Annotated in this window: 99 protein-coding genes, 1 tRNA gene and 1 riboswitch (2 of these 101 running past the window's edge); of the genes, 54 read left to right on the top strand and 46 right to left on the bottom strand. The window is 63.6% G+C overall.

Annotated elements, in window-relative coordinates; genetic code table 11:
• The 5 genes from mrdA to QD356_RS01250 form a co-directional block, all read right to left on the bottom strand.
• On the bottom strand, nt 1-343 hold the 5' portion of the coding sequence (gene mrdA, locus QD356_RS01270) for a penicillin-binding protein 2 (RefSeq protein WP_192838404.1). 1,604 nt of this gene lie to the left of the window's left edge; the window shows 343 of its 1,947 coding nt (coding positions 1-343); the start codon lies at nt 341-343; its stop codon lies off the left edge, out of view.
• Nucleotides 344-385: 42 nt separating this feature from the next.
• A complete protein-coding gene (gene rlmH, locus QD356_RS01265) occupies nt 386-853 on the bottom strand; it encodes a 23S rRNA (pseudouridine(1915)-N(3))-methyltransferase RlmH (RefSeq protein WP_043331959.1) in 468 nt (155 codons plus the stop codon).
• A gap of 145 nt (nt 854-998) precedes the next feature.
• Entirely contained in the window at nt 999-1,358 is a 360-nt protein-coding gene (gene rsfS / locus QD356_RS01260) for a ribosome silencing factor (protein ID WP_043331961.1), read from the bottom strand.
• Between the two features lie 230 nt (nt 1,359-1,588).
• Nucleotides 1,589-2,224, bottom strand: coding sequence for a nicotinate-nucleotide adenylyltransferase (gene nadD, locus QD356_RS01255; RefSeq protein WP_107336631.1), 636 nt, complete (start codon nt 2,222-2,224; stop codon nt 1,589-1,591).
• 275 nt (nt 2,225-2,499) lie between these two features.
• Nucleotides 2,500-3,783: a glutamate-5-semialdehyde dehydrogenase gene (locus QD356_RS01250; RefSeq protein WP_192838403.1), complete on the bottom strand. Its 1,284-nt coding sequence runs from the start codon at nt 3,781-3,783 to the stop codon at nt 2,500-2,502.
• Between the two features lie 348 nt (nt 3,784-4,131).
• On the opposite strand from QD356_RS01250, the gene QD356_RS01245 reads away from it, so the two are divergent.
• From QD356_RS01245 to QD356_RS01230, 4 genes are all read left to right on the top strand, one after another.
• A complete protein-coding gene (locus QD356_RS01245; protein ID WP_192838402.1) occupies nt 4,132-5,193 on the top strand; it encodes a hypothetical protein in 1,062 nt (353 codons plus the stop codon).
• Nucleotides 5,193-6,152, top strand: a complete 960-nt coding sequence (locus QD356_RS01240; RefSeq protein ID WP_052384343.1) for a diguanylate cyclase — start codon at nt 5,193-5,195, stop codon at nt 6,150-6,152. The genes QD356_RS01245 and QD356_RS01240 overlap by 1 nt, the downstream gene beginning before the upstream one ends.
• Nucleotides 6,149-7,621: a bifunctional DedA family/phosphatase PAP2 family protein gene (locus QD356_RS01235; protein ID WP_225996468.1), complete on the top strand. Its 1,473-nt coding sequence runs from the start codon at nt 6,149-6,151 to the stop codon at nt 7,619-7,621. Before QD356_RS01240 ends, QD356_RS01235 begins: the two co-directional genes overlap by 4 nt.
• A 122-nt stretch (nt 7,622-7,743) precedes the next feature.
• Nucleotides 7,744-8,622, top strand: a complete 879-nt coding sequence (locus QD356_RS01230; protein ID WP_054555037.1) for a DMT family transporter — start codon at nt 7,744-7,746, stop codon at nt 8,620-8,622.
• Between the two features lie 109 nt (nt 8,623-8,731).
• Here the strand turns inward: QD356_RS01230 and QD356_RS01225 are convergent, their stop codons facing one another.
• The 3 genes from QD356_RS01225 to mpl all read right to left on the bottom strand — a co-directional run bounded on the left by QD356_RS01225 (nt 8,732) and on the right by mpl (nt 11,539).
• Entirely contained in the window at nt 8,732-9,361 is a 630-nt protein-coding gene (locus QD356_RS01225; RefSeq protein ID WP_192838401.1) for a LysE family translocator, read from the bottom strand.
• 85 nt (nt 9,362-9,446) lie between these two features.
• Nucleotides 9,447-10,100, bottom strand: coding sequence for a flavin prenyltransferase UbiX (locus QD356_RS01220; protein WP_192838400.1), 654 nt, complete (start codon nt 10,098-10,100; stop codon nt 9,447-9,449).
• Nucleotides 10,097-11,539, bottom strand: coding sequence for a UDP-N-acetylmuramate:L-alanyl-gamma-D-glutamyl-meso-diaminopimelate ligase (gene mpl, locus QD356_RS01215; protein WP_192838399.1), 1,443 nt, complete (start codon nt 11,537-11,539; stop codon nt 10,097-10,099). Before mpl ends, QD356_RS01220 begins: the two co-directional genes overlap by 4 nt.
• Nucleotides 11,540-11,733: 194 nt before the next feature.
• Between mpl and QD356_RS01210 the strand changes: the two genes are divergently transcribed.
• Nucleotides 11,734-12,996 (top strand): 6-phosphofructokinase, encoded by a 1,263-nt coding sequence (locus tag QD356_RS01210; protein ID WP_043331973.1) that lies wholly within the window; start codon nt 11,734-11,736, stop codon nt 12,994-12,996.
• Between the two features lie 153 nt (nt 12,997-13,149).
• Here QD356_RS01210 and QD356_RS01205 read toward each other — a convergent pair whose 3' ends face one another.
• Together QD356_RS01205 and QD356_RS01200 are read right to left on the bottom strand one after the other, a co-directional pair.
• On the bottom strand, nt 13,150-13,800 hold the full coding sequence (locus QD356_RS01205) for an NAD(P)H-binding protein (protein ID WP_192838398.1): 651 nt from the start codon (nt 13,798-13,800) through the stop codon (nt 13,150-13,152).
• 47 nt (nt 13,801-13,847) lie between these two features.
• Nucleotides 13,848-15,575, bottom strand: a complete 1,728-nt coding sequence (locus QD356_RS01200; RefSeq protein WP_043331977.1) for a bifunctional protein-serine/threonine kinase/phosphatase — start codon at nt 15,573-15,575, stop codon at nt 13,848-13,850.
• A 266-nt stretch (nt 15,576-15,841) separates the two neighbouring features.
• Here QD356_RS01200 and ppa point away from each other — a divergent pair, with 266 nt between their 5' ends.
• Nucleotides 15,842-16,372 (top strand): inorganic diphosphatase, encoded by a 531-nt coding sequence (gene ppa / locus QD356_RS01195; protein WP_043331979.1) that lies wholly within the window; start codon nt 15,842-15,844, stop codon nt 16,370-16,372.
• Between the two features lie 134 nt (nt 16,373-16,506).
• On the opposite strand, the gene QD356_RS01190 is transcribed toward ppa, so the two are convergent.
• A complete protein-coding gene (locus QD356_RS01190; RefSeq protein WP_192838397.1) occupies nt 16,507-17,610 on the bottom strand; it encodes a DUF2333 family protein in 1,104 nt (367 codons plus the stop codon).
• Nucleotides 17,611-18,163: 553 nt separating this feature from the next.
• Between QD356_RS01190 and dsbD the strand changes: the two genes are divergently transcribed.
• The 8 genes from dsbD (at nt 18,164) to purH (ending at nt 27,065) form a co-directional block, all read left to right on the top strand.
• Nucleotides 18,164-20,197 (top strand): protein-disulfide reductase DsbD, encoded by a 2,034-nt coding sequence (dsbD, locus tag QD356_RS01185; RefSeq protein ID WP_225996490.1) that lies wholly within the window; start codon nt 18,164-18,166, stop codon nt 20,195-20,197.
• 256 nt (nt 20,198-20,453) lie between these two features.
• Nucleotides 20,454-20,894: a type II 3-dehydroquinate dehydratase gene (gene aroQ, locus QD356_RS01180; RefSeq protein WP_192838396.1), complete on the top strand. Its 441-nt coding sequence runs from the start codon at nt 20,454-20,456 to the stop codon at nt 20,892-20,894.
• Nucleotides 20,895-21,067: 173 nt separating this feature from the next.
• On the top strand, nt 21,068-21,532 hold the full coding sequence (gene accB, locus QD356_RS01175) for an acetyl-CoA carboxylase biotin carboxyl carrier protein (RefSeq protein ID WP_192838395.1): 465 nt from the start codon (nt 21,068-21,070) through the stop codon (nt 21,530-21,532).
• Between the two features lie 19 nt (nt 21,533-21,551).
• Nucleotides 21,552-22,892 (top strand): acetyl-CoA carboxylase biotin carboxylase subunit, encoded by a 1,341-nt coding sequence (accC, locus tag QD356_RS01170; RefSeq protein WP_043331987.1) that lies wholly within the window; start codon nt 21,552-21,554, stop codon nt 22,890-22,892.
• A gap of 124 nt (nt 22,893-23,016) precedes the next feature.
• The gene (prmA, locus tag QD356_RS01165) at nt 23,017-23,931 is read left to right on the top strand and encodes a 50S ribosomal protein L11 methyltransferase (protein ID WP_043331989.1); all 915 of its coding nucleotides are present in this window, start codon (nt 23,017-23,019) and stop codon (nt 23,929-23,931) included.
• 166 nt (nt 23,932-24,097) lie between these two features.
• A complete protein-coding gene (gene dusB, locus QD356_RS01160; protein WP_192838394.1) occupies nt 24,098-25,132 on the top strand; it encodes a tRNA dihydrouridine synthase DusB in 1,035 nt (344 codons plus the stop codon).
• A 47-nt stretch (nt 25,133-25,179) separates the two neighbouring features.
• Nucleotides 25,180-25,425: a DNA-binding transcriptional regulator Fis gene (fis, locus tag QD356_RS01155; RefSeq protein ID WP_225348107.1), complete on the top strand. Its 246-nt coding sequence runs from the start codon at nt 25,180-25,182 to the stop codon at nt 25,423-25,425.
• A 62-nt stretch (nt 25,426-25,487) separates the two neighbouring features.
• The gene (gene purH, locus QD356_RS01150; RefSeq protein ID WP_192838393.1) at nt 25,488-27,065 is read left to right on the top strand and encodes a bifunctional phosphoribosylaminoimidazolecarboxamide formyltransferase/IMP cyclohydrolase; all 1,578 of its coding nucleotides are present in this window, start codon (nt 25,488-25,490) and stop codon (nt 27,063-27,065) included.
• A gap of 118 nt (nt 27,066-27,183) precedes the next feature.
• On the opposite strand, the gene QD356_RS01145 is transcribed toward purH, so the two are convergent.
• Both QD356_RS01145 and QD356_RS01140 read right to left on the bottom strand, forming a co-directional pair.
• Complete coding sequence (locus QD356_RS01145) at nt 27,184-28,311, bottom strand: amidohydrolase family protein (protein ID WP_192838392.1); 1,128 nt, start codon at nt 28,309-28,311, stop codon at nt 27,184-27,186.
• A 61-nt stretch (nt 28,312-28,372) separates the two neighbouring features.
• Nucleotides 28,373-28,612, bottom strand: a complete 240-nt coding sequence (locus QD356_RS01140; protein ID WP_192838391.1) for a DUF2061 domain-containing protein — start codon at nt 28,610-28,612, stop codon at nt 28,373-28,375.
• Nucleotides 28,613-28,961: 349 nt separating this feature from the next.
• On the opposite strand from QD356_RS01140, the gene glsB reads away from it, so the two are divergent.
• Nucleotides 28,962-29,903, top strand: a complete 942-nt coding sequence (glsB, locus tag QD356_RS01135; RefSeq protein ID WP_054555045.1) for a glutaminase B — start codon at nt 28,962-28,964, stop codon at nt 29,901-29,903.
• Nucleotides 29,904-30,576: 673 nt separating this feature from the next.
• On the opposite strand, the gene QD356_RS01130 is transcribed toward glsB, so the two are convergent.
• From QD356_RS01130 to QD356_RS01105, 6 genes are all read right to left on the bottom strand, one after another.
• Entirely contained in the window at nt 30,577-32,034 is a 1,458-nt protein-coding gene (locus tag QD356_RS01130) for an NAD-dependent succinate-semialdehyde dehydrogenase (RefSeq protein WP_192838390.1), read from the bottom strand.
• Nucleotides 32,035-32,132: 98 nt separating this feature from the next.
• Entirely contained in the window at nt 32,133-32,477 is a 345-nt protein-coding gene (locus QD356_RS01125) for a hypothetical protein (RefSeq protein WP_192838389.1), read from the bottom strand.
• Nucleotides 32,478-32,586: 109 nt separating this feature from the next.
• Nucleotides 32,587-32,991, bottom strand: a complete 405-nt coding sequence (folX, locus tag QD356_RS01120) for a dihydroneopterin triphosphate 2'-epimerase (protein ID WP_043332416.1) — start codon at nt 32,989-32,991, stop codon at nt 32,587-32,589.
• Between the two features lie 86 nt (nt 32,992-33,077).
• Nucleotides 33,078-33,629, bottom strand: coding sequence for a GTP cyclohydrolase I FolE (folE, locus tag QD356_RS01115; protein WP_043332418.1), 552 nt, complete (start codon nt 33,627-33,629; stop codon nt 33,078-33,080).
• A gap of 334 nt (nt 33,630-33,963) precedes the next feature.
• Nucleotides 33,964-35,061 carry a serine/threonine protein kinase gene (locus QD356_RS01110; protein ID WP_192838388.1) on the bottom strand — a complete coding sequence of 366 codons (1,098 nt, stop codon included), beginning with the start codon at nt 35,059-35,061 and terminating at the stop codon, nt 33,964-33,966.
• A gap of 182 nt (nt 35,062-35,243) precedes the next feature.
• Nucleotides 35,244-36,113 (bottom strand): ComF family protein, encoded by an 870-nt coding sequence (locus QD356_RS01105; RefSeq protein WP_192838387.1) that lies wholly within the window; start codon nt 36,111-36,113, stop codon nt 35,244-35,246.
• Between the two features lie 162 nt (nt 36,114-36,275).
• Between QD356_RS01105 and bioB the strand changes: the two genes are divergently transcribed.
• From bioB to QD356_RS01075, 6 genes are all read left to right on the top strand, one after another.
• Nucleotides 36,276-37,454 (top strand): biotin synthase BioB, encoded by a 1,179-nt coding sequence (gene bioB, locus QD356_RS01100; protein ID WP_192838386.1) that lies wholly within the window; start codon nt 36,276-36,278, stop codon nt 37,452-37,454.
• A gap of 6 nt (nt 37,455-37,460) precedes the next feature.
• Nucleotides 37,461-38,822 (top strand): 8-amino-7-oxononanoate synthase, encoded by a 1,362-nt coding sequence (locus tag QD356_RS01095; RefSeq protein WP_279876574.1) that lies wholly within the window; start codon nt 37,461-37,463, stop codon nt 38,820-38,822.
• Complete coding sequence (locus QD356_RS01090; protein WP_192838385.1) at nt 38,819-39,649, top strand: hypothetical protein; 831 nt, start codon at nt 38,819-38,821, stop codon at nt 39,647-39,649. The genes QD356_RS01095 and QD356_RS01090 overlap by 4 nt, the downstream gene beginning before the upstream one ends.
• 1 nt (nt 39,650) lies before the next feature.
• Nucleotides 39,651-40,505 (top strand): methyltransferase domain-containing protein, encoded by an 855-nt coding sequence (locus QD356_RS01085; RefSeq protein WP_192838384.1) that lies wholly within the window; start codon nt 39,651-39,653, stop codon nt 40,503-40,505.
• Between the two features lie 58 nt (nt 40,506-40,563).
• Nucleotides 40,564-41,352 (top strand): dethiobiotin synthase, encoded by a 789-nt coding sequence (gene bioD / locus QD356_RS01080; RefSeq protein ID WP_192838383.1) that lies wholly within the window; start codon nt 40,564-40,566, stop codon nt 41,350-41,352.
• A gap of 99 nt (nt 41,353-41,451) precedes the next feature.
• Nucleotides 41,452-41,536: transfer RNA gene (locus QD356_RS01075), tRNA-Leu, on the top strand.
• Nucleotides 41,537-41,835: 299 nt separating this feature from the next.
• Here QD356_RS01075 and QD356_RS01070 read toward each other — a convergent pair.
• On the bottom strand, nt 41,836-42,207 hold the full coding sequence (locus QD356_RS01070) for a hypothetical protein (RefSeq protein WP_043332422.1): 372 nt from the start codon (nt 42,205-42,207) through the stop codon (nt 41,836-41,838).
• 134 nt (nt 42,208-42,341) lie between these two features.
• The gene (locus tag QD356_RS01065) at nt 42,342-42,728 is read right to left on the bottom strand and encodes a YnfA family protein (protein WP_318527676.1); all 387 of its coding nucleotides are present in this window, start codon (nt 42,726-42,728) and stop codon (nt 42,342-42,344) included.
• 171 nt (nt 42,729-42,899) lie between these two features.
• Here QD356_RS01065 and QD356_RS01060 point away from each other — a divergent pair, with 171 nt between their 5' ends.
• Nucleotides 42,900-43,352, top strand: coding sequence for a nucleoside diphosphate kinase regulator (locus QD356_RS01060; protein ID WP_153635215.1), 453 nt, complete (start codon nt 42,900-42,902; stop codon nt 43,350-43,352).
• A 221-nt stretch (nt 43,353-43,573) separates the two neighbouring features.
• Nucleotides 43,574-44,119 carry an Mpo1-like protein gene (locus QD356_RS01055; protein WP_192838382.1) on the top strand — a complete coding sequence of 182 codons (546 nt, stop codon included), beginning with the start codon at nt 43,574-43,576 and terminating at the stop codon, nt 44,117-44,119.
• A gap of 153 nt (nt 44,120-44,272) precedes the next feature.
• Here QD356_RS01055 and QD356_RS01050 read toward each other — a convergent pair whose 3' ends face one another.
• From QD356_RS01050 to QD356_RS01030, 5 genes are all read right to left on the bottom strand, one after another.
• Nucleotides 44,273-46,102 carry an acyl-CoA dehydrogenase C-terminal domain-containing protein gene (locus QD356_RS01050; protein WP_192838381.1) on the bottom strand — a complete coding sequence of 610 codons (1,830 nt, stop codon included), beginning with the start codon at nt 46,100-46,102 and terminating at the stop codon, nt 44,273-44,275.
• 319 nt (nt 46,103-46,421) lie between these two features.
• Nucleotides 46,422-47,627, bottom strand: coding sequence for a uroporphyrinogen-III C-methyltransferase (cobA, locus tag QD356_RS01045; protein WP_318833285.1), 1,206 nt, complete (start codon nt 47,625-47,627; stop codon nt 46,422-46,424).
• 248 nt (nt 47,628-47,875) lie between these two features.
• A complete protein-coding gene (serS, locus tag QD356_RS01040) occupies nt 47,876-49,153 on the bottom strand; it encodes a serine--tRNA ligase (protein ID WP_043332430.1) in 1,278 nt (425 codons plus the stop codon).
• Nucleotides 49,154-49,284: 131 nt separating this feature from the next.
• Nucleotides 49,285-49,650 carry a fluoride efflux transporter CrcB gene (gene crcB / locus QD356_RS01035; protein ID WP_197738705.1) on the bottom strand — a complete coding sequence of 122 codons (366 nt, stop codon included), beginning with the start codon at nt 49,648-49,650 and terminating at the stop codon, nt 49,285-49,287.
• 266 nt (nt 49,651-49,916) lie between these two features.
• Entirely contained in the window at nt 49,917-50,801 is an 885-nt protein-coding gene (locus QD356_RS01030) for a hypothetical protein (RefSeq protein ID WP_192838379.1), read from the bottom strand.
• Between the two features lie 358 nt (nt 50,802-51,159).
• Here QD356_RS01030 and QD356_RS01025 point away from each other — a divergent pair, with 358 nt between their 5' ends.
• The 5 genes from QD356_RS01025 (at nt 51,160) to cobO (ending at nt 61,396) form a co-directional block, all read left to right on the top strand.
• Entirely contained in the window at nt 51,160-54,405 is a 3,246-nt protein-coding gene (locus QD356_RS01025; protein ID WP_192838378.1) for an FAD-binding and (Fe-S)-binding domain-containing protein, read from the top strand.
• 281 nt (nt 54,406-54,686) lie between these two features.
• Nucleotides 54,687-56,624, top strand: coding sequence for a sodium:proton antiporter (locus QD356_RS01020; RefSeq protein ID WP_192838377.1), 1,938 nt, complete (start codon nt 54,687-54,689; stop codon nt 56,622-56,624).
• 263 nt (nt 56,625-56,887) lie between these two features.
• A complete protein-coding gene (locus tag QD356_RS01015; RefSeq protein WP_043332439.1) occupies nt 56,888-58,129 on the top strand; it encodes a NupC/NupG family nucleoside CNT transporter in 1,242 nt (413 codons plus the stop codon).
• Between the two features lie 257 nt (nt 58,130-58,386).
• A riboswitch (cobalamin riboswitch) is annotated at nt 58,387-58,658 on the top strand.
• A 131-nt stretch (nt 58,659-58,789) separates the two neighbouring features.
• Nucleotides 58,790-60,673: a TonB-dependent receptor gene (locus QD356_RS01010; protein WP_192838376.1), complete on the top strand. Its 1,884-nt coding sequence runs from the start codon at nt 58,790-58,792 to the stop codon at nt 60,671-60,673.
• 123 nt (nt 60,674-60,796) lie between these two features.
• Complete coding sequence (cobO, locus tag QD356_RS01005) at nt 60,797-61,396, top strand: cob(I)yrinic acid a,c-diamide adenosyltransferase (protein ID WP_192838375.1); 600 nt, start codon at nt 60,797-60,799, stop codon at nt 61,394-61,396.
• Between the two features lie 35 nt (nt 61,397-61,431).
• Here cobO and QD356_RS01000 read toward each other — a convergent pair whose 3' ends face one another.
• A complete protein-coding gene (locus QD356_RS01000) occupies nt 61,432-62,268 on the bottom strand; it encodes a helical backbone metal receptor (RefSeq protein WP_192838374.1) in 837 nt (278 codons plus the stop codon).
• Nucleotides 62,269-62,446: 178 nt separating this feature from the next.
• Here QD356_RS01000 and QD356_RS00995 point away from each other — a divergent pair, with 178 nt between their 5' ends.
• The gene (locus tag QD356_RS00995; RefSeq protein ID WP_192838373.1) at nt 62,447-63,271 is read left to right on the top strand and encodes an SIMPL domain-containing protein; all 825 of its coding nucleotides are present in this window, start codon (nt 62,447-62,449) and stop codon (nt 63,269-63,271) included.
• A gap of 122 nt (nt 63,272-63,393) precedes the next feature.
• On the opposite strand, the gene pyrF is transcribed toward QD356_RS00995, so the two are convergent.
• Nucleotides 63,394-64,095, bottom strand: a complete 702-nt coding sequence (gene pyrF, locus QD356_RS00990; RefSeq protein ID WP_192838372.1) for an orotidine-5'-phosphate decarboxylase — start codon at nt 64,093-64,095, stop codon at nt 63,394-63,396.
• A gap of 294 nt (nt 64,096-64,389) precedes the next feature.
• Here pyrF and QD356_RS00985 point away from each other — a divergent pair, with 294 nt between their 5' ends.
• Nucleotides 64,390-64,827, top strand: coding sequence for a helix-hairpin-helix domain-containing protein (locus QD356_RS00985; protein WP_192838371.1), 438 nt, complete (start codon nt 64,390-64,392; stop codon nt 64,825-64,827).
• A gap of 635 nt (nt 64,828-65,462) precedes the next feature.
• On the opposite strand, the gene QD356_RS00980 is transcribed toward QD356_RS00985, so the two are convergent.
• Together QD356_RS00980 and rfaH are read right to left on the bottom strand one after the other, a co-directional pair.
• A complete protein-coding gene (locus tag QD356_RS00980) occupies nt 65,463-65,969 on the bottom strand; it encodes a peptidylprolyl isomerase (protein WP_192838370.1) in 507 nt (168 codons plus the stop codon).
• A gap of 68 nt (nt 65,970-66,037) precedes the next feature.
• Nucleotides 66,038-66,565 (bottom strand): transcription/translation regulatory transformer protein RfaH, encoded by a 528-nt coding sequence (rfaH, locus tag QD356_RS00975; RefSeq protein WP_176676340.1) that lies wholly within the window; start codon nt 66,563-66,565, stop codon nt 66,038-66,040.
• Between the two features lie 253 nt (nt 66,566-66,818).
• Here rfaH and QD356_RS00970 point away from each other — a divergent pair, with 253 nt between their 5' ends.
• From QD356_RS00970 to QD356_RS00930, 9 genes are all read left to right on the top strand, one after another.
• Nucleotides 66,819-68,024: an AmpG family muropeptide MFS transporter gene (locus QD356_RS00970; protein WP_082388128.1), complete on the top strand. Its 1,206-nt coding sequence runs from the start codon at nt 66,819-66,821 to the stop codon at nt 68,022-68,024.
• Between the two features lie 225 nt (nt 68,025-68,249).
• Nucleotides 68,250-68,609 (top strand): STAS domain-containing protein, encoded by a 360-nt coding sequence (locus QD356_RS00965; RefSeq protein ID WP_043332452.1) that lies wholly within the window; start codon nt 68,250-68,252, stop codon nt 68,607-68,609.
• A complete protein-coding gene (locus QD356_RS00960) occupies nt 68,609-69,781 on the top strand; it encodes a polysaccharide biosynthesis/export family protein (protein ID WP_192838369.1) in 1,173 nt (390 codons plus the stop codon). Before QD356_RS00965 ends, QD356_RS00960 begins: the two co-directional genes overlap by 1 nt.
• Before the next feature lie 58 nt (nt 69,782-69,839).
• Nucleotides 69,840-71,294, top strand: coding sequence for a hypothetical protein (locus QD356_RS00955; protein WP_192838368.1), 1,455 nt, complete (start codon nt 69,840-69,842; stop codon nt 71,292-71,294).
• 7 nt (nt 71,295-71,301) lie between these two features.
• Nucleotides 71,302-72,675, top strand: a complete 1,374-nt coding sequence (locus tag QD356_RS00950; RefSeq protein WP_225996467.1) for an O-antigen ligase family protein — start codon at nt 71,302-71,304, stop codon at nt 72,673-72,675.
• A 146-nt stretch (nt 72,676-72,821) separates the two neighbouring features.
• Nucleotides 72,822-74,243: an oligosaccharide flippase family protein gene (locus tag QD356_RS00945; RefSeq protein WP_192838367.1), complete on the top strand. Its 1,422-nt coding sequence runs from the start codon at nt 72,822-72,824 to the stop codon at nt 74,241-74,243.
• Complete coding sequence (locus QD356_RS00940) at nt 74,240-75,322, top strand: glycosyltransferase family 2 protein (protein WP_192838366.1); 1,083 nt, start codon at nt 74,240-74,242, stop codon at nt 75,320-75,322. The genes QD356_RS00945 and QD356_RS00940 overlap by 4 nt, the downstream gene beginning before the upstream one ends.
• Nucleotides 75,322-76,776, top strand: coding sequence for a WecB/TagA/CpsF family glycosyltransferase (locus QD356_RS00935; RefSeq protein ID WP_192838365.1), 1,455 nt, complete (start codon nt 75,322-75,324; stop codon nt 76,774-76,776). Before QD356_RS00940 ends, QD356_RS00935 begins: the two co-directional genes overlap by 1 nt.
• A 70-nt stretch (nt 76,777-76,846) precedes the next feature.
• Nucleotides 76,847-78,091 (top strand): hypothetical protein, encoded by a 1,245-nt coding sequence (locus tag QD356_RS00930; protein ID WP_192838364.1) that lies wholly within the window; start codon nt 76,847-76,849, stop codon nt 78,089-78,091.
• A gap of 161 nt (nt 78,092-78,252) precedes the next feature.
• Here QD356_RS00930 and QD356_RS00925 read toward each other — a convergent pair whose 3' ends face one another.
• The gene (locus QD356_RS00925) at nt 78,253-80,079 is read right to left on the bottom strand and encodes an SEC-C domain-containing protein (RefSeq protein ID WP_054555069.1); all 1,827 of its coding nucleotides are present in this window, start codon (nt 80,077-80,079) and stop codon (nt 78,253-78,255) included.
• Nucleotides 80,080-80,234: 155 nt separating this feature from the next.
• A complete protein-coding gene (locus QD356_RS00920; protein WP_225347630.1) occupies nt 80,235-81,173 on the bottom strand; it encodes a homocysteine S-methyltransferase family protein in 939 nt (312 codons plus the stop codon).
• Nucleotides 81,174-81,440: 267 nt separating this feature from the next.
• Between QD356_RS00920 and QD356_RS00915 the strand changes: the two genes are divergently transcribed.
• From QD356_RS00915 to QD356_RS00905, 3 genes are all read left to right on the top strand, one after another.
• On the top strand, nt 81,441-83,348 hold the full coding sequence (locus tag QD356_RS00915) for a hypothetical protein (RefSeq protein ID WP_043332458.1): 1,908 nt from the start codon (nt 81,441-81,443) through the stop codon (nt 83,346-83,348).
• Between the two features lie 69 nt (nt 83,349-83,417).
• Nucleotides 83,418-85,592 (top strand): DNA topoisomerase III, encoded by a 2,175-nt coding sequence (locus QD356_RS00910; protein WP_192838363.1) that lies wholly within the window; start codon nt 83,418-83,420, stop codon nt 85,590-85,592.
• A gap of 77 nt (nt 85,593-85,669) precedes the next feature.
• Nucleotides 85,670-86,716 (top strand): 2-dehydropantoate 2-reductase, encoded by a 1,047-nt coding sequence (locus QD356_RS00905; RefSeq protein WP_225996466.1) that lies wholly within the window; start codon nt 85,670-85,672, stop codon nt 86,714-86,716.
• 231 nt (nt 86,717-86,947) lie between these two features.
• On the opposite strand, the gene QD356_RS00900 is transcribed toward QD356_RS00905, so the two are convergent.
• Genes QD356_RS00900 through zwf form a run of 3 tightly spaced genes read right to left on the bottom strand, consistent with a single transcriptional unit; the run spans nt 86,948 to nt 89,851 of the window.
• Nucleotides 86,948-87,610: a bifunctional 4-hydroxy-2-oxoglutarate aldolase/2-dehydro-3-deoxy-phosphogluconate aldolase gene (locus tag QD356_RS00900; RefSeq protein WP_043332465.1), complete on the bottom strand. Its 663-nt coding sequence runs from the start codon at nt 87,608-87,610 to the stop codon at nt 86,948-86,950.
• Nucleotides 87,611-87,666: 56 nt separating this feature from the next.
• The gene (gene pgl / locus QD356_RS00895) at nt 87,667-88,359 is read right to left on the bottom strand and encodes a 6-phosphogluconolactonase (protein WP_054555072.1); all 693 of its coding nucleotides are present in this window, start codon (nt 88,357-88,359) and stop codon (nt 87,667-87,669) included.
• 1 nt (nt 88,360) lies between these two features.
• Entirely contained in the window at nt 88,361-89,851 is a 1,491-nt protein-coding gene (gene zwf / locus QD356_RS00890; protein ID WP_043332469.1) for a glucose-6-phosphate dehydrogenase, read from the bottom strand.
• Between the two features lie 390 nt (nt 89,852-90,241).
• On the opposite strand from zwf, the gene QD356_RS00885 reads away from it, so the two are divergent.
• The 6 genes from QD356_RS00885 (at nt 90,242) to QD356_RS00860 (ending at nt 96,308) form a co-directional block, all read left to right on the top strand.
• Nucleotides 90,242-91,099, top strand: a complete 858-nt coding sequence (locus tag QD356_RS00885) for a MurR/RpiR family transcriptional regulator (RefSeq protein ID WP_043332471.1) — start codon at nt 90,242-90,244, stop codon at nt 91,097-91,099.
• Between the two features lie 220 nt (nt 91,100-91,319).
• Nucleotides 91,320-92,201, top strand: a complete 882-nt coding sequence (locus QD356_RS00880; RefSeq protein WP_192838362.1) for a putative selenate ABC transporter substrate-binding protein — start codon at nt 91,320-91,322, stop codon at nt 92,199-92,201.
• Nucleotides 92,202-92,205: 4 nt separating this feature from the next.
• On the top strand, nt 92,206-92,934 hold the full coding sequence (locus tag QD356_RS00875; protein ID WP_192838361.1) for an ATP-binding cassette domain-containing protein: 729 nt from the start codon (nt 92,206-92,208) through the stop codon (nt 92,932-92,934).
• Nucleotides 92,924-94,483 (top strand): ABC transporter permease, encoded by a 1,560-nt coding sequence (locus tag QD356_RS00870; RefSeq protein ID WP_225996465.1) that lies wholly within the window; start codon nt 92,924-92,926, stop codon nt 94,481-94,483. Before QD356_RS00875 ends, QD356_RS00870 begins: the two co-directional genes overlap by 11 nt.
• A 72-nt stretch (nt 94,484-94,555) precedes the next feature.
• Nucleotides 94,556-95,833, top strand: coding sequence for a cation diffusion facilitator family transporter (locus QD356_RS00865; protein WP_192838360.1), 1,278 nt, complete (start codon nt 94,556-94,558; stop codon nt 95,831-95,833).
• Between the two features lie 172 nt (nt 95,834-96,005).
• Nucleotides 96,006-96,308, top strand: coding sequence for a hypothetical protein (locus QD356_RS00860; protein ID WP_043332474.1), 303 nt, complete (start codon nt 96,006-96,008; stop codon nt 96,306-96,308).
• 54 nt (nt 96,309-96,362) lie between these two features.
• On the opposite strand, the gene QD356_RS00855 is transcribed toward QD356_RS00860, so the two are convergent.
• Entirely contained in the window at nt 96,363-96,845 is a 483-nt protein-coding gene (locus QD356_RS00855; RefSeq protein WP_192838359.1) for a pilin, read from the bottom strand.
• Nucleotides 96,846-97,416: 571 nt separating this feature from the next.
• On the opposite strand from QD356_RS00855, the gene pilB reads away from it, so the two are divergent.
• The 5 genes from pilB to yacG all read left to right on the top strand — a co-directional run bounded on the left by pilB (nt 97,417) and on the right by yacG (nt 102,397).
• Complete coding sequence (pilB, locus tag QD356_RS00850) at nt 97,417-99,153, top strand: type IV-A pilus assembly ATPase PilB (protein ID WP_192838358.1); 1,737 nt, start codon at nt 97,417-97,419, stop codon at nt 99,151-99,153.
• 177 nt (nt 99,154-99,330) lie between these two features.
• Nucleotides 99,331-100,569 (top strand): type II secretion system F family protein, encoded by a 1,239-nt coding sequence (locus QD356_RS00845; protein ID WP_192838357.1) that lies wholly within the window; start codon nt 99,331-99,333, stop codon nt 100,567-100,569.
• An 82-nt stretch (nt 100,570-100,651) separates the two neighbouring features.
• A complete protein-coding gene (locus QD356_RS00840) occupies nt 100,652-101,512 on the top strand; it encodes an A24 family peptidase (protein WP_279876558.1) in 861 nt (286 codons plus the stop codon).
• Entirely contained in the window at nt 101,509-102,159 is a 651-nt protein-coding gene (gene coaE / locus QD356_RS00835; RefSeq protein ID WP_192838356.1) for a dephospho-CoA kinase, read from the top strand. Before QD356_RS00840 ends, coaE begins: the two co-directional genes overlap by 4 nt.
• Nucleotides 102,152-102,397, top strand: a complete 246-nt coding sequence (gene yacG, locus QD356_RS00830) for a DNA gyrase inhibitor YacG (RefSeq protein ID WP_043332481.1) — start codon at nt 102,152-102,154, stop codon at nt 102,395-102,397. The genes coaE and yacG overlap by 8 nt, the downstream gene beginning before the upstream one ends.
• Nucleotides 102,398-102,527: 130 nt before the next feature.
• Here yacG and QD356_RS00825 read toward each other — a convergent pair whose 3' ends face one another.
• From QD356_RS00825 to QD356_RS00810, 4 genes are all read right to left on the bottom strand, one after another.
• Nucleotides 102,528-103,481, bottom strand: a complete 954-nt coding sequence (locus QD356_RS00825; RefSeq protein ID WP_192838355.1) for a Nudix family hydrolase — start codon at nt 103,479-103,481, stop codon at nt 102,528-102,530.
• 107 nt (nt 103,482-103,588) lie between these two features.
• Nucleotides 103,589-104,812, bottom strand: a complete 1,224-nt coding sequence (argJ, locus tag QD356_RS00820) for a bifunctional glutamate N-acetyltransferase/amino-acid acetyltransferase ArgJ (protein WP_192838354.1) — start codon at nt 104,810-104,812, stop codon at nt 103,589-103,591.
• Nucleotides 104,813-104,901: 89 nt separating this feature from the next.
• Nucleotides 104,902-107,664, bottom strand: coding sequence for a preprotein translocase subunit SecA (secA, locus tag QD356_RS00815; protein WP_192838353.1), 2,763 nt, complete (start codon nt 107,662-107,664; stop codon nt 104,902-104,904).
• A gap of 175 nt (nt 107,665-107,839) precedes the next feature.
• Nucleotides 107,840-108,220: a hypothetical protein gene (locus QD356_RS00810; protein ID WP_043332488.1), complete on the bottom strand. Its 381-nt coding sequence runs from the start codon at nt 108,218-108,220 to the stop codon at nt 107,840-107,842.
• Between the two features lie 62 nt (nt 108,221-108,282).
• Here QD356_RS00810 and QD356_RS00805 point away from each other — a divergent pair, with 62 nt between their 5' ends.
• The gene (locus QD356_RS00805) at nt 108,283-108,762 is read left to right on the top strand and encodes a DciA family protein (protein WP_054555084.1); all 480 of its coding nucleotides are present in this window, start codon (nt 108,283-108,285) and stop codon (nt 108,760-108,762) included.
• 214 nt (nt 108,763-108,976) lie between these two features.
• On the opposite strand, the gene lpxC is transcribed toward QD356_RS00805, so the two are convergent.
• The 6 genes from lpxC to murC form a co-directional block, all read right to left on the bottom strand.
• On the bottom strand, nt 108,977-109,888 hold the full coding sequence (gene lpxC, locus QD356_RS00800; protein ID WP_054555085.1) for a UDP-3-O-acyl-N-acetylglucosamine deacetylase: 912 nt from the start codon (nt 109,886-109,888) through the stop codon (nt 108,977-108,979).
• A gap of 451 nt (nt 109,889-110,339) precedes the next feature.
• Nucleotides 110,340-111,506, bottom strand: a complete 1,167-nt coding sequence (gene ftsZ / locus QD356_RS00795; protein ID WP_043332494.1) for a cell division protein FtsZ — start codon at nt 111,504-111,506, stop codon at nt 110,340-110,342.
• 40 nt (nt 111,507-111,546) lie between these two features.
• Nucleotides 111,547-112,827 (bottom strand): cell division protein FtsA, encoded by a 1,281-nt coding sequence (gene ftsA, locus QD356_RS00790; protein ID WP_043332496.1) that lies wholly within the window; start codon nt 112,825-112,827, stop codon nt 111,547-111,549.
• 289 nt (nt 112,828-113,116) lie between these two features.
• A complete protein-coding gene (locus QD356_RS00785; protein WP_043332498.1) occupies nt 113,117-113,845 on the bottom strand; it encodes a cell division protein FtsQ/DivIB in 729 nt (242 codons plus the stop codon).
• Between the two features lie 3 nt (nt 113,846-113,848).
• A complete protein-coding gene (locus QD356_RS00780) occupies nt 113,849-114,850 on the bottom strand; it encodes a D-alanine--D-alanine ligase (protein ID WP_192838352.1) in 1,002 nt (333 codons plus the stop codon).
• Nucleotides 114,847-115,343, bottom strand: partial view of a UDP-N-acetylmuramate--L-alanine ligase gene (murC, locus tag QD356_RS00775; RefSeq protein WP_054555190.1) — the final stretch only. It continues 916 nt past the right edge of the window; the window shows 497 of its 1,413 coding nt (coding positions 917-1,413); the start codon falls outside the window, past its right edge; its stop codon occupies nt 114,847-114,849. Before murC ends, QD356_RS00780 begins: the two co-directional genes overlap by 4 nt.

The raw sequence follows: 115,343 nt of genomic DNA, 5'->3' as shown, positions 1-115,343 counted from the left end.
CGGGCGGCAGATCGAGAATCTCGACCAGGCGCTCAAGCGTCGTCTCGAGATCACCGGCGCGTTCGCGCACGATGGTGAGATTGTAGTTGGGACGGTTTTCGGCGAGCAGCTGACCATTGCGGTCATAGATCAAGCCGCGCGTAGGCGGCAAGGGCTCGACACGCACACGGTTCTTGTCCGAGCGCGTCGTATAGATGTCGTGTTCCACGACCTGCAGGAAGAGCAGCCGCGCCAGCAGACATCCGGCCAGCACCAGCACAAGGCCGGCAGCCACGATGCTGCGAAGGCGAAAGATCCGCACTTCCTGTTGAGGATTCTTTATCGTCGCCCGGCGTTGGCGCATGGCGGGTCTCGCAACCAGTGTCGTGTCGCAAGCGGCAGGCGCTTACCGGTGATAGGGGTGCCCGACCAGCAATGTCCAGGCGCGGTAAAGCTGTTCCGCCAGCACGATGCGCACCAGGGGGTGCGGCAGCGTCAGTGCCGAGAGCGACCAGCGCTGATCGGCACGTGCCAGCAGGCGTGGGTCGAGTCCATCCGGACCACCGATGAGGATGGCCACGTCTCGCCCTCCCAGCCGCCAATCATCGGCATGCTGGGCAAGCTGCTCGGTACTCCAGGCCTTACCTAGGACATCAAGGGCGACAACATGTTCATTTCCCTTGAGTTTTTCAAGCATCCGGTCGCCTTCACTGGCCATGGCACGGGCGATGTCCGCATTCTTGCCGCGATTGCCGGGCGCCAGCTCGATGAACTCAAGCGAAAAATCCCGCGGCATGCGCTTGAGATATTCCCGGCTACCCTTCTCCACCCAGTCCGGCATCTTCTGCCCGACCGCCAAAACTCGGATCTTCATGTCCTGTCCCGTGCTGTGTCAGAACGACGGGCGAGCCCGCAGTCCTTCCATCGGATACTTCCTGCCCGCGACATCGCGACCGGCAAGGACGTAACGCGCGGTTGGCATGCCCCGACGAGCAACCCGTCGGGTCAGGCTGGCAGGATCAGTGGCTCTGCTCGTACTCTTCACGCGTTTCGCGGGGCAGATCGCTCCACAGGCGCTCGAGGTCGTACAGGGCACGGGTTTCGGCCAGCATGACGTGGACGACGACATCGCCCAGATCCAGCAGCACCCAGTCGGAGCCGTTGTCGCCTTCACAGCCCAGCGGCTTGACGCCGGCTTCTTTCACGGTGACCTGCACGTTGTTGGCCAGCGCGGAGATATGGCGGCTGGACGTACCGGTCGCGATCACCATCACATCGGTGACGCTGGTCAGCTTGGAGACATTGATCTCGCTGATTTCCTGGGCCTTGAGTTCTTCAAGGGCGTCGACAACCAGGTTTTTAAGAGCTTCGGTCTGCATGATTCCTCGGGAGTTTGTTCGGCAGGGGGCGCATTCTACCCGTTGGCGATGCGCGCGCCTATGGGCATCGTCATTTACTCGCCAAAGGGGCGCCACGCACGGCGATGCGGATCGCGGCAGCGACGCCCCCTCTCATGATGCCACGCTCGCACGCGACAAGACGTTCAGAGCCACAACGCTCAGCTCGATGATGGGCACAGCTCGATGATGGACTCAGGCTGATGATGGGCTCAGGTCGATGACGGACAATAGAGGCCATGCGCTTCGATATGACGGATCACCGCTTCCGGCAGCAGGTAGCGCACGCTGTCACCCAGCGCGAGGCGCTCGCGCACGAAGGTGGCACTGATGGCCATGCGCGTCGGCAGCGACAGGCGCAACAGGTGGCCACCCGGGCGCGCCATCAAGGCCGCCACCGAGTCGACCTCGCGCCCCTGGATCAACGCTTCGAGCGCCCGGGGCAGCGGTGCATCATGGTCCGGCCGCTCGATCACCACCACATGGGCATCATCGAACAGACGGTCGGCGGCATGCCATTCCCCGAGCTTGAGGAAGGCGTCATGGCCAATGGCCATCACCAGCCGCGCCTGCGGGCCATATTCGGCACGCAGACTGGCCAGGGTGTCGGCACTGTAGGAGGGGCCATCGCGCAGCAGCTCACGCCCATCGGCCTTGAGGCCCGGCTCTGCCTCTATCGCGGCTTCCAGCATCGCCAGCCGCTGGTCACTGCTGACGCCGGGCGCGGCGCGATGCGGCGGCTGATGCGAAGGCACCAGCAGCACATGGTCCAGCCCCAGCGCTTCGCGCAGCTCGATGGCACTGCGCAGATGGCCGTGATGGATGGGATCGAAGGTTCCGCCGAGCATGGCGACACGCGGTACCGGGCCGAGGCAGCCCTCGAAGCCCGGCTCCGCTGCCGTGTCAGTCCTTGAGCGTGAGTCATGTGCCGACTCGGTGCCGTGATGCACGGCCTCACGCTCCTGCGCGAGACCATCGGCATTCAAGGGGCGCTGGGTATCCTCCAGCGCCTCGGGCGACAGGGCCTGCTCGTTCGTCAGGGTCCTCTCGTTCGTCAAAGTCTGCTCGTTCGTCAAGGTCTGCGCGGGCGCGACCTGATCCTCGGCGGGTGAGACCTGGTCCTTCACTGGCGAATCTGCCCATCACCGAACACGATGTACTTGCGGGTCGTCAGGCCCTCAAGCCCGACCGGGCCACGCGCATGCAGCTTGTCGGTGGAGATGCCGATCTCGGCGCCCAGGCCATATTCGAAGCCATCGGCGAAGCGGGTGGAGGCGTTGACCATCACCGAGCTGGAATCGACTTCCGCCATGAAACGGCGCGCCAGCGCATAGTTCTCGGTGATGATGGCCTCGGTGTGCCCGGAGCTGTGACGCTCGATATGCGACATCGCCTCATCGACGCCATCCACGATGCGAATCGCCAGAATCGGCGCCAGGTATTCGGTATCCCAGTCTTCCGCACTGGCGGCCACGGCCTGCGGCAGCACTTCGCAGGTACGCTCGCAACCGCGAATCTCGACTTCATGTGCCGCCAGACGCTCGGCAATACGCGGCAGGACCTCGGCGGCAACCGGCGCATCGACCAGCAGAGTCTCCATGGTGTTGCAGGTGCCGTAGCGGTGGGTCTTGGCGTTCTCGGCGATCCGGACCGCCATCGCCAGGTCAGCCGTGGCATCGATATAGACGTGGCAGATGCCATCGAGGTGCTTGATGACCGGCACGCGCGCATCACGCGAGATACGCGAGATGAGGCTCTTGCCACCGCGCGGAATGATGACGTCGACGAACTCGGGCATCGCGATCAGCTCACCGACCGCGGCGCGGTCCGTGGTGGCGACGACCTGCACTGCAGTGGCCGGCAGCGCGGAGAGCACCAACGCCTCGCTGATGATCTCGCTCAGCGCACGGTTGCTGGACGCGGCCTCGGAGCCACCGCGCAGGATGCAGGCATTGCCGGACTTCAGACACAGGCTGGCCGCCTCGATGGTCACGTTGGGGCGTGACTCGAAGATGATGCCGATCACGCCCAGCGGCACGCGCATGTGGCCGACCTGAATGCCGCTCGGACGCGAGCGCAGCCCATCGACCTCGCCGACCGGGTCCGGCAGCGCCGCGACCTGCTCGAGCCCTTCGATCATGCCGTCGATACGCGCCGGCGTCAGCGCGAGACGATCGACCATCGCCTCCGAGAGCCCATTGGCGCGTGCACGCGTCAGGTCCTCGGCGTTGGCCTCTGCCAGTGTCTCGCGACGCTCATCGATCAGACGCGCCATGGTCTGCAGAGCACGATTCTTGATGCCGCTGTCGACGCGACGCATCACGACGCTTGCCGCGCGCGCTGCGTGCCCCAGACGATTCATGTACGCCACGACGTCCGTGGTGTCGTGCTTGCCCTGCTCACTCATGTGCCTAATCTCGCTGGTTGTCAGTGTCCACGTGCTCATTTCATCATCGGCCGGGCCCCGCGAGGGCATTCCCCAGAGAAGCCTCGACATGAAGCCCTGACGTACAGCCCGACGTGAAGGCCTGATGTGAAGGCCAGACGTGGTGGTCGTATGTGAAAGCCTCAGAGGCGTAGACACTTTTGTCACTCGCCGTTTGGGGTATGCTGCCATTATTGCAGACGACGTTGCATGATCGGAGCACCGTCGCATCTTGCAAACGTGCAGGCAATGCCCTCGTCACAGACCGTTCGGCCAGGGAATTCGGCCGATTTCGCGCCATCCACGGCAAAGGTGCCAATATAAGTCACCATGGAGATCAAGTTCAAAGTCCGTCTCAGTCAGTTCGTCTGTCTGCTCGGCTCTGTATTGCTGCTGCTGGAAGCGGCACGACAGATCAGTATCGGCCTGACGCTCACTGCCCTGTTGCTGGCGGTGGGTGGCACGATGTTGCTGGTGGTCTCTCTCGCCCACGAGCTGTTCACCCTGCGCTGGTTCCGCACGCTGGTGATGCTCAGCGTCGCGCTGATCATGAGTGCGCTGGTACTGCTGGCCCCGCAGCAACACCTGATGTGGCTGTGGGGCTTTGCCGTCCTGCTGCTCTATCCGCGCCCGCGCTGGCTGGCACCAGCCTGCGCACTGATCGGACTGGTCACCACCTGGCTGGCGCTCGCTCAGCTGGGCAGCGACTGGCTGAGCCTGGGCATCGGCATCACCGCGACCCTGATGGCGCTCGGTGCCATCGGTGGACGGCGCCAGCAGCAGGTCTGGATGCAGCTGGAGCGGCGTGGTCGGCGTGATTCCAACCGCGCGATCTGGTCACAATACCAGCTGATGCGCGACCTGCCGCGGGAAATTGCCCGCGCCGATCGCGAGGACATCCATATCGAATTGATCCTGCTCGCTCCGGTCAAGACCGGTCGTCTGGCCAATCGTCGCCTGATGAACACCCTCGACAGTGCCGCGCTGCCGCATGAGACCCGCTACCAGCTCGATGACGGGGCACTGGCCGTCCTGCTGGTCACCCGCGGCGAGCGCATGGCCAGTCTGCGCCGTCGCCAGTTGATCGAGCATCTCGCGATGCCGATCCGCGCCCGCGTGCAGCCTCTCAACGACAGCGACCCCAGCGCGCTGGACCTCAAGCGCCTCAGCGCCCACTTGAGCGATGAACCGCAGCCGATCACCCTGCTGCCGCCACTGCCTCGCAAGCCTGCCGATGCCGATGCCTCGTCAGACGAAACCTCGACAGACGATGCCCCGTCAGACTACGCCCCGACAGACGATGCCCCATCAGACCATGGGCGAGACACCCTCAAACCGGCCAGCGCGGCAGACAAGGTCGCCGTGGCACCGTCGCGGGGGAATGATCACTGATGTCTCCTCTGCACAGCCTGGCCCATCGCGAGCGTCGGGAACTCGCCAATCGCAAGACACTGATCATGCTGCTGGCCGCCGCGGTGATCGCCACCTACGCCCTGTGGCGCTACCTGGTGGGCGATTTCGAGCATATCCTGACGCCGGTGCTGGCCACCTTGCTGATGGCGATTGCCGCCGGCCTCAATCACCTCGATGATGAGCAGCCGCTGCCTTCCTACCTGACGCTGATCGCCAGCTATCTGATGCTGGCACTCGAGGCGCCGGGCACCTACCCGGGCATGTCGCTGTGGCTGGGGCTGCCCAGCGTGCTGACACTGCTGCTGTTGCCCCTGGCACCGGCAATGTTGCTCAATCTGGTGCTGGCACCACTGTGGCTATGGCTATTGGGTCAGCAGGAAGACAACTTCGGCGAGATACTGCGCTACCTGTGTCTGCTGCTGGTAGCCAGCCAGCCGTTCGTCATCAACAGCCTGCAGGCAGGTGTCATGAGCCTGACCGCCAGCGAGGAAACCGAGTGCAATGCCTTCAATGCCCGCACCGGTCAGCAGCGGCTGATCAGTGAGGCAGCACGTGCGCGGGCGCTGGATCAACCGTTCAGCATTCTAGTCGTCTATCTGCCGCAACTGGACATGCTCGGCGAGCAGTTCGGCGAGGACAGGCGCGTCGAATGCCTGGCGATGGCCTGCGACGTGATGCAGGAGGTCTCGCGCCAGGGCGACCTGCTGTGTCGCAGCGACAAGTCGTCCTTCTGGCTGATGCTGCCCAATACCGGCGAGGCGGGAGCGCTGATCATGCGCGAGCGCCTGACCGCGGCGCTGGCAGCGGCCACACAGCCGGAAACCGGCTCCATCATTGCCCGCGCGCGCCTGGTGACGTACAAGGCCGATGACACCACCCAGAAACTCGAGCAACGCCTGCTGGCCAGCCAGCTTGCCCTGATGGATCTCAATGAATGAGCGACACCCTTGCGTCACTGCTGCATTGGCTGAACCCCAGTGTGATGATCGACACCCTGATGACCACGCTGAGCGATCACCCGGCAGCCCTTGTCGCCGTCATCGGCCTGGTCTCACTGCTTGAATCTCTCGCCATCATCGGCCTGCTGGTGCCGGGCGTGGTCATTCTCACCGCCGGCGCCTCCCTGGCCGGCCATCTCGAACTCTCGCTGCCGATACTGCTGGCCGCCGGTGCGCTGGGCGCCATCATCGGCGATGGCGTGAGCTTCTGGCTGGGCATCCGCTATCGCGATCAACTGCCCGGCCGCTGGCCCTTCTCGCGCCATCCCGAGTGGATCGAGCACGGTCAGCAGTTCTTTCATCGCCACGGCAGCTGGTCGATCGCCTTCGGGCGATTCGTCGGCCCGGTGCGCCCGATCATCCCGCTGGTCGCCGGCATGCTCGACATGCCGCCGGCGCGCTTCTTCTTGGTCAATGGCCTCTCGGCGCTGGCCTGGGCACCGGCCTACCTGCTGCCGGGCTATCTGCTGGGCCAGACCTGGCAGTCACTGTTCACCCTGCCGGAAGGGGCCGACGGCCTGCTGGTCGGCCTGGCCAGCGGCCTGATCGCCTGTGCCTTCGCCTTCTCCTTCCTGCGCCGCCAGCTGGGCCGCGAGGGCCGCCTCTATCATTGGCTGGCTCGTCGCATGCGTCGCAGCCCTTCCGGGCGGCGTCTATGGTGGCAACTGCGTCATCCCGACCCCGAGGGCGAGTTTCCGCTCGCCTCGATGGCACTGCTGATCTTCGCGGCGATCAGCGTGCCCGCCATGAGCCTGGCGGTGCTGGCCCATCCCGAGCCGTGGTGGATCGACCGCGTGGCCGCCTCGCTGGCCGCAAGCCTCACCTCACTGATGCCCGAGGACTGGCTGCGCGAGGCAAGCCTCGTGCTGTCTCGCCTCGCCGATGGCACCGGCCTGGCGGCGCTCGTGGCTCCGTGGCTGGTATGGCTGCTGCTCAAGGGTCGCCACGCGGTGTGGTTGCATCTGACGGCCGCCTGGCTGGGCATCGCCAGCGCCAATACCGTGCTCAAGCACCTGATCCAGCGCCCGCGTCCGGATACCCCCGCCTTCCTGGAAGGATCGATGTCGTTTCCCAGCGCCCATGCCGCCGGCAGCGTGGCAGTGTTCGGGCTGGCCGCCGCCTTCGTCGCCGAGCGCCAGCCCTCCTCGCGACGCCGCTGGATCTACTGGGCAGCCATCGCCGCCTGTACGCTCGTCGGACTGTCACGCATCACGCTTGGCGTCCATTACCTCAGCGATGTGCTGGGCGGGGCCTGTCTGGGGCTGTTGGTCTGTGCGCTGGTTCGCATCAGCTATCCCGCCTTCGTGCGCCAGCCCTCGGCCCCCCTGGAATCGCCAGCTCCGCTGCTGTGGTTGAGCATGGCGAGCCTGCTGCTGTTGGCGACACGCTTCGTCTGGCTGCCGCTCTAGTCTGTCGCGATCAGACTGCTGCCGCTCAGGCCGTCGCGATAACGTTGCCGTGATAGCGCTGTAAACCGATGAGCCGCCTGAGATGGCGGCTTTTTCACTACCCCCTGATGACGAGGAACCTCATGCCCGGCCCTGCTGCCCCTCCCGCCAACCAACCCCAGGCACTGATGTCGATTCATCTCGGCATCGCGCTGCTCGGCGGTACGGCGCTGTTCTCGAAAGGCGTGCCCCTCTCGGCGCTCGATATCACCACCTGGCGCAGCCTGCTGGCGGGGCTGTTCCTGCTGTGGCTGGCGCGCCTGAAGTGGCATGTCTCGCTGCGTCTTAGCGGGCGCGACTGGGCCTTGCTGGGCATCGCCGCCGCGCTGATGGCCGCGCACTGGGTGAGCTACTTTCACTCGATGCAGGTGTCTTCCGTGGCCACCGGCATGCTGGCGCTGTTCACCTATCCCATCTTCATCGTGCTGCTGGAGCCCTGGGTGGAAGGCACGCGCCTGAAAGCGAAGGACCTGGCGGCAGCGGGACTGGTCTGCATCGGCGTCTGGCTGCTCGTCCCCGGCGGCGACAGCAGCGCGCAGGGCGACAGCCTGGCGGGAGTGTTATGGGGCGTATTCTCGGGCCTGTTGTTCGCGGCGCGCAATCTGCTGGTGCGCTACCGTCTCAGCCATCTCAATCCGGTACTGTCGATGAGCCTGCAGGCGCTGGGCGTCGTGGTGCTGACACTGCCGTTCGTCTCCGGCGAGATCATGGATGCCAGCCCCTCGACGGGGATCGCCATGCTGGTGCTGGCCATCGTCTTCACGGCAGCGCCGCATGCACTGATGACCTTCGCTCTCGGTGGCCTCAAGGCCAAGACCGTCGGCATGATCGGCTGCCTGCAACCCGTCTACGGCGTGCTGCTGGCGTGGTTGATTCTCGGCGAGGTGCCCACCTGGCTGACGCTGGTCGGCGGCAGCTTCATCGTGGCGGCGGCAGCACTTGAGACCCTGCGCCGCAGCTGAATCAGCGCCGCAGCTAAACCAAAGCCGCGCCCCTGAACACATCAAGGCCCGCCAATGGCGGGCCTTGATGTGTTCACAAGCTGCAATGCCTGGCTCAGTCATGCCGACATCAACCGGTCGCGAGCCAGATTCCCACGCCGATCATCAGCGTACCGGCCACGCGGTTCATCAGGCGCACACGCGAGCCACGCCCCAGCCAGCGCGCCAGGCTGCTGCCACCGCCGGCGTAGAGCAGCAGGCAGGTGAATTCCAGCGTCAGGATGATGCCGACCAGCGCGATCAGCTGCGGCGCCAGCGGCAGGCTGGCATCCAGAAACGGCGGCAACAGCGCAATGAAGAACGCCCAGCCCTTGGGATTGGCGATCGCGGTGACGAAGCCCTGTGCCGCCAGAGCACGGCGTGAGGCGCGCGGTGCCGCCGCATCCTCCCCTGCCACCCCCAGGGCCAGGCGGCCACGTGAACGCCACATCTGGATCCCCAGCCAGGCCAGATAGGCGCCACCCGCCAGCTTGAAGGCCGAGAACACCATCGGATAGCGCAGCATGATGGTCGCGACGCCGATCACCGCCGACACCGCCACCAGCCCGACGCCCAGCAGTTCGCCCACCATCATCCACAGCGTGCGCTTGACGCCCTGGGTCATGCCCAGAGTCATCGCCAGCGTCATGCACATGCCCGGCGTCAGCGAGACCAGAAAGAATGTCGGCACGAACACCGACAACAATGACCAATTCAGCATTCCCTGCTCTCCTTGCACAGTCTGATGCAGTGCCAGAGGGATGCCTCTGACAAGCTCTCACCCGAGCGGATCGACTGACCGCCCCTCAATCGCCACTGACATGCCCCTCGCCCCAGCGCGGCATCAGCGCATGCGAGATTCCCAGCTGGTTGAGAATGCGCGCGACGATGAAATCGATCATGTCATCGAGGGTCTGCGGACGATGATAGAAGCCGGGCGCGGCGGGCAGCATGACGGCACCCATGCGTGTCAGACTCAGCATGTGTTCGAGATGGATGGCCGAGAACGGCGTCTCGCGCGGCACCAGAATCAGGGTGCGGCGCTCCTTGAGTGCCACGTCGGCGGCGCGTTCGATCAGGTTGTTGCTGGCCCCGGTCGCGATCGCGGACAGTGAGCCGGTGGAACACGGGCACACCACCATGGCGCTCGGCGCGCCAGAGCCGGAAGCCACCGGGGCCATCCAGTCCTCGCGCCCGAAGCAGCGAATCTGGCCGGGTCTGGCGGCGTAGCGCTGCGTGAGCACCTCAGTGAGACGCGCCGGGCGCGCCGGCAGCTCCTCGTCGGTCTCGGTGGCGATCACCATGTGCGCCGCCTTGGAGACCATCACCATCACTTCATGACCGGCCGCGACCAGGCACTCGATCAGGCGCAGGCCGTACTGGGCACCGGAAGCCCCGGTCAGCGCGACGGTGACCGCCGACTTGAACTCGCCCTCTGGGGCTGTCGCTTGCGCTTTCATGCTTCACCTTCACGTGCTGCCAGCGCCGCAAGAAGGCGCTCGTGGATACCGCCGAAGCCGCCATTGGACATCACCACCACCCAGTCGCCGGCGCGGGATTGATTGGCGATCTTCGCGATCAGGGCGTCGAGGTCCTGCTCGACCTCAGCCTCCACGCCGAGCGCGCGGCACTCGCTGACCGTCTCCTCCAATGACCAGCCGAGGCTGGGGCCCGCGAACCAGCTGACGCGATCGGCCGCGGTCACTGAAGCCGGCAGGCGCGCCTTCATGGTGCCGAGCTTCATGGTGTTGGAGCGCGGTTCGATCACCGCCCACAGGCGGCCGCCCTGCCCTTCGGCCGCCACGCCCGGCGCCAGGCCCTCAAGCGTGGTGGCGATGGCGGTCGGGTGGTGCGCGAAGTCATCGATGACCTTGACGCCCGCTACCTCACCGCGCAGCTCCTGGCGACGTCTGGGCGGCGCGAAGCGTGCAAGCGCCTCCAGTGCCACTGCAAGACTCACGCCGCATTCGACGGCCGCGGCCACGGCGGCGCAGGCATTGGCCACGTTGTGGCGCCCACGCATCGCCCACTGGCACTCGACGAAGCGGTCCGCCTCGCCTGAATCATCAAGCGGTGCCGCCAGCGCGAAGTGGCTGCCGTCGGCACTGATCAGGCGATAGCGCCAGTCGCCACCGGCATTCTCGATACCGCTCTCATCGCCGAAGCGCGCCACCGGCGTCCAGCGGCCTTGATCCAGCACGCGCTCCAGCGCCTCGGCACCGGCGACGGCGTCCGCCGCGACCACCAGCTTGCCGCCTGCCGGCACGGTACGTACCAGGTGGTGGAACTGACGCTCGATGGCGGCGAGATCCGGGAAGATGTCGGCGTGATCGAATTCGAGATTGTTGAGCACGGCGATGCGCGGCCGGTAATGCACGAACTTGGAGCGCTTGTCGAAGAAGGCCGTGTCGTATTCATCGGCCTCGACCACGAAGGGCGCCCGGGGGTCGCCGATACGCGCGGAATCGCCCAGCTGCGGCGGCACGCCACCGATCAGATAGCCCGGCGCGAGACCCGCGCATTCGAGAATCCAGGCGGTCATGGTCGCGGTGGTGGTCTTGCCATGGGTGCCGGCGATCGCGATCACCGGACGGCCGGTCAGCACCTCGTCACACAGCCATTGCGGGCCGGAGGTATAGGCCAGACCACGCTCGAGCAGCGCCTCGACTTCAGGGTTGCCGCGAGAGACGGCATTGCCGACCACCGTAAGGTCAGGCGCGGGGACGAGATTGTCGGCCGCATAGCCTTCCATCAGGGTGATACCGGCCTCGGCCAGCTGTGTGCTCATGGGCGGATAGACGTTGGCATCGCTCCCCGTGACGCGATGACCGCGTGCGCGCGCCAGCAGCGCCAGAGAGCCCATGAAGGTACCGCAAATACCGATGACGTGAAGGTGCATCTGTTTCTCCAATCCGGAAGCCCGAGCAGCCTAGCATGCCCGCCAGGCGGCGAGTAGCGCGCGGCCTGTCAGGGATGGACGACACCCCCAGTGGCATTCGGGCGTCGTGCAGGGGTCATGTCTTTCGGATATGATGCGGCGGGTAAGCGCCAGCCCGTTCAAGACCATGACAAGGAAGCAGAGACGAGAAGCCCATGCCCCAGCACAATGCCTTCTACGCCCAGTCCGGTGGCGTTACCGCCGTCATCAACGCCAGTGCCTGTGGCGTCATCGAAGCCGCTCGTGAAAACGGCGACCAGATCGGCAAGCTGTATGCCGGTCACAACGGCATCATCGGTGCCCTGACCGAAGACCTGATCGACGTCAGCCAGGAAAGCGACGAGAACATCGCCGCGCTGCGCCACACGCCGGGCGGTGCCTTCGGCTCCTGCCGCTACAAGCTCAAGAGCATCGAGGACCACCGTACCCAGTACGAGCGTCTGATCGAGGTGTTCAAGGCCCACGACATCCGTTACTTCTTCTACAACGGTGGCGGCGACAGCGCCGATACCTGCCTGAAGGTCTCCCAGCTGGCCGAGACCATGGGCTACCCGATCCAGGCCATCCACGTGCCGAAGACCGTGGACAACGACCTGCCGATCACCGACAACTCGCCGGGCTTCGGCAGCGTGGCCAAGTACATCGCCACCTCCACCCGCGAGGCCGGTCTCGACATCGCCTCCATGTGCGCCACCTCCACCAAGGTGTTCATCCTGGAAGTCATGGGTCGTCACGCGGGCTGGATCGCCGCTGCCGGCGCTCTGGCCGGTGAAGATGCCACCCAGCCGCCGCACATCGTCGTCTTCCCGGAAGTCGCCTTCCACCGCAAGGAATTCATGGCGCGCGTCGATGCCTGCGTCAAGGAACACGGCTACTGCGTGGTGGTGGTCTCCGAAGGTGCGCGTTACGAAGATGGCACCTTCCTGGCCGATGCCGGCAACACCGATGCCTTCGGCCACCGGCAGCTGGGCGGCGTCGCGCCGACACTGGCCGGCATGGTCAAGCAGGATCTGGGCTACAAGTACCACTGGGCGGTGGCCGACTACCTGCAGCGCGCAGCGCGTCACATCGCCTCCAGGACCGACGTCGAGCAGGCCTACGCCACTGGCCGTGCCGCCGTCGAGATGGCGCTGGCCGGCAAGAATGCCGTGATGCCGGCGATCCGTCGCCTCGGCGATGGCGCTGACTACGCCTGGGACATCATCGAGGCGCCGCTGGAGCAGATCGCCAACCACGAGAAGTTCATGCCGCTGGAGTTCATCACCGAAGATGGCTTCTACATCACCGACGCCTGCCGCGAATATCTGTCGCCGCTGATCCAGGGCGAGGACTTCCCGCCGTTCGTCAATGGTCTGCCGGCGGTCGCCAGGCTCACGCTGGCCAAGGTCGAGAAGAAGCTGACACCATTCACGATCTGATCGCCTGGCGCTGATGCGCCTGAGCGATCCGTCGCTGACACGGCCAGTTGCTGACAGTACCGGTCGCTGACAGAGCCGGTCGGTGACAGTGAAGCCAGTGTAAAAAAGCCCCGCACAGGCAACTGTGCGGGGCTTTTTGATGGCTGTCAGTTGTCATGCAGGGGGAAACACCTCCTCCAGCCGGTACACCGCATGCGCCTGCTGCTGACGCTGGCTGACCTCGACCATACGTGCCGCCACCTGAGCGCCACGGATCGGTCGATAGCGCTGCAAGCCCGGCAAGCGGGTGAGCAACGGCAACAGATAGCGCGCCAGCGACTCGCCCAGGCGGAACTCGCTGCGCTCCCCCACCAGCAATGACGGCTGGAAGACACTGATACGCGCAAAGGGCAGCGCCTTGATGGCCACTTCCAGCTCGCCCTTCATCCTGAGATAGCCATTGCGGCTCGCGTGATTGGCGCCGCTGGAGGAGACCAGCAGGTAGTGCGTCACCCCCTGGGCGGCCGCCAGCCGGGCGGCACTCAGTTGATGATCGATATCGACACGCCGCTGGGCCTCGAGCGAGCCTGCCTGCTTGAGCGTGGTGCCCAGGCACGAGAACAGCAGGTCCGCCTGGAAACAATCGGCCCAGTCTTCCAGCCGCGCGAAGTCGACCACATGGTTCTCGACCTTACCGGAATCGCCAGGCGCCGGCCGGCGCGTCAGCGTGATGACTCGGGCGATGGCCTCGCAGGCGATGAGTTCAGCCACCACCTCGCGCCCGACCACGCCGGTCGCGCCGATCACGATCGCGGTCTGTCCCATACACCTCTTCCTCCCACCATGGCCTTGAGCGCCATCAGGCTCTGCGCTCACTTGAGCAGCCAGGACAGCACCAGCAGCAACAGCAGGATGCCGGCGACGCCCTGCCAGAAATTGGCCGGTTCACGTATCGCCTCCGAGGGCGTCAGCGCCTTGCCGGGGTCCTGCTGCGGCAGGCGCAGCGCGTAGAGCAGCTCAGACAGGCGGCGATAGCGCAGGGTGCGTTGCGGGTCCAGGGCGCGCCTGAGGGCATCGTCCAGGATCTGTGGCACCTGGGGATTGCGCATGCGGGCTGGCTGATACTCCAGCAGCTCGAGGTCGGTATGGGTGCGCAGCTGCTCCATCGACTGGGCGTAGGGCTGCATGCCGGTCAGCAGCCAGTAGATCACCGAGGCCAGGCCGTATTGATCGCTGCGCCGACTGACATCGGCGCCAAGGGCATATTCCGGTGCGCTGTGCTCGGTGAGGCCGACCTGACGCGCCAGCGGACCGGCGCTCTCATGGCCATCCCCCTCACGCAGATGGCAGGCACCGAAATCGACCAGCACCACCTTGCCATGACGGTCGATCATCACGTTGTCGGGGTGAATCAGCTGGTGCAGTACCTCACGACGATTGAGGGCGTGCACGGCCTTGCCAAGCTGACGCGCGATATCGAGACGCTGCTCGAGATTGGCCTGCGGGTGCATGCGTGCCCATTCGGTCAGTGTCTGCGCCTCCAGATGCTCGAGCAGATAGTAGAGGTGATCACGCGGGCGTGACGGCTCCACCACCTTGACCACGAAGGGCGAGCTGACGCGGTCCACCACCCACTGCTGGAGCAGGAAGTGCTCGAGATAGGCATTCTTGAGCGACAGCTCCGGGCTGGGCGCCTTCATCACCATCACGCGTCGGCTCTTGAGGTCACGCACCTTGTAGACGCGTACCCGCGCACTGCGCGACATGACCTCCATCACTTCCAGGCCATCGATGCGGTCGCCCGGCTCCAGCTCACGCGGTACCGGCAGGTCGCCATAGACGCGCCCCGGCGTATCGTCAGAGGCAGTCGCCAGGCGATCGATGCGCACCAGCTGGAAGCAGAACTGGTCGGCCGTGTAGCCGCGCTCATCGGCGCGGTCCGCCGCGGCATGCGCCAGGCGCTCACTGGCGGCATCGAGATCCGAGACGTCATCGCGAATCAGTGACACGAAATCGGAAGGCAGCAGGGTGCCGCGCACCGCCTGGGTGGTGAACAGGAAGATATCGCCCTGCTTGAGCGGCAGCTCGATGTAGTCGATGTCGAGGCTGACATCCATGCCCAGCGCCCGCGACGGATATCGATAGCCGCCGAGATCGGTGACATGGTCACGCGAGATCTGCTCGAACTCGCCGCCACGCAGCCGGAAGACCACCGTGTCACCGGCATGGAACAGATGCGCCGACTGGCCCCGGAAGACGACGGCGGAAATCGAGGTCACGTAACTGCCGCCCCGCACGAAGCGGCTCTGGCTGTAACACCAGCTGTTCAGCGCCCGCAGCACGCGGGTCGCGGAATACTTGACGCTCCAGTTGTCGGGCGTGGCGAAGTAATCGGCCAGAAAGCCACGCACGGCAAGGTCGCCGGCCTGCTTGGCAATCGCGTTCTTGCTGGTGGTGTCCGCGATCAGCGCACAGCCGCCCTTGGCCGCCAGCGGGCCGCGCTCCAGCGGTATCTCCAGCGACATCGAGCTGCGATGACGCTTGCGGTCGGGAGCCACGAAGGCCTGACCGTAACTGAGTGAAAGCTCTGCATCCGCCAAGGCGGTCTCCTTGCGTCTCGATCCTGCCGTTACGTTTCATGCATGCGGTGGTGACGCAGCGCCAGCCCGACGCTGAAACACGCAATCGCCGCTGCGCCGCGCTGGACGGCCCCAAGTGTTACCCGAGTCAGCCTGCAGTGCCACCACTCGTTGGTGCAACGCAAGGCGATCGAGCGTGGCATAATGGCAAAACGGTCTGCCAGTTCGTATAATTCAGCGGAATTTTGACCCGCAGGCCTTCAACCCGCAAACCCAAGGACTCGACAATGAGTTTCGACAAGATCCCCGCTGGCAAGGAATTGCCGAACGACGTCTACGTAGCGATCGAGATTCCGGCCAATCACGCGCCGATCAAGTACGAGATCGACAAGGACATCGATGCGCTCATGGTGGATCGTTTCATGGCCACCCCGATGTTCTACCCGGCCAACTACGGCTACATCCCGAACACCCTGGCCGACGATGGCGATGCCCTCGACGCGCTGGTCGTGACCCCGTATCCGGTCGCACCGGGCAGCGTCATCCGGGCGCGTCCGGTCGGCGTGCTCAACATGAGCGACGAAGCCGGTGAAGACGCCAAGCTGGTCTGCGTCCCGCACCAGAAGCTGACCTCCCTGTACGACGACGTCCAGGAAGTCACTGATCTGCCGGAACTGCTGCGTCAGCAGATCGCGCACTTCTTCGAGAACTACAAGGATCTCGAGAAAGGCAAGTGGGTCAAGATCGATTCCTGGGACGGTGCTGATGCCGCCCGTGCCGCGATCGAGAAGGCAGCCGCTGCCTACCAGAAGGACTGAGTCCTTCTGAAGTGATGTGCGATTCAGGCATCACGATGCAAAAAAGCCCCCGTCATTGACGGGGGCTTTTTCGTTTCCGGCTCACGCCCGACACCGGTGAGGATAGTCCTCAGGCGGCCTCGGGCGTCACGGGATCAGCCCTTCTCGAGCAGGCTGCGCAGGTCACTGATCGCGGAGTTGGCTCGCGCGACGTAGTTGGCCATCACCAGTGAATGGTTGGCGAAGAAGCCGAAGCCGGAGCCATTGAGGATGATCGGGCTGCCGATATCGGTCTGGGTCGCTTCCAGCTCACGGATGATCTGGTCGATGGAGGTCAGCGCGTTCTTGTCTTCCAGCACGCCCTGGAAGTCATGACGCACTGCCTTGAGCAGATGGATCAGCGCCCAGGAGGTGCCACGCGCCTGGTAGAAGACATCATCGATCTCGAGCCACGGCGTCTTGATCTCCTCTTCCGTCTGGGTGCTCTTGGCCGAGGTGGCGCTCTTGTCGCCGGCCAGGCTCAGGTTGAGCTGCGACTTGCCGACACTGGCCGACAGGCGCTGGGACAGAGAACCGAGACGATTCTCGACATCCGACAGCCAGGCCACCAGGTTGTCGGCACGCGCGTAGAACTGGCCGTTGTTCTGGGTGTCATCGCTCAGACGCTTGAGGTAGCCGCCCAGCTCACGGTTGGCGGCGGCATATTCATGCTCGGCTTCCGGCAGCATCCAGGCATTGGCATCGATGAACAGCAGGGATTCGGCCTTGCCCAGCGCCTTGTCATCACTGGACTGGGACTGCGAGCGGCTGAATTCCTTGCGCAGTTCACGAGTCATGTCACGCACCTGCACCAGCACGCCATATTCCCAGTTGGGCATGTTGTCGAGCATCAGCCCCGGCGGCGCCACATCATTCTTGAGATAGCCGCCCGGCTTGTGCAACAGGGTATCGTTGAGCTTCATCAGGGTGGCGACGGTCGCGGTGCCTGTCGGCAGAGTCTCGAATGCCGGTGCCGGCTCTTCGCCCTCGACCTTGGCCACCGGTGCGGCCAGACCATGCACGCGAGCCAGTTCGGTGCGCGTGGCCTGATCGATGTTGAACTCGTCCGGTTCACTGCTCCAGTAGATACCAAGGCCAACGCAGACCAGCAGGTAAATGACGAACAGCCCGATCAGTGGTTTCCAGATCCAGCCATACTGAGGCGTTTCCAGCACATCGCGATTGGCGCCGCGCTTGCTGCCTTTACCGAATAGGGCCATGCGTTCTTCCTTGTATGAAGCCTTGTAGAAAAAGCCGTGTGAGAGACGAGTCAGACCTGCCTGAACGGATGTGAGCCGCGCCGATGCATCCAGCGCCGGTACTCATGACGTACGTCCTATCCTATCATGCGCCCCTGCACGTGCCAGTCGCACTCGGTGAAGTGCCGGTTCTGTGACAAGGTGCGATGCGCTCCGGATTGCGGGCTGGGTCACGGGCCTGGTCGTGGACCGAACCGCGGACCGAGCCGCGGACCGAGCCGCGGGCTGAGTCGCGGTACGAGCCGAGTGCCAGACTGCCACCCGCGCAGGCGGCTTCACCACTCGAACCCGATACGTCCTCACACGCCCTCACACGAGCGGGATATCTGCTACATGGTGGCACATTCATCCGCGTGCAAGTCGTGCGCGGCGATGATGGGCTGGCTCACGATCCAACGCTCGCCCCCGAGCAGGATGATGGCGGTGCGACACTGCAGTGCCTTGAGGCCTGCAGGATGTTCTTTCGGCACTTTATAAGGATGCTTTCGTGCTTCGTTCGTTCTTGAAAGTCAGCATGGCGCTGCCAACGGGCCGCGCACGCCCCTCCGCGTTCTCACGCCTGCTGGGCCCTGAGTTGCTGGCAACCCTGCTGGCGGTCGCGCTGGTGGTCGCGCAGGCAATGACGGCGCTGCCCGCCAGTGCCGGCCTGTTCAGCTCAGACTCAGGCTCAAGTTCAGGCTCAAGTTCAAACGCCGGCAGCGGCTCCAGCAGGGCGACGTCCAGCCTGTTCGGCGGCGGCAATCAGGGCGATTTCCTGCCGGTCAATGAAGCCTTCAAGCCGCGCAGCTGGCGCGAGGGCGACACCCTGTATGTCGGCTTCACCAGCGCCGAAGGCTATTACCTCTATCGTCACCAATTCAGCTTCGCGACCACCAGCGACCAGGTCGTGCTGGGCGACGCCGACCTGCCGCCGGGAGAATTGAAGAACGACCCCTACATGGGCGAGGTGCATGTCTTCCACGATGCGCTGGTCATTCGCATCCCGCTGACCAGCGCCTCCTCGAGCAAGGCAGTGCATGACGACACACCGGCCAGCGGCCCGGTCCCGCTCTCCATCACCTTCCAGGGCTGCGCCGATGCCGGGCTCTGCTATCCGCCGGAGACCGTCACTCTGCAGGCCGGCGAGCAGAGTGCCCCTGCCCCCTTCGCGCAGCTGATGCCAACCGCCAGCCAGTCAAGCGATACGACGGCGCCAGTGGCCCCCCGCACCACAACAGCCCCGATCAGCGGCACCGATGCCGGCTTCAGCGCACTGTTCGCGGATGCCAGCCTGCTGACGGCTCTGGGGCTGTTCTTCCTCGCCGGTCTCGGGCTGACCTTCACGCCCTGTGTGCTGCCGATGATTCCGATCCTGAGTTCGATCATCGTCGGCCAGCGCCCCAGCCGCCCGCGCGCCTTGCTGCTGTCCACGAGCTACGCCCTGGGCATGGCCCTGACCTATGCCGCGGCCGGCACCTTGATGGGCCTGTTCGGCGCGGGGCTCAACCTGCAGGCACACCTGCAGGCGCCTGCCGTGTTGATTCCCTTCGCTGCCTTGTTCGTGCTGTTCGCGCTGGCCATGTTCGGCGCTTTCAATCTGCGACTGCCAAGCGGCATGCACTCACGGCTCGACACACTGCAAGGGCGCCTGATGAACGCCGGCCCCGGCGGCCTGGCGCTGGCAGGCGCGTTATCGGTACTCGTGGTATCGCCCTGCGTCTCGGCACCTCTGGCCGGTGCACTGGTCTATCTTTCCGCCAGTGGCGATGCCATGACCGGCGGGCTGGCACTCTTCGCGCTGGGGCTGGGCATGGGCGTGCCGTTGATTCTGGTCGGCACCTTCGGCGCCAGCCTGCTGCCCAGGGCCGGCGGCTGGATGGAGGGCATCAAGCAGGCCTTCGGTATCCTGCTGCTGGGGGTGGCGCTGTGGCTGGTGGAGCGCTTGCTGCCGGCCTCGCTGGCAGTGCTGGGCTGGGCCATTCTGGCCATCGGCACCGGCGTGGCGCTGGGGGCGCTCAGCACACAGACCCGAGGCTGGGCGCGTGCCCGTCAGGCACTGGGACTGGTCGCGCTGGGCTGGGGCATGATCAGCCTGCTGGGCGTGGCAGGCGGCGCAAGCGACCCGCTGCGCCCGCTGGCCCCCTTCACTGGCGGCACATCATCCGGGGGGGCTACCGAGACGTCAATGGACTTCACCACCGTCAGCGACATGAACGAGCTCGAGCGAGAACTGGCAGTTGCCGCCAGCCGCGGCCAGCCGGTGTTCGTCGACTACTATGCCGACTGGTGCATCTCCTGCAAGGTGATGGAGCGCGAGGTCTTCCCAAGGGTCGCCAGCCAGTTGCGCCAGTTCCACCTGATTCGCGCCGACGTCACCAGTACCGGGGCCGCCACCCAGGCACTACTCAAGCAATTCGGCCTGTTCGGCCCCCCCAGCCTGCTGTTCTTCGCCGATGAACGCGAGCTCAAGGCGGCGCGCATCCAGGGGGAGGTCAACGCCAGTCAGCTCGGCCAGCACCTGACAGCGGTGCTGGATCAGCTGCGCGGCACCTCGCAGCGCGCGAACTGAGCGGCGTGTCTGCCACAGGCCCGGCGCAGCGCAGCTGCTGCCGAGATGCACGCGAGGACGAAGAATGCGGCAAAATCTTCGGTTCAGTGCCAAACTGGACAGCGTTCGAGAATTTCGGCAGAATCCGCGTCACTACGGCAACAGCCTACGCTCAATAGGTAAACGTCGTGGATAGTGACGGTATCTTTGCATTTTCTTCATGGGTTAACAGCTCAACGAGCCTGGTGCTCGAGCACGGCTGACACAAGGGACTTTCATGGCGCGCATCCTGGTACTCAACGGCCCCAATCTCAATCTGCTGGGGACCCGTGAACCCGAGGTGTATGGCACCACCACGCTGGAGGATATCCACCATCGTCTGGTCCAGCGCGCCAGCGCGGCCGGCCATCAGCTGGACTGGCTGCAGTCCAATGCCGAGCATGTACTGATCGAGCGTATCCACCTTGCCCGTGAAGATGGCACCGCCATCATCCTGATCAATCCGGCGGCCTTTACCCATACCAGCGTTGCGCTGCGCGATGCGCTACTCGGCGTCGCACTCCCGTTCATCGAGCTGCACCTTTCCAACACCCATGCCCGCGAGCCGTTCCGCCACCATTCGTATCTTTCCGATGTGGCACGCGGCGTGATCATGGGCTTTGGCGCTCGAAGCTATGACATGGCGCTTGACGCCGCCCTGGACGATCTCGCGCAGTAAGGGCACGTCCGGAGCGGTGTTCACGCACCGCCATCAGGTCTCATCACTGCCTGATACCAGGATTCACCGGCCATCGCCATGGTCGGGACAGCCGTCGGGGCTGTCGCCCGCAGCCGCCGCTATCACGGCTGCACACCCCCATTTCCAGCCACATTTACATCGGGATTAATTTCATGGATATCCGCAAGGTCAAGAAGCTGATCGAGCTGCTCGAAGAGTCCAACATCAGCGAAATCGAGATCCAGGAAGGCGAAGAGTCCGTTCGCATCAGCCGCCATCCGCAGGGCTTCGCCCAGCAGCCGATGATGCAGGCCCCGATGATGATGCAGCAGCAGCCGATGCAGCAGGCCGCTCCAGCAGTCGCTGAAGCACCGACCGCTCCGGCAGCACCGGCTGCGCCGCAGGGTCACACCATCAATTCCCCGATGGTCGGCTCCTTCTACCGTTCTCCGGCGCCGGGCTCCAAGGCCTTCATCGAAGTCGGCCAGAGCGTCAAGAAAGGTGATACCGTCTGCATCGTCGAAGCCATGAAGATGATGAACCAGATCGAAGCCGACAAGGATGGCGTCGTCGAAGCCATTCTGATCGAAGACGGCGAGCCGGTTGAATTCGACCAGCCCATGATCGTCATTTCCTGATCCCAACGGACACGTCACCATGCTCGACAAGGTACTGATTGCCAACCGCGGCGAGATCGCCCTTCGCATCCTTCGCGCCTGCAAGGAACTGGGCATCAAGACGGTAGCGGTGCACTCCAAGGCCGACCGCGACCTGATGCACGTCCGCCTGGCGGATGAAGCCGTGTGCATCGGCCCGGCCTCCTCTGCCAAATCCTATCTCCACATCCCGGCGCTGATCGCAGCCGCCGAGGTGACGGACGCCGACGCCATCCACCCGGGCTACGGCTTCCTGTCGGAAAATGCCAACTTCGCCGAACAGGTCGAACGTTCCGGCTTCGCCTTCATCGGCCCGCGCGCTGACACCATCCGCATGATGGGTGACAAGGTCGCGGCCATCGAGGCGATGAAGCTGGCCGGCGTTCCGACCGTGCCGGGTTCCGACGGCCCGGTGCCGGAAGACGAAGACGAGATGTACGCCATCGCCGAGCGCATCGGCTATCCGGTGATCATCAAGGCCGCCGCTGGCGGTGGTGGTCGCGGCATGCGCGTGGTGCACTCCAAGGCCAGCCTGCTGTCCTCGGTGAGCATCACCCAGGGTGAAGCGGCCGCGGCCTTCGGCGACGGCACGGTGTACATGGAGAAATTCCTCCAGAACCCGCGTCACGTCGAAGTCCAGGTACTGGCCGATGGCCAGGGCAACGCCATCCATCTGTATGACCGCGACTGCTCCCTGCAGCGTCGTCACCAGAAGGTGCTGGAAGAAGCACCGGCGCCGCAGCTGGACGAAGAAGCGCGTGCCAAGGTACTCAAGTCGTGCACCGATGCCTGCATCGAGATCGGCTACCGTGGCGCCGGCACCTTCGAGTTCCTGTACGAGAACGGCGGCTTCTACTTCATCGAGATGAACACTCGTGTTCAGGTCGAGCACCCGGTGACCGAGATGGTCACTGGCATCGATATCGTCAAGGAACAGCTGCGCATCGCCTCCGGCCTGCCGCTGTCCGTGAAGCAGGAAGATATCGAGCTGCGCGGTCACGCCTTCGAGTGCCGCATCAATGCCGAGGATTCGCGCACCTTCATGCCGTCTCCGGGCAAGGTCGAGCTCTATCACGCGCCGGGCGGTCTGGGCGTGCGCATGGACTCGCACCTGTACTCCGGCTACACCGTTCCGCCGCACTACGACTCCCTGATCGGCAAGCTGATCACCTGGGGCGAGAGCCGCGAGATCGCATTGACGCGCATGCGCAATGCCCTCGACGAGCTGCTGGTGGAAGGTATCAAGACCAACACTGACCTGCAGAAGGATCTGGTGCGTGATGCCGGCTTCCAGGAAGGTGGCGTCAACATCCATTATCTGGAGAAGAAGCTGGGCCTGTAAGGCGCCCCGCTTGAGATCGGTGACGCGTGTTGCCGATAGACGCACGACAGAAGGGTGGCCTCGGCTGCCCTTCTGTCGTCTGTGCCCTCCTCCCCTTTCTTATCGCCCATCGACAGGAGTCACCATGTCCTGGCTGCAACTCAAGGCGCGTATCGCCCCCGACCACGCCGAGATTCTCGAGCATCTGCTGATGGAAGAAGGCGCCTGCGCCATCACGCTGCAGGATGCAGAAGACCAACCGCTGTTCGAACCGGACCTCGGCAGCACGCCGCTGTGGAGCGAGACTGTCCTCACTGGCCTGTGGGATGGCACCGAAGGCATCGAGGCCATGCGCGAGCGGGTCAAGGCCGGCTGGGCGGCACTGATTCCCGATGAGCCCTGCCCGGAGATCGAGGTCGAGATCCTCGAGGACCGTGACTGGGCCCGTGAATGGATGGACGGTTTCGAGCCGCTCAAGATGGGCCAGCGCCTGTGGATCGTGCCCAGCTGGCACGATGCACCGGAGCAGGACGCCGTCAACCTGATGCTCGACCCGGGCCTGGCCTTCGGCACCGGCACCCACCCGACCACCGCCCTGTGCCTGGAATGGCTCGATGGGCTGGCCGTCGATGGCAAGCTCGCCCAGCACAGCGTGCTCGACTTCGGTTGCGGCTCCGGCATTCTCGCCATCGCCGCGCTCAAGCTCGGCGCGGTGGATGCGCTGGGCACCGATATCGACCCGCAGGCGCTGCAGGCCTCGCGTGAGAACGCCCAGCGCAATGACGTCAGCGACCAGCTGACCCTGTGCTACCCGGACCGCCTGCCGGACGCGGGCTATCAGATCGTGGTCGCCAACATCCTGGCCGGCCCGCTGGTCGAACTGGCTCCGCAGATCGCGGGCAGCGTCGCCCCGGGTGGCCTGCTGGCGCTCTCCGGCATTCTCGCGCCCCAGGCGGGAGAGGTGCTCGACGCCTATCGTGAGGCCGGCCTGATCATGGAAGAGCCCACCGAGCGCGATGGCTGGGTACGCCTCAATGGTCAGCGTCCACTGATGGGCTGAGCCACGCCGTGAGCGCCGCAGCCGCGCAGGGAGAACGCATCCGCGATGCATTGTGGATGAAATAGCCCTTCAAACCCTGCGGCGCTCTAGGTATCATGACGCCCCCGCGAATCCCTGACACGACAGCGGCTCGCGCGCCTGACACCACTCGCATGACACGAGACCCATGACCGATACCCCGCTTCCCGCCGACCTGCCCCGCATCGGCGTACATCAGCTTCCCAATCGCGTGATTCTGGCCCCGATGGCCGGTGTCACCGATCGCCCGTTCCGACAGCAATGTCGTGAGCTGGGCGCCGGGCTGGTGGTATCGGAGATGGTGACCAGTGACAAGCGGCTGTGGAATACCGTCAAGTCCCGCACGCGCATGAACCATGCTGGCGAACCCGGCCCGCGTGCCGTGCAGATCGCCGGCGGTGACGCCGCCATGCTGGCCGAGGCCGCGGCGCTCAACGCCGAGATGGGCGCCGAGATCATCGACATCAACATGGGCTGCCCGGCCAAGAAGGTCTGCAACAAGGCCGCTGGTTCTGCCCTGATGCGCGACGAGAAGCTCGTCGGCGAGATTCTCGATGCCGTGGTGCGCGCCGTGGACGTGCCGGTCACGCTCAAGATGCGCACCGGCTGGTGCGAAGAGACGCGCAACGCCATCGCCATCGCGCGCATGGCCGCAAGCGCCGGCATCCAGGCGCTGTCCGTGCATGGTCGTACTCGCCAGCAGAAATATACCGGTGAGGCCGAATACGACACCATCGCCGCCGTGAAGGCCGCGGTGTCGATTCCGGTCTTCGCCAATGGCGATATCGACAGCGGCGAGAAGGCGCGACATGTGCTTGACTATACGGGCGCCGACGCCGTGATGATCGGCCGTGCGGCCCAGGGCAATCCCTGGATCTTCCGCGAGATCAATCACTACCTGGCCACCGGCCAGGTAGCCTGTGGCCCGAGCGATGCGGAGCGCGCCCTCGTGATGCGCACCCACCTCGAGGCCCTGTACGAATTCTACGGTGACTACATGGGAACGCGCATCGCGCGCAAGCATGTGGGCTGGTATCTGGCGACGCGGGAGGATGGCAGTGAGCTCAAGCGCCACTTCAATCCCCTCGAGGAGCCGGAACAACAGCGCCAGTTCCTGACCCGCCTGTTCGGCGAGCCGGAAGGCATCGCCCGCACCGAGACGCAAGGAAGTCACGCAGCATGACCAGCAGGCACCCTCTTTCACCCGACGACGCAAGCCAGGCCACCCTGATGACGCCCGTGCGGCACCATCAGACCCTGCGCGAGGCCGTCGAGCACTCCATGGCGCGCTACTTCGCCCACCTGGATGGCGAGCAGGTCACTGACCTGCATGCCATGGTGATGGCCGAGGTCGAGGCGCCGCTGCTGGAGGCGGTGATGGCCCACGCGCAGGGCAACCAGACCCGCGCCGCCGACATGCTGGGCCTCAACCGAGGCACACTGCGCAAGAAGCTCAAGCAGTTTGATCTGATCTGACCCCGCCGGGGCACCTTGACAGGTGCCCCGGCGTCTTTTTGTTGATCCACGAGTGGAGCATCATGCAAGCCAAGCCCCAAGCCATCCGTCGCGCCCTCCTGAGTGTTTCCGACAAGACCGGAATCGTCGAATTCGCTCGTGCCCTGGACGCCCGCGGCGTCGCCCTGCTGTCCACTGGCGGTACCTTCCGCCTGCTCAAGGACAACGGCCTTGCCGTGACGGAAGTGTCCGAGCACACCGGTTTCCCGGAAATGATGGATGGCCGGGTCAAGACCCTGCACCCGAAGATCCACGGTGGCATTCTCGGCCGTCGCGGCCAGGATGATGCGGTGATGGCCGAGCACGGCATCGAGCCCATCGACATGGTCATCGTCAATCTGTACCCGTTCGCCGCTACCGTGGCCAACCCGGATTGCTCGCTGGAAGACGCCATCGAGAACATCGATATCGGTGGCCCGACCATGGTGCGTTCCTGCGCCAAGAACCACGCCCACACCACCATCGTCGTCAACGCCTCGGATTATGACCGCGTGATCGCCGAGATGGATGCCAACGACAACGCCGTCAGCGATGGCGCGCGCTTCGACTTGGCCGTGGCCGCCTTCGAGCACACCGCCGCCTACGATGGCACCATCGCCAACTGGCTGGGCCAGCGTGTCGAAGGCGGCAGCGAAGGCCTGCCGCGTCAGTACAACGTCAGCCTGAGCAAGAAGCAGGACATGCGTTACGGCGAGAACCCGCACCAGAAGGCGGCCTTCTACGTCGAGGATGGTGCCACCGAGGCCAGCGTCGCCACGGCGGTGCAGGTGCAGGGCAAGGCGTTGTCCTACAACAACGTCGCCGACACCGATGCCGCCTTCGAGTGCGTCAAGGCCTTCGACGAGACCGCCTGTGTCATCGTCAAGCACGCCAACCCGTGTGGCGTCGCCATCGGCGAGTCTGCCCTGGCCGCCTACGAGCGTGCCTTCCAGACCGACCCGACCAGCGCCTTCGGCGGCATCATCGCCTTCAACGTGCCGCTGGACGCCGAGACCGCGCAGGCGATCGTCTCGCGTCAGTTCGTCGAGGTGATCATCGCCCCGGGCATCAGCGAAGAGGCGGCGGCCATCGTCGCCACCAAGGCCAATGTGCGCCTGCTCGACGTCGCGGATGCCTGGGCGGCCGAACGTACCGGCGGTCACGACTTCAAGCGTGTCACCGGCGGTCTGCTGGTCCAGGACCGCGACCAGGGCATGGTCGGCCGTAATGAGTTCAAGGTCGTCACCGAGCGTGCGCCGAGCGAGCAGGAACTCAACGACCTGACCTTCGCCTGGAAAGTGGCCAAGTTCGTCAAGTCCAACGCCATCGTCTACATCAAGGATGGCCAGACCATCGGTGTGGGCGCCGGCCAGATGAGCCGTGTGTACTCCGCCAAGATCGCCGGCATCAAGGCCGCCGATGAAGGTCTGGAAGTGCCGGGTTCCGTGATGGCCTCCGATGCCTTCTTCCCGTTCCGCGACGGCATCGACGCCGCTGCGGCGGCTGGCATCACTGCCGTCATCCAGCCGGGTGGCTCCATGCGCGATCAGGAAGTCATCGATGCGGCCAACGAAGCCGGCATCGCCATGGTCTTCACCGGCATGCGTCACTTCCGTCACTGATCAGAGATCGCCGGACATCGCTGCCCTGCAGAGGTGTCTAGAGTAGCGCTCACGCAGAAGCCCCCGCCAGCGACATGCTGGCGGGGGCTTTTTCATGCGCAGACTGCAAGAAACGCGGTCATTCGACCGGCAGGTTGACCCAGCGCAGGAAGTTGTCGCGCGCCACATTGCGCGCCGCCGGTGGCGACAGCGCATCGAGGAAGGGCGTATAGCTGGCGAGGATATCACCCACCGAGCCGAAGCGCCCGACCACGTCACTGCCGAGCACGAAGCGCTGCGGGAAGCGCTCGACCAGCGCCACCCAACGCGAGCGCGGCTGCCCTTCATCATCCAGCAGGTAGGGTTCCAGCACCGACCAGGACAGGTCGATATTCAGGTTGGGGTAGGTTTCCAGCATGCGCTCGATCTCGCCGTGCAGCCAGGTCATGCGCCCCAGACGACGATTGAGCTCGGCACTGGTCCCGGCGTGTGCCCAGATGAAGGTCGTGTCCGGATTGTCGCGCACCGCACTCTCGAATTCCTCGAGATACAGGCCCTCATGCCCTTCCCGCTTGCTGGTGATGTTGGAATGCACCATCACCGGCAGCCCCTTCTCCGCCGCCAGCGCATAGACCTTCATCAAGGCCGGATGATTGGCGCGCGGCGTCTCGCCTTCGGTCAGGCGCGTCAGGTCGTCATGGCGCGTGAAGACCTCCCCGATGCCCTTCCAGAAGCCGGGATAGATCGCCATCAGCTGGCGAATCTCGTCGGCAGCGTTCAGATCGGTGGGGTTGAAGCCGGTGATGAACGGCGAGAAACGCGCCTGTACCGGCTCTGGCGCACGAGTCAGCGCCTCGGCCAGGATGTAGTCGGTACCGGAATACCAGTAGACCGGCGCATCATCGCCCATGTAGTAACGTGGCTTCTTGGGCGCGTCCTGCTGCCATTTCTTGGCGACGCCAATGCCCGTGACCAGGGCGTGATCGACCTGCGCCTCGTCCATGGCATCCAGCAAGGCCCCCAGACCATCACCCTGCTGAAAGAAGTCCACGAAGTGCAGGTGGGCGTCGCTGTAGTGATAATCACGCTTCTCGTCGGCTGACACGGCCTCGAGGCCAGCCAGGCTGCCGGCAAGCCCCAGCAGCAACGCCAACGCCCCCTGGACGAGAGGACGCTGGCGGGCGCGGGCAGGATGAGAGGGCTGGGCAGGACAAGAGGCCCTGGCAGGAAGAGAGGCACGGACGATGCGAGGGGCAAGCTTCAGCATGGGGAGCTCCGGGAAAAGGTCGCTCGATTCTGCGGCGCATCCCTGCCACGCGCAAGCAGCCTCAGCTCGCCAGCGCCGCCCCGCTCATGGCGTTTCGCGAATTCGCCTCGCTCTCAGCAGCCTGCTGGCGGCGCGCGGTGACACGGTTCCAGACCTTCTCGTGGAAGAAGAAGGCGACGGTGTTGACCGCCGGCTCGACGATGGCGACCAGGCCGCCGACCACGATATCGCCGGTCAGCAGGTAGGTGACGCCGAAGGCGATGGAGAAGTGCATGCTGGCAAAGGTCAATGTCTTGATCATGTTGGCTGCCCTCCGGGCGATCTACTCAGCGAGACGCTGAGCCTCAGCGCGACGCATGTCATGGGGTCAGGCAACTGCGTGCTGCCTTGATGAACCAATAATAACGATTCTCAACTGCATGTAGAAATCACTTTGCACTACCTGGCTGATAAGCGTCAACTATCACGCGATTGAGCCGACCTGATGGCACGCCCTGCCAACGGCATCGAGCGCGCCAGCTGCGGTCATATCCGCTAGAATGCCCTGCCGGCCCCTCGCGCCACTCTCGACCTGATGCCCGATGGCGCCGTTGTCACGATGGCCCGGCCAGTTTCTCGCCATTTCCCTCCACCGCTGCTTCAAGGTTGCCATGACGCCGCCACTCGACCCCGATGCTCTCCAGACACTGCTCGAACGCCTGTCCGATGATGCCAGCCGCTGCTTCAACGAGGGCAAGGTCGCGGACTATATCCCGGCACTGGCGCAGGTCGACCCTGACCAGTTCGGCATCGCCGTCTGCCATGTGGATGGCCGTGTCCAGTACGCCGGCAGCGCGCATACCCGCTTCTCGATCCAGTCGATCTCCAAGGTGCATGCGCTGGTACTGGCGATGCAGCGTCTTGAGAGCGACGAGATCTGGTCGCGCGTCGGTCGTGAACCCTCCGGTCAGGCCTTCAACTCGATCATGCAGCTGGAGGTCGAGAACGGCATTCCGCGCAATCCCTTCATCAATGCCGGTGCCCTGCTGATCACCGACCTGCTGGTCTCGCGCATCGTCTCGATCCAGAACACCCTGCGTGAGCAGCTCAGGCGTCTGTCCGGCAGCGACGATATCGGCTTCGATGAAAAGGTCGCGCGCTCGGAAATGGACCACAAGGCACGCAATGCCTCGCTCGCCTACCTGATGCAGGCCTACGGCAATGTGCATTCCGATGTCGATGACCTGCTGGATACCTACTTCCACAGCTGCTCGGTGTCGATGAACTGCGTGGAACTGGCGCGCAGCTTCGCCTTCCTGGCCAATCGTGGCGTCAATCCGCTGGATGGCAAGGAAGTGGTCTCGCCGCTGGAGACACGCCAGCTCAATGCATTGTTGCTGACCTGCGGACTTTACGATGCGGCAGGCGACTTCGCCTGGCGAGTGGGGCTGCCGGGCAAGAGTGGCGTCGGCGGTGGCATCATCGCCATCCTGCCGGGACAGATGAGCATCTGCGTCTGGTCACCACGCCTGGACGGCTACGGCAACTCGATTGCCGGGCGGCATGCACTGGAAGGCCTGGTGGCGGGCATGGGGCTTTCGCCACTGGGGTGAGACCTGCGAGCCGAGAAGTGAGGACTGAAATGGGAGGGTTGAGAAGTCAGCGTTGAGGCATGAGGATTGCGGCACGAGAGCCAAGATCCGAACCCGAAGATCAGAGATCAGAAATCAGAGATCCGGCAATAAAAAAGGGCGAGTCGCGTCCGCCACGCCACTCGCCCTGTCTTCAATCCTTGAAGACTATCACCACAGGTCCCGCTCTTTGACTGTAGCGTAAATAAGCATATGCACAAGTAAGAGAATGCCGACAAAGCACACCTGTCTTTGGCCCTGATCTGCGCTAAAAGACCGCGATATACCGCTTTGGTCTGACACGCGCAGCGCGAGACACTCCATCTCTACGACCAATGACTCATGCGCCTCTTGTCGCGAGCTTGCCCGCCTCTCGCGCATGCCGTTCTCTCATCAGAAGCAAAAAAATCGCTCTCATCAGCAGCGAAAATTCCATGGGCCAAGTTGCAGCCACACTCGGCGCAGACAGGTGGAATAAATGCATGGCATGAAAAAGCCCGCCCGGGAAACCGGGCGAGCTTTTTGCCAGCTGATAGCGTGTCCGATCATTGCCTTGAGCATTGGCCATCAATCAGCGATGCAAAGTTCCAGGAGGCAATGCTCAAGGATGCAAGACTCAAGCAGGGATCGACAGTGCGGACCCACTGACGATGGATCAGCCAAGTGAGAGACACAGATACTTGGTTTCCATGTATTCCTCGAGGCCATACTTGGAGCCTTCACGGCCCAGCCCCGATGCCTTGGTGCCGCCGAAGGGCGCCGCGGCGTTGGAGATCAGCCCGGTATTGATACCGACCATGCCGTAGTCCAGACCTTCCGAGACGCGCCAGACACGCTTGAGGTCGCGGCTGTAGAAGTAACTGGCCAGGCCGAATTCGGTGTCGTTGGCCATCTCGATCGCCTCTTCCTCGCTCTCGAAGGGGAAGATCGCCGCCAGCGGACCGAAGGTTTCCTCACGGGCGACCTTCATCTCCGGCGTCACCTGCGAGATCAGGGTCGGCGTGAAGAAGCTGCCCCCCAGCGGATGCGGATGGCCGCCCAGCAGCAGCTCGGCGCCCTTGTCGAGGGCATCCTGCACGTGCTCGGTGACCTTCTCGACGGCGTCGCCATCGATCAACGGGCCGACCTTGACGCCCTCTTCCAGGCCATTGCCCACGGTCAACTCGGCGTTCATGGCGGCGGCCAGCTTCTCGCTGAAGGCATTGACCACGCTGGACTGCACCAGGAAGCGATTGGTGCAGACGCAGGTCTGACCGGCATTGCGGAACTTGGCTGCCATCGCGCCTTCCACCGCCGCATCGAGATCGGCGTCTTCGAACACCAGGAAGGGCGCGTTGCCGCCAAGCTCCAGCGAGATCTTCTGGATATGCTGCGCGGCATTTGCCATCAGGCCACGCCCGACTTCCGTGGAGCCGGTGAAGGTCACCTTGCGCACGATGCTGGAATCGGTCATCGCCTTGGCGATGTCCTTGGCCGAGCCCGGCACGACGTTGAAGACGCCGCGCGGCACGCCAGCGCGTTCCGCCAGCACCGCCAGCGCCAGCGCCGAGAACGGCGTCTGGCTGGCCGGCTTGACCACGATCGGACAGCCCGCGGCCAGCGCGGCGCCCGCCTTGCGGGTAATCATCGAGGCCGGGAAGTTCCACGGCGTGATCGCCCCCACCACTCCGACCGGCTGCTTGAGCACCAGGATGCGCTGGTCACGCTTGGCGGCCGGAATGGTATCGCCATACACGCGCTGACCTTCTTCGGCGAACCAGCGCAGGAAGCTGGCCGCGTACTGGATTTCACCGGCGGCTTCGGCGAGGGGTTTGCCCTGCTCCAGCGTCATGATCTGCGCCAGATCATCCTTGTGCTCCAGCATCAAGGCGTACCACTTCATCAGGATGTCAGCGCGCTCCAGCGCCGGCGTCTCCTTCCAGTCCGCGAAGGAGTGCTGCGCCGCCTCGATGGCACGTTCGGTCTCGGCGTAACCCAGCCGAGGCACGCGGCCGATGATCTCGCCGGTGGCAGGATTGTCGACCTCGATCTGCTCGCCGGAATCCGCGGCTACCCAGCCACCGTCGATATAGGCAAATGGACGAAACAGACTGGTATCGTTGAGATGTTCCATGAAGACTCCCGAGGCGTGCTTGTGGGTCAAGGCAGTGATTCCCGGCTACCCGAGACTACTCAAGACTAACCTGATATAGCCTAGATGCGGGCGTGGCGCTAGATCCACAACCCTGCCAGTACTAGTACCACGATGGCCAGCCCGGCGAGCCACCAGCGCTTGCGCGTTGCCGGCCTGGCGGCGTCATCCGTAGGCCCGGGCGCCTCGCCGGCCTCGCTCTCGGGCGGCATCGAGACGACTCGCCGCGCCTTCTGCTGCTTGATTCGCGCATTGAAGACCTGCACTGCACGCCCGTCGCGAAGCTCGAAGTCCACCGCCAGCCCCGGCCCCGGCAAGCCACGCCCACGCCAGCCGACCAGATCGAAGGCGTGCTCACCGCCCTTCTCGTCCCGAATGGTGCCCTGCTGTTCTGCATCATCGAAATGGATGATTTCCCCGATCACATCATGTCTCCCGACTCTTCAGGCTTCTGCGCCTGACTTTCTCGATATCTGAGCTTCTCGACATCTGACTTTGTCGACATCTGAGCTTCTCAATGCCTGCCCCGGCTGACTAGTCATGCGCTTCGCGACTGTCCGACAGGGTGATAGACACCGAGTCAGAGAAGCGCAAGGCATGCGGCTTGTCGATCTCGACCTGCGCTGTCAGCACCTGTTCGTGCGCCATCACGATATCCAGCACCTCACGGGTCATGCGTTCGAGCAGCGCGAAGCGCCCTTCCTCGACATGACGGATCAACTGCTTGGTGATGGTGCGGTAATTGAGCGCTTCACTGATGTGATTGAACTGCACGGCGCGTGCCGCGCGATAACGGATCACCACGTTGATCACGACATCCTGGCGGTTCTGGATCTCGTCTTCATTGATCCCGATATAGGTTCTCAGGCGCAGATTCTTGATGCGAATGGTGGCGAGGTCGTGATCGAGATGTTCATCGTGCAAGGCATGCATCGGCATCGGCAGGGACTCCTGATCAAGGGAAACGCGCGAGATGACTCCCAGACAAGAACGCCGCCTCGAAAGGCGGCGTCTTCACTCTGCTGTCAGCTGATCAACGTCAGGAATTCCTGACGGGTCGGCTGATTGTCGCGGAAGGCGCCCAGCATCACGGACGTCTTCATGCTGGAATTCTGCTTTTCCACCCCACGCATCATCATGCACATGTGACGCGCTTCGACCACGACGGCCACACCACGTGCACCGGTGACCTGCTGAACGGCCTCGGCGATCTGCTTGGTGAGGTTTTCCTGGATCTGCATGCGACGCGAATACATGTCGACGATACGCGCGAACTTGGACAGACCGAGCACCTTGCCAGACGGCAGATAGGCGATGTGGCACTTGCCGATGAACGGCAGCAGGTGATGCTCGCACATCGAGTAAAGCTCGATGTCCTTGACCAGTACCATCTCGTCCGTATCGGAGGTGAAGACAGCGCCGTTGACGATCTCCTCCAACGACTGTTGATAGCCATGAGTCAGGTACTGCATGGCCTTGGCCGCGCGCTTGGGCGTATCCAGCAGGCCCTCACGCTCTGGATCCTCACCCAACGCGGTGATGATCTGGCGGTAGTGGTTGGCAATCTCTTCGGTCATCCGTCTGCCTATGGTATCGGTCAGGGGCGCGCACTAGCGCACGCATAGCAGGGGTAAAGCACAAAAGTCATACACAAGCGATCAGATGGCAAGAAATCGTATAACTTCGTGTTCAATGTCAGGGCCAGATTCTACCTCAGGCATGCCGTCAACGCAGGTCTGTTCACGCGATTGTCGTATCCATGCAACACATGCGCCCCCATCGGTAACCGATGGGGGCGCATGAAGGGGCGGTGTCACTCACTTCGCCAAAGGGGCTCAGGCCTCGCGACGACCTTCAGGTCATGTCACGACTGCCAGCTCATGTCACGACTACCAGGCCATGTCGCGATCGCTAGGCCAGCCAACGCGGCGCAGACAGCGCGACGCGCTGCTGTTCCAGGCTGCGAATGTGGTCGTCCCAGTAGCCCAGGCTCGCCACATGCGAGAAGGCCTGCGGGAAGGCGGGGTCCGACCAGCGCCGCACCACCCAGGCGCTGTGACGCACCATGCGCAGTGTGCGCAGGGTCTCGATCCACTTGAGCTCGCTGCGATTGAACTCACAATGCTGCTCGTAGCCCTCCAGCACCTCGGACAGCTGCATGTGCAGCTCCGGGTCGCTCTGACCGGTCAACAGCATCCACAGGTCCTGCACCGCCGGGGCGCTCAGGCAGTCATCGAAGTCGACCAGCGCGAAGCTGTCATCACGCCCCAGCATGTTGCCGATGTGGCAGTCGCCGTGGGTACGGATCAAGGCGCTTTCCGGCCAGCTCTGCTCCGCGACCAACGGACGCAGTGCCTCGATGACGCGCTGGTAGCTGTCGCGCTGGCGCTCACTCAGCCAGTCGGAGGCCAGTACGCTGGCGCAGCTCTCCTCGAGAATCCGCAGCGGCGAGAGCGTCTCCCGCTCGCGAAACGCGCTCTTGCGCCCCACCGCGTGCACGCGACCGATCAGCTCACCCAGCTGATAGAGGTGCTCGGCAGATTCAAGCTCCGGCGCGCGCCCCACCACATGCGGGAAGAGAGCGAAGTCGAAGCCTTCGAATCGATGCAGCGTCTCGCCGGCCTCGTTCGCCCACGCGGGGGCGCCCGGAACACCGGCCTCATCCAGCTCGGCCAGGAAGGCGTGCTCCTCGAGAATCTGGGCACGGCTCCAGCGCTCGGGGCGATAGAACTTGGCCACCCAGCGGCGCCGGTCATCATCGGCGAGATGGTAGACACGATTCTCGTAACTGTTCAGCGCGAACGGCTCGCCGGGCAACCAGAAGCCCAGCGATTCGACAGCGGCCACGACACGGTCCGGCGCGAGAGCATCGAAGGGATGAAAACGCGTGTCTCCCTGGCCCTGTGGCGCGGATGTCGTCGACCAGGTGTTGCCATTGGAGCGCGCATCCAACTCGCGCGAGGTGCCGGAAGATTGCGAGTCATCGGGGGAAACAGGATCAATAGGCATGGCAATTCCTCGGGCATGGACCAGCAAACGGCTGCCGGACCTTGCATGCTATGAGATTAGACCCTCTGCACGCCAGTCTTCTCCCTGATCGACCCCGCCTGCCCGCTGAGTTCAACGCCCGTTTCGAGGCTCAGCCCCGGCGGCATGTGTCGGGCAGCTCTACTTCGTGTCGCATTTGCGGGTCACAGCGCCCCGCGCAAGGCCAGGGGAGTCCGCGCCAGCACGCAGGCATCGACCTCACGGGCACCGGCTCGCAGGCAGGCCTGAGCAAGACTGTCGAGCGTCGCACCACTGGTCATGACGTCATCGATCAGCAGCACGTGCTCGGGCAAGAGGCCGTCGATGTCATAACGCCCACGCTGGGCCTTCAGACGCCCGCGCCTATCCCGCAGGCGCTGATCCGGCGCTGCCCTGGCCACCGCGACTGACGCCTCGTGCGGCATGCGCCTGTCGCGCACCCGCGCCATATCCCGCGGATGGCCAGCAATGACGGGGCCCAACCCTCGACACAGTTCCGCCAGCGCATCATGGCCGCGCTGGCGACGGCGATAGGCATCTGCCGGTACCAGCAGCACTGCGCCGTGAGGGTGCGTCTGGCGCCACTCGCGACAGAAGTGCGCGAGCTCCCGCTGCATGAGTTGACGCAACAGTCGCCCGGCGCGGCGCTGATGCTGGTCCTTGTAGCGCTGGAACAGCCCCGCCAGCAACCCTTCATAACGCAGCGGCGCAAAGCAGCGTGCAAAGGCAGGCGGTGAGGACAGGCACCGCGCACAGGCCTGCTGACTCAAGGCCAGTGAGACGACAGGCTCAGCACAACGCGGACAGGCATGCTGATTGCGCGCGATTCTCGCCTCGCAGGCGTCGCACCACTCGCGGCGCGATGACAGCTCTCGCTCATGACGCGAGCGAGTCGCTAGAGAGGAAAATGAATGGGGAGGTGAAACTGAAGCGCTCTGCCGTTCGGTCGCGCCGGGCATGGCTGCCGTCAGCTGACGCTGACAGAAGGCGCAGGGTCGCGACAGCTGCCAGTGGTCAACCAGCAGAGTTCTCATCGTTGACAGCGCCCGCGGAAACTCTATCATCTCAGTTAACCTGACCTTATTCGATGCGTTGACTGGCCACTTGCCAGCTCGGCTGCCGACTCCCGGACTCACCCACGGATGAACGGCTCAGCGCGCTCTCGCTCTGCCCGCCTGATGAAGGACCTCAAGCTCATGACCGTAGAAGCCTCCCGCGTGACCACACAAGCCACGAATATCCCTGCGCCTGCCGATGACAGCGTGGTACGCCATGACTGGAGCGTCGCGGAAATCGAGGCGCTGTTCGCCCTGCCCTTCAATGACCTGCTGTTCCGTGCCCAGCAGGTGCACCGCCAGCACTTCGATCCGAATGCGGTACAGGTCTCCACCCTGCTGTCGATCAAGACCGGCGCCTGCCCGGAAGACTGCAAGTACTGCCCGCAGTCCGGCCACTACAACACCGGCCTTGGCAAGGAAAAGCTGATGGAGATCGAGAAGGTGGTCGAGCAGGCACGTGCCGCCAAGGACGCCGGCGCCAGCCGCTTCTGCATGGGCGCGGCCTGGAAGAGCCCGCGTGAGCGCGACCTCGAAGTGGTCACCGAGATGGTGCGTCAGGTGAAGTCGCTGGGACTCGAGACCTGCATGACACTGGGCATGGTCGATACCGATCAGGCCAGGAAGCTCGCGGATGCCGGCCTCGACTACTACAACCACAATCTGGACACCTCACCGGAGTACTACGGCGAGATCATCACCACGCGCAGCTACAGCGAGCGCCTGGACACCCTGGCCAGCGTGCGCGAAGCCGGCATGAAGGTGTGCTCCGGCGGCATCCTCGGCATGGGCGAGACCACCACCGACCGCGCCGGCCTGCTGCGTCAGCTGGCCAATCTGGAGCCGCAGCCGGAATCGGTGCCGATCAACATGCTGGTCAAGGTGGCGGGCACGCCGCTGGAGAATGTCGATGACCTCGATCCCATCGAGTTCATCCGCGCCATCGCCGTAGCACGCATCATGATGCCGAAGAGCCACGTGCGCCTGTCCGCCGGCCGCGAGCAGATGGACGATTCCACCCAGGCACTGGCCTTCCTCGCCGGCGCCAACTCCATCTTCTATGGCGAGCGCCTGCTGACCACCAGCAACCCGCAGGCCAACCGTGACCGCGAGCTGTTCGAGCGCCTCGGCCTGCACCCGGAGACCCGCCAGGAAGTCGCCAGCGACGAAGTGCGCGAAGCCGCCCTTAAGGCCGCCATGGAAGAACAGGCACGCGCCAATGTCGAGGGCAGCCTGTTCTATGACGCCACGCGCGAGGCGACGCCCGCCAGCAGCGAAGGCCAGATGCGCGAACGCAAGCCCTGCGGCCTGGTGGTCTGATCGCTCGTGGCCACCGATACGCCCGCCAGCGCGCGCTTAAGCCCTCAGTCCAGCGCCAGCTTCACGCATCTGGAGGACCTGCTCACGCAGCGTGAGCGGATCGGCCGCTATCGCCGGCGCCTGACACTGGATTCCCCCCAGGGGCCCCACGTCAGCCTCGCCGGGCAGGCAGCCAATGCAGAGGCGCGCCCGCTGCTCAACTTCACCGCCAACGACTATCTGGGGCTGGCCAACCACCCGGCGCTGGCCGAGGCCGGCTGTCGCGCGGCGCGTGAATTCGGTGTCGGCAGCGGCAGCGCTCATCTGGTCAATGGCCACCAGCACGCTCACCACCAGCTGGAGGCTCGTCTGGCCGAGCTGACCGGGCGGCCACGCGCGCTGCTGTTCTCCACCGGGTTCATGGCCAATCTGGGCGTGATCGATGCACTGGCGAGCGCCTCGCGCGAGGCCGGTCGCAGCCTCGAGATCTTCCATGATCGCCTCAATCACGCCAGCCTTCTCGATGGCGCGCGCCTGGCGTCCTCCGGCACCACTGCCGTGCGCTCGCGTCGCTTCCACCATCGCGATATCGAGGACCTCGAGCGCCAGCTGGCGCACTCCCGAGCCGACGACAAGCTGGTGATCAGCGATGGCGTGTTCAGCATGGATGGCGACTGCGCCGATATCGCGGGCCTGAGCCAGGCCTGCGCCCGGCACGGCGCCTGGCTGATGATCGACGATGCCCACGGACTGGGCGTGCTGGGCGAGCATGGCGAAGGCCTGGTCGGGCGCGATACCCCGCTGGCTGACGTGCCGGTATTGGTCGGCACCCTGGGCAAGGCGCTCGGCAGCAGCGGCGCCTTCGTCGCCGGCAGCGATGCGCTGATCGAGAGTCTGATCCAGCTGGCGCGCCCTTACATCTACACCACCGCGCAACCGCCGCATGTCGCCGCCGCTACCCTGACGGCGCTGGAAATCGTCGCGCGCGAGCCGCAGCGCCGTGAGCGATTGCAGGCGCGTGTGCAGCAGTTCCGTGAGGGTTGCACGCATCTACTGGCAGGCAGTGGGCTCGCGCTCGGGCTATCGTCAGCCGACACGAACATTTCACCCTCTGCCCCGTTGACCCCGATTCAGCCGCTGATTCTGGGCAGCGAAGCGCGGGCATTGGCCTGGAGCGCGGCACTGCGCGAGCGTGGCGTGCTGGTCTCGGCCATCCGCCCGCCCACGGTGCCCGCCGGCAGCTCGCGCCTGCGCTTCACCTTCTCCGCCGAGCACACAGCCGAGGATATCGCGGCACTGCTCGAGGCTCTCGAAGCGGTACTGGCAGCGGAAAAGGCCCAGCCCCGCTCGACTTCCCCAACCATCAGCCCAGAAGGAGTCACGCCATGACGCTGACTCGTCTGGTGCTGTTCAGCGGCTGGGGTATCGATGCGCGCATCTGGCAGCCCTTGATCGCCTGCCTGCAAGCACGCCTCGCTCACGTCACCGAGACGGGGGATCAGGCAGATGCCGGGGCAGATGATCAGGCAAAGAGTCGCCCGCTGGAGATCATCGCGCCGGATTGGCCAGAAGAAGGCCCGCAGGCTGATTCACGGGCAGGCTCAGAACCGACTGCCTCGCGAGCCTCACTGGGCGGCGCCGATACCCTGTGGCTGGGCTGGTCGCTGGGCGCCCTGCGGGCCGAGGCGCTGGCGAAGAAGCAGGCGCCGGCCGTCCTTGTCTCGCTGGCCATGGGGCCAAGCTTCATCGACCAGGCCCCATTTGAGCAGACGCTCCCCGCCCTGGCACCTGAGGTGCTGGAGGACTTCCGCGCAGCCTTCGCGCGCAACCCTGCCGCCAGCTGGCAACACTTTCTGCGCTGGCAGGCCAGTGGTGAGGCGTCTACGCGTGACTGCCTCAGACACTTGCGCGAACTGATCGGACGCCATCCCGTCAGTCGCGAAGCGGTGCTGGCGGCAGGACTGGCGGAACTGGCCAGCCGCCAGATGTCACTGGCGCCTCAATCAGAGTTACCGCTCGAGTTCTGGCTCGGCAAGCAGGACCCACTACTGGCACCGGGCCTGAGTGCGGCGCTGCGCGCGCAGGGCCAGGTGGTCGCGGAATTCGAGGGTGGCCACTGCCTGCCATTGAGCGCGACCGAGGCGCTTGCCGATGCCCTGCTCACACGCATGGGTCTCGTCACCCACCACGTCACGCGCATCAGCGAGGAGGCCTGAGATGTCGATTGCCGTCAGCGTGCCGCCTGCAGAGCTTGCAACGCCCCTGCTCACGCCTGCCACGAGCCGTCAGCAGGTTGCCCGCGCCTTTGATCGCGGCGCTGCCGACTACCTCACGCTGGCGCAGGCACAGCACGCCATGGCGGCCACCCTGTTCGCCTCGCTCCCTGAGCGGCTGCCGGCCGATGCCCGTGTGCTCGATCTCGGTTGTGGGCCCGGGCATTGGACCCTCGAACTGGCGCAGCGCTACTCTGGGGCTTGCTGCATGGGGCTGGATCTTTCGCTTGAGATGCTGCGTGAAGCCGCACGCCAGACGAGCGAGCTTGCGAGTGGCAGCCCTGAACGCCTGCACTGGCTACGCGCCGATGCCGAGCGCCTGCCACTGGCCGATGCGAGTCTGGACCTGGTCTTCTCGAGCCTGGCCGTGCAATGGTGCGACAGCCCTCGGCAATGGCTCGCGGAACTGTCACGCACCTTGAAACCCGGCGCTCGAGCGCACATCAATACCTTGGGACCCGGCACCCTCAAGGAAGTACGCCATGCCTGGCAGCGTGCGGATGATTCCGTGCGCCACTTCCCCAGCGCCACCCATCTTGCACGCCATGCAGAAGCCGCCGGGTTGCGCTGCCACTGGCAGTTACGCCCACGGATATTTCACTATCCCGATGTCGCTGCGGTCATGGCCTCGATCAAGGGCATCGGGGCACAGACCGCCACTGGCCGGCGCCTGACACGCGCCGAGGTGCAGCAGGCCAAGGCGCGGCATGAAACGTTGCGTACCGCGAAGGGATTGCCTGTAAGCTATCAAGTCATTGAACTTGTGCTAGAAAAACCGTTCAGAATTGCGTACGGATAACACTGATACTTTGCTTGAAGGCAATTACCTGCCTCGCTCGGATACAATGAAAACTGATATGAAAACCGCGGACAGCTCGTCACGGGACACTGCCTTGCCTGCGCGAGCCGAACATGGCATCGCCGCCTTCGTGACCGGTACCGATACCGAAATCGGCAAGACCTTCATCGCCAGCGCCCTGCTGGCACGTGCTCGCCTGCGCGGCCTGACCACGCTGGGCCTCAAGCCCGTGGCCTCTGACTGCTTCGAGAATCACGATGGTCTGGTCAACGCCGACGCCCTGTCATTGCAGGCGCAGTGCGAACCGGAAGCGGATTATGAAAGCATCAATCCCTGGCGCTTCGCGCCGGCCATCGCGCCGCACATTGCCGCGCGTCAGGTGGGCGTCAGTCTCGAGGTGGCGAAGATCGCGGCGCATGTGCGGGGCCAGCAGACAAGCGCACCGCGCGACCTGCTGCTGGTGGAAGGCGCTGGCGGCTGGCGGGTACCGCTGAATGACGATGAGGATTTCTCGGACCTGGCCATCGAGCTGGGCTTGCCGGTGATTCTGGTCGTCGGGCTGCGCCTGGGCTGCATCAATCATGCGCGCCTGACGCTTGAGGCCATCGAGCGCGATGGGCTGGAAATCGCCGGCTACGTCATCAACCATCTGGAAGCGGATATCGAGGTCAGCGAAGACAACATGGCGACGTTGTCACGCACGCTGCGAGCCCCCTGTCTGGGCGTCGTTCCGTGGATGTGCGATGAAGATCTCTCCAATACACGCCACGCCGCCGAGCGCGCCGCCAGCTATCTGCAACTGCCCTGCGGGCTGGAATCACGCAGCGTGCATGTCGAACAGGAGTGAGGCGCTGAAGGCGCAGCACAAGGCGGGGAATTTCAGGGGATAATCGACACAAGCGATTGACTTGAAAGGCATCACAGGTAAAATGCAGCCCTGCTTCTCGCGGAAGTGGTGGAATTGGTAGACACGCCAGATTTAGGTTCTGGTGCCGCAAGGTGTGGGGGTTCGAGTCCCCCCTTCCGCACCATCAGCAAGCCTTTGCTGATGCTCCCCAGCTGCCTCGCGCAGTCAGCAAGTCCTCCCGCTTTTGTCTGTCGTGCATGCGTCGTGTCATCTGTCTGTCGTGCATGCGTCGTGTCATCTGATGCCTTCTGCACCCATCATCATCGTCAGTGCCTTCCCGTCGGTTGCTGGGCCCGCGTCTTTCCCGCTCTCTGCGTTACTCTGCTTTGCAAACAACCTGCTCTACGCTCTCCTGCTCTGCGTTCCTCTGCCTTGCGACCCTCGGTCGATCTGCGGTGCGGCATTCGCGCGTCTGGACGAACCTCAGCGTCGTCTTAGGCTGTCCTGCAGATTGGCCAGGCTGACACGCGCCTGATCCAGCAACAGCTGGCGCTCTTCACGGTCATGATGCGCGGCATGCGCCGCGGCGAGCTGCAGGTTCACGTATTCGATCCCGCTGGTGAAACGATAGAACTCGCGACGCGAGGCCACCTGGCGAAAGGCGTCGAGCAGCGAGGGATCAAGCGCCAGCCGCTCACCACGCGCAACGTCTGGCTCCGCCTCCACCAATGCCGATAGCAGTGGTTGCACGGCCTGATTCCATTCCTCTCTGCGCGGCCGCCAGCGACCGAGCCAGAAGCCGATGAAACCGCCGATGCCAAGGCCGCCCAGCCCCCATAACCATTCCCACTGCATGCTGGTGCCTCATTGCGTCAGATCGGATCCCGAGGGTCATTGCCTCATCCTGGCGCAGTATACCCAACAATGAGCGCTCTCATGCTCAACGCCCGACATATTTAATAAAATACTAATAAACAAGACATTTGCGCTCATTGCGCACGGGCGCCCAGCACGATGATGGCGCTGCCCGCCAGGCAGACCAGTGTCCCCAACAGGTCCCAGCGACTGGGCAACTGCTGCTCGACCAGCCACAGCCAGGCCACTGACGCGGCGATATAGACACCGCCATAGACGGCAAAGGCGCGCCCGGCGTGACTGACGTCGACCAGTGAAAGCAGCCAGGCGAACAGCGCCAGGCTGAGCATGCCGGGAATCAGCCAGCCGGGGCTGCGCTCCAGTTTCCACCAGGCCCAGAAACTGAAGCAGCCGGCGATCTCGGCGAGCGCCGCCAGCGGATATATCCAGAGAATCGACATCGATGAGTCTCGCGTGAGATTGGCAGCCCTGGGTGACAGCGCCATGAAAGTTGTCGGCATCAGACGACTCCCGCACCCCGTCAAAAGCCGCTAGGATTAATTAGCGGACAATCCATGGACAATCACGGCCGATGGATTCCCTGTCCGTCTCTCCGTATTGACCAAGCCAGGATTGGCGCCGTCTTGCTGCGCATGATATCGCGCAGTGACTCGATAACAAGGAACCCCACGATGACTCGGCAACGACTGATCATCAACCGCCTGGACGCTGACCGCCTCCAGCGCCTGATCGACGCTCAGCAACACGATGATGAGCTGTCGCTTCGCCTCGAAAGCCGCCTGATCCAGGCAGAGATCGTGCCCCCCGATGACTTCCCCGAAGACCGCGTCAGCATGCGTAGCCGCCTGCGCCTCAAGGGGTCGCGCTCCGGCGATAGCGAGCTGACACTGCACTACCCTACCCCGGAGGATGGTGAGTGCATGTCGCTGCGCAGCCACCTGCCGCAACCAGAAGAGCAAGAGACCTCACTGGCGCTGTGCATCATGTCGCCACTGGGCATCGCGCTGCTGGGAATGGCGGTCGGCGAGCAGATCACGCTGCCCCGGGAAGATGGCCAGAGTGACGTCATCCGTCTGGAAGCCATCCTGCATCAGCCGGAAGCCTGCGGTCAGTTTCACCTCTGAAGGGCCAGGGCCACTTGATTCACGCTTGAAAAGTGCCGGGTTCGTCAGTCAGCCCCGTGCTGACATAGGCTGTCCGCGTGGCAATACGCTACGCTGACAGGAGCCAGCAGGGTTGCCGGACCCTGCTGGCTCACGCCATTGCTCCTTGACATAACACGCCATCGATCCCGCTGCGCACCTGCGCATGCGGGCATTTTCAATGTCTGTCTGGAGAATGCCTCATGGGTATATTATCGCACCCTCATGTCAAGACAGCCGCTCACCGGCGTCTGCATGAAGCACTCGAGCACTACGCGGCCAGTCATCAGCATCGTGAGAACATCCGCATGCATCTTGTCTGCGTGCCTGTCATCTTCACTGCCAGCTTGATCCTGCTGTGGAGACTGCTCGGGGGGCAGGGGCTATCGAGTGAACCGGGGCTGGGTGTGTGGATGCTGCCCGGTGGCGTGGTCACCCTGGCGGTCCTGGCCGTCTATGCGCGCTTCTCCCTCAGGGTACTTGGCGTGATGGCCGTCTGGGCCCTGGCAAGCCTGGCGCTGATGTTCGTGATGCTCGGGCTCAACTGGCCGGTGACACCGATGATGCTGGCAGCCTTCGTGGTCGCCTGGATCGGTCAGGTCGTCGGCCATCGGATCGAGGGCCGCAAACCGGCCTTCCTCGATGACCTGCGTCAGCTGCTGATCGGCCCGCTGTTCGTGCTGGTCGAGCTGCTCCCCGCCATGCGTGACTGGCTACTGAAGCAGGATGAGCCGACCGAGCGGTCATGAGCGGGCCTGTAAGCATGCAAGCTTGCCGACACGGCCCGATGGACAGGGATTCCGACAACACAAAAAGCCCAGCGACCTGACACGGCCGCTGGGCTTTTCATTGGACGCTACTGACGGTCACGGTGCCTTGTGCCTTGTGCCTTGTGGCTTGCGTCATTGCTCCGGCGCGAAATCCTCGAGGCTGAAGGCCATCAATGGCGCGGCGCCAGCACTGATCTGGGCTTCCAGAGCGACGGCGCGCGGCAGCACGCGTGCCACGAAGTACTCTCCGAGCGCCAGCTTGCGGCGATAGAAGCCCTCACCGCTGGCACCTGCTTGCGCCAGTCCACGCGCCGCAGCACGCGCCATGCGCAGCCACAGATAGCTGTAGACACACAGCCCTGCCAGGTAGAGATAGTCACAGGCCGCTGCGCCCAGCTCTTCCGGGTTGTCATCGGCGCGGGCCAGCAACTGCTCCGACACTCGCTCTAGGCGCGCCAGCTCCGTCTTGCACGCCTCGGCGAACGGGCGGGTCTGGGCGTCGTCGGCCTGACGCTCAAGCTCGGCTCGCACCAGGGCGGCAAAGCTCGCCACATGGGCTCCACGATTGCGGTAGAGCTTGCGCCCGACCAGATCCATCGCCTGAATGCCGTTGGTGCCTTCGTAGATCATCGCGATGCGTGCATCGCGCACGTACTGCTCGGCGCCCCACTCCACGCAGTAGCCATTGCCACCATAGAGCTGCTGCGCCATGACGGTGGCATCGAAGCCACGGTCGGTCAGCAGCGCCTTGGCGATCGGCGTCATGAATTGCACCAGCGCATCCGCGTCGGCCTTCACCGCGTCATCGGCGTGATATTTGACGCGGTCCAGCTGCTGGCCCACGAAGACGGCAAAGGCGCGTCCGGTCTCGTTCCAGACGCGCACCTCAAGCGCCATGCGGCGCACGTCAGGATGCACCAGAATCGGGTCGGCCGGCTTGTCAGGCGCCTTGGCGCCTGTCGGTGCCCGGCTCTGCAGGCGCTCGGCGGCGAAGTCCATCGCGCTCTGATAGGCCACCTCGCCCAGCCCCAGCCCCTGCAGGCCGATGGAGAGACGCTCGTAGTTCATCATGGTGAACATCGCCGCCAGCCCCTGATGCGGCTCGCCGATCAGCACGCCTTCGGCACCGTCGAAGTTCATCACGCAGGTCGCGCTGCCCTTGATGCCCATCTTGTGTTCGATGGAGCCACAGCTGACCGCATTCGGTGTCGTCGGCTGGCCGTCGGCATCAAGCAGATGCCTGGAGACCAGAAACAGCGAGATGCCACGTGTCCCCGGCGGCGCATCCGGCAGCTTGGCGAGCACCAGATGCACGATGTTGTCGACCATGTCGTGCTCGCCGCCGGTGATCCAGATCTTGGTGCCGGTGAGACGATAGCGCGGCAGCCCCAGCAGCGGGTCATCGCCCTCGAGGGGTTCGGCACGGGTGCGGATCAGGCCGAGATCCGTGCCGCAATGCGGCTCGGTCAGACACATGGTGCCCAGCCAGTCGCCGGCATACATGCGCGGCAGAAACACCTGCTTGACGGACTCCGGCGCATGGCTATCCACCGCCAGACAGGCGCCGGCATTCAGTGCCGGATAGAGCGCGAAACTGGTATTGGTGGCGTAGAGCATCTCTTCAAAGGCCACGGTGAGCATCTTGGGCATGCCCTGGCCACCGTATTCAGGGTTGCCGCCCAGCCCCATCCAGCCGCCTTCGGCGAGTACCCGATAGGCCTCCTTGAAGCCCTTGGGTGTCGTGACGTGGCCATTCTCGAAACGTGCGCCCTCGGCGTCACCGCTCAGGTTGAGCGGCAGCAGCTCGGCCTGGGTCACGCGCGCACCTTCCTCGAGAATCGCCTCGGCCAGCTCGACATTCACCTCTTCGGTGGCTGCCATGCCCGCCCATTCCTGCTCGGCGGCGAACACCTCATCGAGAATGAAGCGTGCATCCTTGAGTGGCGCCTGATACTTGGCCATATCACTGTCCTCACTGACTCATGTGCTAAGGGCTTTCGCGAAAGACTTGCCTCTCACCCCGTGATGAACGACGGGCTTCGCTCAGCAGAATTCAAACGATTGCTTGAAACAATAGGCGCAATCAGATGCCACGTCCAGATGCCACGTCATCTCGACCTTGGCCCAAGAGCCGCCCAGCCATGCGCCAGCACGATGACCAGGCCCGCGACAACCAGTCCAGCAACGCAAGACGCCGCCCCGGGGTTACCGAGGCGGCGTCTTGTCACTGCTCATGTCGCTGCTTTTTCGCTTCTACGCCTTCGTTTCCACGACGGTCGCTCTAGACCGATACCACATTGGCCAGCGGCGTCGGGTGCTTGCCATCTTCCCATCCCAGGCTGCTGTTGGCATTCGGCGAGAACCACTTGAGCGAATCGTGCAGCTTGACCACATCCCCGACGATGATCAGCGTCGGCGGCTTGAGGCCCTGACCGGCGATCTGCGCCGGCATGTCCGCCAGCGTTGCCACATGCACACGCTGACGCGCGGTGGTGCCCTGCTCGACCAGCGCGATCGGCGTGGACGCCGCCAGACCATTGGCGATCAACTGTTCGCAGATCAGGCCCAGGCTGCCGAGACCCATATAGAAGACCAGCGTCTGGGCCGGACGCGCCAGCGCCTCCCAATCCAGGTCACAGCTGCCATCCTTCAAGTGACCGGTGACGAAGCGCACCGACTGGGCGTGGTCGCGATGAGTCAGCGGGATACCCGCGTAAGCCGCGCAACCGGAAGCCGCCGTGATGCCCGGCACGACCTCGAAACTGATGCCGGCGCCGGCCAGGGTCTCGAGCTCTTCCCCACCGCGTCCGAAGATGAAGGCGTCACCGCCCTTCAAGCGCACTACGCGATGCCCGGCACGGGCGTAATCCACCAGCGCCTGATTGATGCCTTCCTGCGGCACGCTGTGATCGCTGCGCGCCTTGCCGACGTACAGGCGACGCGCCTCCGGATTGGCCAGCGCCAGAATCTCGTGACTGACCAGGCGATCGTGAATGATGACATCGGCCTGCTGCAGGTGGCGCAGCGCCTTGAGCGTCAGCAGCTCCGGATCGCCCGGCCCCGCGCTGACCAACGCCACCTGACCATGCGTGCCCGTGAAGCGATCCTCCTCCTTCACGGGCAATACCGCCTCGCCTGCCACCAGGCGTGGCGGCAGACGCACGCTGGAGTCCCGGGGGTGACTCGGCGCGAACACCATCACGTGCTGCTCGCGCGCATGACGCAGGATGCCGCGATCGCGCCCTTCGCTGCCGGTGGCTACCAGCCATAGCTGGCCGGGGGCCGGCACGGGCAACAGGGTATCGGCAACCTCCCAACCTTCACGCCCACACAGGGTCTCCAGCATCGGCATGCGGGCATCACCGTAGACACACAGGTCTGCACCGAGGCCGGCAAAACGCTCGGCCAGCGCGACAGCCTCCTGGCCGCCACCGATCAGGCACAGCTGGAGTCGTGAGGGGTCACAGGAGAGATTGAGAAATTCCATGGGGCACATCCACAAACGCGGCGAGGCTGGGGAGCAGCCTTCGATGGGTCGCATTTTAGAGCATAAGAACCACTCTCTAAAATAACCAATAAGAATAACAACCCTGATGCTACGTTGTAGTCGCGCAGAGGGAATAACGAGTGGTGCGATCGGGCGAGGCCTCTGTCTCCGCAATAAACGAAGGCCCCCGCTTCCATGGGAAAGCGGAGGCCTTGACTACGCGAATCCACTACGGCGATTCACGCACCTCAGACGTTGATGGTTTCCACCCCGCCCATGTAGCCACGCAGCGCCTGCGGCACAGTGATGGAGCCATCGGCGTTCTGATGGTTTTCCAGCACGGCAACCAGGCAACGGCCCACGGCCAGACCGGACCCATTCAGGGTATGCACCAGCTGCGGCTTCTTCTGACCTTCGACACGCACACGCGCCTGCATGCGGCGCGCCTGGAAGTCACGGCAGTTGGAGATGGAGGAAATCTCGCGGTAGGTCGCCTGGCTCGGCAGCCAGACTTCCAGGTCATAGGTCTTGGCGGCGGCAAAGCCCATGTCGCCGGTGCACAGGGTCACGGCACGGTACGGCAGTTCCAGCGCCTGCAGGATGGCTTCGGCGTGGCCGCGCATCTCTTCGAGGGCTTCGTCGCTCTTCTCCGCCGCGACCACCTGCACCATCTCAACCTTGTCGAACTGGTGCTGGCGAATCATGCCGCGGGTATCACGGCCATAGGCACCGGCTTCACTGCGGAAGCACGGGGTATGGGCAGTGAACTTCAGCGGCAGACTGCCGGCATCGATGATCTCGTCACGCACCATGTTGGTCAGCGGCACTTCGGCGGTCGGGATCAGGAAGAAATCACGATCGTCGTTGAGCTTGAACAGGTCTTCCTCGAACTTGGGCAGCTGGCTGGTGCCCATCAGGGAGTCGCGGTTGACGATATAGGGTACGTAATATTCTTCGTAGCCATGCTCTAGCGTCTGCTTGTCGAGCATGAACTGCACCAGCGCACGGTGCAGGCGCGCGATGGAGCCATGCATCACGGCGAAGCGTGAACCGGTGATCTTGACCGCCAGCTCGAAGTCCAGCTGGCCCTTGAGCTCACCGAGGTCGACATGGTCACGCACGTCGAAATCGAATTCACGCGGCGTGCCCCAGCGGTGCAGCTCGACGTTGTCGCTTTCGTCAGCGCCTTCAGGCACTTCGGCGTCCGGCAGGTTCGGCAGGCTGGCCGCCATGGCGTCGGCCTTGGCCTGCAGCTCATTGAGCTCGGACTTGGCGGCGTCGAGACGCTCGCCCAGATCACTGACTTCTGCCAGCAGCGGCGCGATGTCTTCGCCACGTGCCTTGGCATTACCGATGGACTTGGAGCGGGTGTTGCGCTCGTTCTGCAGGGATTCCGTCTCGACCTGCAGGTCACGGCGGCGCGCTTCCAGCGCGGCAAAGGCTTCGGTATCCAGCTGATAGCCACGACGTGCGAGGCGCTCGGCAGTCGCTTCAAGATCAGCGCGCAGAAGTTTCGGGTCCAGCATGTGGGAAGGCTCTCTCGTCGGATCACTCAGGCCGCATCGCGGCGCGGAAAGGTTATGCGCACTAGTCTACCTCAGCCATGCCCTGCTTCGCAGCCGCCCAGGCGACAGGAGGACGCGCCCGGGCACGAGAATCACAGCAGGACGCGTGCGATCTTCATGCCCAGCGCGACCATGCCCAGACACGCCACCACACTGACGGCGACATAGACCAGCCCCGCGAGCATGCGTCCGCTCATCATCAGATTGAGCGCCTCGAGGGCAAAGGTGGAGAAGGTGGTGAAGGCGCCGGTGAAGCCGGCCACCATGATCGCCTGCCAGACGGGGGCCAGCTTGAGCTCCTGGGTCACCCAGATGAACAGGAACCCCATCAGGCAACTGCCGATCAGATTGACGCCGAGGGTCCCCCACGGGAAACCACGCCCGGCGGCGCCGACGATCCAGCCACTGACAAGATACCGTCCCAGCGCCCCGATGGCGCCGCCCGCTGCTACTGCCAACCAGGTTCCCATGTGCCTTGTATGCCCCGTGCTCGATTCAATGCGAGTGAGCGCTGGGCAACGCCGTGGATCGGCCGCCAGCCACTCTGGCACCCGAGGGTGCCGCCTAGCGCTCCATTGTAGGAAAATCGTCAGCCACGGGGAATCCACGACTCACGAAAGGCAGGTTGAACAAAGCACGACACCCGCGATGCGCCTCCTGACCAATGGGCATCGCGGGTGTCTGAGGGTGGCTGAGAGCGAAAGGCATCAGGCGTCAGAGCGACTCATTCACTGCCGGGTGGCGCACTGCCCTGCTCGATCTCCGCGCGCAGTTGCTCCAGCACATGCTGCCATTGACGGTGTGCGCCTTCCTTGCCCCCGAGCTGCTCCAGACCGCGTGCCGTCCAGGTGCCGGGGGTGCCGATACGCGAGGCAAGCTCGCCGGGCGGGGTATCGGGGTGGGCTTCCATCAAGGCCAGCGCATCGCGCAACTGCGCCATCAGCAACAGGCGCGCCTGGGGGCCGCTCATGCCGGGCACCGTCTGGAACCAGTCGAGCAACGCCTGCTGCTGCGCCATCTGCCAGGCATTCACGCAGACCGCCAGCATGCTGGCCTCGAAGGCCGCTTCATCATCGAAGGCGATGATCTGCCGGACCGCCGGCCCGAGCAGGTCGCGCGTCAGCGGGTCTTCCGGATAGAGCGTGAGGGCGCTCTGCCCTTCACAGACTGCCAGCCCCGTCATCACCCGCACCACTCGCGCCGGCGCGAACCAGCGCTGCAGCTGCTGCAGTGGCACACCGGCCGCCAGCACCATCAGGTGATGATCCTTGCTCAGTGCGTGGCTTTCACGCAGCTCACTTGCCAGTGCCTCGAGCTGCTCTGGCCGCACCCCGACTAGCATGCACAGGCTCGATTCACACACCGCGACGTTGCTTACGTGGCGGATGGCACCGAAACGCCAGCCCAGACGGTGACTGCGCACGTCGTTGCGCGGCGAGAGGTGGAATTCCAGATCATGCCGCGAGCGGCCTTCGCGCTGACAACCGCGCGCCAACGCGACCAGCAATGACTCCGCCAACTCCCCCACCCCCAGCACTCCCAATCGCGTGGGCGGCTGGCGAGACTCGCGATGACAGGTGGAGGTCGAGGAATAGGTGGACGATGCCATGAGCTAACTCCTGATGACTCAGCGGAAGAGGGAAGACAGCTTCAAGGGAAGAAACGGAGGGGGCACGCCATGATGGCCTGCCTTGCGATGGCTGACGGTACCACTGAAGCGGCGACTGACGCCTGACAATCGCTCGCAGCATGTGCACATCATCCCCCTTGTTGCTTGCATTCAGGCGCACACACCTTGCTTTGATGACTCCTCACAGCGTAGTCATTCCTCACTCCTTTCACCTGAATTCCCGTCTCGCGAGTGACGCAATGCCGCGCTGGGCTGGGGCCACACGCCCAGCTCAGGTAAGCTTAGGACCATTGGCCCTGGATGCCTGCCTGACGCGACTCACTGCCCGAGCGAGATCATGACCGAACGCCTGCTGGATATGCCCGCCCCCGTCGATTCCCTCTATCTGGACTTCCTGGCCGCCCTGCGAGATGCAGGCTTTGCCGGTGACATCAGTCCGGACTATGCCAACCGCACCGTGTTGTCGACCGACAACTCGCTCTATCAGGTGCTGCCTCAGGCCGTGGTCTACCCGCGCCATGCCGAGGATGTCCAGCGCATCGCGCGCCTCTCCCACGAGCCACGCTTTTCGGGCGTCACCCTGGCGCCACGCGGCGGCGGTACCGGCACCAATGGCCAGTCACTCAATGACGGCGTGCTGGTGGATGTCTCGCGGCACATGAACCGCATTCTCGAGATCGATGTCGAGAACCGTCGCGTGCGCGTCGAGGCCGGCGTGGTGAAGGACCAGCTGAATGCCGCGCTCAAGCCGCATGGCCTGTTCTTCGCCCCGGAGCTTTCGACCTCCAACCGCGCCACCATTGGCGGCATGATCAATACCGATGCCTCCGGTCAGGGCAGCTGCGAATACGGCAAGACGCGTGACCACGTGCTGGCGCTCGACAGCGTTCTGCTCGACGGGACACGACTGACGAGCCATGCCATTGATGATGCCGAGCTCGAGACACTGTGCGCGCGTGAGGATCGCGTCGGTGAGGTCTACCGCACCGCACGTGCGATCGCCGATGAGCGCGCCGAGGAAATCGCCGACATCTTCCCGCCGCTCAACCGCTGCCTGACCGGCTACGACCTCGCCCATCTGCGCGAGGCCGATGGTCGTTTCAACCTCAACAGCCTGCTGTGCGGCGCCGAGGGCACGCTGGGCTTCGTGGTCGAGGCCGAGCTGAATGCGCTGCCCATCGCGCCCTGCTCGACGCTGATCAACCTGCGCTACGCAAGTTTCATGGACGCACTGCGCGACGCCAAGGCGCTGATGGCGGTCGAGGGCAATCGCCCGACCTCCATCGAGACGGTGGATGACACCGTGCTCAACCTCGCCATGCAGGACTTCGTGTGGGACAGCGTCGAGGAGTTCTTCCCGGCCAGCACCGAAGGCACCCCGGCCATCGGCGGCATCAACCTGATCGAATTCAATGCCGACAGCGAAGAGGTGCTGGATGCCAAGGTCCGCGCCTTCAGCGAGCACCTGGCCAGCGATACCAGCGTCGAGCGTCTCGGCTTCACCGAAGCCCGCGGCCGCGCGCAGATCGGTCGTGTCTATGGCATGCGCAAGCGCTCGGTGGGCCTGCTGGGCAATGTCGACGGCGAAGCCCGCCCGCTGCCCTTCGTCGAGGACACCGCCGTTCCGCCGGAGCATCTGGCCGATTACATCGCCGAATTCCGCGCCGCGCTGGATGCCCGTGGCCTGCGCTATGGCATGTTCGGTCATGTCGATGCCGGCGTGCTGCACGTGCGCCCGGCGCTGGACATGAAGGACCCCGCCCAGCAGGCAATGATCCGCGAGATCTCCGATGAGGTCGCCGCCCTCACCCACAAGTACGGTGGTCTGCTGTGGGGCGAGCACGGCAAGGGCGTGCGCTCCGAGTACTCGCCACGCTTCTTCGGCAGCCTCTACGGCGCGCTGCAGGATGTGAAGGCGGCCTTTGACCCGCACAACCAGCTCAATCCGGGCAAGATCGCCTCCCCGCGCCTGTCAGTGGCGCTGGTCGACGACGCTGGCACGCGTGACGCTGGCGCCAGCGAAGGGGGTAGCGAAGGGAGCAGCGAAAGCGGCAAGCGTGATCACGCTGACAGCGCCGTCGAGGCCTTCGACCCCCGCTTGATGCGTATCGATGATGTGACCATGCGCGGCGATCTCGACCGTCAGATCGATGAGCGCGTGTGGCAGGAATACGCCAGTGCCGTCTACTGCAACGGCAATGGGGCCTGCTACAACTACGACCCCAACGACGCCATGTGCCCGTCGTGGAAGGCGACTCGCCAGCGCATCCACTCGCCCAAGGGGCGTGCCAGCCTGATGCGTGAATGGCTGCGCCTGGAAGGCAACGCCGGCCGCGACGTGATCGCCGAGGCCCAGGCCGCGCGTACGCCGGGCCTCAAGGGCACCGGCATGTGGCTGGCGCGTCTGCCGGCGCGCCTCAGCGCCTCGCTCAAGGCACGCCGTGCCGGCACCGCACAGACAGAGGGTCAGTCTGACGCCAACTTCGACCAGCAGGTCTACGACGCCATGTCCGGCTGCCTGGCGTGCAAGTCCTGCGCGGGCCAGTGCCCGATCAAGGTCAACGTGCCCGATTTCCGCAGCCGCTTCCTTGAGGTCTATCACCATCGTTATCAGCGTCCGCTGCGCGATTACCTGATCGGCAGCCTCGAATTCGTGCTGCCGTGGGCCGAGCGCGTCACGCCGCTCTATAACGGCCTGCTGGCCAACAAGCTGGTCAGTCGTCTGCTGGAAGGCCCGATCGGCATGGTCGATGCGCCGCACCTGTCACGCGCCAGTCTGCGCAGACAGCTCAAGAGCTGGGGCGTGTCCGAGGCGACGCCGACCCAACTGGGCCGTCTGACCGAATCCCAGAAGGCCAGAAGCGTGATCCTGGTGCAGGACGCCTTCACCAGTCACTTCGAGGCCCAGCTGGTGATCGACATCATCGAGCTGCTGTCGCGACTCGACATCCATGTCTTCGTCGCGCCCTTTGCCCCCAACGGCAAGCCGCTGCAGGTGCAGGGCTTCACCGGCGCCTTCCAGCGTACCGCGCGTGCCCAGGCCGAGCGTCTCAAGGCGATCGCCGACTTCGGCGTGCCGCTGGTCGGCATCGACCCGGCGATGACCCTGACCTATCGTCAGGAGTACGTGAAGACCCTCGGCCCGGACGCGGTGCCCGACGTCCTGCTGCTGCAGGAATGGCTGATCAGCCTGCGCAAGCTGCTGCCGGTCGGCGTCACCAAGACGGTACTGGGCAAGATGGACCCGGGCATGAAGCTTCTGAGCCACTGCACCGAGAGCACCAATGCCCCGGGCTCGGCCAAGGCCTGGCAGCAGGTCTACTCCGCCTTCGGCCTCAAGCTCGAGACCATCGCCACCGGCTGCTGCGGCATGTCCGGCACCTACGGCCACGAAGCGCGCAATCTCGAGACCTCGCGTGCCATCTATGACCTGTCGTGGAAGTCCGTGGTCGAAGACGACGCCAATCAGGGCAAGCTGGTCGCCAGTGGCTATTCGTGCCGCAGTCAGAGCAAGCGTTTCTCGGGCAGCCAATTGCCGCATCCGCTGCAGGCATTGCTGCCGCTGCTGCGTCGCGCCCAATGAGTGATCGCGTCTGCCCGACGCCATCACGTGGGTACGAGGGAGAAAGGAAATGAGGAGAGCGCGATAAGGCAACGCGACGTTGCATACCACGGAATCAATCGCTAGGCTGCGCCCTTTCGGCCTGCCGCGCGGCACCTGAGTGACGCCTGCCCCCTGCTTCAAGCCTGTGCAGACCAGCAGGGGCAAGGGCCACTGACAGACGGCTGAGACACAACGAAACGATGAGCGGTGACCGCAACAGTGGCACCGCTCATTTTCGCTGACTCCAAGGAAGACACCCGATGACCGAACCTGCTCTGGCCCTGACCCTGATCGGTCTGATGGCCCTCGGCTGCCAGTGGCTGGCCTGGCGCATGCGTCTGCCCGCCATCCTGCCGCTGTTGATCGTCGGCATCCTTGCCGGCCCCGTCACGGGTTGGCTGAAGCCGGATGAGCTGCTCGGCGATCTCTTGTTCCCGCTGGTCTCGCTGGCGGTGGCGGTCATCCTGTTCGAGGGCAGCCTGACGCTGGACTTCAAGGACCTGCGCGGCCATGGCCATATCGTCAGGCGGCTGGTCACCACCGGCGTGGTGATCACCGGCGTGATCGGCACCGTGGCCGCCCACTATCTGCTCGACATGCGCTGGGAGATGGCCGCCGTGCTCGGCGCCCTGCTGGTGGTGACAGGTCCGACGGTGGTGATGCCATTGCTGCAGACGCTGCGCGCGCGCGGCAACCTGACCCAGATCCTGCGCTGGGAAGGCATCATGATCGACCCGGTCGGCGCGCTGCTGGCGGTGCTGGTCTATGAGTACGTCGCGCTCGGCATGACCGGCAATGCGGCTTCGCACACCCTGTTGCTGTTCGCCCAGACGGTGGGACTCGGGCTCGGCATGGGGGCACTGGGTGGCTGGTGCTGGGGACTGGTGCTGCGTCATTTCTGGCTGCCGCAGAAGCTGCACAACTTCGGCACCCTGATGGTGATGCTGGGGCTGTTCGCCATCTCCAACACCCTGTTCCATGAATCCGGCCTGCTGACCGTCACCGTGATGGGCGTGTGGCTGGCCAACATGCGCGGCGTGCCGACCCAGCAGATCATCGAGTTCAAGGAGACCCTGACGGTTCTGCTGATCTCGGGACTGTTCCTGCTGCTGGCGGGGCGCCTGACCGTCGAGCAACTGTCCCTGCTGTCGTGGCCGGCGTGGATCTTCCTGGCGGTATTGATGTGGGTCGCACGCCCCCTGACGGTCTGGCTGTGTACCCTGGGCAGCGGGCTGACGCTGCGCGAGAAGGCCCTGCTGGCTTGGCTCTCGCCGCGCGGCATCGTCGCGGCGGCAGTCGCCTCGCTGTTCGCCCTCAAGCTCGAGTCCCAGGGCATCGAAGGCGCCGAGATGCTGGTGCCGATGACCTTCCTGGTCATCATCGGCACGGTGGTGGTCCAGAGCCTGCTGTCGCGTCCCATCGTCAAGGTACTGGGCGTCGGCGAGCCGCCGCCCTCGGGGTTCCTGATCCTGGGCGCCAACTCGGTGTCGCGCCAGGTCGCCCGTGAACTGGTCGATGCCGGCTTCTCGGTGCGCCTGACCGATACCAACTGGGACGCCGTGCAGGAAGCGCGCATGGCGGGCCTGCCGGTCTACTACGGCAATCCGCTGTCTGAACATGCCGCCCAACATCTCGAGCTGACCGGCATCGGCCACCTGATGCCGCTGTCGCCCTATCGTGAACTCAATAGCCTGGCCGCGCTGCACTTCGAGCACATTCTGGGTCATGGACGTGTCTTCCGGCTCGCCGAGGACAATGGCAAGAACGCCAAGCGTCAGCAGGACCAGGCACTGGGGCATCTGCCGCTGCTGTTCGATGGCAAGATCACCTATGCCAAGCTGGCGAGCCTGCTCTCTCAGGGCGCGCAGTTCCGGCGTGCGCGCATCACCGAGAGCTTCAGCCTCGAGGATTACCGCAAGATTCACGAAGAGCGCCTGCTGCCACTGTTCTGCATCAGCAGTCAGGGTCGCATCCGGATCGCCAACACGGCCGTGGCGCTGGAGCCCAAGGCCGGCGAGACGCTGATCAGCCTGATCCATGCCGACTCGCCGGAGCTGAACAAGTCTTCCCAGCCCAGGACCGACAAGGCCGAAGCTCCCCAGGCCGACAAGGGCACGGGCGGCAAGTCCTCACAGACGCCGCCGGGCTCGGGGTCAGGCCCCCTGCCGGCCAGTCGCCTGCCGGGCGCTGGCACCTGACAGCGGGCAGACTCAGCATCACGTTGGAACATCACGACGGTACAGCAAGGCGGAAAGCACGCGGCTCGCCCATGGCGGGCCTCGTGCGTGTTGACGCAGGCACGCCTCGCGCGATTCACAAAAAATGCGTCAAACGTTAGTGGCAGACTCCGACAGAGGGCAAAAATACTGGTAGAGTACGCGCCAGTTTTGGCCATACCGTCCTGTGGCCAGCGCTATTGCCTTGTCCTCAACGTAACACCTACGCATTCAGGAGCTGCTTGATGCAGATCGTCATGGGCCTGGTGGGCGTCTTCGCCCTGCTGGGGATTGCCTTCCTTCTCTCTGAAAACCGACGCGCCATCAGCCTGCGCACTGTACTGGGTGCCTTTGCCATCCAGGCGATGCTGGGGATCTTCGTGCTCTACGTGCCTGCCGGCAAGAGCATGCTGCTTGGGCTCAGCGAAGGTGTACAGGCCGTAATGTCCAGTGCCAACGTCGGCATGGACTTCCTGTTCGGCGGCCTGGTCAGCGACAAGATGTTCGAAGTCTTCGGCGGCGGCGGCTTCGTGTTCGCGCTGCGCGTACTGCCGATCATCGTGTTCTTCTCCTCACTGATCGCGGTGCTCTATCACCTGCGCGTGATGAACGTCGTGATCAGCGTGCTCGGCGGCGGCCTGTCGAAGGTGCTCGGCACCAGCCGTCCGGAGTCCCTGTCCGCGGCCGCCAACATCTTCGTCGGCCAGACCGAAGCCCCGCTGGTCGTGCGCCCGTTCATCGCCGGCATGACCCGCTCGGAGCTGTTCGCCGTGATGACCGGTGGCCTGGCCTCGGTGGCCGGTTCCGTACTGGTGGGCTATGCCTCGCTGGGCATCGACCTCAAGTACCTGCTGGCAGCCTCCTTCATGGCGGCGCCGGGTGGCCTGCTGATGGCCAAGATGCTGATTCCGGAGACCGAGACCAAGACCCAGAGCGTCGAAGAAGCGCTGGGCAAGGATATCGATCGCCCGACCAATGTCATCGATGCCGCCGCCTCCGGCGCGGCCTCTGGCGTGCAGCTGGCGATCAATGTCGGCGGCATGCTGCTGGCCTTCATCGCGTTGATCGCGCTGGGCAACATCATCGTCGGCTGGGTCAGCGGCCTGTTCGGCTATGAAGACATCACGCTGCAGCTGCTGCTGGGCTATGCCTTCGCCCCGGTGGCCTGGGTCATCGGCGTGCCGTGGCACGAAGCCATCCAGGCGGGTAGCTTCATCGGTCAGAAGCTGGTGCTCAACGAGTTCGTCGCCTTCGCCGATCTCGCCAGCCACCAGATCAAGCTGTCCGAGCACTCTGAAGCCATCATCATCTTCGCGCTGTGCGGCTTCGCCAACCTGTCCTCCGTCGCCATCCTGATGGGCGGCCTGGGGCTGATGGCTCCGAACCGTCGCGGTGATATCGCGCAGATGGGCATGAAGGCGATTCTCGCCGGCACCCTCTCCAACCTGATGTCAGCGAGTCTCGCCGGTCTGTTCCTGTCTCTCTAGAGACGCTCGCTTGTGAGCCAGTCTCCAGAGAGCTGGCTTCTGTAGCACGAGCTTCCATGGAGCAGTCACCGCCATCTGGCCAGACCGTCATCTCGACAACGCCCGCCCCGTGCGGGCGTTGTCGTATCTGGCATAACCTGAGACGTAGCCTCTGTCTTACCCTCTGCTCGCCCTCTGACCTCTCCCCCCTGAATGACCCCACCTGAGCGGCCCTGGGTGGCAGCCTGCGCAACGCCGGTTTGCCGATTGACTCCCTCACCCCCGCCCCAGACAATGGCTCACGTTGAAGCCAGGGTGTTCGGGAAACGGGTGAAAACCCCGTACTGCCCCCGCAACGGTGATCGCAACGCTCATGCAGGTCGACCACGATCGACAGGATCGACACGGCCAGCCACTGCCTCCGGGAGGACCTGTCATTCAGGCCTCCCCCAAGGGAAGGAGGTGGGAAGGCGCATGAGGGGGTGAGGCTCCTGCCATTGGAGTCCACCAGGCGTCAGTCCGGAGACCGGCCCTCGCTTCCACACTGGTTGATGCGGAGGGCCTCACCAGTGGCAAGTCTCCCGCGACGGACCTGCTTGATCAGGGCGCGCGCGGGGGACGTGTGCTCGCGCACCCTGTCACGCTGTCCTCCTCATTGCGTCTGACGCTTGAGGATCATTCATGAAACACAACAACACCCGTGGTCGCGCATCTGCGCAGGCCAGCTTCACCCTCGTCGGTAGCCTGCTGCTGACCCCGCCCGCCGTCGCTGCTGATGCGCTGACCACCGATTCATCCGAGTACCTGGACACCGTTCAGGTCACCGCCAATCGCATTCCGCAGCTGCAGAATGATGTGCTGGCCAGCACCGACGTCATCACGCGTGACGAGATCGATCGCCTGCAGGCCAATTCGCTGGTCGATCTGCTGCAATCACGCAATGGTATCGAGGTCGCCCGCAGCGGCCCGATGGGCAGCCAGACCAGCCTCTTCATGCGCGGTACCGAGTCCGACCACACCTTGATTCTGGTCAATGGCCAGCGTGTCGCCAACAGTGCCGATGGTCTGGCGCATTTCGAATTCCTGCCACTCGCCGCCGTCGAGCGTGTCGAGATCGTGCGTGGCCCGCGCGCCAGCGTCTACGGCGCCGATGCCATCGGCGGTGTGATCAACCTGATCACGCGTGGCGGCAACGAAGTCGGTCAGCATGCAGAAGTCACCCTGCGTGCCAGCAGCGACGGCACCTTCCGCCAGAACGCCCAGTTCAGCTCGGTGGAAAACGACACGCGCCTCTCGGCCAATCTCCATCATGATGAGAGCGATGGTTTCTCGGCCCGCGATACCGGCAGTGAAGATGATGGCTACGAGGCCACGGGCGCCGAACTGCGTCTTGGCCACGACTTCGGTCATCAGGCCACGCTCAGCCTCGGCGTCGCCAACACCGAGACCGATTACGACTATGACGACTGCTACGACAGCAGCTTCAGTGCCTCGGAAGACTGCCACGGCGAAGGCAGCCAGATGGTATTGGATGCCAGCCTGCTGACGCACCTGAACCCGAACTGGGACATGACGGTCAGCGTGGCGCGCACGCGGGATGAGTACGAGAACACCGAAGCCGGCAGCGGTGCCGGACGTGTCGCCAGCACCCGCAACGAGGTCGGCCTGCGCCACGACTTCTACACCGACCTCGGCACGCTCAGCCTGGGGGTGGACCATCGCGAGGAAAGCCTGGATGCCGATGGCCCCTACTTCACCGCCGAGGGCTACAGCGTCGATAGCCGCTATGCCACCGGCGTCTACGGCAGCTGGCATCTTCAGCAACAGCGTCACCACGTCACGACCAGCCTGCGTTATGACGACGACAATCGTTATGGCCACCAGATGACGGGCGGCTCCAGCTACGCCTATGATCTGACGGCCTCGCAACAGCTCGGGGCCAGCTATTCCAGCGCGTTCAAGGCACCGAACCTGATCGACCTCTACAGCCCCTACGGCTCCGGCAATCCGGACCTCGATGCCGAGACCTCCACCACGGCCGAACTGTTCTGGCGCCTGCAGCAACATCACTGGCACCTGGGCCTGAATGCCTTCCAGACCGATATCGACAATCTGATCAGCTACGAGGGAGCCGACTTCTCACCGATCAATATCGATCGCTCACGCATCCGTGGCGTCGAGCTGAGCAGTGGCTGGCAAGGCGAGGCCCTGAGCGTGAACCTTGCCATGACCTGGCAGGACCCGGAGGACCGCGATACCGGTGAGCAATTGAAGCGCCGCGCCCAGCGCTTTGCGCGTCTGGATGCCGATTACGCACTCGACGACTGGAGCTTCGGTGCCACGCTGCGTGGCAGCGCCAGCCGCAGCGATACTGACGCAGACACCTACACCGACACGCGCACTGCCGGCTATGGCGTGGTCGATCTGCGCACCAGCTGGCAGGTGATGCCGAACGTCAAGCTGAGCGCCAAGCTGGATAACGTCTTCGATCGCGAATATCAGCTGGTCAATGGCTACAACACCCAGGGCCGTTATGTGGAAGGCGGCGTCACCTTCTTCTTCTGATCGGCTTTCCCGGGATGCCTCTTTTGAAGAGCCTCGGGCGACAAGCAGCCACACATACCACAGCACCGATCACAGCACCGTCCCCCGGGACAGTGCTGTGCCTTTGACTCACGGAGCATACGCATGACGGACCGCAATACCCGCCACAAGGCCGCGATGGAAAAGCTCAAATCGCATGTCGATGACAAGGTGGCACAGGCCACTGAGGAGCGCGGCCAGCTGCTGGTGTTTACCGGCAATGGCAAGGGCAAGACGACCGCCGCCTGGGGCACCATCACCCGCGCGCTCGGCTATGGCTACAAGGTCGGTGTCATCCAGTTCATCAAGGGGCTGTGGGAATGCGGCGAGCGCGAACGGCTCGCCGGGGATGCCAATCTCGAAGTGCATGCCATGACCACCGGCTTCACCTGGGACACCCAGAATCGTGAGGCCGATACCGCCGCCTGTCAGGCCGTATGGCAGCAAGCGCAGAGTCTGATGCGCGATGACAGCGTCTATCTGGTGGTGCTCGACGAGCTGACCTACATGGTCAAGTTCGGCTATCTGCCGCTGGAGGAGGTGATGACGGCACTCGAGAATCGTCCTGCGGAGCAGACCGTCATCATCACCGGGCGCAATGCCAATCGTGAGATCGTCGCCTGTGCCGATACCGTCACCGAGATGACCGAGATTCGCCACGGCTTCAATCATGGTCTCAAGGCGCGGCGCGGCATCGATTTCTGAGCGTGCTGCACGAAGCCGCCCTGACTCCGCCGCCCTCAGTCCGACGCCTGCACCGTCGCGATGGCAGCGCAGACCTCTGCCATCGCCTCGACACTGCGCGGGCCGGGACGGCTGATCAGGTCAGGAGTCAGGCCCGCCAGTGCTACCTCGGAAAGTGGCCCTTCATCCGCGCGCCAGGCGGCAATCCACTCCTCGCGCGCCGGCCCCGTCGCGACCGGATGCAGAATCAGGTGCGGTCTGGCCAGCCACAAGGCTTCCCGATTGATCTGCGGCACCACGGCGGGTGAGTCCGTCAGTAGCGGCTCACCGCCGCAGCGCCGAATCAGCTCATTGACCAGGTGGTTGCCGCCCAGCGTCGTCATCGGGCTCTCCCCCAGCTGGAAGAAGACCGGCAAGGGGGCGCTGTCGCGGGAGCGCTCCAGCTGCTCGATGCGCGCTGCGAGCACCGCCACACGCGTATCCGCGATATCGCGGGTGCCCAGCAAGGTACCAAGCCGAGCGATATTGGACAGCACGTCGTCGAGTGTGGCGGGCTCGCTGACGAAGACGGGCATCCCCAACGCCGTCAGACGCGCATGCATCTCATCGGAAAGCCCGCTGCCCCATGCCACGATCAGGTCAGGCCGTGCACTGAGCAGTGCCTCCAGGTTGGGCCCGTGATAGCTGGCCAGGCGCGGCAGCTCGCTGACCGCAGGGGGATGATCGCTGCCCTGGCTCACGCCGATCAAGGCCGGCAAGCCTCCCGCCGCCGCCACCAGCTCGGCCGCGTGCGGGGCCAGTGTGGCCACCCGCTGCGCTGGCTGTGACAGCGTCACGACGTCGCCTGCATCGTCGATCACCTCACGCCCTACGGCCAGGGCAGGCGACGCCATCAGCAATGTCATGACGAGCGCCAACACTACCTGTGCAGCGCCACGTATAGAGCGCAGTCTCTCGTGTACCTTCACGCATCGCCCTCATTGCTGATACTTTCAAGCCTATCGCGCCCGCATTCATGCCCCTCACCAAGCGCCAGGCAACAATGTTGCCACTTTACTCAAGGGATTTCCCATGCTGATGAACCACGCCACCAGAGGCCCCGCCCCCCTCGCCCAGCGCCTGCGTCGTACCGCCATGCTATGCGGCCTGGCGCTCTGCACCGCCAGCGCCACACACTTGGCCCGCGCCGACCAGACGCCCGCACCGGCTCTGGTGCATGTCAGCGCCAGTGCCAGCCTGGAGGCCGCGCCCGACAAGGCAACCATCCAGGCGCGCCTGTGGGAGAAGACGCCCGCGCGCAAGGTGGATGACAAGGCTCCCGACAGCAAGGCCGAGGGCCAGGCGGCCCGCAAGGCGCGCGAGTCACTGGAATCACGTATGACGACCCTGATTCAGGCACTGGAGAAAGCGGGCATCGACAGTCGCCAGATCAGCGCCGGCAGCCTCAACCTGCGTCCTGAGCAGTACTACGAGCGCAACAATGGTCAGCAGCAGCCCCAGCAATGGCGCCGTACACACCTCGAGCGTCCGATCAGCCTCGCTCTCGATGACCTGGACAAGGTACCGGAAGTCATCGACCTGCTGCTGGGCGCTGGCGTCAATCAACTGGCCGGTGTGCAGTATCAGATCAGTGAACGGGACGCCCTGGAAGACAAGGTATTGAAGGAAGCCTTGACCAAGGCACGCCACAAGGCACAACTGATGGCCGAGACCCTCGGCGCGACCCTGGGCAGCGTGCAGTCGATCAATGAGTCCTCACACAGCCCGCGCCCGCAGATGATGGCAATGCGTGCCGACATGGCAGAGGCCAAGAGCAGCGGCAGCGAATACCGCCCCGGCGAGCTGAGCCTCGAGAGCAGCGTTCAGGTCAGCTGGCATATCAAGTCTGCCGATTGAGGCAGTCGCGCAAAGCGTGAGCGAGTGATTCGCGCAAAGGATGATCACTGCCATGAAAAAGACGCCAGCCGCAGACTCTGCGACTGGCGTCTTTTTTGCCCATGAGGCAGACAATCAGCCGATCAGGCGTCCAGCTCCTGCTCGATCAGCGCCAGCGCCGCCAGCGGATCCTCCGCCTGGGTGACAGGACGCCCGATCACCAGATGGGTGCTACCGGCCGCCATGGCTTCACCGGGCGTCATGGTGCGTCGCTGATCACCGGCCTGCGCGAAGCTCGGGCGAATACCCGGCGTCACCTTCAGGAACTCCGGACCACACAGCGCCTTGAGGCTCGGGGTCTCACGAGCGGAGCACACCACACCGTGCATGCCGCTCTGCTGGGCGAGGGCCGCCAGCCGCTCGACCTGCGCAAGCGGCGTGACATCCAATCCGATACCGGCCAGATCGGTCTGTTCCATGCTGGTCAGCACCGTCACGGCGATCAGCTGGGTATCGAGGCCGCGAGTCGAAAGGGCTTCTGCGGCGGCCTGCATCATGCGCGCACCACCAGAGGCGTGGACATTGGTCATCCACACGCCGTGCTCCGCAGCCGCCAGCACGGCCTGAGCGGTAGTGTTGGGGATGTCATGGAATTTGAGATCGAGAAAGACCTCGAAGCCGCGTTGATGCAATGCCTTGAGAATCTCGGGACCCACACGCGTGAACAGCTCCTTGCCCACCTTGACGCGACAGCGCGCAGGATCCAGCTGGTCTGCCATGGCAAGCGCAGCACTCATGTCCGGGTAGTCGAGGGCGATGATCAGGGGGGAAGTCGTGGCAGGCATCCGGGCTCCAGGCGATGTGGCAGGCGCAATGACAGGAGGTCATGGGCTCGGGGCAACATTATAGCGCTCGGCTCTGTCGTTGTATGCCCAGGGAAAGACGAATCGAATCAGCAGGCTAACGCTCGTAGTGCTTTCTTGCGTTGAGCGCAGAAAGCCGCGCAAGGATGAGAAATCGTTTAAATCTAAATGACTACAAATCTAATACCTGAGCCAGAGTATTTCTCGCGCAGGGCCTCGGGTGGTCGCCCCGCGCACTTCCCATCGACCGCCCTGATGTGAGCATAGGAAGCGACCATGAAAACCCTGCTAGGAACACTTCTCGTGACCAGCCTGCTGGTACTGTCACCGACCAGCCAGGCCGCAGACATGAACATCAACACCGCCACTGCCGCACAACTGACCGAGCTCAAGGGCATCGGTGGCAAGAAGGCCCAGGCCATCATCGAGTGGCGCAAGGCGAACGGCCCCTTCACCGACGTGGCACAGTTGACGGAAATCAAGGGAATCGGCCCCAATACGCTCAAGCGCATGAACACGACATTGACGCTGGGCGAGCCGGGCAAGACGAACTCGGCCATCAACACGAAGAGCCCGTCGGTCAAGCAAGACGGGGCTATCCAGAAGAGCCAGACTGTCAAGAAAAGTCAGAGCATCGACAAGACCACCACCGGGAAGGCCGTCGACTCCCACAAGGAAGTCGAGAGCCTCAAGACTGCCAGCAACAATAGTTGAACCGTCACGCCGGGCAGGCAACCTCGTGTCAGTTGCGGGGTTGCCTGTCCAGCGACTCTCTTCCTCTCAGAGAACTGGCAAAAGCTTTCAAGCAGCCCGCAGACAAGCCAGCGTCATGCAAACGCAGTTAGCCATTTCCCCACTGAACCCCACAACCAAAAAAGCCGACCCGAAGGTCGGCTAGCGGGGTTTCCCCCTCCCCTGACGGCGAATCGGCACCTGCAAAAAGCCCGATTCTGACAGCGGCCATCCTGGCCTGCCCCTTCCCCAAGGGGCTCCCTGAATGCCAGCCTCTGTCGGCAGCTGACACCTCTGCTTCTGACATCGATAGCTCTGATATCAATAGCTCCGACATCGATAGCTCTTCCGCCTGTGTCGGCCTGCTGCGGCCTCGACAAGGACACTCTACCCCGCCATGCCCCGCGCGAATCTGATCTGCATCAAGTCCTGAAGGCTTCACGGCTCGATCCTTGCGGCTGGCGCGCAGACGACTGATCCATATCAATTTTCTCCATCGCTACAGACCTCAACAACAGACAGCCCCGCTGCCGAGGATACCGGCAGCGGGGCTGTCTGTTGTTGAAGAGGGGCTGCAACGATGAGCTTAAGCGTCACACCCATCCGCAATGCCTACTTCAGCGACGCACCTTCTTGTCTTCGATCTCGGTATGGCTGACATCGAGACCGAGCGGATGGCCGGCCGAGAGTTCGGCACGCGTGGCATCACGTACTTCCAGCACTTCGACTTCCCAGCTCAGCGCCTGACCTGCCAGCGGATGATTGGCGTCGACCTTGACCTGCTGCTCACCGACTTCCAGCACCGTGACCGACCGCTGGCCTTCCGGGGTTCGGGCCTGAAAGTGCATGCCGGCGTTGATCTCGCCCGGGCCGAAGGCATCACGCCCGAAGTACTGCACCAGGCCTTCATCCCGCTCACCGAAGCCTTCGGCTGGCGTCAGATTGACGACCTTGCGGTCGCCGACATCGCAGCCCTCAAGCGCGCTCTCGAGCGCTGCCAGAATATTGTCGTGGCCATGCAGGTAGTCCATCGGCTCACGCTCAAGGGAGCTATCCAGCACAGTGCCATCAGCGGTGCGCAGGGTGTAATGCAGGCTGACGACCTGCTGGGAAGTAATCGCCATGGGAACCACTCCAGAAGAAAGGTGCAATGCGGTCTCGCGGATCAAGTCGGGTGAGACAGGACGGCAGCTCAGCTTTCGCTACGCCGCAGCTGACGACTGGACAGCTCGACACGCTGTTGCTGATTGATCAGATTGAGCAGCACGATGACGCGCTCATCGCCCTTCGCGCTCTCGAAGACGCCACTGAGCGAACTCAAGGGGCCATCGATGATCTCGACCTGCTCGCCGGCCCGGAAATAGACATTCTCCGGCGGTTGCTCCTGGCGTTGCTCGCCGCTGGCGATCAGGGCTTCCACCAGAGGCGTCGGCACCGCCGTCGGTGTGTTGCCGAAGCTGACCAGCTTGAGCACGCCACGGGTCGAGCGAATCGGCCGCCAGTTGTCATCCATCTGATCAAGGCGTATGAACAGGTAATAGGGGAAGAGCGGCTCTTCGACCCAACGCAGCTTGCCGCCGCGCTTCTTTTCCACCTCCAACAGGGGGTGGAAGACGTGAAATCCCTGATTGGTGAGGTTCTCCGCCGCACGGAAGGATTCCCCGCCCTTGCACTGGATCAGATACCAATGCGCCTTGGCAGCTTCTCGGGCTTCACTCATGATGACCTCTCATTGCCTGCCTGCCCCACTCATGCGTGTCTCGACCTGCATCATGCCTGTCGGCTGACCGGCAGGACAATGCATGGCTCTTGCCCTCAGGCAGTGCGACAATCCGGCCATGAATGACGCAAGCGGCAGATAGCCGCTCACCGTGCGTGTGACACGCGCGGCCACACCCTCTGCATGGACAGGCAAGGCTTTGACTTCAAAGGATTTACGCTTACTCGTTGGCCGTCATGGTATCACGTTCCTGATGGGCTTCGCCTCCGGGCTGCCACTGCTGCTGACCGGTAGCGTGCTGCAGGCCTGGATGACGGATGCCGGTGTCTCACTGGACGCCGTGGGCCTGCTCGCGCTGGTCGGCCTGCCCTACACCCTCAAGTTTCTGTGGGCGCCATTGCTGGACCGCATCATGCCGCCGGTGCTCGGCCGGCGCCGTGGCTGGTTGATGATCGCCCAGCTGGCCCTGACCGCCCTCATCGCGCTGCTAGCCTTGCAGGACCCGCACATGTCGCCGCTGACCATGGGCGCCATCGCGCTGGCGGTCAGCTTCTTCAGCGCCACCCAGGACATCGTGATCGACGCCTATCGGCGCGAGCATCTGCCGGACAACGAGCTGGGGCTGGGCTCCAGCTTCTATGTCTATGGCTACCGCATCGGCATGCTGATGGCCTCGGCCGGTGGCCTGGTGCTGGCCGACATGATCGGCTTCCGCGTGACCTACCTGATCATGGCCGCGACCCTGGGCGCCTGCATGCTGGTGACCCTGCTGGCACCGGAGCCCGAGGCTCAGGCCGCGCCGCGCGCCCATCATCTGCATGAGATCCTGTGGGACCCCATCCGCCACTTCATGAAGCGCGATGGTGCCATCTGGCTGCTGCTGTTCATCCTGCTCTACAAGCTGGGCGATTCCGTGGCAGGCAACCTGACCACGCCCTTCTACAAGGACATCGGCTTCAGCAATTCGCAGATCGGCGCGACCGTGAAGCTGTTCGGCCTGTGGCCATTGCTGGCCGGCACCTTCTTCGGCGGCCTGATGATCATGCGCATCGGCATCTATCGGGCGCTCTGGTGGTTCGGCATCCTGCAGATGGTGTCGACTGCCGGCTTCGTCTGGCTGCATCACGTCGGTGATTCGCTGGCGTGGCTCGCGGCGGTGGTCGCCTTCGAGAACCTGGCGGCCGGCATGGGCAGCGCCGCCTTCATCGCCTTCATGGGCGCGCTGACCGACAAGCGCTTCACCGCCGGCCAGTACGCGATGCTCTCATCGATCATGGGCCTGCCGCGCGTGGTGATCGCCGCGCCCTCCGGCTATCTGGCCGATGCGGCCGGCTGGGACAGCTTCTTCTGGATCTGCACGCTGGCCGCCATACCGGGCCTGTTGCTGTTGCTGCGCTTCCGCCACTGGGGCGCGATGCTGGCCACGCCACACAAGTCACCCGCCATGTCGGGCGAGTGACAACGCCGCGCAGCCAACCTGGAGAGCCCGAAAACAGCAGGAGAGCCCGAAAACAGCAGGTAGCGCCACGAAACCCAGCAAGAAAGGATGAGGCAAGTCAGTCGGCGTCGTTGACACTGTAACAGCAGGTAAACGATGCTTATGCGGCATAGTGCATAAAGATAACAAGCTGCACCGCAGGCCCAGCTGGCGCCAGGCGGTGACATCAAGCACAGGGAGCCCGTCATGCCCATCACCACCCGGATTCACGAAGGCATCATGATCACGCCGCCTGCCCAGCTGACAGGCGAGCTCGCGCGCTATTTCCGCCAGGAGATGCTGGCGATGATTCCTGAGCACACCGGCACGCTGGCGGTGGACCTCAGCCATGTCGAGGCCATCGATGCCGATGGGCTCTCGGTGCTGGTCAGTCTGCATGATGCGCTGTCCCCGGCGGCGCTGGTGGTGGTCGAACCCTCGCCGGTCATGCAGACAGAGCTGGAGCGCGTGCGCCTGTTCGAGCTCTTCGATATCTACTATCAGCGCGACCCGCTGCTGGAGTCGAGCGGTGACACGCGGACAGGGCCTTCTCGTGAGGTAGCCTGATGAAACGCGACCTGACTCGGCCCAGCTCCCTTTTCCGCTCTCTTCGACGCCTGCTGGGCGTCGCGATCACGTCCGGCCTGATGGGCGGCTGTACGCCGATCATGCTGGACGACACCCCCGCCGAAGATCACTGGCAACAGGCGACCCACTGGCCGCTGGAGCTGCCTGCCCCTCATGTCGATGATCGCTTCATGCAACTGCCCGCGGGGGATGACCAGCGGCTGGCGGCGGGCGATCGTCTGAGCGTCAGGGTCGCCGGCAGCGAACTCTTCGATGGCAGTTACGAGGTGGATCATGACGGACGCCTGCGCCTGCCGTGGCTCTCGCCGGTCGAGGCTTCCAACAAGACCATCGACGCCCTGGCGGATGAGATCACCCGGCGTCTGGTAGAGGAGGAGTTGATTCGCCCGGGGCTGGCACATGTCAGCATCCGGCTCGAGGAATGGGCGCCGTTGGCCGTTGCGGTGTCCGGCGCGGTGTTCTTCCCGGGCGAGGCGGTCATCAATACCCGCCTGCCCGAAGAGCGCATGGTGCGCCGCGATTTCGCCGGCGGCGATGCCAGTCAACAGCGTCGTCTGTCGGCGGCCTTGACCACGGCTGGAGGCATCCGCCCCGACGCGGACCTGAGCCATATCGAGCTGATTCGCGACGGCCAGACACAGATTCTCGACATGCGCGGCCTGATCGACGGCGAATATGCCGCCAATCCCTGGCTGCGTGTGGGTGACCGCATCCACGTGCCCTCCAGCGGCGCCTTCCAGGCCGCACTGATGCGCCCCTCGCCGCTCACCGCGCCGGGCATCGTCATCTATGCCTCCAACCTGACCACCCCGGCCAACAACAATAACGTCAGCAATTACACGGTGTTGCGCTCGCAGGTGCCCTACGGCGTGCGCATGCTGCAGGGCGTGATCAATGCCAACTGCGTCGGCGGTATCCAGGCGACCTCCGGTTCGCGCCGCGCGGTGCTGATCAGTACCAATCCGATGACGCATCAGCCGGTCGTGGTCGATCGCGGTATCGATGCCCTGCTGGCCAATCCGGCGGATGTGGGCGTCAATCCCTATCTGATGCCCGAAGATGTGGTCGGCTGCTATGACTCCGGTGTCACCAACATCCGTGATATCGCCCGCACACTGACTGACCTGCTGACGCCGGCCACTCTGCTGTAACCCATCGCCTGTCCGTTGATGGAATGCGACTGATCACTACCACGCGACAAGGATGTGCATGACAGAGTCCCGCTCACCCGACACACCACAAGATGCAGCCAAGCCCTCACTGGGGCGCCGACTCCTGGGCGTCCTGCTGGGCTGGGCGGCGCGTGGCTCCAGCATGCGCCCGCGCACCCGCCGCGCGGCCTACCTGTTGCTGGCGACCGCCATCCTGAGTGTCATCTGGGGGTTGACCATCGCCTTCATCGCCGTGGCACCTGTCACCTACACCACCAGCTGGACGATGATCCTGCCCGGCACCGGCTCCGGCCTGTCGGTGAACTTCGAGAGCATCGGCCAGGCCAGCACCAGCGCCAACTCTTCCTACTCAAGCTCCTCGCTGGACCCCAAGGTCAACTACCGCGCCATCGCCGAGAGCCCTGCCGTGCTTGAGCGTGCCGCCAGCACGGTCGACATGCATCCCGACGATTACGGCAAGCCCAAGATCAAGCTGACCGACCAGACCGCCCTGATCGCCTTCCAGACCAGCGCGCCGAGCGCCAAGGCCGCGCTTGCACGCGCCAATGCGCACATCGATGCCTTCAATGAGGTGATCGAACAGCTGCGCAATGATGAGCAGGCGCGCCGCGAAGCCGTCATCCGCCGCTCGCTCGAGACCTACGACCGCACGCTCAAGGAAACCCAGCGCAAGCTGCTCGAGTTCCAGTCCACCTCCGGGCTGGTCTCGATGGAGCAGTTCAAGGAACTGACGCTGAGTGTCGAGGCGCTCAAGGACACACTCGAGACGCGGGATGGCGAGCTGTCGGCCCTCAACGCCCGGCTCGCCACCCTGTCCAGTCGCCTGGGACTGGACGCCGGCCAGGCCGGTGGCGTGATCGCCCTGCAGCGCGACGCCCGCTATCAGGCGCTACTGACTCAAGCCGCGGAGCAGGCGGCCAGCCTCGATGAAGCGCGTGGCAAATGGGGCGAGCGCAATCCGGAAGTCATCAATCTGGCCGCGGGGCTTGATTCCCTTGAGCGCTCGCTGGCCTCACGCATGCGCCAGTTGCTGCCCCGCCAATCCTCGCGCAACCAGAATGCCCTGCGTGCCGCGTCCGGCCATGCCAATCAGGACACCCTGATCGGCGAGCTGATCATCCTGGATACCCAGCGGCGCGGCGTGATCAGCGAGCTTGCCACCGGGCGGGCCAATCTGGCGGCCCGCCAGCAGCGGCTGGACAACAGCGTCGCCAAGGCCGCCCAGCTGCAGGACCTGCTGCGCGAGCAACAGGTCGCCACGGCGGTCTACACCACGGCGCTGGCCAAGATCGACATCGGGCAGATCGACCCCTTCGCCAGCTACCCGATGCTGCAGATTCTCGATCCGCCGCCATTACCCGAGAAGGCGGATTCGCTGGGCATCAAGCTGGCCATCGTCGGCGCGCTCGCCGCGAGCGTCTTCAGCATCATCGGCCTGATTCTCCTGTGGATCAGAAAACCCTACCTGCTGCGTCTGCAGCAAAGCGTGTGAGCCGCCGATGTTTTCCCTGAAGGCGGGGCCAGAGGCGGATGTCCGCCCCGAGACCCCGGAAGAGCGCATCATCTGGTTCTCGATCACCGCGACCTACCTGTTCTATCTGGTCGGCGGACTCTACGTGCTGGCGCCGGTGCTGGCATGGTCACTGGTGATGCGTGCCGCCTGGCTGCACCTCAAGGGCCGCCAGCGTTTTCCGCGTCTGCCCTGGCCGCTATGGGGGTGGATCATCGGCATGATCGTGATGGAGTTCTCGCTGCTGGCCGGCCACCTGATCGAGAACCTCGGCACCGGCAAGCTGATCAAGTCCTCCATTGGCTGGGCCAAGGGCTGGGCGCTGCTGGCGGTCTTCCCGATCATCGGCTGTCTGGCGATCCGCCCGGCGGTGATCATCCGCGCGGCCATGCATGTCTGCCTGCACACCATGCTGTTGCTGCCGGTATTCGTCGGCGCCTGGCTGGCGGGGCTGCCCCAGGTGCCCTTCGTCTCGCCACTGCAGGCCATCGGCGGGCCGGGGCCGGAATTCTTCGCCGTCTCGCTCTATGAGATCGACCCCGGCAGCGGCATGCCGCGCTGGCGCCTGTTCACGCCTTGGGCACCGGCGGTGGGCTTCGTCGCCAGCATCTATTTCGCCTGCGCCCTGCTCGAGAAACACCCCTTGTGGAAGGCGATCGGCATCGGCGGCAGCGTGTTGATGATCCTGATGTCCGGCTCGCGCATGGCGCTGGTGTCGCTGGTGTTGATCAGCGCCGGGATGTTCCTGCTCAAGCGTCTGCACAAGCCGTGGCTGTGGTTCAGCTTTTCCGGCGTCAGCCTGATCGGTGGCTTTCTCGGCGCGCCGATCCTGGAGGCCATCGACAACTTCATCGCCGCCTTCAAGGGCTCGCGGGCGGACTCGACCCGCGTGCGGGCCGCGCTGGGGCGCATCGCGGTGGATCGCTGGCGCAACGAGGCGCCGTGGTTCGGCCACGGCATCGTCGAACGCGGCCCGCACCTGGTGGAGTACATGCCGATCGGCTCGCACCACAGCTGGTATGGACTGCTGTTCGTCAAGGGCATCTTCGGCCTGTTCGCGCTGTTGGTGCCGATGCTGGTCAGCCTGCTGCATCTGCTGTGCTTCGTGGTCGGCCGCCCTGTCGTGCAGCTGGGCTTGATCATGGTCGGCCTGCTGTTCGTCTACTCCTTCGGCGAGAACCTGGAGATTCTGGCCTACCTGATCTGGCCGGGCCTGATCCTGATCGGCAAGGCGCACCAGCTGGCGGGCCTGCCCGCCAGCGAAGGGCATATCCACAACATGGGGCCGGTGGATGTGGAGAAGCCGCTTTCAAGGGCAGCGCCCGCCTCCGCCGATGCCGGCAACAGCGACACGGCAACCTAGCCCGATCACGGGATAGTGGAACAAGGCTGCGCCAGATCACGCCAATTCATCAGTACATTGCGCTAGAGTGGCTACACCAGCCGTTCAAAAGCATGACTGACAAGACCAGATGCCTGGAAAGGCACGACAAGCCAGGGAGCCAGGCGATGGGTGTGATCACGCGACTCAAGACACGTCTGACAGGTGGCGGAGACGGTGGCAATGGCCGCCTGATCCGCAATCTGGCCTGGATGGGCATGTCGCAAGGGGTGCACCGCATCGCGCGATTGGGCGCGACCTTGGTGGCGGCGCGCATGATCGCGCCGGAGTCCTTCGGTATCGCCGCCATCGTGCTCACCGCGCACGAGATCATGCACGCCATCTCCAATGCCGCCGTGGTACCCGCTCTGGTGCAGGCCGGTCGCGAGGGATATGAGCGCCTGTGTCGCGATGCCTACTGGTTCAATTGGGTGGTGTGTCTTGCCCTGATGGTGCTGCAGATGGCACTGGCCCCGTTGCTGGCCTATCTCTATGACGCTCCCGATCTGACCCTGCCGCTGATGGCGCTGGCACTGATCTTCCCGATGCTGCCCCCCGCCGCCATCAACGCGGCGCGAATTCTGCGCAGCAACCGCCTGCATATCACGGCGCGCATCGAGATGGGCCAGAGCATCGGCGAGGCCGTCGGCGTGATGCTGCTGGCCGCCATGGGTGCCGGGTTCTGGGCCTTGGTCCTGCCCAAGCTGATCGTGACGCCCATCTGGACCCTGACCTACCGCTGGTGCGAGTCATGGCGCATCGATGAGCGCCCCTCCACGCTGTGGTCGCGGCCGCTGATGAGCTTCGCGCGCCCGATGATGGGCGTCGAGGTGGTCTCGGTGCTGCGTCAGCAGATGGATTACCTGCTGGTCGGCGCCCTGTTCGCCATGGACGTGCTCGGCGTCTACTTCTTTGCCTTCAATGCCGGACTCGGCATCAGCCTTGGCCTCTTGCGCGCCTACTCCACCGCCATCTTCCCGCAGCTGTGCGGCGACATGACGTCTCACGAACGACTGGCACGCATGCACCACGGCATGCGCCTGTTCGCGCTGGTCGCCGTGCCCGCCATCATCGCCCAGAGCCTGCTGGCGCCCTGGTATGTGCCGATCCTGTTCGGGGAGGCCTGGGTCGAGCGTGGCGCCCTGCCGATCCTGATCCTGATCTGCCTCTCCGCCCTGCCGCGCATCCTGCTCGACAGTTGCGGCCAGTTGCTGCGCGCCCAGGGCATGCCCGGGGCAGACCTCAAGCTGCAGATCTTCATGACGCTGATGCTCGGCGCCGGCATGTTCGCCGGCGTGCCCTTCGGCATCAATGGCGTCGCGGCCGGCATTCTGGTCGGTATCAGCCTGGCCGCCCTGCCCGGCTACCTGTGGACACGCCGGCTGATCCTCGCTCAGGACGGCCGGATGACAGATGCGCCGCCACCAGACACACCAGACACACCAGACACACCAGACACACCAGACACACCAGACACACCAGACACACCTCACGCAGCATCCACCGCATCGCTTTCCCCAGACAGGGACGTCCAGGAGGCCAGACCATGACCCCGACCTTTTCGGTCATCATGCCGATCTACAACGTCGAACGTTTCGTCGCGGCCGCCATCGACAGCGTGCTGGCGCAGGAGGATGGCGATCTTGAACTGCTCATCGTCGATGACTGCTCCCCCGATGGCAGCCGGGCGATCTGCGAGGCCTACGACGACCCGCGTCTCACGCTGATCACGCATCCGGTCAATCGCGGCCTGGCCGGGGCCCGTAACACCGGCGTGCGTGCCGCTCAGGGCCGCTATCTGGCCTTCCTGGACTCCGATGACATCTGGGAGCCCGCCAAGCTGGCGCGCCACCGCGAGCACCTCGAGGCACGCCCCGAGGTAGGCCTGTCCTTCTCGCGCTCGGCCTTCATCGATGCCGACGGCGAACCGCTGGACTACTACCAGATGCCGAGCCTGACCGACATCACGCCGGGGCTGCTGTTCTGTCGCAACCCGGTGGGCAATGGCTCGGCACCGGTCATCCGCCGCGAGATTCTCGAGGCCATCGCCTTCGACTGTGATGTCAAGGGGGGCGGCGTGCTGCCCTGTTATTTCGATGAGAGTCTGCGCCAGAGCGAAGACATCGAGTGCTGGACCCGCATCGCCCTCAAGACCGGCACCACGGTGGAAGGCATTCCCGAGCCGCTGACCCGCTACCGGCTCAATGAAGGCGGGCTTTCGGCACAACTGGAGCGCCAGTACCAGAGCTGGCTTGCAATCGTCGAGCTGACGCGCGCCTACGCGCCTGACTTCATCGAACAATGGTATCCCCGCGCCCAGGCCTACCAACTGCGCTATCTGTCGCGTCAGGCAATTCGCCTGCGTGACGGGGATGCTGCCTGGGAGTATTGCCGCCGCGCCGTCAAGGCATGGCCGGGCATCTGGAAGGCGGAATTCGGGCGCACCGCTGCCACGGCAGGGGCCGCCCTGATGTTGCGCGTGATGCCCAAGAGTCTCTATCTGCGCTGTGAAGGGCTCGCCCAGGGAGTCATCGGCAAGGCGCAGAAGAAGAAGATCGACAATGCGCCGCGCCCGCAGCCGGCCAGACCGAATCAACAGCAGGACGCTCATGAAGTGGAGTCGCCATGATGAGCCAGCCATTGGATCAAGCCCTCTTCACCACTGAGCGCGTCAAGACGCTGCCTCACGTCAAGGTGCTGGGGGTGCCCTTCGTCAACACCAGCCTCGACACCTGCCTGAGCCTGCTCAAGAGCTGGATCAGCGACCCGCAGCCGCGCACCGTCAATTTCGTCAATGCGCACTGCCTGAACGTGGCCCAGGTCGATCGCTATTACATGCAGGTGCTGCATGACAGCGACCTGCTGCTGCCCGATGGCAGCGGCGTGAAGATGGCCTGCCGCATGCTCGGCCAGGATCTCGAAGCCAACCTCAATGGCACCGACCTGCTGCCCCACCTGTGCGACATGCTGGTGGCGAAGAACAAGCGCCTGTTCCTGCTCGGCGCCGCGCCGGGCGTGGCCGACAGGATGGCCGACAAGCTCCGCGAGCAATGGCCGACGCTCGAGATCAGTGGCGTGCATCACGGCTTCATCGGCCCGGAAATCATCGACGACGTGCTGGCGCAGATCAATCAGGGCACTGACCTGTTGCTGGTGGCGATGGGCGTGCCGGCGCAGGAGAAGTGGATCTCGACCTACCGTGAGCGACTCGAGGTGCCGGTGGTCATGGGCGTCGGCGGTCTGTTCGACTTCTATTCCCAGCGCATCCCGCGTGCGCCGGGCGTCGTGCGCAGACTGGGCATGGAATGGGCCTGGCGGCTGCTGATGGAGCCGCGCCGCATGTTCAAGCGCTACGTGCTTGGCAACCCGAGCTTTCTGATGAGCGTGCGCAAGTATGGAGAAGAGGCGATTCCCGGCCGCGGCCTGTGGATGAAGTCACGCTCCAACTGGCGTCACTTTCGATGGCGAGTGAGCAACTGGCTGACCCCGCGCGCGCGCCGTGCCATGGATATCGTCGGTGCCAGCGGCGTGCTGCTGGTGCTGTCACCGCTGCTGCTGGGCACCGTGCTGGCCATCCGCCTGGAATCGCCAGGCCCGGTACTGTTCGGCCAGGAGCGTATCGGGCGTCACGGCAAGCCGTTCAAGCTGTGGAAGTTCCGCTCGATGTACATCGACGCCGAAGAGCGTCTGCGCGAACTGCAGGCCGCCAACGAGAGCGAGGGTGGCGTGCTGTTCAAGATGAAGCAGGACCCGCGCATCACGCGCGTGGGTCGTATCATCCGCAAGCTGTCCATCGATGAATTGCCGCAGCTGTGGAACGTGCTGCGCGGCGAGATGGCGCTGGTCGGGCCACGCCCCGCCCTCGCCCGCGAGGTGGCGCTCTACGAGGCGCGCGCGCGCATGCGTCTGGATGCCACGCCGGGGCTGACCGGGCTGTGGCAGGTGTCGGGCCGCTCGGACCTGTCCTTCGAGCAACAGATCCATCTGGATCTCTTCTACCTGCATCGTCAGGGCATCAAGGAAGACATCAAGCTGCTGTTGCGCACGATTCCTGCCGTTCTGACCAGCCGTGGAGCCTACTGATGCGCGAGACTCCCTCTCTCATTCGTGCAGCGCTGCGCCAATATCACGACTCATGCCAAGGAGGTGTGCAATGCATGTGATCCTGTTGGCGGACCGCCTCGGCCAGGAAGTCGCACCGATTGACCGCCGTTACTCGCCGGCGCTGCTGCCGATCGCCGGACGCAGCGTGCTGGAGCGCAATCTCGACCTGCTGGTCGGGCGAGGCGTGACGCATATCAGCCTGATCATCGCCCGTGACCCCGAGTGGTTCCGGGCGCGTATCGCCGATGGCTCACGCTGGGGCATCGATCTCGACATTCTACCGATGCCCGGCGAGCGAGACCCGCGCGAGCAGATCAAGCGCCTCGGCGCCATGGCCGCCCTGCCCGCCCCGGTGCTGCGCGCCGATGTGCTGCTGATGCCGGAGTGGTTCAAGGATGACAGCCTCGCGATCAGCGAGCAGGCCATGGCGTCGGGCGCTCCGGTCTGCCGTCCGGCCAGCGTGGCAGACCCGTCTCTCGCTCGCCTGCACTGGCCGGAGCTGCGCGACAATCCCGGGCTTGGGCCGGCCCTGCTGGCCTCGCTGTCGCACTATCACGTTTTGGTGATGCAGGCACTCGATGCCGATGACTCAGGCCTGACACCACATGGCGAACGTGGGGTATTGCCCGGCGAGCAGGACCTGCACCACGTCTACTATGCCGCCGGCGCGACGCGCCTGGATGAATCGCGCCTCACTGGTGGATTCGCCGGCATCACCACCCATGTGGAACCCGGCGTGCTGCTCAAGGGACATTGCTGCCTCGAACAGGGCAGCTACGTGGAAGAAGGCGCCATGCTCGAGGACTGCGTCATCCTGCCCTTCACCCGCGTGCACGGCGGCCAGCAGGTCAACGCCGGTATCCTGTTCGAAGGCGAGGCGCTCGACAGGACGGCCCCGCACTGGCTCAAGGACCGCCGTCAGGCAGGCGCCGCCTCGCAACGCGGCGTCGCCTATCGCAACCCGGCACGCCCCGAGTGGCAAGAACGGATTCTGGCGGCCCTGATCACCCTGGCCACACGCCCCTTCGGCTCACGCTACAAGGAGCTTCGCCATCGCCTGCGCCAGGTGCAGGACAGCCGCATGCGGCTTTTCGGGGCTCTGCCCGAGCGCTCGCCACCGCCACTGGACAGGGTCGGCATCAGCAGTGCAGGCGCCATCCAGCCCCCGGATTGGCGCGCCACACCGGATGCCTTCGCCGCAACGCTGGAGGCCATCCAGGTCGGCCAGACGCCGGGGCTACGCGGCGCCATTCGAGAAGCCTGGCGTCTGCGTCAGCAAGGCAAGCAGCAGTGAGCGCCCCCGTTCGCGCTTCCCCCTGAGTCCGCCTCGCGATGCAAGGCGAGACACAAAAAAACCCCACAGTGCCGTGGCACTGCGGGGTTTTTCATACGGGCCTCGTCACACGAGCGCTTGCGATCACTCGTCAGGCAGCATGAGCGGCCTTTGACACCGGCTCAGCGATGCTTGGCCAGCCAGGCAAGCGCGCCTTCGCTGCGCTTCCACTGGTCGCGCATCAGGGTGCGGTACTGCCAGGCCTCACCACGCGTGCCGGGTTCCGGCGCTTCCACCGCCAGACTCACCGGCCGCGGATGCTCCGCCAGCAGCAGGCTGATCAGATGCGAATTGGCTTCCCGCACGATCTCGAGTGCCTGCTCGGCGTCCTTGTCGCGCCCCAGTCGATAGAGCGCCAGCACCTGGCCCATCAGGATGCCCAACAGCGGCATTTCCTCATCGACGGCACGTCGCTCGATATCATGCTCGGCGAGGGTCACGGCCTCGTCGTTGCGGCCTTCGCGCAGTAGCTGATCCAGCACCAGCTCACGCAGGCCGAGGCTGTCTTCCTCGTCGAGCTTGAGCAGGCGCTCCGCCAGCTGGCGCGAACGCTCGCGCTCACCGCGCTCCATGCCGATCACCAGCCCCAGTCCACAGCGCAGCAACTGGGCGTTGTCGCCATCTTCCCAGCGCAACAGGCCGCCGGCCTGTTCGATCTGATCGAGCCAACGATCGAAGCGCTGTGCCAGCGGCACGAAGAAGGTGTCCGACATCCACGGCAGGCTACCGAAGCGACTGGCCAGCGCCAGGATCAGCCCCTGACACACCGCCGGAACGTCCAGCCATTCGGGGCTGGCGCACAGCTGCTGCAGCCACTCGTTGGGGTCCTGGACATCCCAGGGATCGATATCCAGCGCCAGCGCCGCCTCTTCCTCGATACGCGCCGGGAAGACCGCCTCCCAGAGCCCGAGTGTCACGGCCTGCTCCGCATTCTGACGGAACAGCAGACTGCCATCGTCCTGCGTTTCCAGCGCCAGACGCGGCGGATGCTCGATCACCTCGAACAGCGCCTGCAGGGCGGCCAGTGAATCCGACAGCGACTCATCGGAATTGACCATCTGCTCGGCGAGCGTGGCACGCGGGTTTTCGGCCAGATCCGCCAGGAATTCCAGCTGACCGGGCTCGATGTCCTTCTGCTTGGACAGGCGACGCCACCAGAAGCGCGCACGATCCTGCGCCTCTTCCGGCTGACCTTCGTGCAGCAGCAGCATGGCTTCGATATATGCCAGCGTCGGCGAATCGGGCAGCGTCTGCTGGGCACGAATGAAGGCGGCGCGCGCCGAGCCCAGATCATCGCTGTCCAGATGCAGCAGACACTGATGCTCCAGGGCGACGCCGCGCAGGAAGGCAGGGCCACGCTCCAGCACCTCATCGAGCAGCAGCGCCTTCTTGCGGGTGAAGCCGCGCTCCTGATAGAGATCCAGCAGCAGCTCGAAGCCAGGCTCGGCCTGCTCGGGCAGACGCGACCAGTCGCTGGTATCGAACAGCGCCTCCATGATCTGCTGAGCCCGACCACGATTGCCGCTCTCGGCGCTGATCAGCCCCGCTTCGAGCAGCGCCTGCGCCGGCGCGAGACCAGAGGCCAGCGCCGCCTTGAGCTGTTCCCCCTTGAACTCGCGCAGCGACAGCATCCACATCAGGTGATCCGGAATCGCCGGCAGCTGCACCTTGTCGCAGCACTGCTTGTACTTGCGACCCGAGTCACACCAGCAAGGCTCGTTGCGTCCGGGCGGTGCCAACGACTCGCGCGCGAAGTCGAGTCGCACCAGCGGAGTCTGGCTCCACAGCACCGGCGCCAGCGCTACCGCCAGCGCTTCGTCGCCACCGCTGTAGTTCACGCCCTCCGAATGCGCCCACTGCATGAAGGCAGGAAAGGATTCATCGGCGCGGATGGCATCAAGTGCCCCACTGGCGTAACTCAAGAGCCGTTCGACCCACTCGGCAAGCATGGCATCTCCCTAAAAAAGCGTTTCACAGCCCTGCAGGCACCGCATCCCGGTCGTCGCCTCGGCGTTCACCTCGGCGTTTCCTCAGGCGCGATGCCCGTCAGAACCTGCGAATCAAGGGGCGAAGTCTATCACGAGGAAGCCTCGCCCCTCATCGTTCACTCACTCAAGCGGCTGACGCAGCGATAACCTGCTGACCTGAGCTGTTCGGCCAGGCAGGCGATATGCGCCGGGCCCACCTCGCAGCAACCGCCGACGATACGAATGCCGGCATTGACCCACCCCAGCGCATGCGCCGCGTACTGCTTAGGCCCCAGGTCTTCGCGCGCCTTGAGGTCCTTGACGGTGCCGCCGGGGTTGAGCTCCGCGATGGAGGTGAAGCCATTGGCATAGGCACCGGTCGGCAGCGGGCTGGCCAGCAGATTTTCCAGACTACCCTGAATGGCTTCCGGCGCGCTGCAATTGATCAGGATCGCGTCCACGCCCATCGCTTGCAGCATGCTGATCGCGTCGGCCAGCGGCTCACCGCTGCGCAGGGTCGCGGTCAGATCATCCTTCACCGTCAGCGAGACCCACACCGGCAAGCCGCTCTCGAGTGCGGCGGTGGCAGCGGCGCGAGCCTCGACGCAGGAAGACAGCGCCTCACACAGCAGGACATCGACCAGCGGTGCCTGCAATTCCACCAGCCGGCGATAGCTGGCCAGGGATTCGTCAGCACTCGGCGCGACATCGGGGCGATAGGTGGCGACCAGCGGCGGCAGGCAGCCCGCCACGCGCACATCCGCCTCGCCACTCAGGGCGATGGCATCCCGCGCGGCCTTGCCAGCGGCGGCATGAATGGCCGCAATCGACTCGCCGACACCCGCCAGGCCCAGACGCTGCGGCGTGGCCGTGTAGGTATTGAGCGTGATGACGCGCGCGCCGGCACGAATGAAATCCAGGTGCAGGTCACGCACCAGCTCAGGCTGATCCAGCATCACCTGAGACGACCACAGCGGCGTCGGCTCACGACCGCTACGACGCACCAGTTCCTGGCCCATGCCGCCGTCCAGCAGCACGACTTCAGCCCCGTCACCTGCACCCTTTCCTGCTTCCAAGTCTCGTTCCACACAACCTCCAGAGCTTTTTGATGTCCTAGCGTGAGCCTGACGACCTGGCGAGACCCGCTGGCCAGTCAGTGGCGGGCGAAATTCTACCACGCTCGACCCGCTTGCGGCCCTTGCTCACTGGAGCCAAAAGGCTGCCCAATGCTACTGTTGACGACACCCTTTGCCCCGCGCTGCGCTCGAGGCTCGTGCTCACGAACCTCTCGGCAGCCCATGTCGCGCCAGATGCCCCACCCCGTTCAATCAAGGAAGCCTGCCTTGCTGTTGCCGAGCCCCTTTCGTCCCCGAGCCAACACTGCCAATGACGCGCCCCAGGTGCGTCTGGAGCGTGAGGGCCGCGACGAGATTCGCCGCATTACCCAGGCCGTGGAGCGTGTGCCCTGGTCGGTGAGCCTGATGCAGATCCTGTGGACCGCAGGCCCGGTGACGCTGATCGGCGCCTGGGGCGGCTATCTGCTCGGTTACGGCAAGGAACCGACCTTCGAGAACTACATCTTCTTCATCTCCTACACCGTCATCACCGGTGTGGCGGGCATCGTGGCCAATATCGCCCACAACCTGACCAGCTCACGGCGCTATGACCGCACCGAAGCCAAGATCGAACGCGTCATCGACACCGTGCCGGAGCTGATCCTCGCCACGCGCAATCTGATCGTCGAGAGCCTGGAAGGCGATGCCCGCCGGCGTGAAGCGGCAGCCATGCTGCTGCGCAAGCAGGATCTCGCGCCAGAGGGGGTCGAGCTGGCGGCGCTGGAGCTGCTCGATGACCGTGATGCCGCGCGCATCATCAGCCAGATCGACGTTTACCGTCGCGTGGGCCTGCATGCGCGTATCCGCGACATGAACAGCCTCAACCGCGAATGGCTCGAGCCCCAGTTCAATGAGCTGGCCGAGCTGGCCCCCGAGGCCATCGGCCTGCTGCGTGAGCGCTTCGAAGGGCGCGCGCCCGATCTGCACAGCGGCGTGCCGCGTGACGAGAACTTCATCGAGCGTGTGCTGGCGGCCATCGAGCAGGACAACGACCTGCTGATGACCCTGCAGGACGTGGAGGAGATGTTGATTCTGGCCTTCGAGCTGATCAGCGGGCGCAAGATTCCGCTGCTGACCTTCGAATACCGTGGCCGCTGGAAGCTGGCGCGCGCGCTGGACAACCTCGAGCATGCCCGCTCGCGTTATCGCATTCGTCAGGCCACCGGCCTGTCACGCCTCAAGGCGCTGACGGTCTATCTGGCCGAGCAGTCCGGCACCCTGGTGGAGGATGCCGCCTCCGGCCTGCGCGCCGAGGTACTGCTGGAGCGCTCCACCCAGGCGATGGACGCCCTTGCCGAACAGGTGACGCATCTGGCGATCGCGGTCAATGAAGGCGATCGTGAACACCGCGCCGCGCTGCGCTCGCGCGCCGACATCCTCACCAACGCCATCCGCCTCTACAAGACGGTGACCAATGCCTACGAGCAGGTCGGGCGCAGCCACGCCGTCTTCCTCAAGATGTCCAAGCGCTGGGAAAACATCGCCTCGCAGATGTCCGATGACGCCACCCGCCTGCGGGTCGGCCCGGGCCGCCGCGGTCTGCGCATCCAGGAAAAGACCATCGCGCTTGACGATGAAGCCAAGGCGGAAGTCTGCAAGCATCTGGCCGATCACTTGAACGAGAGCCGCATCAAGCGCGTCGACAGCGAGATCGCCTACCAGGCGCGCGAGACGGTGCTGCGCGTCGGTGTCGACAAGGCCAAGGCGATGGCGGTCGAGATCGCCCTCGCGCTGGAGCCCCACATACACCTGTCACGCCCGGCCGTGCAGCGCGCCATCAATGGCTCCAACGCCGCCTATTTCGGCCAGCTGGAGCCCAATCAGTCCGCGGCGGCCAAGGCGGCCCTGGGCAGCGCCATGGTGCGCGAGATCGATGATGACCTGTCGCGCACCGCCGAATCACTGGCCATCGCGCTGGTGCGCCACTACCGCGTCGAGCTGGAGCCGCTGGCCATCGAGTTCCTGCGCGATACCTTCGGCGCCCGTGAAGCGACGCTCAACATGCTCAGCAACTATCAGCCCGCCGACCACCACCCGGTCAGCTATCTGTCCAATCGCCCCCCGCTGATCCAGACCGCCAACCGCGACTGGTATCGTGCCCTCGTCCAGGCGCGTCGCGCGCTCGACGACGATTGATCCCCGCCTCGGGCCAACGGCATACTGTATGGATCATCATATCGACAGCCTTTGACCGCAGGATGCCCGATGCGCCTGATCATCGCCGAAAAGCCCAGCCTCGCCCGCGCCATTGCCGAGGCGCTGCCCGGACGCTCAAGCAAGCGCGACGGCTATATCGATGCCGGTGACACCCGTGTCACCTGGTGCATCGGCCACCTGCTGGAGCAGGCCCCGCCGGATGACTACGACGAGCGCTTCAAGCGCTGGTCGCTGGATCACCTGCCGATCATTCCCGAGCAATGGAAGCTCAAGCCGCGCAGCCAGGCGCGCGGTCAGCTCAAGACCATCCGCGAGCAGCTCAAGCTGGCCGATGAGGTCGTGCATGCCGGTGACCCTGATCGCGAAGGCCAGCTGCTGGTGCAGGAAGTGCTGGAGCACATGCGCTGGCGCGGACCGGTCAAACGCCTGCTGATCAGTGACATGAACCGCCCCGCCGTCAGCCGCGCCCTCAACAAGCTGGACGACAATCAGCGCTGGCAGCCGCTCTATGAAGCCGCGCTGGCGCGCCAGCGCGCCGACTGGCTGTATGGCATGAACCTGACTCGCGCCTGGACATTGACCGGGCGTCAGGCCGGCCACGACGGCGTGCTGTCAGTGGGACGCGTGCAGACGCCACTGCTGGGGCTGGTCGTGCGCCGTGACGAGGAAATCGAGGCCTTCGAGCCCCGCGCCTTCTTCCCGCTGTGGATAGAGGCTGGCGTGGCGGCGGGCAGCTTCAAGGCCTGGTGGCATGCGCCCAGCTCGCCCTGGCTGCAACGTCTGGCGGACAAGGGCACCCCGCTGCCACTGGATGACAAGGGGCGCCTGCTGGATAGCCGTCCCGCCGAGCGCCTCGCCCGCCATCTCGCGACCTTGACCACCCTCGGCGATGGCCATGTCGAAAGTGTCGAGGCCAGCGACAAGTCACAGCCCGCGCCGCTGCCCTATTCGCTCTCGGCGCTGCAGGTCGATGCTGCGCGCCGTTTTCGCCTGCCCGCCCAGAAGGTCCTCGACACCTGTCAGGCGCTTTACGAGCGTCATCAGCTGATCACCTATCCGCGCTCCGACTGCCGCTACCTGCCGCGCGAACATCACGCCGGCATGGCCAATCTGATGATCAGCGCCTGCGCGGGTGACCGCGAGCTTGAACGCTTCAGTGGCGGCGCCGATTTCAGCCTGCGCTCGCGCGCCTTCAATGACAGCAAGGTCAGCGCGCACCACGCCTTGGCGCCGACCGGACGCGAGCCGGACTATGCGCGCCTGTCGCGCGATGAAGCCAATCTCTACCGCATGATCACGCGCAACGTGCTGGCCCAGTTCTACCCGGCCTATCGCTATCGCGAGGTCAAGGTCGAGCTGCGCTTCGCCAAGGAGCCCTTCCGCGCCAGTGGCCGCAGCGTCATCGACGAGGGCTGGAAGGTGCTGTTCCAGCGCACTGTGGAGGCCAGCGAGGCAGCTGACAAAGATGTGGCTGACAAGAAGGCCTCTGCCAAGAACGCAGCCGCCGATGACAAGACCCCACCGCCGCTGCCCGCCCTGACGGAAGGCGAACCGGCCTGCGTGCTCAACTGTGGCATCGAGGAGAAAGAGACCCGCCCGCCGGAACCCTTCAATGACGCCAGCCTGATTCAGGCGATGATGAACATCGCACGCTACGTCGAGGATGAAGCGGTAAGGCGCACGCTGCGCGATGTGGATGGCCTGGGCACCGAGGCGACACGCGCCGGCATGCTCGAGACCCTGATCAATCGCGGCTATCTGGTGCGCGAAGGCCAGGCGATGCGCTCCACGCGTATCGGTCGCGCGCTGATTCATGCGCTGCCGCCCGCCGTGTCGCGCCCGGAGCGTACCGCACAGTGGGAGCAACGCCTGAGCATGATCCACGAGCAAGGCGACCCGGCGGCGCCCTTCTTGAGCGAATTGATCGTGGATCTGCGTGCGCTGCTCGCCGATAGCTCCGCCAGCCGCTTGAGCACGGCACTTGCCAGCGTCGGCGGTGCAACACCCGCGCCACGCAAGGGCGGCGGCAAGGGCGGTTCGCGCCGCAAGGCTTCGCCCTACAAGAAGCGCGCCTCTGGCAGCTCTTCGGGAAAGACTGCTTCAGGCAAGGCAGCTTCTGGCAGCACTGCTGGCAGCAATAAGGACGGCGCTTCTCATAAAAGTGCTTCAACCAGGAGTCCCCGCAAGCGAGCGACTGGGTCACGGCGCAAGACCGATAGCTGACAGCGGGTCAGGTGAAGTACAACCGGCCTTTCCCGCGCTCACGCACTGCTCTGCTCTCCCATGACAAGATGACGAATATGCACACAATGACTGATCCGGAAGACAACTGGCTGTGGATCATCGGCCCGGGGGCCATCGGGCGTCTGCTGGCGGCTTCGCTGATGGCAGCGCGCCAGCGAGAGCTGCGTGAGCGGGGGGCAACCGAGCTACCGCGTGTCCTGCTGCTGGGGCGTCAGGCAATGGCGGGGCAAGCGGTCGTACTCGACATGACCACGCCGGAATCGCTCATTGTTAGCGCAAGGATAAATCAATCAACAATTGACACACTGCAAGGCTCGTCATCCAGAAAGCCTTCTGCCATCTGGCTGACGACCAAGGCCCACGGCGTACCCGCCGTCTGGCAGCAACTGGCACCACATATCACGCCCGAGACTCCCGTGATCTGCTGGCAGAATGGCCTGAGCGCTCAGCCGTGGCTGGCCGAACGCCACGCCAACCTGCTATGCGCCAGCACCACCGAAGGCGCCTGGTTGCCCCCCGAGACTGGCGCAAACACGACGCCTGACGCTGGCTCAACAGCGGATGACCTCCAGCACCTTGGTGTGCAACACGCCGGGCGCGGCCACACCTGGCTGGGCGCATGGCAGAGTGGCGGTGACGGCGAGCCCGACAGCCAGTCCCACCAGGCCGCTCTCGTACAATGTGACTGGCTCAAGGCTGCAGGGTTTGCGTGCGAGCAGACACCGGACATCCAGACTCGCCTGTGGCACAAGCTGGCGATCAATGCGGCGATCAATCCCCTGGTGGCACGCTATCGCATTCGCAATGGCCAGCTGCGCGACCGGCCATTTGCCCCGATGGTGCGCCAGGCGGTCGAGGAGATCAGCACGGTACTGGATAGCGAAGGCATCTCTGCCCCAAGGGAAGGCTGGCAGGCGCTGGTCGAGCAGGTCATCCGTGCGACCGCCAACAATCGCGCCTCGATGCTGCAGGATGTGCTCGCCGGTCGCCCTACCGAGGTCGAGGCGATCCTTGGCCCATTGCGCAACACCGCCGCCCGACATGGGCTGGCCCTGCCCTTGCTGGATGACCTCTACTGTCAGCTGAGCACGCCGCAGCGCTGAAACCGGCAACACAACCATCCCAGCGACTCCAGCCAGACAAGTTAGCCTCGCCTCTCTCCCCAGATGACGCGCATAAAAAAGACCCGCCTCGCGAGAGACGGGTCACAAGCAACAGCCAAGCTGTCGAGAGAGAGCAGTACTGGCAACCTGTCAGCCTCAAGCACGACGGCGTGCATGACGTTGGCAGGCAACCGCTGGATCAGTGGCCAGCACTCATCCAGATATCAGGCTTCAGCGGTGGAAACGCTCTGAGGCTTCACGCGCCAGCTCGCGGATACCATCCCAGTCGCCCGCATCGATCAGTTTCTGCGGCGCGACCCAGCTACCACCGACACACATCACGTTCTTGAGCGCGAGGTAGTCAGCGGCGTTACTCAGGGAAATGCCGCCAGTCGGGCAGAAGCGAGCTTCACTGATCGGGCCACCGAAGGACTTGATCGCATTGACGCCGCCCGCGGCTTCCGCCGGGAAGAACTTGAAGCGACGGTAACCGTACTGCCAGCCCGTCATCAGCTCCGAGACGGTCGCGACACCCGGCAGCATCGGTACGCTGCTGGTCACGCCGTACTGGTACAGCGCTTCGGTGGTGCCCGGCGTGACGATGAAGTCGACGCCCAGCTCTTCCACCTGGCGATACTGTTCCGGCGTCAGCACGGTGCCGGCACCGATGCTGGCGTTGGGCAGCGCTTCACGCATCAGGCGGATGGCTTCCAGCGCACAGTCGGTACGCAGCGTGACTTCCAGTACGGTCAGGCCACCTTCGTAAAGGGCCTTGCCCAGCGGTACGGCGTCCTCGATGCGCTCGACGGCGATCACCGGCAGCACGGAGGCTTTCTGGCAGATGCTGTCGATCTCGGTGGTACGAGTCGACGGAAGCTGTTTTTCAAAGCTCATGGCGTTCTCCTTGTGCCGCGGCCAGCCTCCCTTGTGGCTCGCCGCGGCCGATGTGATCAGGGGGCCCAGTAAAGCGCCAGCGGCGCGGACAGGAAGGCACGAATCGGCAGTTCACTGACCGCCTCGACATCGCTCAGCGCGCGCGACAGCACGGCCTGCTTGTCGGTCCCCGTGAGATGAAGCACGGTACGACGCGTCTGGCGCAGACGCTCGAGAGACAGCGTGATACGCGCCTGCGGCACGCTGGGTGCACGCATCGGCACACAGCAATCCGCACTGGTCAGCGCTTCCTGCAGACGGTCACCATCCGGGAACAGCGAGGCCGTGTGGCCATCGCCACCCATGCCGAGAATCAGCGCGGAGGCCGGCCAGGGGAGCGCCGCGATGCGAGCACTCACTTCTGCGCAACCGTCTTCCGGCTCTGCCTCGGCGTTGGTCAGCGGATGGAAGGTGGCGGCACTGGCCGCGCCGCTCAGCAGGTGCTCACGCACGAAGCGTGCATTGCTGTCATCGGCGTCTTCGCTCACCCAACGCTCATCGGCGAGGGTGATATCGACCCGCGACCAGTCCAGCGGCTTGTCGCGCAGCGCGGCAAACAGCGGCTTGGGCGTGGAGCCGCCGGAAACCACCAGCAGCGCACGTGCTGACGGATCAACGTCGAGATCAGCACGCAAGGCGGCGGCCAGATACTCGGCGAGAGAGTGTGCGGTCTGTACGCGCGGGTCCTGCTCAGTCACGGTGGCGCTCATCTCAATACTCCTCATACCAGCTGCGACCATCGCGCGTGATCATCGCGATCGAGGAGACGGGCCCCCAGGAGCCGGCCGGATAACGGCGCGGCGTGGCGGCGCGGGATTCCCAACCATCGATGAGGGTATCGACCCAGCGCCAGGCGTGTTCGATCTCGTCACGACGCACGAACAAATACTGCTGGCCCTTGATGACCTCAAGCAGCAGACGTTCGTAAGCTTCCGGAATACGGCGCTTGGGGAAGGCGCTGTTGAAGTCGAGATCCAGCGGGCCCGGACGCAGACGCATGCCCTTGTCGAGACCAGAGTCCTTGGTCAGCACCTGCAGGGAGATGCCTTCGGACGGCTGAAGACGAATGATCAGCTTGTTGGCCGCCAGCGAGCGCTGGTCCGGATCGAAGATGTAGTGCGGCTGCTGACGGAAGTGGATCACGATCTGTGACAGCTTCTCCGGCATGCGCTTGCCGGTCCGCAGGTAGAACGGCACACCGGCCCAGCGCCAGTTGGAGACTTCGGTCTTGAAGGCCACGAAGGTCTCGGTCTGGGATTCGGTGTTGGCGCCCTCTTCCTCGAGATAGCCCGGCACGTGCTGGCCGTCGACGGCACCCGCGATGTACTGGCCACGCACCAGATCCGTGTTGAGACGCTCGCCGGTGATCGGGCGCAACGCCTTGAGCACCTTGACCTTCTCGTCACGAATGGCGTCCGCGTCCAGGTTGGACGGCGGATCCATCGCGATCAGACACAGCAGCTGCAGCAGGTGGTTCTGCACCATGTCACGCAGCTGACCGGCCTGATCGAAGTAGCCCCAGCGACCTTCGATGCCGACCTTCTCCGCCACGGTGATCTCGACGTGGGAAATCTGGTTCTGATTCCACTGATTGCCGAACATCGGATTGGCGAAACGCAGCGCGATCAGGTTCTGGACGGTTTCCTTGCCCAGATAGTGATCGATACGGTAGATCTGGGATTCGTGGAAGACGGCGCCGATCGCGTCGTTGACGACGCGCGAGCTCTCCAGATCAGAACCGATCGGCTTCTCGACCACGACACGCGAGTGCTCGTCGAGACAGCCCGCCGCCTGCAGATTGCTGCTGATGTCGCCGTAGATACGCGAGGGTACGGAAAGATAGATCATCAGCGGGCGCGGCGACGGCTTGCCCTTGGCATCCACACGCCAGTCGGCAATTGCGGAATAGCCTTCCACGGTACTGAAGTCCAGCGCCGCATAGCTGATGCGAGAGAGGAAGCGCTCGATGCATTCTTTCTCGAGGTGTTCCGGCTTGACGCGCTCCTTGAGCGCCGCCTGCACGGTGTCCTTGAAGGATTCGAGGCTGACATCCTGACGCGCCAGACCGATCAGGCGGGTTGCCTTCTCGAGCAGACCGTCACGGTCGAGGTGATAGAGGGCTGGATATAGCTTGCGCTTGGCGAGGTCGCCCAAGGCGCCGAACAGGGCAATATCCACGCCCGGAATGATGTCGGAACTCATGCCGCCGATTTCTCCCGTCGAAACTGCCCTGTATGCCGAAATGACCGACAAGGTGGGCGACTTCGAACCCGCTTCCTGGAAGGCTGCGCAGGCTGGCGCGGCGAGGAGAGGCTCGAATGACACACGGCACCGGGAAGGCGTTGGCGATACATGGCTGGTTATATTAACAACAAATGTAGCGATAACGCCGCTGTCACTCAAGACAATTCGCCCCACAAATAGGTAAACTTACCTAAAAGTGGTAGTCAGCGGCGCTTTCGCTTTCACCTCGTCCTTCGCGCCCCTGGATCAGCAAGTGACCCAAAGAGATGCTTGGCCTACCAGACGAGTGAGGCTAGGATGCCCAGATTACGTAGTTATTTCACTACACAATGGCAGGGTAACAGGCGAATGGCAGTACACGACCTCATCAATCGCATCCGTGAACGTCTCGACGAGCTCAATCGCTCCGAGCGCAAGGTCGCCGACGTCATTCTGGCGGACCCGGCTGCGGCCACCGGCATGAGCATCGCGGCGCTCGCTCAGGCCTCACTGGTCAGTGAGCCGACCGTCAACCGCTTCTGTCGCAACTTCGATGCCAAGGGCTTCCCCGACTTCAAGATCAAGCTGGCCCAGAGTCTGGCCGGCGGCACGCCCTATGTGTCACGCAGTGTCGATCAGAACGATGATGCCGCCGCCTATGGCGACAAGATTCTCGGCGCCACCGTGGCCGCGCTCGACGATGCCCGTCGCGCACTGGACCCCAGACGCATCGAGCGCGCCGTCGACTACCTGAGCCAAGCCAAGCAGATCTGCTTCTTCGGCCTTGGCGCCTCAGGTCCGGTCGCGGCGGATGCCCAGCACAAGTTCTTCCGCTTCAACCTGCCGGTCATGGCCTATGAAGATGTGCTCATGCAGCGCATGGTGGCCGCCGCCTGCCATACCGGCGACGTGATCGTCATCATCTCCTACACCGGGCGCACCCGCGAGCTGGTCGATATCGCCAAGCTCGCACGCAGCAATGGCGCCGCGGTACTGGGCATCACCGCACCGGACTCTCCGCTGGCGCGCGAGTGCACCGAAGTGCTGGAAGTCATGGCGCCGGAAGACACCGATATCTATATGCCGATGACCTCACGCATGATCCACCTGGCCCTGATCGACGTGCTGGCCACCGGCGTGACGCTGCGCCGCGGAGAAGACTTCCAGCAGCATCTCAAGAAGATCAAGGACAGCTTGAAGGACACCCGTTTCCCACCGGAGTCTTGAGCACTCGTCACCAAGTCATCAGCCCCAGCCACGGCAAATGAGCTCTTCCTGCGCAGCCATTCAACGCGCTACTGACTCTTCAGCGTCACTTGAGCGATCCTTCAGGCATGGCGCGGGGCTTGCACCCGCGTGATCAAGACACAACAATACGCGCCATACCCCCTGACATGCGGTGCTCGCCGCATGATGTCTCATGTCGTGAATGCTGAGGATGCTTCCCATGCGCTGGCTGGCCACTGCTGCTCTGACCCTGATTTCCGCCCTTCCCGTGACCATGAGTCTGGCTCAGGCCGAGACCTTCAAGTTCACGGCAATTCCAGATGAAGACGAGTCACGCCTGGTCGAGCGTTTCGACAAGGTCGCCGACTATCTGGAAGAGAAGCTGGGCGTCGATGTCGAGTATGTACCGGTCAAATCCTACAGCGCCGCCGTCAGCGCCTTCCGCAATGACCAGATCCAGATGGCCTGGTTCGGCGGCCTGACAGGCGTTCAGGCTCGTCAGATGGTGCCGGGCTCCGTCGCCATCGCCCAGGGCGTGGAAGACGCTGCCTTCCGCAGCTACTTCATCGCGCGTCGCGACCTCAAGCTGGCCGGCGATGCCGCCGAGCCGCTGGACGCCTTGCCCGACTCCGTCGAAGGCCACTCCTTCACCTTCGGCGCCAAGACCTCCACTTCAGGCCGCCTGATGCCGGAATACTATCTGCGCGAGCAGTTCCAGCAGGCGCCGGACGCCTTGTTCAGCCGCGTCGGTTTCTCCGGCGACCACTCACGCACCATCGCACTGGTCGCCGCCGGCACCTATGACGTGGGCGCGGTCAACTTCGCGGTGTGGGAAGCGGCAGTCAAGGACGGCAAGGTCGACCCGAGCAAGGTGCAGGTGCTGTGGCAGACGCCGGCCTACCCGGATTATCAGTGGACCATTCGTGGCGATGCCGACAGCCACTTCGGCGCGGACTTCACCGCCCATGTCACCACGGCCCTGCTGGACATGAAGGATCCGGACCTGCTCGAGAGCTTCCCGCGCTCCGGCTTCATTCCGTCCAGCAACGATGACTACGCGCCGATCAAGACCGTCGGTGAACAGCTCGGTCTGCTGCGCTGAGCTCATGACCCAGGAAACACCCTCTCCACTGCTGCACCTTTCGCAAGACCACCTCGGCCATGGCGCCGAGGTGGTCTTGCGTGACCTGGATATTCGCCTCCTGCCGGGCGAGCGCATCGCCCTGCTCGGTGCCAGTGGCGCAGGCAAGTCCACGCTGCTGGAAGCCCTGCGCGCCGCGCTGCAACAGCGCGACGTAGCGGCCGCCTGGTGCCCTCAACGCCAGGGACTGGTGCCGCAATTGTCGGTCTACCACAACATCTTCATGGGCCGGTTGGACCAGCACTCACGGCTGACCAACCTGCTCAATCTGCTGCGCCCGAAACCGGCTCACTGGCAGGCGGTCGCCACGCTGTGCGAACCGCTGGGTATCGCCGGCCTGATGGAGCGCTCCGTCGAGGCGCTTTCCGGCGGTCAGCGCCAGCGTGTCGCCATCGCACGCGCGCTCTATCAGGGCCATGATCTGTTCCTCGGTGACGAGCCCGTCGCAAGCGTGGACCCGCATCAGGCCAGCCAGTTGATCCAGCTGATTCACGCCCGCCACGCTACCAGCGTGGTAGCGCTTCATCAGCGCGAGTTGGCGCTCACTCACTTCACGCGCGTGATCGGGCTTGGCAAACAGGCTGACGGTCAGGGGCACGTGCTGCTGGATGTCGCGACCGACGGACTGACGCCCGGCGACCTGGATTTCCTGTACCCCGCTGCGGCGACCCGCGAGTCATCCGATGTCAGCTGACCCCTCCACCATGACGGCAGAGCTGCGCCATCCCCCTCGCTGGTGGCAGGCACGCAGTGACGGTGCGCGCCTGTTGCGCCTCGGTGGTGGTCTGGTCATCGCCATGCTGGTATTGGTGCCCTTCGCCGATCTCTCCGTTACCTCGCGCGACCCATGGCAGGAACTAGGCCGCATGCTGGCGGGTCTGGCGTCGCCGGCTCCCGGCGCGCTGGAATCCCCGCTGCACGCTCTGATCCTGACCATCGCCTTTGCGCTGTGGGGCACCCTGCTGGGCGCGCTGATCGGGCTGCCGCTGGCATTGGTCTATTCTCGCTCGCGTTTGCTACGGGGTGTCTGCGCCGGGCTGCGTGCGGTGCATGAGCTGTTCTGGGCGCTGCTGTTGCTGCAGGTGTTCGGGCTATCGGCCGCCACGGCGCTGGCGGCGATCACGATTCCCTATGCGGCGACCTTCGCCAAGGTCTATGCCGAGATTCTCGAACAACTGCCGCAGGCGCCGCTCAAGGCATTGCCCTATGCCAGCTCGCACGCGATGCGCTTTGTGTATGCTGAACTGCCGATGGCATGGCGACGCATGGCCAGCTACACCCGCTATCGCTTCGAATGCGGACTGCGCGCCAGTGTTCTGCTGGGTTTCGTCGGCTTGCCCACGCTGGGCTTCTATCTGGAAAGCGCCTTTCGAGAGGGCCGTTACGCCGAGGCGGGCGCTCTACTGTGGATCTTCTATCTGCTGATCGCCACGCTCCCATGGTGGGGGCACCGTCGGGTATTGCCGGTACTGGCCATCGCCAGCCTCTGGTGGCTGGGGCCATGGCCCGATGTCAGCCCGACCCTGCTGTGGCGCTTCATCAGCCATGACATCTGGCCGGCGCCGCTGGTCAATGCATCATTCGAGTCGCTGGTCTCGGGTAAGCTCGCGACAGGCCTGCTGCAGTGGGCAAGCCACCTGCCCGACCTGCTGCCCGCCATCGGCAATACCTTGCTGCTCGGCCTGCTGGGCACCGCCGGTAGTCTGCTGATCGCCATGCTGCTATGGCCGCTGGCCAGCCGCCATGTGGGCAACCGCCTCTCACAGCACTCGACCAACGGCCTGCTGATCTTCCTGCGTACCACGCCGGAGCTGATTCTGGCCTTCATCCTGCTGTTGCTGCTGGGGCCCTCGCTGCTGCCCGCCTGGCTGGCGCTGGCGCTGCACAACGGCGCAATCATCGCCTTCCTGTGTGCTCGCCATGCCAACCAGATTCAGCTGCCGCCCAGCCGCCCGCAGGGCAAGTTCGAATGCTGGCTCTATGAGCTCAACCCGCGTGTCGCTCCCGGCATGTTCGCGCTGCTGCTCTACCGCGCCGAGACCATCATTCGCGAGACGGCCATTCTCGGCATGCTGGGGGTGGTGACGCTGGGCTTCCATATCGACTCGAGCTTCGAATACCTGATGTTTGATCAGGCATTTGCCCTGCTGGTGCTCACCGCCATACTCAATATCGGCGTTGACAGCCTCGCGCGGCGCCTGCGCCCCAGCGGCGAGATCTCTGAAGACAGCTGCGTGCGCTGACTCCTGAGCCGCCTGCGCAGGAGTAGGCGCTGACTTCATGACGCACCCGACTCCCTTTGAGCGAGCCTTCCCATGCCTCAATCGTCACCCGCAGATGCTGCCAGCACGGCAAGCGCCAAGCGTGAAGCACAGCGCATCACCTTGATCGGCGCGGCGCTGGATGGCGTGCTGGGTGTCGCGAAGCTTGTCATCGGCAAGCTGGTCGGCTCGCAGGCACTGATCGCCGATGGCATCCACTCCCTGTCAGACCTCGTGACGGATGCCTTCGTGTTGGTGGCGACTCACTACGGCCGCCAGGCACCGGATCGCTCACATCCGTGGGGGCATGAGCGCATAGAGACGCTCGGCACTCTCGTACTCGGCAGTCTGCTGCTGGCCGTGGCGGGCGCCATTGGCTGGGAAGGCATCCTGCGCAGCTGGGAGCTGATGTTCGGCTCGCTGACCATTCCGCTACCCGGCGCGCTGGGCATCGGCATCGCGATCATCTCGCTGCTCGGCAAGGAAGGTATCTTTCGCGCCACGCTCAAGATCGCGCGCAAGCAGAAATCCAAGCTACTGGAGGCCAATGCCTGGCACTCGCGCAGTGATGCGCTCTCCACCGTGGCGGTGCTGATAGGTCTGATCGGCACCCAGCTGGGAGCCAGCTGGCTGGATGGCATCGCGGCGGTCGTCGTTGGCGTGATGGTAGGCAAGATCGGCGCCTCATTGGCCTGGGAGGCCTCACGCGAACTGATCGACACCGCCTTGCCACGTGAACAACAACACGCCATGCGTGAGTGCTTGCTGTCACTGCCGGAGGTGCGTGGTGCCCATGACTTGCGCAGCCGCACGCTGGCCGGCCGTATCGTGCTGGAAGTCCACCTGCTGGTCGCGCCACGCATCAGCGTCTCGGAAGGCCATGCCATCGGCCATCACGCCGTGGCTCGTCTCAAGACCGAATTCCCTCAGCTCAGTGATGTGCTCTATCACATCGACCCCGAAGATGACTCGCATCTCGGCCAGGCGCAGCCCACGCTGAAGCAGCCCCTGCCCCTGCGCAGCGACATCATCGCCGCACTCGAGGAATGCTGGCAGCAGTCACCTCTCTGGCAGGCGCGCAGCGGCCTCACCCTGCATTACGTCAATCATGCCACCACATCTGCTGACACCGACTCGCCAGCCCCGCATGTGGATATCCTGCTGGAGCTGCCAGGTTGTGCTACGCAAGCCGCCTCGGAAACGGCTCTGCAATGTAACCACGACGCTGACTCACGCAACACATCAATCGCCGAGATGGAACGCCTCGCAGCGGGCCTTGAGTGGTTTGGCAAGCTGGAGATTGGTGTGATGTCACATATCCATCAGCGCTGACGTGTGGGTTACACTGCAGGCAAAGGCAGGCATGGTTTCATGAACTTCAGAGGCAGGCTTGGGTTGCCCCCTCATCGCTCAAGAGCGTTCAAGAGAGCTCAAGTCAAAGCCATCTAGACCAGAATTCACCCTCGAACTCAAAGACAGACATCCACCAGACAAGGAGCACGCCATGAGCAACGCATCCGGCGAAATGCACAAGACACGTATCATCAGTGAGCTTAAAGGCTTCATCCGCAAGCTGCTGCAAGACCCGAAGATTCTCGAGCAGTCCCTGGTCGTGGCGCGAGCGCGCCTCAAGGAAGGGGCAGAACAAGGAAAGAATGAGCAAGCGGTGCTGGCTATCATCGCCAACGAGATTTCTGATACCACCAGCATCCATATCCCGGAAGATCCGGCGGAGCACTCCGATGCAGACAAGCTGTTCCTGGAGCTGCTGAAGGATGTGGTCGAGGAAGAAGAAGCGCTTTATTGAGTTCAATAAAAAACCGCCCCGAAGGGCGGTTTTTTATTGAACGTGAGAATTGAGTTAGCAACCAGTCGGTGCCAAATTAGCCGGCACATTTGTTGTTGAGCAAGTCCAGCTACCGCTGGTTTCACGAGTCCATGTAAGCAATGCACCAGCTGAGGTCAAAACGGGAGCAGCATTGTTGCCAAAGGTTGCAACAATAGTAGTTCCTGTAGTTAGCGGATCGCTCACAACTGGCACACCAGTGCCTGTCGGGAGAGTCGCAATAGCAGGAGCTGCATTACCACCAGTTACGATAAGATTAGAACCAGTCGCACCGGGGTCACAATCACCCGCTGTTACACCGATATCAGTTCTTCCATTAAGAATACATTCTTCAACTGCTGTCTTGAGTGTCCCCGCTTCACTCATCACTCGCGAAACTTGAGATCTAGCGACATAATCCTGATAACGCGGAATAGCGATGGCCGCCAAGATGCCGATAATCGCCACAACGATCATCAGCTCGATCAGTGTGAAACCAGATTGTTGCTTGCGTGTCATGGTGTGACTCCCTTGCATTTGCGTAGTGAGATCAGGTCGTACGTCCTGAAACCCCGGTTACCTTCCCTGACCAGCAGGATGTTACAGAAGAATGTCAGTATGGGCGTTTGATTCTAATATTCCCAACAACATCTTCATCAGCATAACATCTTGATATCACGGGGTGTCGACCGGACGGGACGAGTGATACCACAGCCACAGTTCAGGTGCCATTGCCATGACGCAAGACGCTTGCTTGGCGGCGCTGACGGCTGCTTGGTTGTTACAATAGATTACACTCAGTGACATTGCAAGCAACGAACACAAAAACTTTGTGATCGGGATTCAGGCGCTCTTCAACGTTACTCCCGACCCAACAGCGTTTGGCTAGCTCCCTCCACAAACCCTATCCCCTTCTTAAGTCATGAATGCGCCATTCCTAGCGCTGGGCAATCCAGCTACACTCTTCTGCAAGACGATGTTTGTAATACGATGGCTTGCCGCTCCATAGTTCGCGCACAGCGCATCAGTGCCTGCTTCACGTGTGAAGCAGTCGAGTAGGCCCATTGGCAACTGCAACAGGAAGAGTGTCATGCCCCAGTCAGAACACACGCTAAAAGGATTTGCCGCCCGACTGGTCGACTCTGGCCTGCTCGAACCACAGGCGGCACAGCTGGCTGAACAGGAAGCCAATGAAGCAGGGGAAAGCTTATTACTGCATATCATCGCGCACGGCCTGGTACCGGCACGTGACGCGACATTGGCAGCGGCCTGGGAATATGGCCTGCCGTATGTGGATCTCGATGCCATTCGTATCGACTCGCTGCCTTCCATTGATGAACTTCCCGAGAAGGTCCTGCGCAAGCTGGGCGTCCTGCCTCTCTATCGCCGTGAGCATCGCTTGACCGTCGGTGTGCCCTCCCCATCGACGCTCACAAACCTTGATGAACTGCAATTTGCCACCGGCTTGTCGATCGAGAGTGTATTGGTCGCCGCCGACCAGCTGACGCCGGCATTGGAGCAATATCTGGAAGCCGGCGAAGAAAGCGCCATGGACATGCTGAGCGAAGATGGCGAAGCCCTCGATGGGCTGGATTTCGAAGGCGAAGAAGATAACAACAACGATCTGGCCATTACAGCCAGCAGTGATGATGCGCCAGTGGTGCGCTTCGTTCACAAGGTACTGCTGGATGCCATCAAGCGTGGCGCCTCGGATATCCACTTCGAGCCCTACGAATCCACCTATCGCATTCGTTTTCGTATCGATGGCATGTTGGTCGAGAATACCCGCCCGCCCTTCAATATGCGCAACCGGATCTCGGCGCGCCTGAAAGTCATGTCGCGCATGGATATTTCCGAGCGCCGTTTACCGCAGGATGGTGCGATCAAACTACGCCTGTCCAAGTCTCGCTCCATTGACTTCCGCGTCAACACACTACCCACCGTGTATGGCGAGAAGCTGGTGCTGCGTATCCTCGACCCCAGTTCGGCCAAGATGGGCATCGAGGCGCTAGGCTTCGAACCCGAGCAGCGCGCCATGTTCGAGAAGACGCTGGATCAGCCACAGGGCATGATTCTGGTCACAGGCCCGACCGGTAGCGGTAAGACCGTGACGCTCTACACCGGCCTGAATATCCTCAATACACCGGAGCGCAATATCTCGACGGCGGAAGACCCGGTCGAGCTCAAGGTAGAAGGCGTCAATCAGGTCAACGTACTGCCCAAGATCGGCCTGGACTTCGCCTCGGCCCTGCGCGCCTTCCTGCGCCAGGATCCCGATGTGGTGATGGTGGGGGAAATTCGTGACAAGGAAACCGCCGAAATTGCCGTCAAGGCGGCACAGACAGGTCACCTGGTACTTTCTACCTTGCACACCAACTCGGCGCCCGAGACACTGACACGCCTTAGCAACATGGGGATTGCCCCCTTCAACATCGCGAGTTCCGTCTCGTTGATCATCGCCCAGCGCCTTGCTCGCCGCCTGTGTACCCACTGCCGCCAGCCGGCGGAGATTCCGCCCGAGGCGATGGCCTCGATGGGCTTCAGTGAAGACAATGGCTTCAGTGCAGCAGAACTCGAGGCCGCAACCATATTCCGCCCCGTCGGTTGCAGCCAGTGCACGCTGGGTTACAAGGGGCGAGTCGGCATCTATGAAGTCATGCCGATCTCGGATGAGATGAGCCGCTTGATCATGCGTGAGGGCACCGCCATCGAGCTGGCAGACCAGGCGCGCAAGGAAGGGCTTTCAGACCTGAGGCGTAGCGGCTTGCGCAAGGTGATGTCGGGCATGACCTCGCTGGAAGAAGTCAATCGCATCACCAAGGACTGAGTCACTGCAGACAGGTCGAGCATAGAGTGATCGCATATGGTGTCTGGTAACTATCAATACGCCAGATAGCTGACTTTTGCTCAGTCATCAGGCACATTGAAGACAAGATGACCCAGGCATTGATCACGGCTCGATCTTCAATGCCTGCTCCCCATTTATCAGGGAACGATAACTGACATGGCAACTCCCAGAACCGCCAAAAAAGACCAGAAAAAAGCAGGCATAGAAATCTGGCAATGGTCGGGCAAGAACTCGCGCGGCGAAAACGTCAAGGGCGAGCTGATGTCGGCCAACGTCGATCAGGTCAAGAGCACGCTGACCAGCCAAGGTATCGTAGTCAAGCGCCTGCGCCAGAAGTCCTCCCTGTTTGGCGGCAGCAAAAAGGTCAGCGGCAAGGATGTCACCATGTTCGCCCGTCAGATGGCGACCATGATCCGTGCTGGCGTACCGGTGCTTCAGGCATTTGGCATCGTGGCTGAAAGCATGAAGAGCCCAGGCATGCGTCATCTGGTCGAAGACATGATGAATCAGGTGGGAGCAGGTGCCAGCTTTTCGGAAGCCTTGCGAAAACACCCTCAGCATTTTGATAGTTTGTTTACAAATCTGGTTGCAGCAGGTGAGCAAGCGGGTGCATTGGACAAGATGCTTGACCGTGTTGCTACCTATAAAGAAAAAATTGATTCTCTCAAGGCACGAGTAAAGAAGGCCCTTTATTACCCAGCCGCAGTAATATGTGTTGGCTTTGGTGTGACTGCTATTCTATTGATAAAAGTAGTCCCGCAGTTTGAGACTCTTTTCAATGGCTTCGGTGCCGAATTACCTGCCTTTACTCAGTTGACTATAACCATGTCCGAATATGCCCAAAGTTACTGGTATGTAGCTTTAGGAGCAGTGATATTGACTGGCATCTTGATTGCACAAGCAATGAAGCGCTCAGATAAATTTGCGTATGCCATGCATCGCTTCATGCTCAAGGTGCCCGTGCTCGGTGACATCCTGGACAAATCGTCCGTTGCTCGCTATTCACGCACATTGGCAACCACATTTCAGGCCGGTGTGCCGTTGATTGAATCACTTGATACAGCAGCGGGTGCCACTGGAAGCAAGGTCTATGAGCGCGCCATTGCCCAGATCAAGGAAGATGTTTCTACCGGACAGCAGCTGAACTTTGCCATGCGTAACACTCAGCTGTTCCCGACACTGGCAGTACAGATGGTGGCGATTGGTGAAGAATCGGGCTCATTGGATGCCATGCTCAACAAGGTGGCGGATTTCTACGAAGAAGACGTCGACAACAAGGTAGATGCCCTGACCTCATTGTTGGAGCCCTTTATCATCGTGGTATTGGGTACTCTTGTCGGCGGCTTGGTCGTCTCTATGTATCTACCCATCTTTGAAATGGGTAATGTTATATAACCATTAAACAAAGTTAATTTTTGGAGACATGGCCGCGCTACTTTTGGGGCGCGGCCATGTCATTTACTGACAAGGAAGACTCGTGGACTCATTCGCCCAACTTTCCCCCACACTGCAGGCCTGCCTGGCCGGTATATTCGGTTTGCTGGTCGGTAGCTTTCTGAATGTCGTCATCACTCGCCTACCCGTGATGATGATGCGCCAATGGCGCGCCGAGGCCCGCGAGGCATTGGAGCTGGAAGCCGAAGACACACCGCGCTTCAATCTGCTGGTGCCAGCATCACGCTGCCCGGGCTGTGACACGCCGATCAAGTGGCACGACAACCTGCCCATCCTCGGTTGGCTGAAACGACGTGGCCGCTGCGCCAGCTGCAATACGCGTATCAGCGCGCAGTACCCGCTGGTGGAACTTGCCGGTGGCGCGCTCGGCGCGTCCATCGCGTTGATCTACGGCCTGGAGGCACAGAGCCTGTGGATCTTCGGTGCCTGTCTGACCCTGCTGGTGCTGTCAGTCATCGACTTCCGCACCCAGTTGCTGCCAGATGCCATCACCCTGCCACTGCTGTGGGCAGGCCTCGCCTATCAGTTGCTGTTCCAGCCTCTGATGCTGCCCAGTGCTGTCATCGGCGCGATGGCGGGCTATCTGGTGCTGTGGAGCTTCTACTGGCTATTCAAGCTGGTCACCGGCAAGGAAGGCATGGGCTACGGTGACTTCAAGCTGCTCGCCGCGCTGGGTGCCTGGCTCGGCTGGCAGTGGTTGCCGCTGCTGCTGATTCTGTCCGCCGGTCTCGGGGCCATTCTGGGCATCCTGCTGCAACTGCTGGTACCGCGTCTGCGCGGCGCACCGATGCCCTTCGGACCTTACCTGGCGGTTGCCGGCTGGATCGCCCTGCTGTTTGGTACGCCCTTGATGAGCCTCTACCTGAGCGTGATCGGCGCATGACGACGACTTCTTTACCCCAAGGCCCCATCATCGGTGTCACCGGCGGCATCGGCAGCGGCAAATCGAGCGTCGCGCGGCTGTTCGGCGAGCTGGGCATCCAGTGGGTGGATGCCGATGATGTCTCGCGCGAGATCGTGCGCCCCGGCGAAACCGCACTGGCCGAGATCATCGCATACTTTGGCGAATCGATCGTCACGGCGCAGGGCGAGCTTGACCGCGCCGCGCTACGTGAGCGGATCTTTGCTGCCCCCGAGGAGCGCCAGTGGCTGGAGCGCTGCACCCATCCGCGTATCCGGGAGCGGATCATGCAGCACCTGGCAGCCATGACCAGTCCCTATCGCCTGCTGGTCTCTCCGCTGTTGTTCGAGTCCGGCCAGGACAGCCTCGTCTCACGCACCCTGGTGGTGGATGTCAGCCAGGATATCCAGCTGGCGCGCACGCTGAGCCGCGATGGTGTCAGCGAAGCGCAGGTACGCGCCATTCTTGCGGCCCAACTGCCGCGCGAGACACGACTGGCCAAGGCCGACGATGTCATCGACAATGACGGAAGCCAGGCGCATCTTCGTGAACAGGTAGTGGCCATGGATGCCTACTATCGATCACTGAGCGCCCCCCATACACCGTTTCAGGACACCCCTCATGTCTGATGCCACCGCTTCCCACAATGGCAAGACACCATTGACCGTCGCTTGCCCGCAATGCCGTACCGACGTGGTATGGAGTGCCGCCAGCGAATTTCGTCCCTTCTGCAGCAAGCGCTGCCAACTGCTCGATCTTGGCGCCTGGGCTGACGAATCCCACAGCATCGCCGGTGAGCCCGCCATGGATGAAACCAGCATCGACGAGATGGTGGCGCGCATGGAGCGCGACATGCATCAGCAGTAGCGCTCGAGAGAGCCCTGCTGGTTCAGATTGATGCAGAGCTAGACACTCAAGACGCTGGGCATAAAAAAGACCCTCGAGGCTAGCCTCGAGGGTCTTTTTCGTTCAGGCAACTGCCATCAACGCGCGAGCATCACTTCCAGAAATCACGGATCGATGCGATACCCTGGGCGCCGACGGCGCGTGCGTGATCGCTGTCATAGCGGGACATGCCACCCAGCGCATAGACCGGCATGCACGCCTGCTCGACCAACCCCTGGAAGTCATGCCAGCCCAACGGCGGACGCTCCGGATGCGACGGCGTCACACGCAGCGGCGACAGTGACACGAAGTCACACGCCACACGGCCGGCCTGGTCCAGCTGCTGCTGATCATGGGTGGAGGCAGACAGCCACTTGTTGGCGGCAATCGGACGCTCGCCCTTTTCCGCCAGCTCCGCCAGACGCACGCTGGTCAGGTGGATACCATCCGCATCGACCTTGTCGAGCATGGACGGTTCAGCGTTGAGCAGCAAACGGGCGCCACGCGCATGACAGATCGCCAGCGCCTTCTCGGCACGCGCGATATAGGCCGCCTCATCCAGCTCCTTGGCGCGCAGCTGGACCAGACGCACCCCGTCCTCATCCAGCGCACGCGTCAGACGCGTCTCGAAGACGTTCTCATCGGCCTCTTCCGGCGTGATCAGGTACTCGCGCGGCAGCGAGACCGCCCGCAGAATCGGCAGATTCGCCGCCGGGAAGGCGTACTTGTAGAGATCCTCGATCTCGACCCAGCGCACTGCCTGCCCTTCACGGCCAAAGGGCTCGCCAGTGAACTGACGCGTTTCCCACACATCCAGCAGGATGTGCTTGTCCGGGTATTCGTGATGAATACGGATCAGCGGCTGAGCACGAATGATCTCGATGCCCAGCTCTTCGCACAGCTCACGCTTGAGCGCTTCCAGACCGGTTTCGTAAGGCGCCAGCTTGCCACCCGGAAACTCCCACAAGCCGCCCTGATCCACCGTCGAGGGACGACGTGCAATCAGGACCTGGCCCTGTTCGTTTAAGATGGCGGCAGCCGCCACGTGAACCCTTCGCTTCGGCATGATGCCTGTACCTTTGACTCGCGTTGTACATCCGACTCCGCCTCAAGAGGCGAAGCCTGCGGGAGATATTGCATTACCGTTTCAGCGTAAGCCTCCGCCCTGGGGCGTCAGCTACGATAATCAGCGTTGATCGAGACGTAATCGTGGGACAGATCCGATGTCCAGATGCGAGCTTCCTGCTGTCCACGTCCCAGGCGGATGCCGATCACCAGCTCTTCCTCGGCCATGGCGGCACTGCCGGCGGCTTCGGTGTAGCTGTCGGCACGGCCGCCCTGTTCGACGATGGTGACGCCATTGAGCGTGATCGCGACACCCGTGACGTCCAGCTCTTCCAGCGGCGCACGTCCGACGGCCGCCAGAATGCGCCCCCAGTTGGCATCGCTGGCATAGAGCGCTGTCTTGACCAGCGGCGAGTGCGCGACGGTAAAGCCGACGGCACGCGCCTCTTCCTGTGAACGCGCCTCGCTGACCTCGATGGTGACGAACTTGGTCGCCCCCTCGCCATCACGAATGATGGCCTGAGCCAGCTCGAGCATGACCTCCGCCAGGGCGGCCTCGAACGCGATCAGGTCTTCACCCTCAACACGCCCGGCCTGCCCCGTGACAGCCAGCATGCAGGCGTCATTGGTGGAGGTATCGGAATCGACGGTGATGCTGTTGAAGCTCTTGACCACCACCCGGCGCAGCATGGCGTCGAGAGCCGCCTGGTCGATGGCGAGATCAGCATCGGTGGCCACGAAGCCCAGCATGGTCGCCATGTTCGGGCAGATCATGCCGGAGCCCTTGGAGACACCCGCCAGCGTCACGCTCTCGCCATTGCTCAGCGCAAGCGTCCGCCAGCTGCCCTTGGGCCGCGTATCGGTGGTCATGATGCCATGCGCCGCGGCAGACCAGTCGCCCTCACCCAGGTTGGCAAAGGCTGTCGGCAACGCCGTCGTCAGGCGATCCATCGGCAGCGGTTCACCGATCACGCCGGTCGAGAACGGCAGCACTGCCCGGGCATCACAGCCGGCGATCTCCGCCAAGGCCTGGCAGGTCGCGTGAGCATCAGTCATGCCCTGCTCGCCGGTTCCCGCATTGGCATTGCCGGTGTTGATCACCAGATAACGCGGCCCTTCGACGCCTGCCGTGAGGTGCTCACGTGCGACATGGACCGGTGCCGCGCAGAAGGCGTTGCGGGTAAAAGTACCTGCAAGACGCGACCCTGCCTCGAGGGCCATGATCACCAGATCACGACGACCCGGCTTCTTGATACCGGCTTCAGCAACCCCGATCTGAAAGCCGGCAATCGCCGGCATGTCAGCGGGAAAAGTGGAAGGCCCTACCGCCATCGCTCACGTCTCCAATCATGGTGTTCTGTGACAACTGCCCCCTGCGAGCCGAATCGGCGTGACTCACAGGGAGGCTGTTTGGCGCAGTGTCAGCTCAGCTTGCCGTGGCACTGCTTGTATTTCTTGCCGGAACCGCACGGGCACGGGTCGTTGCGGCCGACCTTGGGCACATCGCGGCGCATCGGCTCGCCATCGCCTTGGGCCTGAGGCTGCGCACCGTACTGTGCCTCGACGACCTCTTCGGCCGCCTGGACACCGTCTTCACTGACCGCATCTTCATCGATACGGCGCGTTTCGGCGCTGGCCTGCTCACGCTCGAGGTTGGCACGACGCTCCTCTTCCAGCGTGTCGACCTCTTCCTGGCGACGCACCTGCACGTGGCTGAGAATGCGCACCACGTCGGACTTGATGTTGACCAGTAGCGTCTGGAACTGCTCGAACGCTTCGCGCTTGTATTCCTGCTTCGGATTCTTCTGGGCATAGCCGCGCAGGTGGATACCGCGACGCAGGTTGTCCATCGCCTGCAGGTGCTCCTTCCAGCGCGTGTCCAGCACCTGAAGCATGACCTGCTTCTCGAAGCGGCGCATCAGCTCAGGGCCAACGGCCTCGACCTTGTCGGCGTAAAGCGCTTCATGGGCGGCCTGCAGACGTTCGCGCAGCGTTTCCTCATGGAAGTGCTCGTCCTCTTCCGCCCACTGCACCAGCGGCAGGTCGAGGTTGAAGTCGGTCTTGAGGTCGTTCTCGAGGTTCGGCAGGTCCCACTGTTCCGGCAGGCTCTGCGGCGGCACACGCAGGGAGATGGCGTCATCGAGCACTTCGCGACGGATGCCGGCGATGTTCTCGGCGATCTCGTCGGCTTCGAGGATGTCGTTGCGCTGCTCGTAGATCACGCTGCGCTGATCGTTGGCGACATCATCGTACTCAAGCAGCTGCTTGCGCACGTCGAAGTTGCGACCCTCGACCTTCTTCTGCGCGCGCTCGACGGCATTGGAGACCATCTTGTGCTCGATGGCTTCGCCCTTCTCGAGCCCCAGCGCGCCCATCAGACGCTGCACGCGGTCAGAACCGAACAAACGCATCAGGCTATCTTCCAGCGACAGGAAGAAGCGCGTGGAGCCCGGGTCACCCTGGCGACCGGCACGACCGCGCAGCTGGTTGTCGATACGACGTGATTCGTGGCGCTCGGAGCCGATCACGTGCAGACCGCCCGCGGCCAGCACGGCTTCATGACGCTCCTGCCAGCCATGCTTGATCTCGTTGATCTGCTCTTCGGTCGGCGCTTCCAGCTCGGCAAGCTCGGCTTCCCAGTTGCCGCCCAGCATGATGTCGGTACCACGACCGGCCATGTTGGTCGCTATGGTCACGGCGCCCGGACGACCCGCCTGGGCGATGATGGCGGCCTCGCTGACGTGCTGCTTGGCGTTCAGGACGTGATGCTTGACCCCCGCCTTGTGCATCATCTGCGACAGCAGCTCGGAGGTCTCGACCGAGGCGGTACCCACCAGCACCGGGCGACCTTCCGCGACCTTCTCGCGGGCGTCCTCGATGATGGCGTTGAACTTCTCTTCCGCGGTCAGATAGACCAGATCATTCATGTCCTTGCGCGCGATGGGCTTGTTGGTCGGGATGACCATCACGTCGAGGTTGTAGATCTGACGGAATTCGAAGGCCTCGGTATCGGCCGTACCGGTCATGCCGGACAGCTTGTCGTAGAGACGGAAGTAATTCTGGAAGGTCGTGGATGCCAGCGTCTGACTTTCCTTCTGGATGGCAACACCTTCCTTGGCCTCGACCGCCTGGTGCAGGCCTTCAGACCAGCGACGACCGACCATGGTACGCCCGGTGTGCTCATCGACGATGACCACTTCGCCGTTGTTGACGATGTAATCCACGTCACGCACGAACAGGTTCTGGGCACGCAGCGCAGAATGCACGTGGTGCAGCAGGCTCAGGTTCTGGGCCGCATACAGGGAATCCTCTTCCCCGAGCAGCTCCTGGGCACGCAGCAGCGCCTCGACCTTCTGGTGGCCGAACTCGGTCAGCTCGACCTGCTTCTGCTTTTCATCGAGGGTGAAGTCGCCGCTTTCCGGATCTTCCTCATCGCTGCACTGCTCGAGCTCGCGCGCCATGCGATCGATGATCTTGTAGAGGTCGGTATTCTCTTCCACCGGACCGGAGATGATCAGCGGCGTGCGCGCCTCATCGATCAGGATGGAGTCGACCTCATCGATGATGGCGAAGTGCAGCTTGCGCTGGACCTTGTCTTCCAGCGAGAAGGCCATGTTGTCGCGCAGGTAATCGAAACCGTATTCGTTGTTGGTGCCGTAGGTGATATCGGCCTGATAGGCGGCGCGCTTGTCTTCATTGGGCTGGCCGGAGTAGATGACACCGACACTCAGGCCGAGGAATTCATACAGCGGACGCATCCAGTTGGCATCACGGGTGGCCAGATAGTCGTTGACCGTCACCACGTGGACGCCTTCGCCGGTCAGTGCGTTCAGGTAGACCGCCAGCGTTCCCACCAGCGTCTTGCCCTCACCGGTCTTCATCTCGGCGATGCGCCCTTCGTGCAGCGCCATGCCGCCGACCATCTGGGTATCGAAGTGACGCATGCCCATGATGCGCTTGCTAGCCTCACGCACGGTCGCGAAGGCTTCCGGCAGCAGCTTGTCGAGGTGTTCCCCTTGCGCGAGACGCTCGCGGAATTCCGCGGTCTTGGCTGTCAGCGCCTCATCGGAGAGCAGCTCAAGCTCACTCTCGAGCGTATTGATCGCATTGACCCGCTTGCGCAGGCGCTTCACTTCGCGATCATTCTTGGAACCCACTACCTTGGTCAGGAATTTACCCAGCATATTCTGTCCTTGTACGTGACCCGGGGCCGGGTCACGCCTTCACATATCATGACACTCAAGCGCTGCCGCCAAACGCGATGACAGGGCAGCTCGATGTGGCCCGGGGCCCATCAGGCATTACGCTCGAAAGAGAAAACGAACCTCATCATCCGCGGCGCGAACGATGAACGGGGTGTCAGGACAGAATGGGCGGCGCACGCGGCGCGATGGCATTGACGAGGCCACGCAGCAGGACGCGTGTGCAGGAAACGAAGGAGCGCTGGCGCGGGAGGTTGGGGCTGGCCTGGGGCGCACGACGCACCCGCTTGCGCAGGCAGCGCAGCCCCTGACGGCGACTCTCGGCACGAATCACCGCGGGTGCCAGCAACTGGATGCTGGCCAGCGTCAGATTGACGCGCTCGACCTGCGCTGCGCTCAGTCCAGCGGGGAACAGACAGCTGAGCAGCAGGCCTGCCAGCAGCCAGCGCGGCGCCGTGCGTACCGACCAGCGACGCGAAGCGCCGCTACCGGAATCCGGTAACGCACGAGGGCGTGCTGTGGCATCGACAGGGCTCATGCTGTTGCCGGACTCCCGCTCATGATAGATTGCCGGAAATCACTGAACCGGCATGCAAGCCCATGAGTATAAAGGCTAAGCGTTTCCGCGCCCAGCCCGCGGCGCGCCTGTTGAACGGCAAGGGGCAACTTGGCAGCGTCATGCGCCAGGCGCGCATGCTCGAGCAGGCCCAGCTGCACCTGCGTGCTGCACTGCCCAAGGACATGCAGGAACAGGTCTTCGTCGGCGGCTATCACGATGACACCTTGACGTTGATCACCAGCCGCGCCTCCTGGCTGACCTGGCTGCGCTATGAGCAGCGTCGCCTGATCAGTGTGCTGCGCGAGCTGCCAGAGCTTGCCACCCTCGCGCGCCTGGCCTTCAAGGTCCGCCCGATTCGCCCGGCCTTCGTGCCCGCACGCCAACCACGCCACCTGCCAGAGGCCGCCGCGGAACACCTGCTGGATTGCGCCTCACACACCCGGGACGAGCGTCTGCGCCTCGCCCTGGAGCGACTGGCAGCTCACGCATCGGATTCGAGCGACGACACCGAGACGCCCTGAGCCAACTCAAGCATTTCTTGTCTTGCATGCAAACAGCCGCGCCGCCCAGAAGGGCGGCGCGGCTGTTGTCGTTTCCATCTCCGGCTGGCTAAGGCCGGAGCATTGCTGTCAGGCTGGACGGGCTAGGTCACAGTGTTCTGCTCGTACTGTCTCTGAGTGCTTTTCTTCTGAAATACCTCGTCTTGCAGCTTTCGCAGCTGTCATTGACCTCGACTCAGACGGCAAGCGCCGGAGAGGCATAGGAAATCGGCATCGCATCGGAGTTCTCGAAGGTGACGATCTCGTAGCTGTCGGCATTTTCCAGCAGCGCGCGGCACAGCATGTTGTTGAGGCCATGGCCGGACTTGTAGCCACGGAACTCACCGATGATGCTGTGGCCCAGCTGATAGAGGTCACCGATGGCGTCCAGCACCTTGTGCTTGACGAACTCATCGTCGTAACGCAGGCCTTCATCGTTGAGGATGCGATAGTCATCGACGACGATGGCGTTGTCGAGGCTTCCGCCCAGCGCGAGGTTCTGGGAGCGCAGGAACTCGAGATCACGCATGAAACCGAAGGTACGCGCGCGAGACACTTCCTTGACGAAGGAGGTGGTAGAGAAGTCGACCGTGGTGGTCTGCTTCTGCTGTTCGAACACCGGGTGATCGAAGTCGATGGCGAAGGACACCTTGAAGCCGTTGTGCGGCAGGAAGGTCGCGACCTTGTCACCATCACGCACTTCGATCTCGCGCTTGATGCGGATGAACTTCTTGAGCGACGACTGCTCCTGGATACCAGCGGACTGGATCAGGAAGACGAACGGACCGGCGCTGCCGTCCATGATCGGCACTTCCGGCGCGGACAGCTCGACGAAGCAGTTGTCGATGCCCAGGCCTGCGAAGGCGGACATCAGGTGCTCGACGGTCGTCACCTTGGCTTCACCGTTGGAAACGGCGGTGCACATGGTGGTGTCACGGACGCTCATCGCATCGGCACGGATATGAGCCTGCGGCTCGAGATCGGTACGGATGAAGACGATGCCGGTGTTGACCGGAGCGGGACGCAGCGTCAGGTAAACCTTGTCACCTGAGTGCAGACCAACGCCTGTGGCGCGGATCGTATTCTGGAGTGTTTTTTGTCGAATCATAGGGAGATAGCCAGTCAGCCTGAATTTGGAAACAGTGTTCATGATAACAGCAATGCAGGAATTCAACAAATTGTCACCTGCCGCTGTTAGGGAAATTCAACATTGCCTTTCGAGCACCATTGAGGCTGACCCGCGCGCCTGCTGGCCTCGTGCTGAGTATGAACACGCAATCACCAAACAGTTCTCACTCGCACTGCCATAAAACGATAATCAATGTGCAAGACAGCTTGAAGACCTCTCCTCCTTACGCGCCCACGGCACTGGCGGATGCACCCGTGACGCACAGGCAGCGCCCCGCGCCGGCGGCGAAAGCCCCTTTTGTCTGCCCCGGAAACGACTTCACCCACCCGGGAAGCCCCGGATGGGTGAAGTCAGACTCACGATGAGCCGTGTCATCTCAGCCTCGTGCCGACTGGCACATGAACGTCAATGACGTGTCAGTCAGTGCGCATCAGTCAGCCTGGCGACGCAGGAAGGCCGGGATATCGAGATAGTCATCCATATCACGCGACTTGCGCGGCTCAGACTTCTTGGCTGCCGCTTCCTGCTCTTCCTTGGCCTGACGGGTGACCGTCGGCGTCTGCAGGCTGCGGTAGTCCGCCGGCTTCTCGACGGTACGCTTGGCCGGTGCCGTTTCACGCGCCGCCGGCTTCTCGACGCGACCGTCGAGACCCGCCGCCACGACAGTGACACGCAGCTCGTCGGTCATGTCCATGTCGATGGACGTCCCGACCACGATGGTGGCGTCCGGAGAAGCGAACTCCTGCACGGTGGCACCCACATCGTTGAATTCACCGATGGAGAGGTCCGGGCCCGCCGTGATGTTGACCAGGATACCGCGCGCGCCGTGCAGATCGATGTCTTCGAGCAGCGGGCTGCGAATGGCCTTCTCGGCGGCTTCACGAGCACGGTTCTCGCCGATGGCGTCACCAGTACCCATCATCGCCATGCCCATCTCGGACATGACAGTGCGCACGTCGGCGAAATCGACGTTGATGATGCCCGGGCTGGTGATCAGCTCCGCGATCCCCTGCACGGCACCCAGCAACACGTCGTTGGCGGCGCTGAAGGCGCTCAGCAGGCTGGCGCTCTTGCCCAGCACAGACAGCAGCTTCTCGTTGGGGATGGTGATCAGGGAGTCGACGTGCTCGGAGAGCTCCTTCATGCCCTGCTCCGCCGCCTTCTGACGACGCGGCCCTTCGAACGGGAACGGACGCGTGACGACGGCCACGGTCAGGATACCCAGCTCCTTGGCGACCTGCGCCACGACAGGAGCACCGCCGGTACCGGTACCACCCCCCATGCCAGCGGTGATGAAGACCATGTCAGCGCCTTGCAGAAGCTCGACGATACGCTCACGGTCTTCCATCGCCGCCTGGCGGCCCACTTCCGGGTTGGCGCCAGCGCCAAGCCCCTTGGTGATTTCACTGCCCAGCTGCAGGACAGTCTTGGCGGCCACGCGCTTGAGCGCCTGAGCATCGGTGTTGGCGCAGATGAACTCGACGCCTTCGATGTTGCTCTCGACCATGTGATTGACGGCGTTACCACCGCCGCCGCCAACACCGATCACCTTGATGACCGCGCTGCTGGAGGGTGCGTTATCTACCAGTTCGAACATATGCCCTGTCTCCTGGATCACAGTCTTTCTGTAATCCCTGTCAGAAATTTCCCTTGAACCAGCCCTTGATCCGCTCCAGCGTGGAGGTGTCGTGCTCTTGGCCGTGAACGCGTCGCGCGGCAGATTCCTCTCTGCGCACCGCGACGGTCGTCGACGATGGCGTGTGCCGCTCCTGTTTCATCCCATAATGTAGCAAACCCACACCCGTGGAATAAATCGGATTGCGGACCACATCCGCCAGTCCACGCACATTTTGCGGGCAAGCGATGCGAACCGGCATGTGGAAGATCTCTTCCGCCAGCTCAACGACACCTTCCATGCGTGACGTTCCACCCGTCAGAACCACGCCCGCAGCCACGAGATCTTCATAGCCACTGCGACGCAATTCATCGCGGACCAGGGTGAACAGTTCCTCATACCTGGGCTCGACCACTTCGGCCAACGCTTGACGGGACAGATCACGTGCCGGTCGGTCACCGACACTCGGCACCTTGATCGTCTCGTCGCTGGAGGCCAGCTGGGTCAGAGCACAGGCATACTTGACCTTGATTTCTTCTGCATATTGCGTCGGTGTGCGCAGCGCCATGGCGATGTCATTCGTGACCTGATCACCCGCGATGGGGATCACAGCCGTATGACGAATGGCACCTTCGGTGAAGACGGCGATATCCGTGGTACCACCGCCGATATCCACCATGCACACACCCAATTCACGCTCATCCTCGGTCAGAACCGCATGACTCGAGGCAAGCTGCTCGAGAATGATGTCGTCGACTTCGAGCCCGCAGCGACGCACGCACTTCTCGATATTCTGCACGGCATTCAGTGCGGCAGTGACCAGGTGAACGCGCGCCTCAAGACGCACCCCGGACATGCCCAACGGCTCGCGAATACCTTCCTGACGGTCAATGGCATATTCCTGCGGCAGCACGTGAAGAATGCGCTGACCTTCAGAAATCGCTCGAGCGCGCGCCGAGTCGATCACGCGTTCGATATCAGACGGCGTCACTTCGCGATCCTTGATCGCCACGACACCATCGGAATTCATCGAACTGATATGACTGCCGGCGATGCCCACATATACCGAGTGGATATCGCAGCCGGCCATCAACTCAGCCTCCTCCACTGCGCGCTGAATCGACTGTACGGTCGATTCGATGTTGATCACCACACCCTTCTTCATGCCACGTGAAGGGTGGGAGCCAATTCCCGCAATTTCGATACCGCCATCATCGGTCGGCTGACCCACGATCGCGACTACCTTGGAGGTTCCGATGTCCAGCCCGACCACCATATCCTGTGATTTGGAATGTCCTGCCATAGGTCGGGCCAGCTCCTTGATTCTGGTTCATCATGAAAATAATTGCGCGCTTTGACAGACAACATGTCTGCCGCACCACCCAAAACGGGTTTACGTTCCGTTTAACCCGTACAGAGGGATTTGACTTCCCAGTATAGGAGCAGCCACTTGGGGCATACCAGCCTAAAATACCGAGGGGCGCAAATCCCCGCTAGAATAGGCGGGATTGACGACAAATGAAACTGGCGATATCGCCATTTTGCTAATACTCACACGCAAATGAAGCATGTAGTGAGTGTCGCCATTTGCCTCAACTGTCCTTGCCTTCTTCGGGTGCCGTCGTCTCCCCATGCCACGCCACTGCCACTCCGTTGGGGTAACGCAGATCAATGTAGCGGATCTGCGACGCCTCATCACCCAGACGCCGCTGCCAGGCCGCCATGAAACGCGCCAGACGTGCCTCTCGATCATTGCGACCCAGCATCACCCACACCGAATCATTGACCTGAAAGCGCCAGGCGCCGCGTGGCTCCAATCGCAACTGGGAGACATTTAGCCCCAGCCCGCCCAACTGGCTCTGCAGCGCGTCAAGCTCGGCCAGCACTTCGGATCCACTGCCCTTGGGCCCCGCCAGATTGGGCAGATTGCCCAGCTGTGTGACCGGGCCCGCCTGGAAGGCATCACCGCGCACATTGAGCAATTCGCCATCATTCCAGTAGGCCACCGGCTGCTGTTCAAACAGCTCGAATTCGAGTGTATCCGGCCAGCGACGCGAGATGCTGACTTCACTCAGCCAATCGATCGCCAACGCGCGACGCCGAACCTCGCCCAATGGGACGGAGAGCCAGCTCTGGCCACGAATCAACGGCGCGATATGACGCTGAAGGTAGGCAGCACTGACATGATCGAAGTCACCCTTGATGGTGACTCGCTCAATGGGACGGTCAAGCCAGGTCCACAATGCCTGTCCGCCCGCGACCAGCAGCGCAAGACCGAGAACGAGGCCGAAGATTGCGCCGGTAGTGCTACGCGCCGCCATCGATCAATGACCACTCTGCTGAGCGACTGACGCGTCGTTTGCGTCCCGCTCGGCGAGAGTCGTGTCGAGAATACGCAGTACCAGGGTGGCGAAATCGAGCCCGACATGTGCCGCGGACTGCGGCACCAGGCTGTGATCAGTCATGCCCGGCGAGGTGTTGACTTCCAGCAGCCAGAAGGCGCCGTCCGCATCTTCCATCACATCGACACGACCCCAACCCTCGCAGCCCAGCACGTTGAATGCCTTGAGCGAGATATCGGCCAATTCCGCCTCGCGCGCAGCGCTCAGACCACAAGGCAGCAGATAGCGCGTGGTATTGGCGATGTATTTGGCATCGTAATCGTAGAAACCACTATCGGCTTCGATACGAATGGCCGGCAGGACTTCGCCGTCCAATACCGACACCGTATATTCCGGCCCCTTGATGAAACGCTCGGCCATCACCACCGCATCGAAGCGGCTGGCATCCGTCCAGGCATCCCGGAGCGCCTGGGCGTCCTCGACGATATGGATGCCGAGTGTCGAGCCCTCATGCACCGGCTTGACCACCACCGGTGTCCCGAGCGTCTCGAGCACCGACTGCCAGTCCGTGTCCGCCGCCAGGCGACAGGAACGCGGCGTCGGCAAGCCTTCGATATCCCAGAGCTTCTTGGTGCGCAGCTTGTCCATGCCCAGTGCCGAGGCCAGCACGCCGCTGCCGGTGTAGGGAACGCCCAGCAATTCCAGCGCCCCCTGCAAGGTGCCATCTTCGCCGCCGCGACCATGCATGGCGATGAAGACACGGTCGGGGCGCAAAGCCTCAAGACCGGCCAGCCCATGCGCCATGTCATAGCCCTGCACATCGACGCCTGCGCCCTGCAGGGCCGCCAGCACCGCCGCACCACTCTTGAGCGACACCTCGCGCTCGGCGCTCAGGCCACCGAACAGCACCACGACACGTCCATAGCGCGTGGCCAGCTCAGGATTCACGCCTGTCGATCCGGACGGGGAGGAAGAGACGGTCATAGCGTCACCTCGTCAAGCTTGAGGTCGGCCCCCGCCAGTGCCAGCGCAATGCCACCGACATCGCCCGCCCCCTGGGTAATCAGGATATCGCCCGGACGCAGCACGTTCTTGAGCAGGTCCGGCAAGGCACGCTTGTGCTCGACGAACAGCGGGTCCACCTGACCGCGCTGACGGATCGAGCCCGCCAGCGAGCGGCCATCGGCGCCCGGAATCATCGCTTCCCCGGCACTGTAGACATCCAGCAGCAACAACGTGTCGACTTCGGACAGCACACGCACGAAGTCTTCATAGAGATCATGGGTGCGCGAATAACGGTGCGGCTGGTAGGCCATCACCAGGCGGCGCTGCGGCCAACCGGCGCGCACGGCGCGAATCACCATCTCCACTTCGCGCGGGTGGTGGCCATAATCGTCCACCAGCATCACGCTCTGCTCACCATCGGGTGCCGCGAATTCTCCGTGCACCTGGAAGCGACGACCGACACCGGCAAAGC

The sequence above is a fragment of the Cobetia sp. 2AS genome (genome assembly GCF_029846355.1).
Taxonomy (GTDB): domain Bacteria; phylum Pseudomonadota; class Gammaproteobacteria; order Pseudomonadales; family Halomonadaceae; genus Cobetia; species Cobetia amphilecti.
This window is presented reverse-complemented; position numbering and strand designations above follow the sequence as displayed.

Coding starts and splice junctions, on each gene's coding strand:
- purH (WP_192838393.1), top strand. CDS start 25,488: ATGCAAGCCAAGCCCCAAGCCATCCGTCGCGCCCTCCTGAGTGTTTCC.
- cobO (WP_192838375.1), top strand. CDS start 60,797: ATGACGGACCGCAATACCCGCCACAAGGCCGCGATGGAAAAGCTCAAA.
- QD356_RS00845 (WP_192838357.1), top strand. CDS start 99,331: ATGGCAACTCCCAGAACCGCCAAAAAAGACCAGAAAAAAGCAGGCATA.
- QD356_RS01220 (WP_192838400.1), bottom strand. CDS start 10,100: ATGAAAGCGCAAGCGACAGCCCCAGAGGGCGAGTTCAAGTCGGCGGTC.
- QD356_RS01025 (WP_192838378.1), top strand. CDS start 51,160: ATGACCGAACGCCTGCTGGATATGCCCGCCCCCGTCGATTCCCTCTAT.
- QD356_RS00880 (WP_192838362.1), top strand. CDS start 91,320: ATGCGCTGGCTGGCCACTGCTGCTCTGACCCTGATTTCCGCCCTTCCC.
- rfaH (WP_176676340.1), bottom strand. CDS start 66,565: ATGAGTGAAGCCCGAGAAGCTGCCAAGGCGCATTGGTATCTGATCCAG.
- QD356_RS01110 (WP_192838388.1), bottom strand. CDS start 35,061: ATGCCTATTGATCCTGTTTCCCCCGATGACTCGCAATCTTCCGGCACC.
- QD356_RS01205 (WP_192838398.1), bottom strand. CDS start 13,800: ATGGGACAGACCGCGATCGTGATCGGCGCGACCGGCGTGGTCGGGCGC.
- QD356_RS01145 (WP_192838392.1), bottom strand. CDS start 28,311: ATGCTGAAGCTTGCCCCTCGCATCGTCCGTGCCTCTCTTCCTGCCAGG.
- yacG (WP_043332481.1), top strand. CDS start 102,152: ATGTCTGATGCCACCGCTTCCCACAATGGCAAGACACCATTGACCGTC.
- QD356_RS01130 (WP_192838390.1), bottom strand. CDS start 32,034: ATGGAACATCTCAACGATACCAGTCTGTTTCGTCCATTTGCCTATATC.
- pilB (WP_192838358.1), top strand. CDS start 97,417: ATGCCCCAGTCAGAACACACGCTAAAAGGATTTGCCGCCCGACTGGTC.
- QD356_RS01060 (WP_153635215.1), top strand. CDS start 42,900: ATGACTCGGCAACGACTGATCATCAACCGCCTGGACGCTGACCGCCTC.
- QD356_RS01020 (WP_192838377.1), top strand. CDS start 54,687: ATGACCGAACCTGCTCTGGCCCTGACCCTGATCGGTCTGATGGCCCTC.
- fis (WP_225348107.1), top strand. CDS start 25,180: ATGACGCCCGTGCGGCACCATCAGACCCTGCGCGAGGCCGTCGAGCAC.
- QD356_RS00870 (WP_225996465.1), top strand. CDS start 92,924: ATGTCAGCTGACCCCTCCACCATGACGGCAGAGCTGCGCCATCCCCCT.
- prmA (WP_043331989.1), top strand. CDS start 23,017: ATGTCCTGGCTGCAACTCAAGGCGCGTATCGCCCCCGACCACGCCGAG.
- QD356_RS00785 (WP_043332498.1), bottom strand. CDS start 113,845: ATGGCGGCGCGTAGCACTACCGGCGCAATCTTCGGCCTCGTTCTCGGT.
- ftsZ (WP_043332494.1), bottom strand. CDS start 111,506: ATGTTCGAACTGGTAGATAACGCACCCTCCAGCAGCGCGGTCATCAAG.
- serS (WP_043332430.1), bottom strand. CDS start 49,153: ATGCTGGACCCGAAACTTCTGCGCGCTGATCTTGAAGCGACTGCCGAG.
- lpxC (WP_054555085.1), bottom strand. CDS start 109,888: ATGATTCGACAAAAAACACTCCAGAATACGATCCGCGCCACAGGCGTT.
- QD356_RS01070 (WP_043332422.1), bottom strand. CDS start 42,207: ATGCAGTGGGAATGGTTATGGGGGCTGGGCGGCCTTGGCATCGGCGGT.
- QD356_RS01230 (WP_054555037.1), top strand. CDS start 7,744: ATGCCCGGCCCTGCTGCCCCTCCCGCCAACCAACCCCAGGCACTGATG.
- mpl (WP_192838399.1), bottom strand. CDS start 11,539: ATGCACCTTCACGTCATCGGTATTTGCGGTACCTTCATGGGCTCTCTG.
- aroQ (WP_192838396.1), top strand. CDS start 20,454: ATGGCGCGCATCCTGGTACTCAACGGCCCCAATCTCAATCTGCTGGGG.
- folX (WP_043332416.1), bottom strand. CDS start 32,991: ATGCCGATGCATGCCTTGCACGATGAACATCTCGATCACGACCTCGCC.
- bioD (WP_192838383.1), top strand. CDS start 40,564: ATGAAAACCGCGGACAGCTCGTCACGGGACACTGCCTTGCCTGCGCGA.
- dsbD (WP_225996490.1), top strand. CDS start 18,164: ATGGCGCTGCCAACGGGCCGCGCACGCCCCTCCGCGTTCTCACGCCTG.
- QD356_RS00810 (WP_043332488.1), bottom strand. CDS start 108,220: ATGAGCCCTGTCGATGCCACAGCACGCCCTCGTGCGTTACCGGATTCC.
- folE (WP_043332418.1), bottom strand. CDS start 33,629: ATGACCGAAGAGATTGCCAACCACTACCGCCAGATCATCACCGCGTTG.
- QD356_RS01250 (WP_192838403.1), bottom strand. CDS start 3,783: ATGAGTGAGCAGGGCAAGCACGACACCACGGACGTCGTGGCGTACATG.
- QD356_RS00945 (WP_192838367.1), top strand. CDS start 72,822: ATGGGTGTGATCACGCGACTCAAGACACGTCTGACAGGTGGCGGAGAC.
- QD356_RS00780 (WP_192838352.1), bottom strand. CDS start 114,850: ATGACCGTCTCTTCCTCCCCGTCCGGATCGACAGGCGTGAATCCTGAG.
- QD356_RS00985 (WP_192838371.1), top strand. CDS start 64,390: ATGAAAACCCTGCTAGGAACACTTCTCGTGACCAGCCTGCTGGTACTG.
- QD356_RS00955 (WP_192838368.1), top strand. CDS start 69,840: ATGACAGAGTCCCGCTCACCCGACACACCACAAGATGCAGCCAAGCCC.
- secA (WP_192838353.1), bottom strand. CDS start 107,664: ATGCTGGGTAAATTCCTGACCAAGGTAGTGGGTTCCAAGAATGATCGC.
- QD356_RS00860 (WP_043332474.1), top strand. CDS start 96,006: ATGAGCAACGCATCCGGCGAAATGCACAAGACACGTATCATCAGTGAG.
- rlmH (WP_043331959.1), bottom strand. CDS start 853: ATGAAGATCCGAGTTTTGGCGGTCGGGCAGAAGATGCCGGACTGGGTG.
- QD356_RS00805 (WP_054555084.1), top strand. CDS start 108,283: ATGAGTATAAAGGCTAAGCGTTTCCGCGCCCAGCCCGCGGCGCGCCTG.
- cobA (WP_318833285.1), bottom strand. CDS start 47,627: ATGGAATTTCTCAATCTCTCCTGTGACCCCTCACGACTCCAGCTGTGC.
- QD356_RS00865 (WP_192838360.1), top strand. CDS start 94,556: ATGCCTCAATCGTCACCCGCAGATGCTGCCAGCACGGCAAGCGCCAAG.
- accC (WP_043331987.1), top strand. CDS start 21,552: ATGCTCGACAAGGTACTGATTGCCAACCGCGGCGAGATCGCCCTTCGC.
- QD356_RS00980 (WP_192838370.1), bottom strand. CDS start 65,969: ATGGCGATTACTTCCCAGCAGGTCGTCAGCCTGCATTACACCCTGCGC.
- rsfS (WP_043331961.1), bottom strand. CDS start 1,358: ATGCAGACCGAAGCTCTTAAAAACCTGGTTGTCGACGCCCTTGAAGAA.
- QD356_RS00935 (WP_192838365.1), top strand. CDS start 75,322: ATGAGCCAGCCATTGGATCAAGCCCTCTTCACCACTGAGCGCGTCAAG.
- ftsA (WP_043332496.1), bottom strand. CDS start 112,827: ATGGCAGGACATTCCAAATCACAGGATATGGTGGTCGGGCTGGACATC.
- QD356_RS01090 (WP_192838385.1), top strand. CDS start 38,819: ATGACGCTGACTCGTCTGGTGCTGTTCAGCGGCTGGGGTATCGATGCG.
- QD356_RS00970 (WP_082388128.1), top strand. CDS start 66,819: ATGGGCTTCGCCTCCGGGCTGCCACTGCTGCTGACCGGTAGCGTGCTG.
- QD356_RS01055 (WP_192838382.1), top strand. CDS start 43,574: ATGGGTATATTATCGCACCCTCATGTCAAGACAGCCGCTCACCGGCGT.
- QD356_RS01245 (WP_192838402.1), top strand. CDS start 4,132: ATGGAGATCAAGTTCAAAGTCCGTCTCAGTCAGTTCGTCTGTCTGCTC.
- QD356_RS00905 (WP_225996466.1), top strand. CDS start 85,670: ATGCACACAATGACTGATCCGGAAGACAACTGGCTGTGGATCATCGGC.
- QD356_RS01050 (WP_192838381.1), bottom strand. CDS start 46,102: ATGGCCAAGTATCAGGCGCCACTCAAGGATGCACGCTTCATTCTCGAT.
- pyrF (WP_192838372.1), bottom strand. CDS start 64,095: ATGCCTGCCACGACTTCCCCCCTGATCATCGCCCTCGACTACCCGGAC.
- QD356_RS00995 (WP_192838373.1), top strand. CDS start 62,447: ATGCTGATGAACCACGCCACCAGAGGCCCCGCCCCCCTCGCCCAGCGC.
- QD356_RS01235 (WP_225996468.1), top strand. CDS start 6,149: ATGAGCGACACCCTTGCGTCACTGCTGCATTGGCTGAACCCCAGTGTG.
- QD356_RS00940 (WP_192838366.1), top strand. CDS start 74,240: ATGACCCCGACCTTTTCGGTCATCATGCCGATCTACAACGTCGAACGT.
- QD356_RS01010 (WP_192838376.1), top strand. CDS start 58,790: ATGAAACACAACAACACCCGTGGTCGCGCATCTGCGCAGGCCAGCTTC.
- QD356_RS00900 (WP_043332465.1), bottom strand. CDS start 87,610: ATGAGCTTTGAAAAACAGCTTCCGTCGACTCGTACCACCGAGATCGAC.
- QD356_RS01240 (WP_052384343.1), top strand. CDS start 5,193: ATGTCTCCTCTGCACAGCCTGGCCCATCGCGAGCGTCGGGAACTCGCC.
- QD356_RS00825 (WP_192838355.1), bottom strand. CDS start 103,481: ATGCCGAAGCGAAGGGTTCACGTGGCGGCTGCCGCCATCTTAAACGAA.
- QD356_RS01065 (WP_318527676.1), bottom strand. CDS start 42,728: ATGCCGACAACTTTCATGGCGCTGTCACCCAGGGCTGCCAATCTCACG.
- argJ (WP_192838354.1), bottom strand. CDS start 104,812: ATGGCGGTAGGGCCTTCCACTTTTCCCGCTGACATGCCGGCGATTGCC.
- ppa (WP_043331979.1), top strand. CDS start 15,842: ATGAGTTTCGACAAGATCCCCGCTGGCAAGGAATTGCCGAACGACGTC.
- nadD (WP_107336631.1), bottom strand. CDS start 2,224: ATGCTCGGCGGAACCTTCGATCCCATCCATCACGGCCATCTGCGCAGT.
- QD356_RS01190 (WP_192838397.1), bottom strand. CDS start 17,610: ATGGCCCTATTCGGTAAAGGCAGCAAGCGCGGCGCCAATCGCGATGTG.
- QD356_RS01210 (WP_043331973.1), top strand. CDS start 11,734: ATGCCCCAGCACAATGCCTTCTACGCCCAGTCCGGTGGCGTTACCGCC.
- zwf (WP_043332469.1), bottom strand. CDS start 89,851: ATGAGTTCCGACATCATTCCGGGCGTGGATATTGCCCTGTTCGGCGCC.
- QD356_RS00950 (WP_225996467.1), top strand. CDS start 71,302: ATGTTTTCCCTGAAGGCGGGGCCAGAGGCGGATGTCCGCCCCGAGACC.
- QD356_RS00910 (WP_192838363.1), top strand. CDS start 83,418: ATGCGCCTGATCATCGCCGAAAAGCCCAGCCTCGCCCGCGCCATTGCC.
- QD356_RS01085 (WP_192838384.1), top strand. CDS start 39,651: ATGTCGATTGCCGTCAGCGTGCCGCCTGCAGAGCTTGCAACGCCCCTG.
- QD356_RS01000 (WP_192838374.1), bottom strand. CDS start 62,268: ATGGCGTCGCCTGCCCTGGCCGTAGGGCGTGAGGTGATCGACGATGCA.
- QD356_RS01030 (WP_192838379.1), bottom strand. CDS start 50,801: ATGGCATCGTCCACCTATTCCTCGACCTCCACCTGTCATCGCGAGTCT.
- coaE (WP_192838356.1), top strand. CDS start 101,509: ATGACGACGACTTCTTTACCCCAAGGCCCCATCATCGGTGTCACCGGC.
- QD356_RS01225 (WP_192838401.1), bottom strand. CDS start 9,361: ATGCTGAATTGGTCATTGTTGTCGGTGTTCGTGCCGACATTCTTTCTG.
- QD356_RS00885 (WP_043332471.1), top strand. CDS start 90,242: ATGGCAGTACACGACCTCATCAATCGCATCCGTGAACGTCTCGACGAG.
- pgl (WP_054555072.1), bottom strand. CDS start 88,359: ATGAGCGCCACCGTGACTGAGCAGGACCCGCGCGTACAGACCGCACAC.
- dusB (WP_192838394.1), top strand. CDS start 24,098: ATGACCGATACCCCGCTTCCCGCCGACCTGCCCCGCATCGGCGTACAT.
- QD356_RS00960 (WP_192838369.1), top strand. CDS start 68,609: ATGAAACGCGACCTGACTCGGCCCAGCTCCCTTTTCCGCTCTCTTCGA.
- accB (WP_192838395.1), top strand. CDS start 21,068: ATGGATATCCGCAAGGTCAAGAAGCTGATCGAGCTGCTCGAAGAGTCC.
- glsB (WP_054555045.1), top strand. CDS start 28,962: ATGACGCCGCCACTCGACCCCGATGCTCTCCAGACACTGCTCGAACGC.
- QD356_RS00855 (WP_192838359.1), bottom strand. CDS start 96,845: ATGACACGCAAGCAACAATCTGGTTTCACACTGATCGAGCTGATGATC.
- QD356_RS01015 (WP_043332439.1), top strand. CDS start 56,888: ATGCAGATCGTCATGGGCCTGGTGGGCGTCTTCGCCCTGCTGGGGATT.
- QD356_RS00875 (WP_192838361.1), top strand. CDS start 92,206: ATGACCCAGGAAACACCCTCTCCACTGCTGCACCTTTCGCAAGACCAC.
- QD356_RS01140 (WP_192838391.1), bottom strand. CDS start 28,612: ATGATCAAGACATTGACCTTTGCCAGCATGCACTTCTCCATCGCCTTC.
- QD356_RS00925 (WP_054555069.1), bottom strand. CDS start 80,079: ATGCTTGCCGAGTGGGTCGAACGGCTCTTGAGTTACGCCAGTGGGGCA.
- QD356_RS01105 (WP_192838387.1), bottom strand. CDS start 36,113: ATGAGAACTCTGCTGGTTGACCACTGGCAGCTGTCGCGACCCTGCGCC.
- QD356_RS00965 (WP_043332452.1), top strand. CDS start 68,250: ATGCCCATCACCACCCGGATTCACGAAGGCATCATGATCACGCCGCCT.
- QD356_RS00930 (WP_192838364.1), top strand. CDS start 76,847: ATGCATGTGATCCTGTTGGCGGACCGCCTCGGCCAGGAAGTCGCACCG.
- bioB (WP_192838386.1), top strand. CDS start 36,276: ATGACCGTAGAAGCCTCCCGCGTGACCACACAAGCCACGAATATCCCT.